Annotated in this window: 58 protein-coding genes and 1 tRNA gene; 27 read left to right on the top strand and 32 right to left on the bottom strand. The window is 61.9% G+C overall.

What is annotated here, in order from left to right; translation table 11 throughout:
- Window positions 1–255 precede the first annotated feature (255 nt).
- The gene (locus ABD833_RS14325) at window positions 256–666 is read right to left on the bottom strand and encodes a hypothetical protein (RefSeq protein ID WP_345073890.1); all 411 of its coding nucleotides are present in this window, start codon (window positions 664–666) and stop codon (window positions 256–258) included.
- Between the two features lie 219 nt (window positions 667–885).
- On the opposite strand from ABD833_RS14325, the gene msrA reads away from it, so the two are divergent.
- The 4 genes from msrA (at window position 886) to ABD833_RS14305 (ending at window position 7,729) form a co-directional block, all read left to right on the top strand.
- On the top strand, window positions 886–1,560 hold the full coding sequence (gene msrA, locus ABD833_RS14320; protein ID WP_425553668.1) for a peptide-methionine (S)-S-oxide reductase MsrA: 675 nt from the start codon (window positions 886–888) through the stop codon (window positions 1,558–1,560).
- Window positions 1,561–1,718: 158 nt separating this feature from the next.
- Window positions 1,719–5,573, top strand: a complete 3,855-nt coding sequence (locus tag ABD833_RS14315) for a PAS domain-containing sensor histidine kinase (RefSeq protein ID WP_345073889.1) — start codon at window positions 1,719–1,721, stop codon at window positions 5,571–5,573.
- A 42-nt stretch (window positions 5,574–5,615) separates the two neighbouring features.
- The gene (locus ABD833_RS14310; RefSeq protein WP_345073888.1) at window positions 5,616–6,776 is read left to right on the top strand and encodes a methionine aminotransferase; all 1,161 of its coding nucleotides are present in this window, start codon (window positions 5,616–5,618) and stop codon (window positions 6,774–6,776) included.
- A 146-nt stretch (window positions 6,777–6,922) separates the two neighbouring features.
- Window positions 6,923–7,729 carry an amidohydrolase gene (locus ABD833_RS14305; protein WP_345073887.1) on the top strand — a complete coding sequence of 269 codons (807 nt, stop codon included), beginning with the start codon at window positions 6,923–6,925 and terminating at the stop codon, window positions 7,727–7,729.
- A gap of 78 nt (window positions 7,730–7,807) precedes the next feature.
- Here the strand turns inward: ABD833_RS14305 and ABD833_RS14300 are convergent, their stop codons facing one another.
- Complete coding sequence (locus tag ABD833_RS14300; RefSeq protein WP_345073886.1) at window positions 7,808–10,120, bottom strand: T9SS type A sorting domain-containing protein; 2,313 nt, start codon at window positions 10,118–10,120, stop codon at window positions 7,808–7,810.
- A gap of 36 nt (window positions 10,121–10,156) precedes the next feature.
- Between ABD833_RS14300 and ABD833_RS14295 the strand changes: the two genes are divergently transcribed.
- Window positions 10,157–11,458 carry a UDP-N-acetylmuramoyl-tripeptide--D-alanyl-D-alanine ligase gene (locus ABD833_RS14295; protein WP_345073885.1) on the top strand — a complete coding sequence of 434 codons (1,302 nt, stop codon included), beginning with the start codon at window positions 10,157–10,159 and terminating at the stop codon, window positions 11,456–11,458.
- Between the two features lie 88 nt (window positions 11,459–11,546).
- Here the strand turns inward: ABD833_RS14295 and rfbC are convergent, their stop codons facing one another.
- Together rfbC and ABD833_RS14285 are read right to left on the bottom strand one after the other, a co-directional pair.
- A complete protein-coding gene (gene rfbC / locus ABD833_RS14290) occupies window positions 11,547–12,092 on the bottom strand; it encodes a dTDP-4-dehydrorhamnose 3,5-epimerase (RefSeq protein ID WP_345073883.1) in 546 nt (181 codons plus the stop codon).
- Window positions 12,093–12,165: 73 nt separating this feature from the next.
- Window positions 12,166–13,281, bottom strand: a complete 1,116-nt coding sequence (locus tag ABD833_RS14285; RefSeq protein WP_345073881.1) for a glycosyltransferase family 4 protein — start codon at window positions 13,279–13,281, stop codon at window positions 12,166–12,168.
- Window positions 13,282–13,523: 242 nt separating this feature from the next.
- Here ABD833_RS14285 and ABD833_RS14280 point away from each other — a divergent pair, with 242 nt between their 5' ends.
- The 6 genes from ABD833_RS14280 (at window position 13,524) to ppk1 (ending at window position 22,143) form a co-directional block, all read left to right on the top strand.
- On the top strand, window positions 13,524–13,901 hold the full coding sequence (locus tag ABD833_RS14280) for a c-type cytochrome (RefSeq protein WP_345073880.1): 378 nt from the start codon (window positions 13,524–13,526) through the stop codon (window positions 13,899–13,901).
- Between the two features lie 62 nt (window positions 13,902–13,963).
- Window positions 13,964–15,283: a GTPase HflX gene (gene hflX / locus ABD833_RS14275; RefSeq protein ID WP_345073878.1), complete on the top strand. Its 1,320-nt coding sequence runs from the start codon at window positions 13,964–13,966 to the stop codon at window positions 15,281–15,283.
- Between the two features lie 480 nt (window positions 15,284–15,763).
- Window positions 15,764–17,035, top strand: coding sequence for a M43 family zinc metalloprotease (locus tag ABD833_RS14270; protein ID WP_345073877.1), 1,272 nt, complete (start codon window positions 15,764–15,766; stop codon window positions 17,033–17,035).
- Window positions 17,036–17,490: 455 nt separating this feature from the next.
- On the top strand, window positions 17,491–19,212 hold the full coding sequence (locus ABD833_RS14265) for a GEVED domain-containing protein (RefSeq protein ID WP_345073876.1): 1,722 nt from the start codon (window positions 17,491–17,493) through the stop codon (window positions 19,210–19,212).
- 177 nt (window positions 19,213–19,389) lie between these two features.
- Window positions 19,390–19,881: a SixA phosphatase family protein gene (locus ABD833_RS14260; RefSeq protein WP_345073874.1), complete on the top strand. Its 492-nt coding sequence runs from the start codon at window positions 19,390–19,392 to the stop codon at window positions 19,879–19,881.
- A 141-nt stretch (window positions 19,882–20,022) separates the two neighbouring features.
- Entirely contained in the window at window positions 20,023–22,143 is a 2,121-nt protein-coding gene (gene ppk1 / locus ABD833_RS14255) for a polyphosphate kinase 1 (protein WP_345073873.1), read from the top strand.
- Window positions 22,144–22,282: 139 nt separating this feature from the next.
- Here the strand turns inward: ppk1 and ABD833_RS14250 are convergent, their stop codons facing one another.
- On the bottom strand, window positions 22,283–23,392 hold the full coding sequence (locus ABD833_RS14250) for a DUF6268 family outer membrane beta-barrel protein (RefSeq protein ID WP_345073871.1): 1,110 nt from the start codon (window positions 23,390–23,392) through the stop codon (window positions 22,283–22,285).
- Between the two features lie 391 nt (window positions 23,393–23,783).
- On the bottom strand, window positions 23,784–27,674 hold the full coding sequence (locus ABD833_RS14245; RefSeq protein WP_345073870.1) for a metallophosphoesterase: 3,891 nt from the start codon (window positions 27,672–27,674) through the stop codon (window positions 23,784–23,786).
- Window positions 27,675–27,930: 256 nt separating this feature from the next.
- On the opposite strand from ABD833_RS14245, the gene ABD833_RS14240 reads away from it, so the two are divergent.
- Window positions 27,931–29,166 carry a Pycsar system effector family protein gene (locus ABD833_RS14240; RefSeq protein WP_345073868.1) on the top strand — a complete coding sequence of 412 codons (1,236 nt, stop codon included), beginning with the start codon at window positions 27,931–27,933 and terminating at the stop codon, window positions 29,164–29,166.
- A 234-nt stretch (window positions 29,167–29,400) separates the two neighbouring features.
- On the opposite strand, the gene ABD833_RS14235 is transcribed toward ABD833_RS14240, so the two are convergent.
- The gene (locus ABD833_RS14235; RefSeq protein ID WP_345073866.1) at window positions 29,401–30,582 is read right to left on the bottom strand and encodes a DUF2652 domain-containing protein; all 1,182 of its coding nucleotides are present in this window, start codon (window positions 30,580–30,582) and stop codon (window positions 29,401–29,403) included.
- Between the two features lie 118 nt (window positions 30,583–30,700).
- Here ABD833_RS14235 and ABD833_RS14230 point away from each other — a divergent pair.
- The 3 genes from ABD833_RS14230 to ABD833_RS14220 all read left to right on the top strand — a co-directional run bounded on the left by ABD833_RS14230 (window position 30,701) and on the right by ABD833_RS14220 (window position 32,143).
- Window positions 30,701–30,775, top strand: a tRNA-Arg gene (locus ABD833_RS14230).
- Between the two features lie 226 nt (window positions 30,776–31,001).
- Window positions 31,002–31,655 carry a response regulator transcription factor gene (locus tag ABD833_RS14225; protein WP_345073865.1) on the top strand — a complete coding sequence of 218 codons (654 nt, stop codon included), beginning with the start codon at window positions 31,002–31,004 and terminating at the stop codon, window positions 31,653–31,655.
- Window positions 31,656–31,789: 134 nt separating this feature from the next.
- Window positions 31,790–32,143, top strand: coding sequence for an STAS domain-containing protein (locus ABD833_RS14220; RefSeq protein WP_345073863.1), 354 nt, complete (start codon window positions 31,790–31,792; stop codon window positions 32,141–32,143).
- 88 nt (window positions 32,144–32,231) lie between these two features.
- Here the strand turns inward: ABD833_RS14220 and ABD833_RS14215 are convergent, their stop codons facing one another.
- Window positions 32,232–33,542, bottom strand: coding sequence for a sensor histidine kinase (locus ABD833_RS14215; protein ID WP_345073862.1), 1,311 nt, complete (start codon window positions 33,540–33,542; stop codon window positions 32,232–32,234).
- A 311-nt stretch (window positions 33,543–33,853) separates the two neighbouring features.
- Between ABD833_RS14215 and ABD833_RS14210 the strand changes: the two genes are divergently transcribed.
- A complete protein-coding gene (locus ABD833_RS14210; RefSeq protein ID WP_345073861.1) occupies window positions 33,854–34,276 on the top strand; it encodes an endonuclease domain-containing protein in 423 nt (140 codons plus the stop codon).
- A gap of 14 nt (window positions 34,277–34,290) precedes the next feature.
- Here the strand turns inward: ABD833_RS14210 and ABD833_RS14205 are convergent, their stop codons facing one another.
- From ABD833_RS14205 to ABD833_RS14190, 4 genes are all read right to left on the bottom strand, one after another.
- The gene (locus ABD833_RS14205) at window positions 34,291–35,682 is read right to left on the bottom strand and encodes a sigma-54-dependent transcriptional regulator (protein ID WP_345073859.1); all 1,392 of its coding nucleotides are present in this window, start codon (window positions 35,680–35,682) and stop codon (window positions 34,291–34,293) included.
- Window positions 35,683–35,902: 220 nt separating this feature from the next.
- Complete coding sequence (locus tag ABD833_RS14200) at window positions 35,903–37,090, bottom strand: ABC transporter permease (protein WP_345073857.1); 1,188 nt, start codon at window positions 37,088–37,090, stop codon at window positions 35,903–35,905.
- Entirely contained in the window at window positions 37,087–38,346 is a 1,260-nt protein-coding gene (locus ABD833_RS14195) for an ABC transporter permease (RefSeq protein WP_345073856.1), read from the bottom strand. The genes ABD833_RS14200 and ABD833_RS14195 overlap by 4 nt, the downstream gene beginning before the upstream one ends.
- Before the next feature lie 105 nt (window positions 38,347–38,451).
- Window positions 38,452–39,120: an ABC transporter ATP-binding protein gene (locus ABD833_RS14190; RefSeq protein WP_345073892.1), complete on the bottom strand. Its 669-nt coding sequence runs from the start codon at window positions 39,118–39,120 to the stop codon at window positions 38,452–38,454.
- A 639-nt stretch (window positions 39,121–39,759) separates the two neighbouring features.
- Between ABD833_RS14190 and ABD833_RS14185 the strand changes: the two genes are divergently transcribed.
- Window positions 39,760–40,158 carry a YybH family protein gene (locus tag ABD833_RS14185; RefSeq protein WP_345073855.1) on the top strand — a complete coding sequence of 133 codons (399 nt, stop codon included), beginning with the start codon at window positions 39,760–39,762 and terminating at the stop codon, window positions 40,156–40,158.
- Between the two features lie 359 nt (window positions 40,159–40,517).
- On the opposite strand, the gene ABD833_RS14180 is transcribed toward ABD833_RS14185, so the two are convergent.
- The 7 genes from ABD833_RS14180 to ABD833_RS14150 form a co-directional block, all read right to left on the bottom strand.
- Window positions 40,518–42,035: a TolC family protein gene (locus tag ABD833_RS14180; protein WP_345073854.1), complete on the bottom strand. Its 1,518-nt coding sequence runs from the start codon at window positions 42,033–42,035 to the stop codon at window positions 40,518–40,520.
- 6 nt (window positions 42,036–42,041) lie between these two features.
- Window positions 42,042–43,289 (bottom strand): efflux RND transporter periplasmic adaptor subunit, encoded by a 1,248-nt coding sequence (locus ABD833_RS14175; protein ID WP_345073852.1) that lies wholly within the window; start codon window positions 43,287–43,289, stop codon window positions 42,042–42,044.
- Between the two features lie 246 nt (window positions 43,290–43,535).
- Complete coding sequence (locus ABD833_RS14170; protein WP_345073851.1) at window positions 43,536–43,724, bottom strand: PID-CTERM protein-sorting domain-containing protein; 189 nt, start codon at window positions 43,722–43,724, stop codon at window positions 43,536–43,538.
- A gap of 84 nt (window positions 43,725–43,808) precedes the next feature.
- On the bottom strand, window positions 43,809–47,036 hold the full coding sequence (locus tag ABD833_RS14165; protein ID WP_345073849.1) for a Kelch repeat-containing protein: 3,228 nt from the start codon (window positions 47,034–47,036) through the stop codon (window positions 43,809–43,811).
- A 114-nt stretch (window positions 47,037–47,150) separates the two neighbouring features.
- Complete coding sequence (locus ABD833_RS14160; RefSeq protein ID WP_345073848.1) at window positions 47,151–48,122, bottom strand: IS30 family transposase; 972 nt, start codon at window positions 48,120–48,122, stop codon at window positions 47,151–47,153.
- 447 nt (window positions 48,123–48,569) lie between these two features.
- Entirely contained in the window at window positions 48,570–48,764 is a 195-nt protein-coding gene (locus ABD833_RS14155; RefSeq protein ID WP_345073847.1) for a PID-CTERM protein-sorting domain-containing protein, read from the bottom strand.
- Window positions 48,765–48,812: 48 nt separating this feature from the next.
- Window positions 48,813–51,617 carry a T9SS type A sorting domain-containing protein gene (locus ABD833_RS14150; protein ID WP_345073846.1) on the bottom strand — a complete coding sequence of 935 codons (2,805 nt, stop codon included), beginning with the start codon at window positions 51,615–51,617 and terminating at the stop codon, window positions 48,813–48,815.
- 524 nt (window positions 51,618–52,141) lie between these two features.
- On the opposite strand from ABD833_RS14150, the gene ABD833_RS14145 reads away from it, so the two are divergent.
- The 6 genes from ABD833_RS14145 to ABD833_RS14120 all read left to right on the top strand — a co-directional run bounded on the left by ABD833_RS14145 (window position 52,142) and on the right by ABD833_RS14120 (window position 62,557).
- Window positions 52,142–53,641 carry a nicotinate phosphoribosyltransferase gene (locus ABD833_RS14145; RefSeq protein ID WP_345073845.1) on the top strand — a complete coding sequence of 500 codons (1,500 nt, stop codon included), beginning with the start codon at window positions 52,142–52,144 and terminating at the stop codon, window positions 53,639–53,641.
- A 704-nt stretch (window positions 53,642–54,345) separates the two neighbouring features.
- Complete coding sequence (locus ABD833_RS14140) at window positions 54,346–55,017, top strand: response regulator (RefSeq protein WP_345073843.1); 672 nt, start codon at window positions 54,346–54,348, stop codon at window positions 55,015–55,017.
- 53 nt (window positions 55,018–55,070) lie between these two features.
- Window positions 55,071–56,441: a sensor histidine kinase gene (locus tag ABD833_RS14135; RefSeq protein ID WP_345073842.1), complete on the top strand. Its 1,371-nt coding sequence runs from the start codon at window positions 55,071–55,073 to the stop codon at window positions 56,439–56,441.
- Between the two features lie 219 nt (window positions 56,442–56,660).
- Window positions 56,661–57,743, top strand: a complete 1,083-nt coding sequence (locus ABD833_RS14130) for an efflux RND transporter periplasmic adaptor subunit (RefSeq protein ID WP_425553666.1) — start codon at window positions 56,661–56,663, stop codon at window positions 57,741–57,743.
- Between the two features lie 181 nt (window positions 57,744–57,924).
- Window positions 57,925–61,116, top strand: coding sequence for an efflux RND transporter permease subunit (locus ABD833_RS14125; RefSeq protein ID WP_345073840.1), 3,192 nt, complete (start codon window positions 57,925–57,927; stop codon window positions 61,114–61,116).
- Window positions 61,109–62,557 (top strand): TolC family protein, encoded by a 1,449-nt coding sequence (locus ABD833_RS14120; RefSeq protein ID WP_345073839.1) that lies wholly within the window; start codon window positions 61,109–61,111, stop codon window positions 62,555–62,557. The genes ABD833_RS14125 and ABD833_RS14120 overlap by 8 nt, the downstream gene beginning before the upstream one ends.
- A gap of 264 nt (window positions 62,558–62,821) precedes the next feature.
- On the opposite strand, the gene ABD833_RS14115 is transcribed toward ABD833_RS14120, so the two are convergent.
- Together ABD833_RS14115 and ABD833_RS14110 are read right to left on the bottom strand one after the other, a co-directional pair.
- Entirely contained in the window at window positions 62,822–66,019 is a 3,198-nt protein-coding gene (locus tag ABD833_RS14115; protein WP_345073838.1) for a cyclic nucleotide-binding domain-containing protein, read from the bottom strand.
- 71 nt (window positions 66,020–66,090) lie between these two features.
- Window positions 66,091–67,056, bottom strand: a complete 966-nt coding sequence (locus ABD833_RS14110; RefSeq protein ID WP_345073837.1) for a YitT family protein — start codon at window positions 67,054–67,056, stop codon at window positions 66,091–66,093.
- Between the two features lie 679 nt (window positions 67,057–67,735).
- Between ABD833_RS14110 and ABD833_RS14105 the strand changes: the two genes are divergently transcribed.
- The 4 genes from ABD833_RS14105 (at window position 67,736) to ABD833_RS14090 (ending at window position 71,612) form a co-directional block, all read left to right on the top strand.
- The gene (locus tag ABD833_RS14105; RefSeq protein ID WP_345073836.1) at window positions 67,736–68,314 is read left to right on the top strand and encodes a hypothetical protein; all 579 of its coding nucleotides are present in this window, start codon (window positions 67,736–67,738) and stop codon (window positions 68,312–68,314) included.
- A gap of 79 nt (window positions 68,315–68,393) precedes the next feature.
- Window positions 68,394–68,915, top strand: coding sequence for a hypothetical protein (locus ABD833_RS14100; RefSeq protein ID WP_345073835.1), 522 nt, complete (start codon window positions 68,394–68,396; stop codon window positions 68,913–68,915).
- 93 nt (window positions 68,916–69,008) lie between these two features.
- The gene (locus ABD833_RS14095; protein WP_345073834.1) at window positions 69,009–71,165 is read left to right on the top strand and encodes an ATP-binding protein; all 2,157 of its coding nucleotides are present in this window, start codon (window positions 69,009–69,011) and stop codon (window positions 71,163–71,165) included.
- A gap of 231 nt (window positions 71,166–71,396) precedes the next feature.
- Window positions 71,397–71,612 carry a heavy-metal-associated domain-containing protein gene (locus tag ABD833_RS14090; protein ID WP_345073832.1) on the top strand — a complete coding sequence of 72 codons (216 nt, stop codon included), beginning with the start codon at window positions 71,397–71,399 and terminating at the stop codon, window positions 71,610–71,612.
- 148 nt (window positions 71,613–71,760) lie between these two features.
- Here the strand turns inward: ABD833_RS14090 and ABD833_RS14085 are convergent, their stop codons facing one another.
- The 11 genes from ABD833_RS14085 to ABD833_RS14035 form a co-directional block, all read right to left on the bottom strand.
- On the bottom strand, window positions 71,761–72,918 hold the full coding sequence (locus ABD833_RS14085; RefSeq protein WP_345073830.1) for an AIR synthase-related protein: 1,158 nt from the start codon (window positions 72,916–72,918) through the stop codon (window positions 71,761–71,763).
- A 148-nt stretch (window positions 72,919–73,066) separates the two neighbouring features.
- Window positions 73,067–74,578 carry an amidophosphoribosyltransferase gene (gene purF, locus ABD833_RS14080; RefSeq protein WP_345073829.1) on the bottom strand — a complete coding sequence of 504 codons (1,512 nt, stop codon included), beginning with the start codon at window positions 74,576–74,578 and terminating at the stop codon, window positions 73,067–73,069.
- A 25-nt stretch (window positions 74,579–74,603) separates the two neighbouring features.
- Window positions 74,604–75,224, bottom strand: coding sequence for a phosphoribosylglycinamide formyltransferase (purN, locus tag ABD833_RS14075; protein WP_345073828.1), 621 nt, complete (start codon window positions 75,222–75,224; stop codon window positions 74,604–74,606).
- 95 nt (window positions 75,225–75,319) lie between these two features.
- Window positions 75,320–76,609 (bottom strand): phosphoribosylamine--glycine ligase, encoded by a 1,290-nt coding sequence (gene purD, locus ABD833_RS14070; protein WP_345073826.1) that lies wholly within the window; start codon window positions 76,607–76,609, stop codon window positions 75,320–75,322.
- A gap of 70 nt (window positions 76,610–76,679) precedes the next feature.
- Window positions 76,680–78,080, bottom strand: coding sequence for a phosphoribosylaminoimidazolesuccinocarboxamide synthase (locus ABD833_RS14065; RefSeq protein WP_345073824.1), 1,401 nt, complete (start codon window positions 78,078–78,080; stop codon window positions 76,680–76,682).
- Window positions 78,081–78,201: 121 nt separating this feature from the next.
- Window positions 78,202–79,728: a phosphoribosylformylglycinamidine synthase subunit PurQ gene (locus tag ABD833_RS14060; RefSeq protein ID WP_345073823.1), complete on the bottom strand. Its 1,527-nt coding sequence runs from the start codon at window positions 79,726–79,728 to the stop codon at window positions 78,202–78,204.
- A 15-nt stretch (window positions 79,729–79,743) separates the two neighbouring features.
- Window positions 79,744–82,836 carry a phosphoribosylformylglycinamidine synthase subunit PurL gene (locus ABD833_RS14055; protein WP_345073822.1) on the bottom strand — a complete coding sequence of 1,031 codons (3,093 nt, stop codon included), beginning with the start codon at window positions 82,834–82,836 and terminating at the stop codon, window positions 79,744–79,746.
- Window positions 82,837–82,990: 154 nt separating this feature from the next.
- Window positions 82,991–83,605 carry an orotate phosphoribosyltransferase gene (gene pyrE, locus ABD833_RS14050; protein WP_345073821.1) on the bottom strand — a complete coding sequence of 205 codons (615 nt, stop codon included), beginning with the start codon at window positions 83,603–83,605 and terminating at the stop codon, window positions 82,991–82,993.
- Window positions 83,606–83,756: 151 nt separating this feature from the next.
- Complete coding sequence (gene pyrF, locus ABD833_RS14045; protein WP_345073820.1) at window positions 83,757–84,518, bottom strand: orotidine-5'-phosphate decarboxylase; 762 nt, start codon at window positions 84,516–84,518, stop codon at window positions 83,757–83,759.
- Window positions 84,506–85,369, bottom strand: coding sequence for a dihydroorotate dehydrogenase (locus tag ABD833_RS14040; RefSeq protein ID WP_345073818.1), 864 nt, complete (start codon window positions 85,367–85,369; stop codon window positions 84,506–84,508). Before ABD833_RS14040 ends, pyrF begins: the two co-directional genes overlap by 13 nt.
- A 224-nt stretch (window positions 85,370–85,593) precedes the next feature.
- The gene (locus ABD833_RS14035) at window positions 85,594–86,628 is read right to left on the bottom strand and encodes an amino acid--tRNA ligase-related protein (RefSeq protein WP_345073817.1); all 1,035 of its coding nucleotides are present in this window, start codon (window positions 86,626–86,628) and stop codon (window positions 85,594–85,596) included.
- Between the last annotated feature and the right edge of the window lie 100 nt (window positions 86,629–86,728).

Here is an 86,728-nt window from a genome sequence, read left to right as displayed (position 1 = left end):
TGAGAAAGCGTTTCAATCCCAAACGAATACGACCACTTAATGTTTTTCAACCACTAGTCACCCGTTTCGTTCCTCAATTTTTTAACGCCTGACCCCTAAACTCGTGGCTTCCCGCTCCTGACTGTTAACCGCCGGCAACCCACCCCTCACCCGGCGTAACAGCCGCTGCTATTGCAACCGGCTGGTTGGCTGGCTGGCTGGCTGCCCCCCCAAAGCCTGAACCACGTTGCAGACCGGACCATAGCGGGCCCCGGATTAATCGGGACAGCTATGCAGCCAGGTCCGGGCGGCTTCGACATCCGGAAACAGCTGCATCTGAAACTGGTCGCCAATGCGCTGGTGCAGGTCTTGGATGGAAAGCTGGCCAAAAATGCCGGGCGACACTACCTGGGCAAAATAGCGCAGGCCGGCCTGCAGAATCAGGGGCGTCCAGACGGTGGCAATCCACTCATTGGCGGCGGTGAAGCGCCCGATCAGCTCGCGGTGGTCGTTCAGGAGCCTGGCGCAGGGGTGCTGCCGGAGCATGTCCACGTAGAACAGCCCCCCCTCCTGAATCGTGGCCAGGGTTTGGATGCCGGTCCAGCGGGCATACACCCAGTTGTTGATCGGGTCGCGTTCCACCATCAGGTACACATGGCCATCGGGCCGGCGCAAATACTCAGGCATGCTGCGGACAGGTTTTAAGAGAGGAATAAAGCGCCAATCTCCGGCGGTTTTCCCGCGCATGCAAACCCGGGCCCGGTGGCTCAATTCATGTCCCCCGGCAACACCCGGGCCCCACCCCGATATCAGGGCAGGGGAGCACGGCGGCCCCGGTTGGCCAACGACGGGGCACCCCGTCGGCGTCCCGGCATCCGGCGGGGGTCCGGCCGCGTATAGCTCGGGGTGATACATAAGCCAACTCTCTACCTTCTGGGCCTGCTGCTGAGCGTAGCCGCCTGCACCCAGAACAAGCCGGCCGCGGACGAGCCGGCCGCCTTCCGTGAGCCCACCACCGGAGCCGCCCCCACCGACCTGACCGGGTTGGCCGTGGCTACTTTCGCGGGCGGGTGCTTCTGGTGTACGGAAGAAGTATTTGAGGAACTGCGCGGCGTTCGGCAGGTAGTATCGGGGTACGCGGGCGGCCCGGAGCAAAACCCGACGTACGAGCAGGTCGGCGGCGGCGCTACGGGCCACGCCGAAGCGGTGCAGGTATATTACGATCCGAAAGAAGTCAGCTACCAGACCCTGCTGGACGTGTTCTTCGTGGGCGCCCACGACCCGACGACCCTCAACCGCCAGGGACCGGATGCCGGGCCGCAGTACCGCTCGGTGGCCTTCTACCGCACCGCGGAGGAAAAGCAGCTGATCGAAGCCACCATTCAGCGCGTGAGCACCGCCAGGCACTATGCTGACCCCATCGTGACGCAGGTAACGGCCTTCACCCGGTTCTGGCCCGCCGAAGACTACCACCAGGGCTATTACCGCCTGCACCCCGACGACGCCTACATCCGTTCCGTGTCGCGGCCGAAGGTGGCGAAATTCCGCAAGGCCTACCCCGCCAAGCTCAAGCAGCCCTGAAGTCCGCGGACTGCCTGCCCGGGTCCTGCTCCTGGCCGAGCAGGACTTTTTTTCGGGCCGCCCCCCGGCCAGTGCTGGCAGCTGAAGCGCAGCGCCTATATTTGGGCAGCCTGCTACTGCCTGCCTGACCCGGCTTCGGGTTGTTTCTTCCCCGCCTTATGCCTGCTGAAGCCGTTGACTTCGATCTGATATTCGATGCCCTGCTGGCCCCTCATCTGGTGCTGGCCCCGGATCTGACGGTTGTCGCGGCTAACGTTGGCATCTGCCAGCTCCTGCACTGTAGCCGCGAGGCCCTGCTTGGCCGGCCCGCCCTGGCCATCTTTGATCAGCTGCCGGCCACGCCCCTGGCAGCCTGGCAGACCACGTTGGCCGCGGCCGTGCAGCAGCAGCAGATTCAAACGCTGCACCTGGTTTTAGCCGCGCCGGACGGCGGCCCGGAGGCATATCACCACTGGCAGATTCAGCTGCGGCCGGTACCCGATACGGGGGCCGCGCTGCGCTACCTGCTCTGCCGCATGCTCGACGTGACGGAACAGGTCCGGGCCGAGCAGCAGGGCCAGAGCAACCAGGAAGGCTTCGGCTTACTGGCCCGGGCCACCCACGACGCCATCTGGGATGCGGACCTGCGGACGGGCACGGTCTGGCGCAATGCCATGTTCAACACCCTGTTTGGGTACCCGGCCACTGCCGATACCCAGGCGCCGGCGTTCTGGCACGAGCGGGTTCACCCCGACGACCGGACCCGGGTAGAAGCCGCGCAGGCCCGGGCCATTGCCGCCCCCGACACCGTGGTTGACGTCGAATACCGGTTTCGGCGCGCCGACGGAGAATGGGCCGAAGTGGTTGACCGCGCCTACGTGGTGCGTGATGCACAGGGCCAGGCCACCCGCCTGCTGGGAGCCATGCAGGACGTAACCCGGCAGCGCGCCGCCGAACGACTGGCCCGGCAGAACGCCGACCGCTTTCAGCACCTTACCGAGGTACAGCAGCAGCTGGTCTGGACGGCGGGGGCCGATGGCGACCCGGAGTATGTGAATCCCTATCTGGAAAAATACCTGGGCCTTGATCTGGCCGGCGTCCGCGACTGGGGCTGGGAAGCCGTGGCGCACCCCGACGATTTTCCCCGGGCCCGGGAGCAACGCCGGGAAACCCTGCGCACCGGGCAGCCCTTCGAAACCGAGCTGCGGCTGCGGGAGCAGGCCACGGGCCGCTACCGCTGGTTTCTGGGCCGCGTGGTGCCTATTCACGACGAAGCGGGAACCGTTACGCAATGGGTGGGCACCGCCACTGATATTGATGCTCATAAGCGCGCGGAGCAGCATCTGCAGCAAAGCAATGAGCAGTTTCGCCTGCTGCTGGAAACCCTGCCTCAGATGGCCTGGACGTCGGAGCCCACGGGCGGGGTTACGTACTACAATCAACGCTGGTACGATTTCACCGGGGGCACCTTCGCCGAGCTGCAGGACTGGGGCTGGGAGCGGTTTATTCACCCCGACGATCTGGCGGCAACCTCCCGCCGCTGGAAGCATAGTCTGGCGCAGGGCACGGCCTTTGAAGCCGAACACCGCTGGCGCAACCGGCGGGGCGAGTACCGCTGGTTTCTGGGCCGCGCCGAACCCATTCGCGACGAGCAGAATCAGATTGTCCTGTGGGTGGGCACCAACACCGACATCCACGACAGCCGTCAGCTCCGGCAGCATATTGAGGAGAAAGATCAGCTGCTGCAACTGATTCTGAGTCAGATGCCCGCCGACATTGCCACCCTCGCCGGCCCCGACCATCGCATCACTTTTATAAACCACGGCATGAACCGGCTCTACGGGCGCCGCGCCGTGCCGGGCTTAAGTGCCGCGGAGGCGTTTCCGGAAGTGGCGGAGCAGGGCTTCGTGGCGCTGATGGATCAGGTCTATTCCACCGGACAGCCCTACTACGGCGTCGAGCAGCTCACGCTTATTCCGAACGCGCAGACTGGCGTACCGGAAACCCACTACCTCGATTTTTCTTACCAGCCCCTGCGCGATGAAGCGGATGCCGTGCAGGGCCTGCTCGTCTTTGCCGTCGATGCTACCGAGCGGGTGCTGGCCCGCCGCCGGGCCCAGGAGCTGGACGCCACCGTACGCCAGCGCGATGAGCAGATGCGCATCATGAGTGAGTCGCTACCGCAGATTACTTGCATCAGCAATGCCCTTGGCGAGCCGCATTATCTGAGTCCGCAGTGGTATGCCTACACCGGCCAGAATCCCGATGGCAGTGAAGCCAGCCTCTGGCGGGAAGTCTGCCACCCGACGGACGGAGCCACCTGTTGGGCGTCGTTTCAGGAGGCCCGGCAGGCCCGGCGCACCTGGAGCGGCCAGCTGCGGCTGCGGCGACACGACGGGCAATACCGCTGGCACCTGAGTCAGGCCGTACCCATGCCGAACGAGCAGGGCGTCATCACGCACTGGTATGGCTCAACTACCGATATCCACGAGCAGTGGGAAATTCAGGAAACCCTGCGCTGGAGCCAGGAACGTTACGAGCTGGCGGCCCTGGCTACCAACGATGCTATCTGGGACTGGACCCTGGCTACTGGTCAGCTCACCTGGAATGCGGCCATCGAGCGGGTATTCGGCTATCCGGCCTCGGTCATGGAAGTTCCCCTTGCCTGGTGGGAGAACCACATCCACCCCGCGGACGTGCAGCGGGTGTTGGCCGGTATTCAGCAGGTGCTCGCCGGCAGGCTTACCGACTGGCAGGCGGAGTACCGGTTCCAGCGGGCCGATGGCTCCTACGCCCAGGTGCTCGACCGCGGCCACATAGCCTACAACGACCAGCAGCAGCCCACGCGCATGATCGGGGCCATGCAGGACGTAACCCAGCAGCGCACCGCCGAAAATGCCCTCCGCGAGCGGGAAGCAGAATTCACCACCCTGGCCAATATGATGCCCCAGCTGGCCTGGATGGCCGGCCCCGACGGCCATATCTTCTGGTACAACCAGCAGTGGTACGACTACACGGGTACCACCCTGGAAACGATGCAGGGCGGGGGCTGGCACCAGCTTTATCATCCTGACCACCTGCCCGGCATTGTTGAAGGCTGGACCGCCGCGCTGGCCAGTGGCGAGCGGTGGAACGACACCTTCCCCTTGCGGAGCCGGCAGGGCGAATACCGCTGGTTTCTGTCGCGGGCCCAGCCCGTCCGCGACGAGCAGGGGCAGGTGGTGCGGTGGTTTGGCACCAACACCGACGTGACGGAAGCCCAACGGGTAGAGCAGCAGCTCAAGCAGCAGAACGCGGAGCTTTTGCGCATCAACGAGGACCTGGACAACTTCGTGTATACCGCTTCCCACGACCTGAAGCAGCCCATCAACAACATGGCCGGCATCTTTGAGGAGCTGACCCGCACGGCTTTCTTCCGCGACCCCGACGCCATCAAGCTCACCGCTATGTTTGAGCGGGCGCTCCAGCAAATCTATAGTACCATCTACAATCTTTCGGAGCTGGTGCAGGTGCAGAAGCTGCGGCATGAGCTGCCTACCGAAGTACTCACGCTCGAGCTGCTGACCCAAGAGGTAGTGGCCAGCATCGGTGAGCAGCTGAGTGCTATGCGGGCCGTTGTCACCACCGATTTCACGGCGGCCCCCAGCGTGGCGTTTGTGCGGCCCAACCTGCAAAGCGTACTGTATAACCTGATCAGCAATGCCCTGAAGTACGCGGCTCCAACCCGCCCCCCGGCCATTCACGTCCGGAGCTACCGGGAGGACGAGTTTGTGGTGGTGGCCGTGCAGGACAATGGGGTCGGTATTGATCTGGAACGCTACGGCAGCCAGCTCTTTCAGATGTTCCGCCGCTTCCACGACCATGTGCCGGGCTCCGGCATGGGGCTCTACCTCGTCAACCGCGTGGTGCAGAGCTACGGCGGCCGGGTAGACGTGGAAAGCGTAGTGGGCCAGGGCACCACATTCCGGGTATACATTCCGCGCCAGGGCCCCTCTTCGGCGGGGCCAGCTGGCCAGGAGGTATTTTTGGGTTGATGCCGCCCTATATTGTCTGCTTCGGTTTTTCCTCTGGTTTATATGCCGCTTCCTCCCCTCGTTTCCAAGCTGCCTGACGTGGGCACCAGTATTTTCGCCGTCATGTCGCAGCTGGCGGCGGAGTGCGGGGCCATCAACCTGGCGCAGGGCTTTCCCGATTACGACCCGCCGCAGGTGCTCACCGAAGCGCTGGCCCGCCACGCCACCACGCCCGGGCACCAGCAGTATGCGCCCATGCCGGGGCTGCTGCGGCTGCGGGAACAGATCAGCCGGAAAACCGCGTTGCTGTACGGCGTTACGCCCCCCGATCCGGATACCGAAATCACCGTAACCAGCGGCGCTACCGAAGCGCTCTACGCCGTGCTGGCCGCCGTGGTGCGCCCCGGCGACGAAGTACTGGTTTTTGAGCCGGCCTATGATTTATATGGCCCGGCCATCCGGCTGCAGGGCGGGGTGCCGGTCTACGTCCCGCTGCGCCTGCCCGACTTCCGCCCCGACTGGGACCTGGTGGCCGCCGCCCTCACCCCGCGCACCCGGCTGGTCCTGCTCAATACGCCCCACAATCCCAGCGGCGCGGTGCTGACGGCCGACGACCTGCGCACATTAGGCCGGCTGCTGGAGAATACGGCCACGCTGGTACTCAGCGACGAAGTGTACGAGCACATGGTGTTCGATGGCCGGCAGCACCGCAGCGCCCGGCAGGAACCCACCCTGGCCGAGCGCAGCTTCGTGCTGTCCTCATTCGGCAAAACCTACCACGCCACGGGCTGGAAAGTAGGCTACTGTGTTGCCCCGCCCCAGCTGACGGCCGAAGTGCGCCGCGTACACCAGTTCATCACCTTCGCTGTGAGCACCCCTACCCAGCACGCGCTGGCCGATATCCTGGCCGACACCAGCCTGTATACCACCTTGCCCGGGTTCTACCAGCGCAAGCGCGACCAGTTTGCGGCCCTGCTCCACGCTACCGGTTTTGAGCTGCTGCCCACCCAGGGCGCGTATTTTCAGCTGGCCCGCTACCAGCAGCTTTCCACCACCGATGACGTCACGTTCGCCCGGTACCTGACGCGGGAAGCAGGGGTGGCCGTGGTGCCGGTTTCGGCCTTCTACCACGATGGCCGCGACCATGGGCTGATCCGGTTCTGCTTTGCCAAGCGGGACGAAACGCTGGTCGCGGCCGCCACCCGCCTACGTAGCCCGCGCTGAGGGCGGCGGCACGCTACCCCCGTTCTGGTGAGCCGCGCAGTGAGTAAGGAGCCACAATACCGTCAATAGCATTATTCAGTTTTTGTTTATCAACCTTTTTCCTTAACATTCAGAAATTTCCTCTTCCTCATCAATTTCTACTGCTCGTGTCTGACTTAACCGTTTCCTTCGTACAGGCTTCGCTGCAATGGCATGATCCGGCAGCCAACCGGCTGGAACTTAGCCGGCACATTGATGATATCTCCATTGCTACTGATCTGATTGTGCTGCCGGAAATGTTCACCACCGGCTTCAGTATGGATGCGCCAGCTCTGGCTGAGTCGATGGATGGCGCCACCGTGGCCTGGCTACGGCAGATAGCCGTGACCCGGCAGGCCGTGGTAACCGGCAGCATTATCATCCAGGAACAGGGCCGCTACCATAACCGGCTGCTGTGGGTACGCCCCGATGGCTCGCTAAGCTACTACGACAAGCGCCACCTGTTTGGCGTAGCCGGGGAAGCGGACGTGTACACGCCCGGCACGGAACGGCTGCTGGAGGAGTGGCGGGGCTGGCGCATCTGTCCCCTGGTATGCTACGACCTGCGCTTCCCGGTCTGGAGCCGCAATACGGTGCAGGAGCCCTACGACCTGCTGCTGTACGTAGCCAACTGGCCGGCCTCCCGCCGCACGGCCTGGATAACGCTGCTGCGGGCCCGGGCCATAGAAAACCTGGCGTATACCATGGGCGTCAACTGCGTGGGCATCGACGGCAACAGCCTGGCCTACGCCGGCGACTCGGCCCTGCTGGATATGCGTGGGGAGTATCTGGTTGAAGTCGGCAACCAGGAAACCAGCATCACCCGCACGCTGCGCCGGGCCGAGCTGGAGGCGTTTCGGGAACGGTTTCCCGCCCTGCACGATGCCGACCCTTTCGACCTGCGGGAACCGGTCTACTCCACCCATCCGAACTGATACCTGAACCGGGTATTGCCCCCAAAAGCCTCCGCTGAAAGGTCGGAGGCTTTTTATTTGCAGCAAGCACGGCGGGGGCTAGCGGACGATCAGGCGCTGCACGCCCGACTGGCCGGCCGCCGTTTCGGCCCGCACCACGTATACGCCGGCCGCCAGCCCCCGCAGATCCAGCGCGTGCGTACGGGCCAGCCCCGGGGCCGAGTGCACCAGGCGCCCCGTGAGGTCCAGCAAAGTGAGCCGTACTGGCTGGGCCGTTTCGACGGTAGCCCTGGTAGCCGCCGGGTTGGGGTACACGCTCAGGGTCAGCGCCGCCGCCGCCGATCTGCGCGTACTCAGCAACAGATTGTTACGGCTGCCAAACGCGACCACCCCGCCGGTTTCCGTGCCGACGAACACCTCCGGGGCGCCGTCCGCGTTGAGGTCGGCAGTGGCCAGCGTGAAATGGTTGGTGAGCCGACTGCCCAGCCTCGTGGGCTGATACTCGTTCAGCAGGGCGTTATACAGCACGTCGCTGCGGTCCAGGAAGATACTGCTCTGGGTGCGCAGACTCAGAAACAGCCGCAGCTCCCCCGTCACGTCGACCGTCAGCAGGTCCGGGGTCCCGTCTCCGTCGACATCGGCTACCGTGGGCGAAAGGGATGAGGGCCGCTGGTTAGCCGCATTGCGAAGCTGCCCGAAATCGTTGTCGGCCAGCACGAAGGCGGAGCGCAACGGCAGCGTCCCGGTGTTGCGGTAATAGCGTAGCGAGCCGCCGGGGCAGGCATTGGTATCGGTTCCGATCAGCAGATCCACGTTGCCGTCGCCGTCAATATCAGCAAAGGCTGCCGCGTCGAGGGGCCGGCTGGGAATCCCGTCGATATAGGCCAGCGCAGCCAGATTGAATACGGCCGGCCGGTTAGCGGGAGCCGTATTCAGCACGTAGGCCACAAAGTTATAGGAGCTGCCCACGGCGTAAGCGGAGAAGGCCAGGTCCAGGGCCCCATCCCGGTTCAGGTCGACCAGCGTGGGCCGGAGCGACGCGTAGCTGCGGCCGGGCCCCGCCAGGTTCAGGTAGTTGCTGTCGGTGAGCTGGAAAACGGGCCGGGTAGCCGTACCGGTGTTGCGGTAAAACGACAGGGTAGCCCGGTAGAATCCCCGGGGAGTATTGCGGCTCACGCCGCCAATCAGCATGTCGGGCCGCCCGTCGCCGTCCAGATCCCCGAAGGCCGGCGCGGCTTTGTCGCTCACCTCAATCATGTCGCGCTGCAGAAAGTCTTTTCCCCGGTACTCGAAAACCGGCGCACCGCTGCCGCTCACATTCTCGTACAGCAGCACCGTCTGACGGGTGTCAATCGTGTCGAGGTTGTCGAATACGCTCGGGGCTACCACCAGGTCCGGCCGGCCGTCAAAAGTCAGATCGAGGGAGTAGGGACCGGGAAAATTAGCGACGTGGGCCGGCGTGGTATTCGACGGAAAGTTGGCGTCGAGGCCGGTACTGGTCATCCGGGGGGCCGTGTTGGAGCCCTGATTGACGAGCTTTGTCAGCTCGGGGCAATAGTCGCGCCCCGTGAGCATGTCCAGGTCGCCGTCACCGTCGAGGTCCAGGGTGAGCAGGCTGCTGCCTGTAGTATGGGCAACAGCCTGCGGGGAGCGGCACTGCGCCGGGTCAAACACGAAGGCAGTGCACGACGATTCACACAGGCGCGTCCCCCCCCAGCGACTGTCGGTCTGCCGGAACGTGAGGCCCCCGCACGTACTGCTCGTATTCTGAAACAGGCGGATGTCAAACGGCTCGGTGAAGTCGTGGCAGAGGATATCCAGCTTGCCGTCGCCGTTTACGTCCCGGATATCGGGCAGGTGAATGCCGCCGGTGGTGATGTTGACGTCGCCCACCGGCGGATTAGGCTCGAAAAAGAACAGGTTGGCCGCCGCCAGCTGAAATGAAGGCCGGCCGTGGGCATCCGCCACATTGCGAAATACGCGAATGTTGCCGGGCACGAGGCTGGCCGTGAACAGATCGGGGCGGTTGTCGCAGTCGAAGTCGCGCAGCAGCACCCAGTTCTGCAGGTCGTCCGGAAACAGCGCTTCATACTCGGGGGCATGCTGCCACCGCCGGCCGCCGGCTGGCGCGGCCACGTTCAAATAGGTCAGGGAACGGCGGGTGATGCGGTCAAAAATGTAGAGGTCGGGCTGGCTGTCGCCGTTCAGGTCGAGGCCGGAGAACTGGGGCGAATTCAGGCCGCCCGTCCAGGCATTGCGGAGCGTGTCGGTGCCGTGCACTACTTTTGCCACGTCGCGGTACTCCAGGCCGAACAGGGGCCCGGACTGGGCCTGCCCCGTAGTGGGCTTCACCAGCAGCAGGCTTAGCCCCAGCAGAGCACCGTATAACAGCGGTGAAACGCGCTTTTTCATAGTTCAGTAGTCAGGCACCAAGTTACGCAGATTCGCATGGAAGTAGTCGCGGCCCTTTACGAGAGATTTCAGCAATGCGCGGCCGTCAGCACCGATTCGCGGCAACCGCAGGACAACACCCTGTTTTTCGCCCTGAACGGCCCCCATTTCCGGGGTCGCGACTTTGCCCCGCAGGCGTTGGCCCAGGGGGCCCGGCACGCCGTAGTCGACGATGCTGCCCTGGCGGCCACCGATGCCGCGCGCTACACCTACGCGCCGGACCCGCTGGTAGCCCTGCAGCAGCTGGCCCGGCACCACCGCCGCCAGCTGATCATCCCCGTTATTGGCATAACGGGCTCCAACGGCAAGACGACTACCAAGGAGCTGATGCACGCGGTGCTAAGCCGGCGCTACCGGGTGCAGTACACCACAGGCAACCTGAACAACCACATCGGCGTTCCGCTTACGCTCCTCAGCATCCGGCCCGGCGAGCATGAGCTGGCTATCATCGAGATGGGCGCTAACCACGAGGGGGAGATTGAGCTGCTTAGCCAGCTGGCCGAGCCCACGCATGGGCTGATTACCAACATCGGGAAAGCCCATCTGGAAGGGTTTGGTGGGGTTGAGGGAATTGCCCGGGGAAAAAGTGAGCTGTTCCGGTTTCTGGCCCGGACGGGTGGGACGGTCTTCGTCAACACCGCCGACCCGCTCCTGCCGGCGCTGGCGGCTCCGGTCGGGCAGCGCGTCAGCTACCCCAACGCCGCCGACACTTACCCGGCGCAGCTGCAAAGTGCCACCCCCCAGGTGGTCCTGCGGCTTTTCGAGGGCACCGTAGTTACGGCTCAGATTACGGGGGGGTATAACTTTCCGAATCTGGCGGCGGCGGCGGCCGTAGGGGCCTATTTCGCGGTGCCCGCCGCCGACATTGCCGCGGCCCTGGCCGGCTACGCCCCCACCAACAACCGTTCCCAGCTGGTGCGCACTGCTCGCAACGAAGTCGTGCTGGACGCTTACAACGCCAACCCCTCGTCGATGGCCGCCGCCCTGACCAGCTTTGCCGCCCGCCCGGTTTCGGCCGCTGACCAGGTAGTCGTCCTCGGCGACATGTTCGAGTTGGGCACGGAAAGCGCCGCTGAGCACCGCATTCTGGGCGAGCTGCTGACCAGCCAGGGCTTCGGCACCATATTGCTCTGTGGCTCCGATATGCGCTACGCGGCGGAAGCCTGCCCGACGGCCCGGTACTTTCCGACCAAGGCGGCCCTCACCGGGTGGCTGCAAACCCAGGCTTTCAGCCACCGGCAGATCCTGATTAAAGGCTCGCGGGGTATGGGCCTGGAAACCCTGGTCAGCCTGGTCTGAAGGCGGATAACCGCAACTTTTCCCCGGTCAATTCCATGGGCGGTGGCGCACAGTTGATGGCCTTAACTGGCAGGATTTCTCTTGCCCCTCACTCAAACGGGGTTTCAAAGGACTTGAAGTCCGGCAGAACCTGGTCTTTATCGGAGACGACGGGCGCATCAATTCCCCAGTCAATGTTGAGCGTGGAGTCGTTCCAGCATAACCCACCCTCGGCGCTGGGCTGGTAATAGTCGGAGCAGCGGTAGAGGAACAGGGTGTTTTCTTCCAGAGCCAGGAAGCCGTGGGCAAAACCCGTGGGAATGTAGAGAATGTTGCCCCGCCGGGAGTCCAGCTCCACACTTATATGCTGACCGTAAGTGGAGGAGGAACGACGGATGTCCACTATCACATCCCGTACCCGGCCGGTGGCTACCCGCACCAGCTTAGCCTGCGCGTAGGGGGGAGCCTGGAAGTGCAGCCCCCGCAATACTCCTGATATCGAACTGGACTGATTGTCCTGCACCCATTCACCGCCGGCACCGGCCTCAGCCATAATCCGGGCACTGAACGACTCGAAAAATATTCCGCGTGAATCCTCGAAAATACGCGGGGTAAACTCCACAACGCCCGCCAGGGCATGATGCTTGATTTCCATTGACCAGGAAAGTATAATATTGCACGGAAAAGGCCGGCGTGGCCGCAAGGTAGCGGGTTTTAAAACGTGGTGATTAGCTGACGCCCACGTCCTCCACTATTTGCAGGTATTTGTCGAGCACTATTTTTTCGTCGAACTTCTGCTCCGCCAGCTGCCGGCCGGCCCGGCCCATGGCCTGTAGGGCGGCCTCATCCAGCTGTAGCACCTGGAGCATCTTCGCGGCCAGATCGGCACCGTCGCGCACCCGGCAGAGCAGCCCATTCCGGCCATCCACCACCGTTTCGCGGCAGCCCGGCACGTCGGTGGTTACAATGGGCTTCCCCATAGCAGCGGCTTCGAGCAGGGTTTTGGGAGTCCCTTCCCGGTAGGAGGGCAGCACCACGCAGTCGGCCGGCCGGATGTGCCCGGCTACGTTGTCGGAGGTGCCCAGGTATTCCACGTGGCCGGCCCGCAGCCACTCGTCGAACACCACCCGCTTCACCCCGATGTTGCCCGATTCATCGAGGCCGCCCAGCAGCTGCACCCGGGTGCCCGGCACGGCCTCGCGCACGAGGCGGGCCGCTTCGAAGTATTCTTCCACCCCCTTTTCGTAGAGCACCCGCGCAATCATCAGGAAAGTAAAAGGCTGGTGCCGAAAGAAGGTGGCAGCGGGCTGGAATTTATTCGTATCAATGCCCGAACCCGGTAGTAAATCGGTGATTTCGGGGCGCACCAGGTTGTGGTCGAGGAAGAGCTGGCGGTCGTCGCCATTCTGAAAAAACACCCGCCTGGGGAAACGAAAGGCGAAGCGGTACAACCCCAGCGCGACCTTGCTCACCAGGTTTTTAACGATAAACACCGTGCCCAGCCCCGACACGTTGTTGACGCTGGGAATCCCGGCCAGCCGGGCCGCCAGGGTACCGTAGATGTTGGGCTTAATGGTATACTGTAGCACCACGTCGGGCTTTTCGCGGCGGTAGATGTCGTAGAAGCGGCGCGTCAGCAGGGCGTCCTTTATAGGATTAGTGCCCTTATTTTCCATCAGAATCGGGACGAAACGGCAGCCCAGCTCGGTTTCGAGGCGGGCCGAATAATCGTCGGGCGGAGCAATAGCCAGCACTTCGTGCCCGGCCGCCTGCAGCGCCCGGATCAGACTGCCGCGAAAATTCCAGATGTTCCAGGAGGTATTGATGACGATGGCTACGCGCATAGGGCAAACGGGGGCTAGGGCCCGCAAAGGTAGGCAGGGCGATGGTGCATTCGTCGGGGCGAGGCGGCGGCGCAGCGCAATTCTGCCGCGGACGGGGGTCGGGCCTGCCAAAACCCGAAAAGCGCCCCCGCTAACTTACGCCGGCGCTTTTCAGGTTCGCCTTGTTTTCGGTACCGCTCAGACAGAATGGTTTCGTTGCCCGCACCCACAGACCGGCCCGTTACCCTGCGTATCTTCGTGGTATGATACGTCGTGTTTTTTCCCTGCGCGCCTCCGCCAGATTCCTGGGGGCCGGATTGATTTTGCTGCCCCTGTTGTTAGCCGGGGCCTGCGATTCAGCCGCCCCTGATTCATCCAGCCCACCTGCGGCGGCACCGCCGGTGGTGGACGCGGGCCTGGCCGGCGGTAAAACTATTTTCACGCAGCGCTGTGTTGTTTGCCATGGTCCGGATGGCCGGAAAGGTCTCAACGGGGCCCATGATCTGACCAAGAGCAACCTGAACATCACCGGCCGCGTGTACATCGTAACCAACGGACTAGGCAAGATGCCCTCCTTCACATCTCAGCTCACGGCGGCGGAGATTGAGCAGGTAGCTGCCTACTCGCTGACGCTGCGCTAGCGTAACCTTCCCGCCGGCGGCCCTCCCAGGGCGGCTACTCTAACCAATATCTCCCGAATTCAATGGCAAAAAAAGGCAATACTCAAAGCTGGAGCCCCACTAATAGCACCCGGCACCATACCACCGACGTGCCTACCACCGGCCCCAAGCGCGACCCGAACAGTGGTACCTACGACACCACCCAGGGCCAGGAAACGGCCGTGCTGGTGGCCGTGCCCGACAAGCGTCAGCCCGAAGCCCAGACCCGCGAATACCTGGATGAGCTGGAGTTTCTGGCCGAAACCGCCGGGGCCCGGGTCACCAAGCGCTTCATCCAGCGGCTGGACAAGCCCGATGTGCGCACCTTCGTGGGGGAAGGTAAGCTGGCCGAAATCAAGGCTTACGTGCAGCACACCCGCACCAGCATGGTCATTTTCGACGACGAGCTTTCCCCGTCGCAGCTCCGCAATCTGGAGGCCGAGCTAAAGATCAAGATCGTGGACCGTTCCCTGCTCATCATCGACATCTTTGCCCGCCGGGCCAAGTCGGCCACGGCCCGCACCCAGGTCGAGCTGGCCCAGTACCAGTACCTGCTGCCCCGCCTTACGGGCTTGTGGAGCCACCTGGACAAACAGCGGGGGGGCGGCGTGAGCCAGCGCGGACCGGGGGAAACGGAAATCGAAACCGACCGCCGCGTAGTGCGGGAGCGGATCGACTTCCTGAAGGAAAAACTCAAGGACTTCGACAAGCAGAGCCATACCCAGCGCAAGTCGCGCGGCGGGGTGTTGCGCGTGGCGCTGGTCGGCTACACCAACGTGGGCAAAAGCACGCTGATGAACCTGCTGAGCCGTTCCGACGTGTTTGCCGAGAACAAGCTTTTCGCTACCGTCGACTCCACAGTGCGCAAAGTAGTGCTCGACAACACGCCCTTCCTGCTCTCCGATACCGTCGGTTTCATCCGCAAGCTGCCTACCCGGCTCATTGAAAGCTTTAAGTCGACGCTGGACGAAATCCGCGAAGCCGACCTGCTGGTACACGTAGTCGATATTTCCCACCAGTCGTTTGAGGAGCACATCGCGGTGGTGAACGATACGCTCAAGGATATTCAGGCGGCTGACAAGCCCATGCTGCTGGTTTTCAACAAAATTGATCAGTACGAGCTGGATTCGGCGGCGCTGCACCAGGAAACCTTCGAAGGCATGAACCCGGACGAGGATGAGACTCCGCGCCCTACGCTGGCTCAGCTCCAGGCCACTTATATGGCCAGGATGCACGACCCCGTGATTTTCATCTCGGCTCAGGAGCGGCAGAACATTGAAGAGCTCCGGGCTTTACTGGTGCGCCACGTTTCGGCTTTGCACGCCAAGCGCTACCCGAACCAGGTGAGCGGGGACTTCGAATAGAGCCGCCTCTTGATTGACTAAGAAGCTGCTGTTACGCACTGTGAGGCGGGTTGCCGGCGGTGAGAAGTCAGGAGTCAGAAATTAGGAGTCAGGAGTTAAAAGAGGAAGGAGCGAATCAGGGGCCCAGGCAGACGTGCTTTGAATCGGCAGCCTGCTCGTATGCTGCCTTCCGGCTGCTGCCTTCTGACTCCTGACTTCTAACTTCTCACTCCTGACTCCTCAAACAGGGCTGCCGCAATGCCCCGCGTAACTATCAGGTAGTGAAAAAGCCTTCGGCAGTAGCCGAAGGCTTTTTCACTTTTTTATTGATGACAATTCTTGCAGGAATAGCCCTATCATTACAATTTTGCCATTTATTCACCGTTTATAATATTATAATTTCAATTAAACATCGTTTCCAGTGTAACCTTTGATGGCATTATCCTTATATTGTTCCACTGTTCTCAGTTCTCCTCCACACACCCCCTATCATCCTTCCTGATGAAGAAAAATTTTTACGCTGTTGCTCTCGCCTGCCTGGGCTTGGGTTCGTTTTCGGTTCAAGCGCAGGAAAACCGTTTGGCCCCGATAAGTGGCAATCCGGCCGTAATCGGCCGCAACTGCTCCACGATGGATGTCCTGCAGGCTCAACTGGCGGCTGATCCAACGCTGGCCCAACGCATGTCGGCCATTGAGCGGCACACGGCTCATATGGTTGCCAACTCCGCAGTAAATCGTGCCAACGCCGTAGTTACTATCCCGGTAGTAGTGCACGTAGTCTACAACACCGCCGCGCAGAACGTGACGCAGGCCCAGATCGATGCTCAGCTTAGAGTGTTGAACGAAGACTTCGCCAAGACCAATGCCGATGCCAGTCTGGTACCCTCGCTGTTTACCAGCGTGGCCTCGGGCACTAACGTGCAGTTCGTGCTGGCCAAGCGCACTCCGACCGGGGCTGCTACTACGGGGGTAGTTCGCCGCTCTACCAAGACCCGCTCTTTCAGCAGCAACGACTTCGTGAAGTACACGAGCAGAGGCGGCAGCGATGCCTGGCCCAGCGACCAGTACCTGAATCTATGGCTCTGCAACCTGGGCAACGGTCTGCTCGGCTATGCTCAGTTCCCCGGCGGCGCGGCAGCCACCGACGGCGTAGTTTGCTTATTCTCATCGGTACCCGGCGGCACGGCCAGTAATTACAACAAGGGCCGGACGGCGACGCACGAAGTGGGCCACTGGCTGAACCTGCGCCACATCTGGGGCGACGCCAGCTGCGGCAACGACCTGGTGTCGGACACCCCAACCCAGCAGACCAGCAACGGGGGCTGCCCGGCTTTCCCCAAAGTGACGTGCGGCAACCAGGGTGATATGTCGATGAACTACATGGACTACACCTATGATGCCTGCATGTACATGTTCTCCGCTGGCCAGTCCAGCCGCATGGACGCCTTGTTCGCCGCCGGCGGTAGCCGCGCTTCGCTGAATACGTCTTTGGGCGGTACGGCTCCCCGCGCAGCCCTGGCCACGATGGGCGCAGCTCCGAAAGTGGCCATGTATCCCAACCCCGCCAGCAACGTGCTGAATCTGACCATGCCCCGCACAGAAGTGGCTACTACCTGGAACGTATCGGTATACGATCTGCGGGGCCACGAAATGAAGCAGGCGGCTTACAACGGCCAGGGTCAGGTGAACGTGGCCCAGCTGCCTAAAGGCCTCTATCAGATCACCCTCTCCAATGGCGAGCAGACCTTGCGTCAGCGTTTCGAGAAGCAATAAGGAGCAAGCTACGGTCTGTTTGGCCGTGGGGTAGTTACGGAAAAGGCCTGCCTGACTGGCTTGTCCTTACCCAAAATTCAAAAGCCCTTCCGGCCCCATGGCCAGAAGGGCTTTTTTGCGAGGTTTACCCTGCCGTTTTATAGCTGACAAAGCAGCTTCAACCAACGGCAAAAAGGCTATTATGCCCCATCCGGAAAGACGGGGGAAGATTTGGGGAAGGACCAGCCTGACTGAGGGGCCTTTTTATGGTCCGGCAAAGACCAGGGCACAAGCTGGCTGGCTGGCGTCGGCTTTATTGCCATATTTTCAATAAAACCGCGCATCAACCCCTGTTTCAGGAGGCATTTGAATGTTACGTTATAAGTATTCACAGTTAACTGGATTGTTTGCCTATAAATATTCAATACATTAGCACTCTGTTTGCCCCTCTTCCCAACCACCTCCACCTTTCTTACATGAAGAAAATTTTTTACGCAGTTGCTCTGGCTTGCCTGGGCTTGGGTCTTAGCGCTGAGGCGCAGGCCCAGAAGGTTCGCGAGTGTGCCACCATGGAATCGTTGGCTCAGCAGATGAGCGCCGATCCTTCCCTGGCTCCGCGCATGGCGGCGATTGAAAACCAGACCCGCCAGTTTGAGGCCAATCCGATTAGTCAGCGCATCACGGCCCTGACCGGCACCATTCCGGTAGTAGTCCACATCCTGTACAGCAACGCCAACGAAAACATTTCGGATGCCCAGATTCAGTCGCAGATTGCGGCGCTGAACGAGGACTTCCGCAAGCTCAACTCCGACGTGAGCAAGACGCCGGCCGCTTTCGCCGGCCTTGCCGCCGATGCCGGGCTGCAGTTTGTACTGGCCAAGCGCGACCCTAACGGTAATGCCACCACGGGGATTCAGCGCAAGTCGAGCACCAAGACCACCTGGGGCACCGCGGATGACATGAAAAGCACCGCCACCGGCGGTCTGAATGCCTGGCCCGCGGGCCAGTACCTCAACCTATGGGTGTGCAACATCGGCGGCGGTATTCTGGGTTACGCCCAGTTCCCCGGCGGCGCGGCCAGCACCGACGGCGTGGTTATCGGCCCCAACTATTTCGGCCGCACCGGCTACCTGTCGGCCCCCTTCAACCTGGGCCGCACGGCGACGCACGAAGTGGGCCACTGGCTGAACCTGCGCCACATCTGGGGCGATGCCAGCTGCGGCAACGACCTGGTGTCGGATACCCCAACCCAGCAGACCAGCAACGGCGGCTGCCCATCTTTCCCGCGTCGTACCTGCGGCAACACCACCAACGGCGACATGTTCATGAACTACATGGACTACACCGACGACGCCTGCATGTATATGTTTTCTACCGGCCAGAGCACGCGCATGAATGCGCTGTTCGCTACCGGCGGCAGCCGCGCTTCGCTGCTCACGTCGCTGGGTGGCACGGCCCCCGGTGGTACCACGCCGCCCCCCACCGCTACCTATTGCGCTTCGAAAGGTACGAGCGTAGCCTACGAGTTCATCGACTACGTGAAGCTGGGCACGCTGGCCCGCACTTCGGGCGCTGATGCCGGCTACTACAACGGCACGACTCTGGCCGCTCCAGGCATCGGCGCGGGCACTTCCCAGACCATCAGCTACAGCGCTGGTTTCGCCGGCACGGCATACTCGGAGTACTTCAAAGTGTACATCGACTACAACCAGAACGGCCTGTTCACCGATGCCGGCGAACTGGTGGTGAATGCCGCGGCCAGCAGCGTAACAACTATCCGCAGCGCCACCTTCACCGTGCCCGCCACGGCCAAGAGTGGCACCACCCGCATGCGGGTAGTGATGAGCGACGCTTCGGCCACCACCAGCTGCAACGCCTACAGCTACGGCGAAACCGAAGACTACACCGTTAACATTACTGGTGGTACCGCTAAAACGGCTACGGTTGCCCGCATCGGCGGCGGCGTGGAATACAGCGTGTATCCAAACCCGGCTACCGACCGGCTGAACGTAGTAGTTCCGGCCGACCGTATGGGCAACACCTCCTCGGTGAAAGTCTACGACGTTCGGGGCCGCGAAATGAAGCAGATCAGCTTCGACGGCAACCAGCTCCACGTCGCTTCGCTGGCGAAAGGCATCTACCTGCTCACCATCACGAACGGGGACCAGATTTCGCACCAGCGCTTCGTGAAGCAATAATCTGCTGCGGGCCTGACTTCTGAGCCTAAGCCTCGGACGCCAGGTTTTGGCCAAAAGACCCGCCGGCTCCCGGCGGGTCTTTTTATTTTATGACCCGCTTGCCCGCCGTTACCAACTTCTCCATAACCATTTCGGGAAACGCATAGTAAAGAGGCGAATCCTACCTAGCTCTGCCATATGAAAACCCTGTATCTGATGCGCCACGCCAAGTCCAGCTGGGACTTCGACGACCTGAGCGACCAGGAACGCCCGCTCAACAACCGGGGCCGCGACGATGCGCCCTACATGGGCCAGGCGCTGGCCAAGCGCGATATTCACCTCGACCTGCTCGTCAGCTCCCCCGCCGTGCGGACCCTGAGTACGGCCTCGCTGGTAGCCCGGGAAATCGACTACCCCCACGACCGGATTGAGGTGATTGAGGGGATTTATCAGGCCGAAGTACGCGACTTGCTCACCATCGTGCGGGCCTTCCCCGATACCGCCGGTTCGGTGTTGCTGGTCGGGCATAACAACACGCTGAGCGATTTCGTCAACCTGCTGTCGCCCAACCAGCTGCCCGAGCTGCCCACGGCGGCCATCGTCTGCCTGAAGTTCGCCATTGAACACTGGGCCGACCTGGACCGGGCCAACGCCGAATTTTACTTCTACGACTACCCGAAGAACAATTAAGAATTGAGAATTAAGCATTGAAAATGTGGTCTGGGGCCCCGGCGTATGGTCGTCAGCCCCGTCAGGAAGCAACTGCCGGCCCGGGCGTACCCTCGCATTTCAATGCTTAATTCTCAATTCTTAATTCTTAATTAAAACCCCATGGAATCACCCAAGAAACCGCACCCCGTATTGCTCAACCGCGAATTAAGCTGGCTGGCGTTCAACCGGCGCGTATTGCAGGAAGCGCAAAACCCGGCGGTGCCCCTGCTGGAACGGGTGAAGTTTCTGGCCATCTTCTCGTCGAATCTGGACGAGTATTTCAAGGTGCGCGTGGCTACGCTGCGGCGGCTGGTGAAGCTTAAGAAGAAAACCCGCGCCAAGCTGGGCGAAGACCCCGGTGAGCAGCTCAAAAACCTGCTCGACGAGGTGGGCCGGCAGCAGCAGGAATTCGGCGAAACCTTCCGCGAAGGCATCCTGCCCGAGCTCCAGCGCCAGCACATCCACCTGGTGGCCGACCACGACCTGAGCGAGTCGCAGCGGACGTGGGTGCAGCAGTACTTCCGCGAGAAGGTGCAGGACCTGCTTTCCCCGGTGCTGCTCGATGAGAATCTGCACCACCTGTTTCTGAAGGACCAGACGGTGTACCTCACCTTCCACCTCACTCACCCTGCCAAAACCAAAAAGCACGACGACGACGAGCGGGTGGTGGTAATTGAGCTGCCGACCAAGCGCCACGGCGGCCGCTTCGTGCAGCTGCCCGTGGAGGGCCAGGAATATTACGTGATGTTTCTCGACGACGTAATCCGGACCTGCGCCCACGAGCTGTACCCCAAATACCAGAAGGTGCAGGTTCACGCCCTGAAACTTTCCCGCGACGCGGAGCTGGACATTCAGGAGGAAGTGTCGGGCAACATGATGGCCAAGATCAAGAGCAGCCTGCAGAAGCGCGAAACCGGCTACCCGGCCCGCCTGCTCTACGACCCCGGCATGCCCAAGGCCGTGCTCAAAACCGTGATGCAGAAAACCGGCATCGGCAAGGACGAGCTGGTGGAAGGCAGCCGCTACCATAACTTCCGCGACTTTTTCGGCTTCCCCGACCTGGGCTTGCCGGAGCTGCAATACCCTGAGCAGCCGCCCCTGCCCCACCCCACCCTGCCCCGCACCGGCGGCAAGATGCTGGCCGCCATTGCCGAGCGCGACCACCTGCTGCACCTGCCCTATCAGTCGTTCGACTACGTGACGCGCTTCATCGGCGAAGCGGCGGCTGATCCGCAGGTAACCAGCATCGGCATCACCCTCTACCGGGTGGCCGCCAAAAGCGAAGTGGCCAAAGCCCTGCTGAAAGCCGTGAAAAACGGCAAGCAGGTTACGGTAGTCGTGGAGCTCAAGGCCCGCTTCGACGAGGAGTCGAACATGTTCTGGGCCGAGAAGCTGCAGAAGGCCGGGGCCAACGTCGTATTCGGCATTCCCGAGCTGAAAGTACACAGCAAGGTATTGCTCATTACCCGCACCGAGAACGAGCAGAACCGCCTCTACGCCTACTTCAGCACCGGCAACTTCAACGAGGTAACCAGCCACATCTACGCCGACCACGGCCTGTTCACGGCCGACCCACGCCTGACCCGCGAGGCCGCCGAGGTATTCCGCTACTTCCACGACCGTCAGCCCAAAACCGGCTTCCAGCACCTGCTGGTAGCGCCTTTCGAGCTACGCGACCAGCTGAATGCCCTCATCGACCGGGAAATCAAGCTGGCCCGGCACGGTAAGGAAGCTTACATCATCCTCAAATTGAACGCTCTGCAGGATGAGCGCATGATCCTGAAGCTGTATGAAGCCAGCCAGGCCGGCGTGCGGGTCGAGCTGCTCATCCGCGGCATTTCCTGCGTGATTCCGGGCGTGGAGGGTCAAAGCGCTAACATCCAGCAGCGCGGCATGGTCGACCGCTACCTGGAGCACGCCCGCGTGTACGTGTTCGGCAACGACGGCCACGAGAAGGTCTACGTAGCTTCGTCCGACTGGATGGCCCGCAACCTGGACCGCCGCGTTGAGGTGGCCTTCCCCATTCTGAACGATGAGCTGCGCGCCGAAGTGCGCCACCTGCTCGATCTGCAGCGCCAGGACAATGTGAAGTCGCGCGACTTTGAGAACAACTACATCGGCCAGGACGACGCGGATGCCAGGAAGGTGCGCGCCCAGTCCGAAACGTATGAATACCTGCGGAAGCTGGCCAACCGGCGGCGCAAGACCACTGCTCCCGCCGCGCCGGGTGAAGCGGGTTGATGCCATACCGGTTTCAGAACCAGCTCTGCTAATAAAAGATCCAGTACTGAAAAAGGCCTTCTGCTTAGCAGAAGGCCTTTTTCAGTACTGAGGTGACCCGGTCTGAACAGGTCGGGCAAAATTTTGCGGGCCGCCGGCGCTACCGCCTCAGCATCCTGCGCGGGGGCACGATGAAGAGCTCCACCGAGGCGTAAGGCGCATTGGCCAGCTTGCTGTCGATGATTTTGATGCGGTTGTTGTTGGTCCGGTCGAAGGCGTCGAAGGCATAGTTGTAGCGGTAGCCGGCTTCGAGACCGAACCAGAGGAAGTCGTAAATCTCCCGCTCCCAACGGGTGCGGAATTTAACCTCGGTTTCGCGCAGCTCCAGCGAGTTCAGGCTGATGGAACCTTCCCGCCGCAGGGGCTGGCGCAGGTTTATGATGTAGTTGAGACCATCGACGGAATAGCCGGCGTAGAACAGCGAACGGGGGGAGGCGTTGTAGCGGGCCGTAACGCGGGCCGGAAACAGGGCCTCCACGCCCCAGCGCTTATTGAAAGTGCGGTTATACAGCAGGGCCGGATACGGGCTGAACCGCCCGAAGGTGTAGCCCAGCTGCACGCCCAGGCCCCAGGAGAACGTCGGACTGCGCTTCCAGCCGTACAGAAACTCCGCCGACATGCGCAGGTAGTCGCGCACGCTCAGCTCCGACGAGGTGTAGTCGCCGCTCAGCTCGCCCTTGGTCCGGATAATGTACCAGTTCACGTCGTTCACCGGCCGGATCACGGCCAGCTGCGCCCCCAGGGTTTTGAGGCCCTTGTTTTCGATGTTGTCGTAGAGCTCGTAGCCAGTGGGCCGGTCCCGGAATTTGAACTCCTCCCGCTCGTAGTTTATCCCCAGAATCAGCTTGAGGTGAGGATGGTTGATCATCGGAATATACCCTTTGATAAACAGCCGGGCATTCTTGGTGGCCTGGGAGTTGTAGTCGCGCAGGCCTACTACCTGCCCGTTGGAGGACACGTTGAAGCGCGGCACCCGCTCGTAGTGAAAGATCAGACCTTTGCTGGGGCCCATGCCCACTACTGAAGGCGTGGCAAACTGCTGGGGGTCGTTGGTGGCCGAAGTATCGGCAGGCGCCGGAGCCGGGAAGATGGACCGGTTGGGCGTCTCCTGGGCCGTGGCCGTGAAGCTTAGCGCCAGCAGCCCCAGCCCGGGGGGTAATAGTCGTTGGACCGGCCGGGACAGCGAGCGAAAAAGGCGGGAAATCAGCATAAGCAAACAGGGAGGGAAAGCAGCTGACGACAGCACGCCAGACGGTAGTGCTGGGCTAAACGGGATTGCAGCCAAAAGGATAGGCCCGCCGCTACGTGGTGGCGGAAATTTCCCCGGGCCCGGATTGCCAGAACCAGGAAAGGGCCCCGGCAGCCCCGGAAAACGCTCTTCTACCTGGCCCGAAAGAGCGTTTTGACGCCAACGCCTCAGGCCGTGCTGAGGCCTTAGACTTGTTCCCGAACGAGAATACAGGTAAATAGAGAACGTCATGCCGAGCGCCGCGCAGCATCTCGCGTGGCGTCGTTAGATTACTACTCAGACGTCAGCCCGCGAGATGCTGCGCGGCGCTCGGCATGACGGGCCATTTTTTATTAAGGAGCAAGTCTCTTGCCTAGAATAGAAAGTCGAAGCCGACGAAAACCAGCCTTTCCTCACCAACCGAGTAGGTGGCGTTGATAACGGCCTGCTTCAGAACATCGACCCACACCCCGCCGCCAAAGGCCGAGTGGAAAGCCCCGATGCCAGTCCGGACATCATTGCCGGAATACACGCGGGCCGCGTCGGCCAGGCCCAGGACGCCGAACTTGCCGGGCACCAGATAGGCGTTGAAAGTAAAGAGCTGGAGGCGTACTTCGGCATTGGTATACACCGAGCTGCGGCCGGCGTAGCGGGTACGGCGGTAGCCACGCAGGTTGGTGGTGCCGCCCAGCGTGTTGGCCTGGTAGAAGCGGTAGTCGCCCAGGGCCCGGCTGGCCCCGATACGACCCGCCCAGGTGAGCTGGAACGGGAAGTTGGGGCTCAGGTAGAAGCGTACTTCCGAGCGGATATTGCCGTAGGACAGCTTCTCGCCGTTGAGCTGCTTGTTGTACTGGGCTTCGTTGTACCACCGGATGCCGATGCGCGGGTTGATGGGCGAGCTGCTGGCATCGAGGTTGAAGTAGAGCCGCCCGCCCGCGTAGCGGTTCAGGCCGAAATCGGAGGCCCGGATGCCGAAGCGGGTATTTTCTACCCCCCCGGTGGCGTTCAGGCTGTCCTGAATCACCTTGCCGATCTGGCTGCGGTCGACGCGAAACTGGTCGTACTGCGGGCCGAAACCGACTTTGAGGAAGCTGAACACGTCCTTTTCCAGCGTGGGCGAAAAGTAGAAGCGCGAGAACCGGATGCGGTACGATTCCGTGACGGTACGGTTCGTCACGTTGTCGCGGTCGTTTTCCAGGGCAAAATTCTTGGTATCGTTGCCGATGCCGAAGAAGTTGTAGAGCAGCTGCGGGCCGTAGAGCTGGCTGTTGATCTTCAGGTTGAACTTACCAATAGCCTCGGTGAAGGTGCCGGTGTAGCGCACGTTATAGGCCTGGCGGGAAGGGGCGTAATTGGCCGCCAGCGTCTGCTCAGTAGCAAAGGGCGTCTTGCGGAAGCCGTAGGTGCGGTAGGTAGCCCCGCCCCCGACGAAGAGGCCGTCGTCGATGTTGTAGCCGACGTAAGCGGCCGGGCCGAAATAGTTGAGGTTGTAGTCGCCGCGGTTGCCGCGCGGGTGCACGTCGTAGCGGCTTACGTCGATACCGGGGGCCAGGCGCAGGCGGGTTTCCTTGCCGGCCACAATCACGTTGCCCGAGTCGCCGTCGTAGATCTGGGTGCGGTGGCGGAACCCGCCCACGCGGGAGTTGTCGGTGATGGAGTCGCGCCCCGTGCCGCCGATGAGGCGCACAATAGCGCCCGCCTTTTTCGACTCGCCGGTGATGGTGTACACGTCCTGGCCGGAAAAGCCGTAGAGGCGGATTTCCTTGGTGTCCTGATCGAAGGTTTTGTCGAACAGCTCCTTGCTGACCTGCCCTTCCTTGTTGATCTTATTGACCCTGACCCGGGTTTTGCCCCCTGCCAGGCGCGTGACCACAAATTTCTCCCGCTTCGAGCTGCCCTTCACTTCCACAATCCGGTTGAGGGTGCTGTAGTAGTCGGCGGCCAGCTGGGGCAGCAGGTTGCGGCGGCTCTTGAGCTTGGCCACGATTTCGGCGCCGTGCAGAGCGTAGATTTCCGGGGTCCACCGGGTGCGGAAAGCCTTTTCAATGGCCTCATCGGTGAGCCCCTTTTTCATCTCCTCGGCGGCCTTGATCCAGTCTTCCCTGGTTACCGAGGCCAGAAAGGTGCGGTCGTTGGCCAGGGCCGTCAGGTTGAGGCCTTTATAGTCGGCGTAGTCGTAGCCGAAGTTCTGGAAGTTGCGGATGGCAAACTTGCGCGAAGCCAGGAAGGGAAAAAATCCGTCGCCCTTGAAGAAGGCGACGTCGCGGTCTTCGGGGACGGCGGTGAATTTCCGGTCCCCGTCCTTGTCCTTTTTCTCGGCCCAGCGCCACTGGTCCTCGTGCCGGTCCCAGTCGCCGATCCACATATCGAAGAGGCGGGAGCGGGCGAAATCCTTTTCGTTGACGCGGTTGTCGTTGTCTTCCTCCAGGCGCTCCAGCACTTTGTCGGTACCCACCAGGTTGGTGGCGTTGCCCAGCGAAGCCACGTTGCTCTGGTCATCCTTGGCATCTTCCTCAAACCCCGCGGGCACGTTGGAAAACCGCTCCAGGTACTGGCCCAGCAACGGGTCCTGCGGAATGTAAACGGGCCGGGGGTTGGTATGCAGAATCCCGGCCGCACTAGCCAGGGGCGGAATCACGAAGGAAGCATACGGATGCTGGGCCGAAATCTGGTCCTGCAGAATATCCTTGGCCGCGCCTTCGCGCAGGGCTTCGGGCAGCACCGCGGCCGGGTCCTTATCGAGGCCGCGCAGGGTGAAGAGCCGGCCGGCCTCGTTGCGCACTTTCAGGGAAGCCGTCTGCTTGCCCCCGCCGATTTTGTAGGGCTCCAGCCCGCCCTGCTCAGTGGCCAGGTCCAGCACGTTGAACTGCACCGGCGTTGCCCACTCCTTGCGGTAGTGCTCACCAAACAGGAACTTGTGGAATTTGCCCCGCTGGTCGTAGTCGGAATTTACGGCCAGCGTCACGGTGCTGTCGCCAAAGTTGGGGCGCTTCACCTGCTGGGTTGCCAGCTTCTCGGTGACCTGGGCCGTTTCCTGGGCGTAGAGAGGCGTGCGGAACACCAGCCGGCCGGTTTCGCCCTTGTCGTTGGGCACCCAGAACTCGGTCCAGACCTCGCCGTTGTCGTAGTAGTTCACCCGGGACCAGCCCTTTTCCTTGTCCGAGAACATGGCGTTGGCCCCTTTGCCGGCGCGCACGTGCTGAGTTTTGCAGCCCGAGCCGCTCACGATCTGGTGCCAGGAGTTCACCTTAAAGTATTGCAGGTTGTGCTCGTGGCCCGAGGCATAGATGATGTTCGGGTACTTATTGAAGATTTCTTCCAGCCCTTTCTTGTAGGCCTGGTACTGCGGGTGGGCAATATCCTGGCTGATGCCGCCGTACTTGCGGGCAAACGGGTAGATGGAGCCGATAATCGGCAACGGAATGAAAGCGTACTTGTAGACGATGGACACCGGAAAGAAGTGGTCGGCCAGGGTGAAGTAGCCGCCGTGGACGCCGTCGGAATAGATGGGATGGTGGGCCACCACCATAATGTTCTTGCCCTTGTTGCGGGCAATGATGTCTTCGAGCTGGGTGAAGAAGTCGGTTTCGTTGGCCACGCCGCAGCCGCTGTTCGAGCCGTAGGGCCGCTCGCCGTTGGTTTGCAGAAACCACTGCGAGTTGATGGCAATCATCACCACGTCGTCTTGCACGCGCACTTCAAACGGGCCGGGGCAGGCATCGCGCGGAATAAAGAAGTCGCCGGTGTAGGCGAAGGCGGCGGAGTCGGAGGTGAGGTAGTTTTCCACGAAGGCCTGCTCGCGGTTCACCTGCTCTACTCCGCCCGTGAGGCCCTGCTTCCAGTCGTGGTTGCCGGGAATCATGTACTTCTCGCCGGCGTAGTCGCGCAGGGCGTCGAGCTGGGCCACCATGCGCTCCTCCGACGCTTTGCGGTCGTAAGCGCCTTCGCGGGGCATCCCGTACTCGTAGATATTGTCGCCGAGGTAAACGGTGGTACTTTTGGCCCCCGCCTTCACAATCTGCTGGTGCAGAAAATTCAGCGCCGGCTCCCCGCCGTCGGCTTTGGGGGCGGGCTTGCCTACGTCGCCGATCAGAAACACGCTGTAGCGAATCCGGGAGCTATCGGGCGGCGTTTTGCTTTCCCAGTTCTCGCCGCCGTGGTTGTAGTTGGGGCGGGTGAGGTGGGCAGTCTGGGTTTTCTGGGCCAAAGCAGCGTTCAGGTTGCCTAACAGCCACAGGCAACAGAACAGAAAAGGTCTTCTCATATGAAAGCGGAGAACAGGAAAGTCAAACGACAACACGCCGGCATAACCCGCCAGGTGGTGTGGAGTTGCGAAAAAGGACGTAAACTTAGTGATACGCACGCACCCGCAGGTCGTTGACCGGTCCGTACGCAGACGGTCCGGCTGCGGTTGGGCTAGCACCGGTATTCCGCCGACAAAAACCTCCGCTTCCGATTCGCGTTCTAAGCCGGTCAGGAGCCCGGTTTTGCCGTCAGCTCCTTATTTCTCCTTCTCCTGCATGGAAACAACTGAAACTATAAAGCCGGCGAAAGCCGAAATTCTGAAAAAGGCCAAGGCTTATATCACGGCTCTTTTTGAAGAAAAGCTCCCTCCTCAGCTGGTGTATCACTCGCTCAGGCACACGGCGGTGGTCGTGAAAGAGGCCAAAGCCCTGGGGGAAGCCAGCACCCTGAGCGCAACTGATCTGGAGGCGCTGGTACTGGCTGCCTGGTTCCACGATGCCGGTTACATCGACGTGTACGACGGGCACGAGTACCGCAGCATGGAGATGGCCGGGGCCTGGCTAACGGAGCGAGGCTACCCCGCTGACCGCATTGCGGTTATTCAGGACACCATCCGGGCCACGCACCGCAACGAAGCGTCGGAAACCCCGCTGCAGCAGCTGCTGACCGATGCCGACATGAGCGGCATGGGTCAGGAAGATTTCTTTGCCAACGCCGAGCTGTTGCGGGCCGAATGGGAAACCATGCTGGGGAAAAGCTATTCGACTACCCAGTGGGCCGAAACCCAGCTCGACTTTCTGCTCACGGCGAAGTTTCTCACCGCCGCCGCCAAGGACCGCTATCAGAAGCAGTTCAAGGATAACATTAAGGAACAGCGCAAGCTGCTGAAGAAAACCGAGAAGAAGGCCAAGAAGAAGGATGAGGAAGTAAACGGCACCTTCGCCGAGCCTAAGCGGGGCATCGAAACCATGTTCCGCACCATGTACAGCAACCACATGAAGCTCTCGGATATGGCCGACACGAAGGCCAGCATGATGATTCAGCTTAACGCGGTGCTCATGTCGGTTATCATCACGTATCTGGGGGCCAAGATGGGTCAGACCGCGGCACTGGGCAGCCTGTTTTCCAAAAACCCGGTGCTGGGCGTGCCCATGGGCATCCTGCTCATCACCGCCCTGGGCTCGGTGGTAACGGCCATTCTGTGCGCCCAGCCCGACGTGACGAGCTTCAAGTGGCTGAAGCGCAGCCCCCAGATTGCCACCAACCGCCGCGTGAACCTGCTCTTCTTCGGTAACTTCAGCAAGCTCAGCCTCGACGACTTCCAGGGCGGCATGACCGAAATCATGCGCGAGAAGGATGCCCTCTACACCAATATGGTAACGGACATCTACTACCTCGGCGGCGTGCTGACCCGCAAATACCGCCTGCTGCGCGTCAGCTACAGCATCTTCATGGTCGGCCTCATCCTGACGGCCCTGTCCTTCGTTATTGCGCTGCTCTATAAAAGCTAGCTGGGGAGCTGGTAAAAAGGAAACTTACGGTTCGTCATCGCGAGGCTGAAAGCCGAAGTAATCCGTCCTGAGCAACGAAGCAAGCGTTGTTGACCCCGAAAGCCCCGGCGTATGCAGATGCCTGGTGCTTTCCCAAATTTTTGCTCGTTGCTCCGGTCCAGCGGCCTGCTAAGGATTTGGGGAAGACAGGACTCTTACCGATATCGGGGCTTTGCGCTGCTGGCAGCAGCCGGTTTACGTTGGCGGCCCGGTCAGCATATTCTGGCACAGGGTGGTTAGCTGCCGGCTGGCCAGGGCCAGAAACCGCTGCATGCGCCGCAGCTGGCCGAAGCGCACCAGGGGCCGGGCGCTGGCCACGTAGCCGTAGCGGAATTCCAGCGTGACCAGGCAGGAGCGGTCCGTTATTTTCTCGATGAAGTAGAACAGCAGGGCGTTGGGAAACAGCCGGAACAGGGAAATCTTCTCCACGTACTCAATCCGGTCTTCGTCCTCGAAGCGCTGTACGGCCTGAAAGTCGATCTGGCCGCGGTTGAGCTGCACCTTGTAGCTGGTACCCAGGCGGCCGGCCTTGGTGACGTCGTAGAGCACGTCGCGCACGCCGGGCATCCAGTGGGGCCGCAGCCGGAAGTTGCTGATCACGCGCAAGGCGTAGGCCGCCGGCACCGGCACCGCCCGCCGCACCTTCAGGGCGTTGCGCTGACTGCCCTGGGGCTGGCCGCCCTTCTGCTGGCCGTTCAGCAGCAGGCGCAGCGGCGAGAGGTAGGCGTAGCGGTAGCAGATTTCGCCCAGGTGGTCGTAGAAGCAGGTGCCGCGCAACAGCCGGGTCCAGGAGAAACCGCGGGCCACGTCGGCCGGGGTCTGGGTGTCGAGGTAGCCGTCGGAGAGCAGGATGTACTCGTTGCCGGTGATGTTGTTCTTGAGCAGGCGGTGCACCACTATCACGTCGCGGCCCATGAGCTTGGTGAACTGCCGGATCTGGGCCACGCTCACCCGCCCGAAGTGGACGATGATTTTGATGGTCAACTCGTAGCCCCGCAGCGCCGCACTCAGCTCCGAATCCAGGTCGCGCTCCACCAGGCGCACGTAGTTCTGAAAGTCGAGGAAGATGCGCCGGCACTGCAGCACCAGCTCCTGCACGGGCGGCGGCGGCCCCAGGCGGTAGAACAGGATGGCGTCGCCCTGAATCTCACTCACTTCCATCGTCAGCATATTCGCTTCAATCAGGATTTCGAGCAGATCGGCAATGAGCTGGGGGGCCAGCGGGCTGCCCGATTCCTGAATGAAGCGCGTGAAGCCGCTGATGTCGGGGATGAACAGCAGCGCGGGTACCATCCCGTCGGCGTCGGCGTCGGCAGGGGTGGTCAGCCGGCGGCCGGCGGCGCGGCGGGCCGCTTGCATATCGTCTAGTAAACCCATTTGGCGGGAAAGCTAGAAAGAAAACAGCCGGCCAGGCAAACTTTGTATTCATACCCGGGGGCATCATCGGTTTGGGCCGCCGCCCGATTCAGCCTACCTTTACCCGGCGCTTAGCACTGGCCCCGTAGTTCAACGGATAGAACAAGGGTTTCCTAAACTTTAGATGTGAGTTCGATTCTCGCCGGGGCCACCACCCAAGCCCATGCTTCCCGCTTCGGTGACGCATGGGCTTGCGCATTTTTGCCCGGCCGCCCGTTGCCAACGGCCGGGGCGGCAGCGGTGGGGAACGGGCGCTTCGGGCTTTCCGGCGCGGCTACCGCCACCCCGGTTTTTTCCCGAAGCCGGGGCCCTCAACCCACCCCCGCTCGGTTGCGTTCTGATAGCCGGGTTTCCTTGCCCGCCTTCCTACCCTTGCTGCCATGATCCGCCTTATCCTAACCGACGACCACACCATTCTGCGCGAAGGAATCCGGGCCTTGCTGGGGGGAGAAGCCGACCTGCAGGTAGTGGGCGAAGCAGCCGACGGGGAAGCCTTGCTCGACTTACTGGCCACTACGCCCGCCGACGTAGTGCTGCTGGATCTGAACATGCCCGGAATGGACGGCGTTACCACCCTGACTGAGCTGCAGCAGCACCATCCCACGGTACGGGTCCTCGTCTTATCGATGCTCGACCACGAAAAATACGTGTCCCGAACAATGGATTCGGGCGCGCGGGGCTTCATCCTCAAGAATGCCGACAGCACCGAAATCATCCATGCCATTCGTACCGTGGCCGATGGGCGGCTATTTCTGGGCACCGAAACCGGGTTGGATCTGCTGCGCAAGCTCAACCAGCTTTCCCCGGACAAGTCCTCCGACCACGTTTCCAGAATGCCGCATGAGTTGTCGGGTCGGGAGCTGGAAGTCCTGCAGCTCATTGCCGAAGGCCTGACCAACGCCGAAATGGCCGACAAGCTGTTCACCAGCCGGCGGACCATCGAGACGCACCGCCAGAATATCATCGAGAAAACCCAGGCCAAAAACACCGCGGCGCTGGTGAAATATGCCCTCAACCAGGGGCTGATTGCTTAGGGACCTGCTGCCGGCAGGGCGGCTCACAAAAGTGGCTGGCTTTACGTCTTTTAGCCGGCTGTCGGCGTATACTACTCCGGCTACTGAAAAGACTATCATCTTCATTTGGTGCCACTTACCTAACCGCTACTCCCATGGCAGCCCTGGAAGTGTACCACGAGATTTTGCCCGAAAGCTACCTGCTGATTCTGACTGAGAATGCCGAGCTGCGGGAGGAAGTATCCCTGGCTAAAGCGCTTCGGCGGGCGGCCCACAGTGGTAAAGCCTCCGTGTGGATCGACTGCAGCCATATTCACCAGCTGCCCCAGCAAGCCATGACTTTGCTGCTGAAATACTACCAGCAGCTGCGTCACCGTCATATGCCCCTGGTACTGTGCCACCTCGATGAAAGCCTCCAGCAGCTGTTCCGCCAGCTGCCGGCCACTGTCCGCCCGCCCATCGTAGCCACGCTGCTCGACGCGGACCAGTACTGCCACGCGCATACGTAGCCCGGAGGGGCGGGCCGGTTTCGGCCGGGGCAGCTCCGCAGGGCCTGAACCGGCCCGGTGCTCAGGCCACCAGGGCCGCGGCCGCGGCCTATTCCGTTGCCTGCAAATGAACAGTAAATGCCGTGAGACCGTCGGGCTGGGTTTCGAGGCGGAAGCGGAAGTCGTGCTGGAGCAGGATGTCGCGGATGAGGGTGAGGCCGATGCCCTGGCCGTCGCGCTTGGTGCTAAAGAACGGGGTAAACAGCCGCTGCTGCACTTCCGCCGGAATACCGGGGCCGTCGTTGAGCAGACTCAGCGTAGGCGGTTCGGTCGTGGTCCGGATGGTGAGGGTGCCGTTTGCGCCGATGGCTTCGAGGGCATTTTTCACGATGTTGAGCACCGCCTGCTCCATCTGCTGATGGTCCAGGCTCACCCGGAGCGGACCCGGCGCCAGCTCCCAGTGCCAGGTAATCCCGTGTTTCTCACTCTGCACCAGCATCAGCCGGTAAATGGCGCGCAGCAGCTCGTGCACGTCGCAGGGCTGGCGGTTGGGGGCGGGCAGGCGCACCAGGTTGGCGAAGTTGGCCATGAAGTTGGCCAGGTGGGTATTGCGGTTGATGGACACTTCTAGGGCTTCGGTGAAGTCGGGCTGATCCTCGGCCCGCAACTGGGGCGTGTAGTAGCCGAAGCTTTGCAGGATGGAGTTGATGGCCCCGATGGAGTTGTTGATTTCGTGCGACATCATTCGGATCAGCTTCTCGTAGGCCTGCTTTTCCTGGCGGATCAGCTCCTGAGTCAGCTCTTCCAGCACGATGAAGTTGCGGGTGAAGCCCCGATCCAGGAAATGGGAGCAGTGGGCGCGGTAGGTCTGGATGCCCGACAGGCGGATAACCTGGGGCTGACCGGCCTGCAGGCTGCTCAGGGCCGGGCCCCACTCCCCGGGTAGCTCGCCGGGCTTGCGGCCCAGCAGCGCGGCCCCGGGCAATTGCAGACACTGCACCGCCGCCGGGTTCAGGGTTTCGATGCGGCCCTCAAAGTCGAGCAGCAGTACCCCGGCGGGCGAGGCCTGGAGCAGGCGTTCCAGCAGAAAGCTTTTCTCGTGCTGGGTTACGCGCTCCTGCCGCAGCTCATCAATCATGTGGTTGTACACGTCGATCAGCTGGTCCATTTCCTTTTGGCCCACGGGCACAAATTTCAGGGAAAAGTCTTTGCTGCGAATGGCTGCAACGCCGGCCGCGATGAGCTGAAACGGCCGCACGAAGCTCCGGTACAGCTGCGCGGTAAAATAAATACTAACCAGCAGCAGCACTTCCAGCCCCACGAACAGCGGCGCATTCGTCCGCATCACCTGCGCGGCCAGCAGAATCAGCACTCCGTGAATGAGGATAACGAAGAGCAGGAACTTGGTGCGTAAGGTCATGAGGTAATGCAGAAGCCAGGGCTAGAAGCTAGTCTAGTTCCCCTCCTCAGATGAGGAGGGGTTAGGGGTGGTTGATAATCGTTGTTTACCTTGAACTAGCTAAAAGACTTGTTCCTAAATACAGAAAAGCGCAAATTCAGCGGTCATGCTTCATCTGGCGTCCGCGCAGCCGAAGCATCTCTACCGCATTATTAATCAATGCTAAAGCAACAAAGCGGTAGAGATGCTTCGGCTGCGCGGACGCCAGATGAAGCATGACGTTCTTTTTTCATTATTGCTTATTCGGGAACAAGTCTAAATTCTATACCACTATGCCCGATACCCACCACATCCATGACCTCCCCAGCCAAAAAGCTGTCCGCCGCGAGCTTCGTATTCATCTTACAAAAGCGGAGGCCACACTCTGGAGGGCCTTGCAGCGAAACCAACTGGCTGGCCGAAAATTCCGCCGTCAGCACGGCATTGGGCAATACATTGTGGATTTTTATTGCCCGGCCGAGAAGTTGGTTATTGAGTTAGATGGTGCGCACCATTTCACGGTGAGTGGCGAGGCAAAGGACGTGGAGCGGACGGCCTACCTAAACAAATTGGGGCTAACGGTGCTGCGGTTTGAGAACAGGCTGGTTTTGGAACAACTGGATGGAGTGCTGGCTGGAATTGAAGCGGCTTTTAGCCCAGGACGTTCTGACGCATCAACCACCCCTAGCCCCTCCTCATCTGAGGAGGGGAACTAGACTAGCTTCTAGCCCTAGCTGCCCTTCTCCACGTCGAACGGAATGGCGTACTTCTCCAGCCGCCGGTACAGCGCGCCCCGGCTTAGTCCTAGGGCCCTGGCCACGCGACTCACGTTGCCAGCGTAGAAATCCATGGACTTGCGGATCATCCGGGCTTCGAGCTCGTCGAGGGTCATGGAGCCCACGGCGGGCAGCTCGCCGGGAGTGGCGGGCCTGGATGGGGCGTTCTGAAACTGAGCCTGGAAGTCGTCGGGGCCCAGCTCATCTTTGCCGCTCACCAGTACGGCCCGTTCCACCAGGTTTTTCAGCTCCCGAATATTGCCGGCCAGGGGCAGGTCGCGCAGCCAGTGCAGGGCGCGGGTACTCACTTTCAGGGCCGGGCGGTGGTAGGTGGTGCGCAGGTTGCCAATGAAGTGCTGGACCAGCAGCGGAATATCGTCGGGCCGCTCGCGCAGGGCGGGCAGGCGCACCGTAATCAGGTTGATGCGGTAGAACAGATCTTCGCGGAAACGGCCTTCCTGCACCAGCTCGGCCAGGTTGCGGTTGGTGGCGCAGATTACGCGAATATCCAGGGTGCGGGCGCGGCTGTCGCCGAGTACTTCGTAGGTGCGGTCCTGCAGCACGCGCAGCAGCTTCACCTGGCTGCTCAGGTCCAGCTCCCCGATTTCGTCGAGGAAGATGGTGCCCTTATTGGCCAGCTCAAACCGGCCCACGCGGTCGGCCTTGGCGTCGGTGAAGGCCCCGCGGCGGTGGCCGAACATCTCACTCTCGAACAGCGAAGCCGAAATGCCGCCCAGGTTCACCTTCACGAAGGGCTGCTGGCGGCGGTGACTGTTGTGGTGGACCGCCTCGGCAATCAGCTCCTTGCCGGTGCCGCTTTCGCCCTCAATCAGCACCGAGGCGTCGGTGGCGGCTACCTGGCCCACGCTGCGCAGCAGGTGCAGCAGCTGCGCGTCCTGCCCCACGATGCTGCGGAAGTTGAACTGCCGGTCCAGGTCGCGGCGGCTGAGCGTGGGGCCATCGGTTTCCACGGGGTGTTCGTGCAAACTCAGGATGGTGCGGATAGTCTGGAGCAGGGCGGCGTTGTTCCAGGGTTTGGTCACGAACTCCGCCGCGCCGGCCTTGATGCCTTCCACGGCCAGGGTGATGGAGCCCCAGCCGGTAATCAGAATCACGGGGACCTGGGGCGTCAGCTGCTTCACCTGAGCCAGCAGGTGCAGGCCGTCGTGGCCGCTGGTGTCGAAGGAGTAGTTCATGTCCATCAGTATCAGGGCCGGGGGCGTGGTGCGCACGGTTTGCAGAGCGTCTTCGGGCGTGGCTACGGCCTTGGCAGCGTAGCCGGCCTGCTTGAGCAACAAGCCCAACGAGGTGCGTACGGCCAGGTCGTCGTCAACGATAAGAATCATAAGCAGGTAGTGAAAAGCAGAGAAGGCAGGCCCCCAATCGGGGCCTCGACCCCGATTGAGGGCCAAAGAAGGTCAATTTTGAACCAGCGAAAACCGATTTCCGAGGTTTGACCTTCGGTTTTGAGCCAAGGAGAGCCTGTTTTGAGCTATGAATAACCGATTCCGACCCGTTGCTCCCTAAATCGAACCTGTGCGAATCAATTTTGAGGAGTAGCCAAGCTTACTCCTCACGCAGCGCCACGGCCGGCCGGATGCCAGCCGCCAGCTGGCTCGGGTACACAGCACAAGCAATGACCAGCGCGTAGAGCAGGCCGGCAGCCAGCAGCATGGCCGTGCCGTAGACGCCGGCCGGCACCCCAAACACGCCCAGCAACGGAAACTGCACCGCCACCAGCAGCCCCAGCCCCAGCCCAAAGGTGGCCACTACCAGCATTTCGCCCACAATCTGGCCGCTGACTGCCGGGCCGGTAGCACCCAAAGCGCGGCGCACCCCAATCTCGGTCCGACGCTGGCTGATAGTTTGCCACAGCACCCCGAACAAGCCCAGGGCCACGTTCACAATCAGAAACACGCACACGATAACCAGCGCCACAATGGGCGTCAGGGTACGCTTGAGCTGGGCGGCACGCTGCTCGCTCATCGTGGTGATGCCCACGCTCCAGCCTTTGGCAATAGCCAGGGTTTCGCGGTTCATCTGCCGCTCCAGGGCGGCACCGGCGCCGGGCCGCACCCGCAGCAGGATGGCCTGCGCCTCGCCCCAGACCGTGTCCTGCTGACTCACCCGCACGAGCATGGCGGGCCGGGCCTCCACCAGGTCGCCATCGGCCCGGAACCGCTCTACCAGGCCCACCACGCGGTATTCTTTGCCGTTGCGGCCCACCGTTTTGCCCAGTGCCGACTGCCCCGGAAACAGGGTTTCACCCAGGTCGCGCGAAATCACGGCCGGCCGCAGCATGGCGGCATCGTCGCGCTTATCGAACCAGCGGCCCGCCACCAGCGGCAGCTCCAGCACCTGGCGCAGGTCGTCTTCCACCAAGTGGCCACTCGTGTTCTCCACGCTGTTCTTACGCTCCATACCCACACCCACGTCCGAGCCGTTGGTGTTGCCCGAAAAGGGCGTGTTGCCGGAGGTACGGCCCACGGCCACTACTTCGGGCATGGCCCGCAGCCGCGCCATCACCTGCCGCACCGTGGCCAGGCGGCCGGCCTGGGGCAGGGCACCGGGGTCGAGGTTGAGGCACCAGACCTGCGCGTAGCCAAAGCCCAGCGGAGTGCGGTAATTGCGCGCATGGTACACCAGCAAGCTGCCCACGACAAACAAGACCACGAAGGCCAGAAATATCTCGGTGATGAGCAGGAAGTTGGCCCGGCGGCGGTTCCAAATCAGGGTGAACAGGTGGCGTATCATAGGGCGTTCTGGTCGCCCTTGAGGGCTTTTACGGGGTTAAGTCTCGACATTTTGTAGGCCGGGTACACGCCGGAGAGCAGCCCAAAGAACAGGATGGCCGCCAGCGCCACCCCGAATACCCGGCCGTTGACGCCGAACTGGGTGTAGGCTATCAGCCCGCTGCCATTGAGCAGATGCAGGGCACCCGCCGCCAGCGCCAGTCCCAGCAGGCCGCCAAGCAGGGTCAGAAACACATTCTCGACCAGAAACTGCCCGATGAGCGCCCCGCCCGTGGCCCCAAACGCCTTGCGCACCCCAATCTCGGAGCTGCGGTCGCGGATGCGGCTGATGTTGATGTTGACTAGGTTCAGGGCCGGCAGCAGCATAAAGAGCAGCGCCAGGCCCGCCCCCAGCTGCCGGAACCGCCCCACGCCATCGTTGGGGCCAAATTCACCTAGCTCATCGCGCACCATGGTGGCCAGCAGGGTACCGGCATAGAGGCGCACTTCAATCACCCATTCATACACGCTGGTAGGCAAAGGCGCGCGGGCCACGGCCTGGGCAAACTCGCGCTGGATGGCCGGAATGTCCTCGGGGCGGCGGGCCAGCAGAATGGCCATGCACGAACCCATGTACTCCGCGTTGTGAATGTCCTCGGTGCTGGTAGTGATGGGCATCCAGACCTCAGCGTAGGTGAAGGTGCGGGCGGCGGGCACGTCGCGCACCACGCCCACCACGCGGTAGCTCATGTTATCATCCGTGACGAGGGTGCGGCCCACCACGCCGCGCGCCGTGCCGAAGCAGTTGCGGGCCGTGCTCTCGTTGATGACCAGTACGCGGGCTGCCGCCGCTACCTCGGCCAGCGAATACGGCCGGCCTTCGGCAAACTCAAAGTCCAGCACCTGCCAGAACTCGGCGTCAGTGTACTTCTGGTCGAGTTTGAGCTTGGTGTTGCCCACGTAAGTCACGACCAGGCCGGGGCCGGTGCTGATGGACACTTTTTCGGGGGTGTGCAGCGGCCGGATGTAGCGCTCCAGAAACGAGTAGCTGGGGCGGGAAACGTTGCTCGTATTCGGCGACCAGATGGCTATGGGGCTGGTAAACAGCAGCCGGTCAAGCCGCTTTTCCGGCGTCTGCGCCCCCACCGTGTAGTCGAACATCGAATACACCACCAATAGAATCATGAGCGTGAAGCTGATGCCAAACAGGCTGATGAAGGTGAAAAACTTGCGCCGCAAGAGCACCTTCCAGGCAATTTTCAGGTAATTGAGAAGCATCGTGTTCAATGAGCAATTAGCAGTGAACAATGAGCAATTTTCCAATGGCAATCAAGTCCGGCGACTTTCTAATTGCGCATTGTTCATTGCTCATTGATAATTGATTTACTGTACCTGGCTGCCGTCGAAGAAGCGGATGACGCGCTCGGTTTTCAGCGCCTGCTGCTCATCGTGAGTTACCATGATGATGGTCACGCCGCTCTGGCGGTTCAGGTCCAGCAGCAGGTCCATGATTTCCTCCCCCATCACCGAGTCGAGGTTGCCGGTGGGCTCATCGGCCAGGATGATTTCGGGGTTGCCGGCCAGGGCCCGGGCAATGGCCACGCGCTGACGCTGCCCGCCGGAAAGCTGGCTGGGGAAGTGGCTGGTGCGGGCGCTGAGGCCGACCTTATCCAGCGCCGCGTGGGCGCGCTGCCGGCGCTCCTTGCCGCTCACGCCGGAGCGGTAAAGCAGCGGCAGCTCCACGTTGTCGAGCACCGAGAGGTCGTTGATGAGGTGGTAGCTCTGGAAGACGAAGCCGATTTTCTCATTCCGCAGCCGGGCCAGCTCCTTGTCGGAGCAGGAAGTCACCGGCCGGCCCTCGATTTCCACCGTGCCGCTCGTGGGCTCATCGAGCAGCCCAATGATGCTGAGCAGCGTAGACTTGCCGCAACCCGACGGCCCCATAATAGACACGAACTCGCCCTTACCGATGGTCAGGTTGACGCGGTTCAGCGCCACGGTTTCGATAGTCCTGGTCTGATACACCTTTTCAATGTTGGTGAGCGTGAGCATGGCCGGCACGGTGGCCGCGGCAGCCGGCAGCAGGTCAATCTGGGAGGAGGTCAGGCTCATGAGCGAAGGCGGTTAGGTAGCGAAAGGAAGTTGTCCGGTTTTGCGGCCCGGGGCCACGGGTTCCCGGGTACTCAGCCAAGCGCTGTGCCAAATACCAAAACTGTTTATTTTCAACTACTTAAGTTGATAACAACAAAATACTCAGCTTTAAATATTGTCCAAAAACGGACAACGTGTTCGGATATGAGGCACCGCGTGTGCGCTGGTGGACTTTGGTGGTCCGGGGTGGTGCCACGACTTTGAGTCGTGGTACCACTATCGTTGCGGCCAGCTGAGTTCCTCACTGCTGGTGGTAGGCCTCTGCTGCTTCCTCCTGTCGTCATTCAACGATAGTGGTACCACGACGAATTCTTCGTACTCCAAGTCCATTTCCTGCATGAAGTCGTCATTCAACGACAGTGGTACCACGACGAATTCTTCGTACTCCAAGTCCATTTCCTGCATGAAGTCGTCATTCAACGATAGTGGTACCACGACCAAAAAAGTCGTGGCACCACCCCGGCCGGGTCGCTTTTTATTGCTAAGTAATATTGCCATATTACAGGAGCGACCTATTTCGCCAACTTAATTCCCCCTCTCATGCCAACCACAGCCACCAGCATCCGCGACGAAATCCGGCGCGCCAACGACCTGTTTGAAGCCAGCTTTGAGCGGGGCGACGCGGCCGGCATTGCCGGCCTCTACACCAGCACCGGCGTGCTGCTCCCCACGGGGATGGACACGATAGAGGGGGCAGGTGGCATCCAGACCTTCTGGCAGAGCGCCATGGCCATGGGCATCAAGCAAGTGAAGCTCAGGACCCGCGACATTGAGGAGCTCGACGACACGGCCATTGAGCTGGGCACCTACACGCTCTTCGCCGCCGGTGGTCAGCAGGTCGATCAGGGCAAATACCTGGTCGTCTGGAAAGAGGAAGCCGGCCAGTGGAAGCTGCACCAGGACATCTGGAACAGCAGCGTACCGGCCCCCGCGCAGTGAATGGTGAAGTTGTGAAATGCGTCATTGCGAGCAAAGCGAAGCAATCCGTTCTGGGCAACAAATCGAGTCCGTTTAGCCTGGAAAGCCCCGACGTATGGGCTACGTCTTGTCCTTACCCAAATCTTTTTCTGGCTGTTCAGCAGTAGCAAAAATGTACTTTTTTGACAGCTAACGCCATTTGAAAAGCTGCGAATCGGGGACTCAACCATGCAAAAAAGCCCTTCCAGCCACATGGCTGGAAGGGCTTTTGAGTTTTGGGTAAGGACAAGACGTATGGGCTACGTCGGGGCTTGCTACTTTCATTAGGCGGTTCACATTTCAGAAGACGGATTGCTTCGCTTTGCTCGCAATGACACATTTCACCACTTCGCCCCCTCCCCACTCGCCACCAGCGGCTGCTGCAATTCAAAATCGTACAGCGTGAGGGCGCGGAGCCGGTAGTGCGCCACCCAGCAGGCCCGCAGCGCGGCAATGTAAGCGCGCTTCGCCTGGTCCTTCTCGGCCAGGGCAATGTTGAGGTCGGTGAGGCTGATGCGACCCACTTTGTAGGTGGCCTGAGCAATGTCGTAGCGGCGCTGGGCCAGGGAATCGGCCTGGGCCGATAAGCTCAGCTGCTCCTGCAGACTGCCCAGCTGGGTAGCCTGCAGCACTACGGTCTGCTCGAAGGTGACTTGCTCCTGCGCCACGGTTTGCTGCACCTGCTGGCGGCTGAGCTCCGCCGTTTTCACCACCGACTTCTGCCGGCCCCAGTCCACCAGCGGCATTGCGAAGGCCAGGCTCACCTGCTGCTGATTTTGGGGGTTGTTGTAGGTAGTCCAGAAATTCTGGGCGCTGTTCACGTAGCCGAGGCTGGCCTGCAGCGTGGCCTGGAAGCCAGTGCTGCCCCTGGCCTGGGCCACGTCGCTTTCGGCCTGCAGCAGGCGACGGCGGAAGGCCAGCGTTTCGCGGCGGTTCTGGCGGGCCTGGGCCAGCGCCAGATCAGCCGCTACGGCGAGAGCCGGCGCGGCGGCGGGCACGGTCAGGCGCGGTGCTCCGGTCGGCTGACCGGTGTAAGCCCGCAGGCTGAGGGCGGCGTTGTCGGCGTCGATCCGGGCCTGGCCGAAGGCTCGGCGGGAGTTGAGCAGGTTAAGCTCCAGCAGCAGCAGGTCGCTCTGCGAGAGACGGCCGAGCCGGAAGCGCTCCTGGCCCAGGCGGCGCATTTCCTCGTTGGCCCGCACGTTCTGGCCGGCCACGTCGGCATTCACCTGCTGCAGCAGCACGTCGAAGTACAGCTCCGTGCTGCGCTGGGCAATGGTTTCGCGCTCTTCCACGTATTGCCGGCCCGATTCCTCGTAGCGCAACGGCTCGATCTTGCGGGCCCAGCGCAGGCTGTTGAAGCGGCCGATGGGTTGGGTCAGCCCAATACCGACGGGCTGGTTGTTGTAGAGTCGGGCACTGCGGTTGAAATCGTCGAAGCGCTGCACGGCGGAGCTCACGTAGAGCTGGGCCCCGGTCGGACCAATAGCCTGGGTCAGGGTCACCCCCACGTTGGCGTTGTTGATGCGCACGGCCCGGAAGTCAGTGGTACCGTCGGGCTGCACTACCGGCGTAATCACGCGGTTGTAGTTGGGCAGGGTTCCCTGCAAAGCCAGCTGGGGCCGGTAGCCCGACTGGTAGGCGCGGTATTGCCAGTAGCTGGTTTCGCGGTTCACCACCGCCTGCCTGGCCACCGCCGACTGGTTCAGGGCCAGCTCAATCACGTCGCGCAGCCCTAACGCGGGGCCTTGCTGCGCGGCGGCCGGCCAGCTGAGCACAAGCAGCAGCGCCAGGGTCCGGAGTGGTAGCCCGCCGGCAAAAAAGGCCCGGGCCTGCCGCCCGAAAACAGATGGAAAACTCATGGCCGGTTAGTCCTGGAGGGTGAGGCGGGGCGTGTCGAGGTAGGCCTTCATGTCGCTGACCACGATTTCGTCGCCGGGCTGCAGGCCCTCCACCACCTGCACCCAGTCGAAGTTGCTGTCGCCGAAGCGCACGGTGCGGCGCTCGGCCCGGCCTTCGCGCACCACGAACACCGGCTGTTCTTTGCCGCCCTGGTAGAAGGGGCCATTTTTCACCCGCACGGTCTGGTGGTGGGCTTTGGTTACCACGAATACATCAGCCCGCAGGTTGGAGCGCAGGGCCGGATGATGATCCTGGGCCAGGCGGGCGTAGAACGTAACCACACCCTTGTCCACGGCCGGGCTGATGGTGCTGATGGTGCCGCGCAGGTCGATGCCGTTGAGGCGTACTACCACCGCGTCGCCGAGGTGCAGGGCGTCGGCGTAGGCATCGGAAATGGTGGCCCGGACGCGGAAGCTGCTCAAATCGGCCACCCGGGCCAGCGCGTCGCCCTGGTTCACGGTGGCCCCGATATCCTCGTTCACCCAGGTCAGCACCCCGGGCTGCTGGCTGTTGATGTTGGCCTGACTGAGCTTACCGGCCAGCTCCGTAATGCTGCGGTCCTGAATCTGCATCGTGAAGCCCACCTCGCGCACGTCGGCGGCGTTGGCGGCGCGCTGGTTACCGATCTGCTCACCCAGGCGCTCCAGCTCCAGCCGGGCCACTTTCAGGTTCAGCCCGGCCTGGCGCACACTCTCGGCCGTGCCGCCCCCGATTTTAAGCAGGTACTGCTCATCGCGCAGCGCCGACTGCAGGCTGCGCACCTTCACGCGCTGTACTTTTTCCTGGGACTGGAGGTCGTTCAGGGCTTTTTCCAGGCTGAGCTGGAGCTGGGAGTGCTTGTTGCGGTTCTGCTGCTGGCCGTCCTGGAGCTTGGCCAGGGCACTGTTCGTCAGCTCCTTATCCAGCTCCAGAATCGTCTGGCCGGGCTGTACCTTCTCCCCTACCTGCACGGCTACCCGTCGGATGGTGCTTTGGATGGGGCTGGTAAGGACGGCCTCGTGCCCCGGAATAATCAGGCCCGAGGCGGTGAGCGAGGCTTCCACGTCGCCGGTTTCGGCGTTGGCGGTCAGAATCCGGGAGCGGCTGATGCCGGGCTGCAGCACCATCCGGAACGCCAGCAGGGCGGCCACGGCCAGGCCCAGGGTCAGGGCCAGCAGCAGCCCGCGGCGGCGGCGACGCTGGCCCTGGGTGGCGGAAGAAATTGCTCTGTCCATTTTCGTGCAGGAGAGTTGAGGATTTCCCTCTTCTCTGCCAACGGCCGTGCCACTTATCCAACGCCCTTATTTTCAATATCCAACAAAAAAATCCAGCGCCAACAGCCGCGGAAACCCTGTCCGGAACCGGACACTGTGTTCGGAAGTATGAGTGGTACCAAATCCGGCTAACCCAAAAAAACGCCCACCGCGCAGAGCACGATGGGCGCAGTAATGTGAGTGTTCTATCGGGTTCCGCGGCAGAGACTAGCGCCGACGCAGCTTTTTGAGGCCGTAGGCAGCACCAGCGGCCAGCAGCAGGGAGGCTCCCCCATCCAAGGGCGCATTGGTAGCCCCGGGCCGGGGGCCGCCCAAGCCGGGGCCCTGAGCCTGAGTGGAGGAACTGCCCAGCAGCACCAGGAACAGAATAAGAACGGGAAGAATAACGTGTTTCATGTATTTTTTAGAGTTGAGCGAGAGAATAGGCTGGAAATACCGGCCCGGCTACACCGCTTTGCCGGGCCGGTTCTTTCCGCGGCGTTAGTTGACGACCACCTGTTTGATGACGGTCGTCGCGCCGGCCTTCACGCGCAGCACATACACGCCCAGCGGCAGGCCCTGCACGTCCATCGTGGTCTGTGCGCCGGCAGCGGGCAGGGCCACCGCGGCAGTGCGCACGGCCTGGCCGAGCACGTTATACAGCGTTAGCTTCGCCTGGCTCTCGCCGCGGACGGCGGGCACCAGCAGCGTGAAGCTCTTGTGGGCCGGGTTCGGATACAGGCTCACGCTGGCGGCGGTGAGGCCGTTCTGCGTAGCCGTAGGACGCATCGGCCCGAAGTTCAGGGTAAAGCGGCCCGTAATCAGCGCTGCGTTGGAGGCCGAGAAGATGTAGCTCGGCTGCTGCTTGAGGTTAATCTGCCGGTCGGTCAGCGCGTCGTGCAGGTACACGTCCGTGGTGCCCAGGTTGGCCAGGCTGGCGGCCGTCAGCGTGTAGGTGCCCGTTACGGGTACGCCTACGTTCAGGGGCACCGTCGTCGTGGCAGTGAACAGTGGCAGGCCATTGATGGCCAACGGGGTACCAGCGGCCGACGAGGACAGGTTCAGGCCGGTGGTGTTGACCAGCTTCTCGGCGTCGTAGCGCGTATCGAAGCCAGCCGTGGCTCCCTGCTCAAAGTAGACGTAGGTCGGCTCATGCGCACCCTGGGCCGAAACCAGCTCCAGTTGTACCGAGGGCCGGGTGTCGGCCGTGGGGCGGTTGAAGGTCGGGTTCTGGTAGGTTGTGGTGCGCCAGCTGTTCTGGAAGCTGAAGCTGGGCACAGGCTGCGACACCCGTACGAAGAAGCCCTGCATTGAGCCGATCAGGCCGCCGGGCAGGGAGCCAAAGCCGTTCGTGTAAAACTGGTAGGTGCCGTTGTACTGGTCGCTGGACTTGTAGACGTAGATGGCATCCTGCACGCCGGTGGGCAGGCCGGTGCGGGCCACGTTCCAGTCCAACGGGGCCGGATAGGGGTTGCCCAGCAGCTGCCAGCCCGAGTTGGCCTCGCTGCCGCGGGAGAGGGCCCCTACGGGCACCGTACCGGTGTTGAGGGCCCCCGTCAGGGCGACCTTCTCGCTGGCGGCGAGGTTGACCGTGTAGCCGCGACCCAGCGTCAGCGGGGTGCTCAGCGCGGCGGGCGAGAAGTAGCCCTGCTCGAAGGCCAGGGTGGTAGCATTGGCCGCCGTGATGCGGCTCTCATCGTAGCCGAACACGGTGGGGAAGGGCGTGGTGGCCCCGGGCACGGCGGCGCTGTTGTAGTTGTTGTTGACCACGGGCGTGAAGCCGCCGGTGGCCAGGTCGCTGACGGCGGTGCTCACCACGGGGGAGCTGTAGTGACGGTAGCCCAGGCCGGCGTTCAGGCTTGGGTCGAGGTAGCGCTGCACGGTGCTGGTGCCGTTGACCACGGCGCTGCCGTTGTTAACCACCATCGCCGTGGTGGCGCTGTTGCTTTCCAGGGTGAATGCATTGCCCTGGGTGGCCAGGTTGCCGTTGAGCGTGAGCAGACGCTGCACCGCGGTGCTGGCCGCGGTGCTCAGCTGGGCCCCGCTGGCATTCACCGTCAGGTTCCAGAAGCGCATGCCGCTGCTGCCGCTCAGGCTGGCCAGCGTGCTGCTGCCCAGCACCACCGTGCCGCCCGTGGGCTGGAAGGTGCCGTTGCTGGTCAGGTCACCGCGCACGTCGAGCGTGCCGGAGGTTTGCGTCAGGCTGCTGCCGCTGTTCAGGGTCAGGGTTTTCACCGAGGCCGTGCCGGCCGTAATGGCGGGCATGCGCGGGGCCGAAGCCGGGATGGTGGCGTCCAGGGCCGTGGTGGGCACACCGGCCGTCCAGTTGCCGGCCGTAAACCAGTCCGTGCTCACCGCGCCCGTCCAGCTCGTGGCCGTTGCGGCAGCGGTGGTGGTGAAGGTGATAACGCTGCCGTAGCTGGTGCCCAGGGAGTTGATGGCGTAGGCCCGCACATTGTACGTGGTGCCGGGCGTGAGGCCCGAAACGGTAGCCGAGAAGGAGCCGCCCCCCGTGCCGTTGGTGGCTTTGGTATCGGCAGTAGTCGGCGTGGCGTTGGTGGTGCTGTACACTACGCCCCGCTCGGTCACGGGGCTTCCGCCGTCGTTGGTTACGTTGCCCCCCAGCGTGGCGCTGGTGCTGGCAATGGCGCTGGCCGCCGCCGTGGTCACCGTGGGCGCGACATTGCTGATGAAGGCGCGGTACACCAGCGCCTGCGCTACACCGTTTTGGCCGGCGATGCTGTAAATGTCGCCGCCAACCCGCACCGCCTTCAGCTCACCCAAAGCCGTTGGCAGGTTGGAGGAAGTCGTCCAGGTGTCAGTGCCGACGTTGTACACGTACACTTCGCTGTACACCGGGGTATTCAGATTAGTGGCGGAATTCTTGCCGCCCACTACGTAAATCTGCCCATCACTGCCCAGGACGCTGCCCGCCTGTGCCCGGGCAGCGGGCATCGCGGCGGCCGTGGTCCAGGTGTTGGTGGCGGGGGTGTACACGTTATGCGGATTTATGAGGCCGTAACCTGCATTGACGCCACCTATCACGTGTAGCCGGCCATTGTTGTCGATGGCCGCCGTACCGGCTTTCGAGCCGGTGGGCATGGTGGCCCCGGTGCTCCAGGTATTGGTAGTGGGGTTGTAAATCTGGAGGCCGCTGTCGTTGCCCTCGCCGCCCAGTACATAGATCTTTCCGTCGAGGCCGGTAAGGGCCCGCGCCTCCCACACTGGGGTGGGGATATTGGCAATGGCGGCCCAGGTATTCGTGGCTGGGTTGTAGCTGGAGCAAAGTGCGCCGTTTGCACTAGCCCCGCTCATGCTATACAGCAGCCCGTTGGCTCCCACCGCGTGGGCCTGCCCCCGGGTGCTGATCGGGCAATTGGCCCCGGCGCTCCAGGTGTTGGTCGCTACATCGTAGATACTCATGGAACTGATGGGAACACTGCCACCGTCCACGTAGCCCCCCCAGACGTAAATTTTATTACCCACCACTTCGGCCGCGTGCTGGGCCCGGGCGACGGGGATGCTGGCCACCGCGTTCCAGACCACGGCGGCCGTAGCGCGGGCCGGGGAGCTGACTGCCACGGCGGGCTGCTGCGCGGCCGGCGGTAAAGTGCCGGAGACGACGCGCCCGGCCACAATCCGCAGCGGAGCGGAGCTCTGGGCGTGGGCGGCCGGCCGTGGGAGTATTCCCAGGAGAACCAGCCATAGATAGGGTAAAATCTTTTTCATTCGCAGTTGGTAAAAAGGTGTGGTGAAGCTGAACGGCGGGGTTGGCTTGGAATATTACAAAGTTTAACAAATCTACATATTTGTTAAACTTTTTCCCTAAATAACAATGCAGGTTCACGTTTGAAATGCAACAAATTGGGTTGAAAAGAGGGATTTAAGGCATTCACTGGGCGTGGAATAGTTCAATTTCTTTCGGGGCCGGTCATTGAGGCGGTCCTGGTAGGTGGTTATCTGTTGGGGGCTCATCTGGGAAAAGTCTTGCTTTTTAGGCAGGTACTGGCGGATGAGTTTGTTGTTGTGTTCGTTGGCTCCCCGTTCCCAGGCACGGTAGGGGTGGGCAAAGTAGAAGGACGTTTTTAACGCTTTGGCGATCTGCTCATAGTCGGCGAACTCGGTGCCGTTATCCGACGTGAGCGTGTGGACGGGCAAGCCGCTTTGGCTTAGGCTGTCGATAATCGCCTGACGGGTTTGGGCGGCGGATTTATCCGCTACCAGCTGCATGAGCAGATAGTTGCTGCTGCGTTCGGGTATCGTGACCAGGACGCCTTTTTGCTGGGGACCCAGCACCGTGTCGAGTTCCCAGTCGCCGAAACGGCTCTTTTCTGCGACCACGGCCGGACGCTGGTCGATGCTGGGCTTAGCGGCCCTTTTGGCCGCTTTGCCGCGCCCGTCGGGTTTGCCGTAGCGCTTGCGATAGGGGCGATTGGCATGGCGTAAGTCTTTGTACAACTGGCCGCCCTGCCGCTGGTCGCGCCAGATGTGGGCATAAATGGCCGCCCGGCTGAGCATGGGCTGCCCCTGCTGCTGGCAGCGGCCTTCTATCTGGTCGGGCGACCATTGGTTGGCCAAGCCTTGGGCAATGGTCTGGCACACAAGCGGTATCGTTTTCACGGCGTTGGCTTTTTTGCGTTGGGCCGCCCGTTTGTGGGCCAGCTGCGGCTGGTACGCCTGGCGGGTGGGGCCGTTACGGGCAATCTCGCGCGTGACCACGGAACGGTGTTTGCCAATGCGCCGCCCAATCTCGGCGGGTGTGAGATGGCGCAGGCTCCAGATTTGATACCTTTGGCTAAGGGTGAGGTGGGACATGGTGCAACAGTTTGGCGATTGAGGCAAACATACCACCTTCCCCGGAATCAGAGGGGAGGTAACTCCCCTCTGAGATTCCGGGTAAAGTGCTATTGCAGACAGCAGACGCGTTTGTTGCATTTCATTTTAGAATCTAAGCAGCGCCAACAGCCGCGGAAACCCTGTCCGGAACCGGACACTGTGTTCGGAAGTAGAAACGCAGCTCATCATTCTCAGCACGAAGTCGTGTTTACTCGTTCCGGCAGCAGCACCAGATACCCCGCAATAGCGCCGGGCAAAAAAAACCGCCCACCGTGCTGGGCACAATGGGCGGCAACTGGTACCTGAATCTACTTGCTATACTCGTCGCGCCGACGGGCGGGGGCCAGCCCCGCACCCTACGGCGGTTTCGCAAACCACTGCGCCAGGAGTATAACTGGCCCTGGAGTGATACCGGGGCTGTAGCGCTTAGCGGCGGCGCAGACGCCGTAAACCCAACGCCACCCCTCCGGCCAGCAGCAGGCTGGCTCCCCCGTCGATGGGGACATTGGTGGCACCGGGTTTGGGTCCGCCCAGGCCCGGGCCCTGAGCCAGCACGGGAAGCTGGGTGCAACCCAATACGACAACACAAATGGCAATGCGGCTAATTATCGGCTTGATCATGTTTCTTTTTGAACTGGTAAGCGGTCCTGATGATGAGTAGAGGGCGGACTATTGCAGCACGAGCTTGCGGGTGAGTACGCCCGCGGCAGTTTGCACTTGCAGCGTGTATACGCCCCGGGCCAGGCCGGCTACGGGCACCTGGGCACGCAGCTCCCGGCCCGTTACGGCGGCCGTGTGCTGCCACACGCGCTGCCCCACGCTGTTGACCAGCACCAGCTCGGCGCGGCTGCCCGGCAGGCCGTTGGCCAGTACGGTCACGGGGAGGTCGGCCGCGGGGTTCGGATACACCTGCACCTCGCCCATCCAGGCCGTTTTGATAGCCGTTACGCGGGCCTGGTGCAGGTGCAGCACGAAGCGCGTAGCACTCAGGCCCTGGCTGAGGTTGGCCGTGTAGATACCCTGCCGCAGGTCGTGCCAGGTGTTGGTGAGCTTATCTTCCAGCCACACGGGCTCGCCGGCAGTGAAATTGACCAGCTGCTCCGGGCGGAACTCGTACTGGCCCGCGGCCGGGGCGTGCACGCCCAGCGCCAGGCTGCGCGCCGTAGTGCCTGCGGGCAAACCCTGAATAGCCAGTGACTCGCTACCCGCCTGGTGATAGATGGTAGGCTGGTCGCCGCCGTTGAGCTGCACTTTCAGCGCATCGTAGCCGGCGTCGAAGCCAGCGGTTGCGCCGGCCTGCTCATATACGTAGAAATCATCCTGGCTGGCGGCACCGCGCTGGCCTGCGCGCTGGAGCTGCAGTTGCAGCAACGGCCGCGTTTCGGCCGTCGGGCGGCTGTAGTCTACTTCCGTGTAGGTGGTCAGGCGGGCCGCGTTGGTGAAGCCTACGGTGCCGCTGGCTCCGGCGGCCGATACCCGCACGAAGAAGCCCTGCCCCATCGGAATATAGCGGGCATCACCCACGTTGTTCACAAAGCTGCTATAGCCGCCGTCGTACTGCCCGGTAGAGCGGTACAGGTACACGGCATCATCTACGTTGGTCCGCGTGACCTTGGTCCAGTCGATGGGCGCCGGATACGGGTTGCCCAGCAGCTGCCAGCCCGCATCGGCCGGGGTGCTGCGGACCAGGCCGGTACGCGTGACCGGGCCGGTAGTTAGGCTGGTACCCGTCAGCTCGAAGAAGTTGCCCGCCGGTTGGTTGATGGTCAGCCCTGCGGCTACCGTCAATGCCTGGTTGGTTGCCATCGGCGACTGGTAGCCCTGGCTGAAGTCGACGGGGCCGGATACGGTCGCGACCCGGCTCTGGTCGTAGGAATAAACCGTCGGGAACGGGTTTACCAAACCGGGCTGGGCGGCCGAGTTGTAGGCAACATTGATCTGCAGCGGGCCGGGGTTCAGCGCCCCGGGCAGAATCGGAAAAATAGCGAGGTTGTCGAGGTTGGCCCCGCCGACGGCAGGGGCAAAATGGCGGTAGCCGAAGCCGGAGTTGCCGGCCCCGTCGATGTAGCGCTGCACCACCGTGCTGCCCGTTACTACGCCGCCATTGTTATACACCTGAGCCGTCCCCACGTTATTCGACAGAATCAGAAAGCGCTGGCCGTTCGTAGTCAGGTTGCCGGTCAGGGTGAGCAGGCGCTGGATTTCTACCTGCCCGCTCAGCGTCGCGCCGGCCGGGCCCACGTTCAGATTGCGGAACTGGGTGATGGTAGTGCCGCCCACCGACTGCGCGGCAGCCCCAGCCAGGAATACGCTGGCATCGTCGACGGCGCTGAACGTGCCGTTGTTGATGAAGTTCCCCGTCAGGGTCAGCGTAGCGCCAGTGCTGACGGCAAGCTGACCGCCATTATTTATCGTGATGGTGTAGGCCGTTGGCGTAGCGCTGCTCACCACCGGGTAGCGGCCCAGCCCCGTAGGAATCACCACGTCGTCGGCAGCCGTGGGCACTACGCCACCCGACCAGTTGGAGCCTACCGTCCAGGCCGTGGAAGTGAATCCGGTCCAGGTGTAGCTGCTGCCTACCGCGGTGCGGTACGCTACGGCTTGCTGAACCCCGTTGGCCCCGGCCAGGGTGTAGAGGTCCTTGCCCAGCGCCAGCGTTTTGGTTTCGCTCAGCTGAATGGGCAGGCTGGTACCCGCGCTCCAGGCATTGGTAGTCGGGTTGTAGACATACACCGTGCTGAAAAACGCCGGGTTGTTGTTGAAGTAGTTGTCTTTGCCGCCCACCACGTAGATGTTCCCATCGGCCCCGAGGGTGCCACCAGCCTGGTTTACGCCCACTGGCAAAGCCGCCAGCGTGGTCCAGGTATTGGTAGTCGGATTGTAAGCCAGGTGTGAGGTGATGGCCGTAGGTCCCATATTGCTACTTTGCGTGCCCCCGATGAGGTGCATCATGCCGTTGCCATCCTTCACGGCGACGTGCCCGTGCCGCCCAACCGGCATTGGCGCACCAGCACTCCAGGTGTTGGTGGCCGGGGTATAAATCTGAGTTCCGGTAGAAGCCAGGTTCCCGCTGACGTCATAGCCCCCGAAAACATATATTCTGCCGTCGTTGCCCGTTGCCGCGCCGGCCAGCCATACCGCCGCGGGAATACTGGCAATAGCGGCCCAAGCGTTGGTGACCGGGTTGTAGCGGTAACAGTTGTTGATAAATCCTCCTCTTACCCCGCTAAAGCTGTAGATCAGGCCATCGGCACCTACGGTTGAGGCGTGGCCCCGGCTTCCGAAGGGGTAATTAGCCCCAGTGCTCCAGGAGTTAGTGGCCGGGGTATAGATTTCCAGGCTGCTGTATTCCGTAGGCGTAGAGCTTAGATCACCAACGTAGCCTCCCCACACGTAGAATTTGCCGCCGACACCCACCGCCGAGTGCTGGCTGCGGGCGATGCTCATGCTGGCCACGGCCGTCCAGGCGGCCATAGAGCGCGCCTGCGGGAGGCGAGCCAGAGTAGACTTGGAATCAACTGGCCGTGCTGCTCGGCCAGGCATCCCCGGATAAAACTGCCCCGGAACGAGCTGGCGGACCGGCGCTTGCTGCGCCCAGACTACCTGAGTAGCCGGCAAAGCCAGCACAGCACAGGTTAAAACGGATAAAATTTTTCTCACGAAAGGCGGCGGTAAAAGGTAAAAAACAAAGATTAAGGGGAAAACGGCATCGACACTCTTCAAATTAATAATGCAATAATATAAATATTATTCTATAGTATATCTTCTTTCCCGGCACCTCATCCGGTTATTTTCACTTCAGGGTAAACAGACGGATTTTTGCTGCTGGTATCCTCTTCCTAAGGCCTTGCCCCGGGTGGCCCTTTGACGGCTGCGGGCCTGGAGATGCATACTTTCTGCAAACTTTAGGGTTCTTTACCGGCGGGCTTCCGGCTGGCTCGTCTGGCCACGCCCGGGCCGCCCGAGCCGCCGGGTTTGTATCCTCTCTTCGCACCCTTATGTCCAGCCTGAATCCTGCCCCGCTGTCCGGCCTCTACGCCCCGTCTTTGGCCCTGGTCACCGACCTCTACCAGCTCACCATGGCCTACGGCTACTGGCAGCAGGGCATGCAGGACCGCGAAGCCGTGTTTCACCTCTACTTCCGCCGCGCCCCGTTTCAGGGCGGCTACGCCGTAGCGGCCGGGCTGGCGCTGGCCGTGGACTGGCTGGAAAACTTCCGCTTTGCCCCCGCCGACCTCGACTACCTGGCCAGTCTGCAGGGCAGCAAAGGCACCCGGCTGTTTCCTCAGGAATTCCTGGATTACCTGCGCGACCTGAAATTCACCTGCGACATCGACGCCATTGCGGAGGGTACCGTAGTGTTCGGCAACGAGCCGCTGATTCGGGTGCAGGGGCCGTTGCTCCAGGCTCAGCTGCTGGAAACGGCGCTGCTCACGCTGGTCAATTTCCAGACCCTGATTGCCACCAAAGCCGCCCGCATCCGCGAAGCGGCCGGCCCGACGGATCAGGTGCTGGAGTTCGGGCTGCGCCGCGCTCAGGGTTTCGATGGCGGCCTCGGGGCCAGTCGGGCAGCCTACCTGGGCGGCGTCGATGCCACGTCCAACGTGCTGGCCGGGCAGCGCTACGGCATTCCGGTGCGCGGCACCCACGCCCACAGCTGGGTGCAGGCCTTCGGCGACGAACAGCAGGCCTTTGCCGCCTACGCCCAGGCCTTCCCCGACGATTCGGTGTTCCTGGTCGATACTTACGACACGCTGGAGGGCGTGCGCCACGCCATCAGCGTGGCCCGGCAGATGCGCGCCCAGGGCCACGAGCTGGGCGGCATCCGCCTCGACTCCGGCGACCTGGCCTACCTCAGCCGCGAGGCCCGCGCCCTGCTGGACGAAGCCGGCTTTCAGAAAACCCGCATCGTGGCCAGCAACGACCTCGAAGAAAACCTCATCACCAGCCTGAAGTCGCAGGGGGCGCGCATCGACACCTGGGGCATCGGCACCCAGCTCGTGACGGCCTACAACCAGGCGGCGCTGGGGGGCGTGTATAAGCTGGCGGCCCTGCGCAACGCCGCTGGTACGGGGTGGGACTACACCATCAAGCTCTCCGAGCAGCTCGTCAAAACCAGCATCCCCGGCATTCTGCAGGTGCGCCGCTACCTCAATGAGTACGGCAAGCCCCGCGCCGACATGCTCTACAATACCGCCGAAGCCCTGCCCGCCCAGCTCACGCTGGTAGATCCGGCCGACTACACCCGTCGTCGCGCCGTGCGCCCCGAGGCCCACTACAAAGAGCTGCTGGAGCCCGTATTCCGCGGCGGCCGGCGCGTGCTGGAGCTGCCCACGCTACTGGAAAGCCGCGCCCACGCCCAGCGCGAAGTGCAAAGCCTGGACCCCGGCATCCGGCGCTTCCTGAATCCGCACACCTACCCCGTGGGCCTGGAACTCACCCTGCACGACTACCGTGACCAGCTGATACTGGAGAAGCGGCCACTGCGGTCGACGTAAGTAGGTGGCGAAAATCGTTTTGCATTAAAAAGAACGTCATGCTGAGCTTGTCGAAGCATCTCTACCGCACACTAAACCAATCGTTTAACGACTCGTTAGAGATGCTTCGACAAGCTCAGCATGACGTTCCAAATAGGTCAAACTAATTCTTGTTGGGCACTTAGCGGGACACAAACCGATGGTATGCTTCTCCCAGGGGCCGTTGAACTTAGGGCGGTGGTCCAGACAGGAGTGATTTCATTTTTTAGCTGCCGAAGCTGTTTAGAAAGTCACGCAGTCTGTCATCCTGAGCAGAGCGAAAGACCTTATCCCGGCTGAACGGTACCCGCTCGCTGAACTACCAGGCGGGATAAGGTCCTTCGCTGCGCTCAGGATGACAAACGCGTAGAAAAACCGACTTTCTAAACAGCTCCACCGCTGTAAGCTGTTACGATTTCGCAGCCGGCAGGCTTTTGAGGCCGGTTTCGGGCATTTTTTTAGAATCCGTGGGCCGTACCATTCTGCTTCGGACCACCGCCAATCCGGTATTCCCTCTCAAGGCGATTATAGCCCGGCTTCAGCCTGACTTCTTCCTTTTGAACCCAGCTCAGCTTACGCCAGGTTGTAACGGAAACCCCTGCTGCCAGTAGCTGCGGCCGGTGAAGTCCCCTACGGGGCCCGGGCATTCCGTTACCTTTGCGCTCCTTCGCGCAAGCTGCTATTCTATGAAGATTCTACTGGTAGAAGACGAGGTCAAGCTCAGCTCTTTCGTGCGCAAGGGCCTGGAAGGCGAAGGCTACTGGGTTGAAACTGCCTTCGATGGCCAGCTGGGCCTGAGCATGGCCCGGCACGGCGAGTACGACGTGGTCATTCTGGATGTCAGCCTGCCCCAGCTCAACGGCTTCGAGGTGTGCCGCCGCTTGCGCGCCGAACAACCCAAGATTGCCATTCTGCTGCTGACGGCCCTGGGCGGCATCGGCCACAAAACCGAGGGGTATGACGCGGGGGCCGACGACTACCTGGTCAAGCCCTTCGAGTTTCAGGAATTGCTGTTGCGGGTGCGCGCCCTCTACCGCCGCTACCACGACGTCGGCCCCGGCCGCACCCTGGGCATCGCCGACCTCACGCTGCACCTCACCACCAAGCGCGTGGAGCGCGCCGGCCGGCCCATCACCCTCACCGCCCGGGAGTATGCGCTGCTTGAATACCTGCTCCTGAACCAGGGCCACGTGGTGTCGCGGGTGGATATCGCGGAAAAAGTCTGGGAGTTAAAATTCGATACCAACACCAATATTATCGACGTGTACATCACGTACCTGCGCCGGAAGATTGATAAAGAGTTTTCACCCAAGCTCATCCACACGGTCGTGGGCATGGGCTACGTACTGCGCGAGTAAGCCCACCGCGTGACTACTGCTGCCACCCCGCTGCTCATCAGACGCCTTTCCGCATGACCATACGTACCCGCCTCACGCTTTTCTTTGCCGGCCTGATGCTGGCCCTGGTCGTGGCATTGTCGTGTGGGGTGTATTTCTTTGAGCGTAGCAGCCAGCGGGGAATTTTCCAGGGGCTGTTGCTCCGCAAGGCCGAGGCCACGGCGAAAGTGTATGTGCGCAAGCACGACCGCCTGGAGCCGACCGATGCCATCCTGCTGCTGACCCAGCAAAACCAGTACGAGGCCATCTACAACGAAGCCGACCAGCTCACCTACGCCAGCCGGGCCAATCCCGGGTTGGTGATTACTTCCCGCGTGCTGCGGCAGGCGCGCACGGCCGGGCCGGTGGCTTTTACCCACGGGCTGGCGCTGGGCGTAGCCCTCTACACCAGGGAAGGCAACGAACGGTTCGTGGTGGTCGTCACGGCGGAGGATAAGTTTGGCCGGGAGGGGCTCCAACGCCTCCGCAACAGCTTGATTATTACCAATGTATTAGGCCTGACGTTAGTTGTCGCGTTGGCCAACCTGTTCGCCGGGCGCGCCCTGAGCCCGGTGCAGCAGCTAAGCCGGGAAATTCAGGCGCTTTCTTCCCGTACCCTGAACCAGCGGCTCTCGACCGGCAACGGCCACGACGAGCTGGCCCGCCTGGCGGCGCAATTCAATGCCCTGGTGGCCCGCCTGGCCGATACCGTGGCCCAGAACCGCACGTTCGTGTGGCAGGCCTCGCATGAGCTGCGCACGCCCCTGGCCAACCTGCTGGGAATGCTCGACATCTCACAAACCTACGACCAGCGTCCCCAGGACCTGCGCGCCACGCTTACTTCGGCCACCGAGGAGGTGCGGCGCCTCATCTCGCTCACCAACGACCTGCTGCTGCTGGCCGAGCTGAGCCAGGAGAAGCCCGCTCACGACCTGCCCATGACGCCCGTGCTGCTGACCGAGCCCCTGCTCGATGCCGTGCAGGCCGTGCAGCGCCGCTACCCCGCCGCCACCATCGAGCTGCACCTGCCCGGCGCGGTGGAGGACTGCCAGGCCCGCGCCCATGCCGAGCTGCTTACCCTGGCGCTCATCAACCTGCTCGACAATGCCTGCAAGTACTCGCCCGCCGGCTCGCCCATCCGCGCCAGCCTCGCCCAGAGCCCCGGTGGCGGCACCTTTACCGTGCACGACACCGGCATCGGCATGGCCCCCGACACGCTGCTGCACATCTTCGAGCCGTTCTACCGGGCCGAGGCCGTGCGCGCCCGCATCGGCGGCAACGGCGTGGGGCTAAGCCTGGTGCAGCGCATCGCGGAGTTGCACGGGGGCGGCGTCGCGGCCCAATCGGTGGTGGGCGAAGGCACGACGTTCCGGCTGTGGCTGTGGGAAACTGGTGGTTTTGGCTAAAATAGCAGCATAGCGCCTAAAGCCAGCGCGCGACAGCGCTTGTCACTGGACGAGGGCAATTTTGAGCCGCTTCCGCGCAGCAATAAGCAGTTACCGGTGGCCGCCGTAGCGCCTGTTTGCCCCGCATTAGAAACTTCTAATTTCCTTCCAATCTCAGGTTAATGCGGCCCCCGCACCTTTGCTCATTCCAAAAAGTGAAGGAACGGTTTTATGAAAAGAATGTCCCTGCTCGCGCTGTTGAGCTTGTGTGCCTTGTATTGCGGTACGGGCTGCTCGGAGGAAAAAAAAGAAGTGGCAGAAAAAGTCCGGTTAGTAGCGACCAGCCCGTTGCTGAAAGACACCACCGTGAGCAAACAGTACGTGGCCCAGATTCACTCCGTCCAGCGCATTGAGCTGCGGGCGCTGGAGAAAGGCTACCTGGAAAAGATTTATGTCGACGAGGGGCAGCACGTGCAGCAAGGGCAGCTCATGTTTCAGATTAAGCCCACGATATACCAGGCGGAGCTGAAAAAGTCGCAGGCCGAGGCCAACTACGTGGGCCTCGAATACCAGAACACCAAGAAGCTGGCCGACAAAAACATCGTGTCGGGCAGCGAGCTGGCGCTGGCCCAGGCCAAGTTCGATAAGGCCAGTGCCGACGTATCCCTGGCCCGGACCCACCTGCAGTTTACTACGGTCCGCGCGCCGTTCAGCGGCATCATGGACCATTTCCAGGGCCGGCTGGGCAGCCTCGTGGACGAGGGCGACTTGCTGACGACGCTCTCCGATAACAGCAAAATGTGGGTCTATTTCAATGTGCCGGAAGCGGAATACCTGGCTTATCAAGCCCATGCCAAAGCCAGCGACAACGCGCAAAAAGTGAAGCTGCTGATGGCCAACAACGAGGTGTTTAATCAGCCCGGCGTGGTGCAAACCATTGAGGCAGACTTCAACAACGAAACCGGTAACATCGCCTTCCGGGCCACTTTCCCTAACCCCGACGCGCTGTTGCGCAACGGCGAAACCGGCAGCATCCTCATGACGGTGCCACTTAAAAACGCGCTGATTATTCCGCAGAAAGCCACGTTCGAAATCCTGGAGAAAAAGTACGTCTTCGTGGTCGACAAAAGCAACGTAGTGCACCAGCGGGAAATCAACATCGGCTCCGAAATGCCCGACCTGTACGTCATCAAATCCGGCATTACCGCCACCGACCGGATTCTGCTCGAAGGCTTGCGCAAGGTGAAGGATGGCGACAAAGTGACCTACGACTATCGGGCCCCGCAGGCGGTCATTTCGCACCTGAAAGTGTACAGCGAGTAGCGCAAGCAATTCCGAAACAGAACGTCATGCTGAGCATTCTGCGCATCAAGCAGAGACCGAAGCATCTCTACCGCTTAGTTGCAGCGGCATTGATTACTGCTGCAGTAGAGATGCTTCGGTCTCTGCTTGACGCGCAGAATGCTCAGCATGACAACCCTTTGGCTTTCATTATCCAACATCTATGTTCAGTAAATTCATTCGGCGGCCCGTCTTCGCCATTGTCATTTCGGTGGTCATCCTGCTGATGGGCGGGCTGGCCATCGTGCAGCTGCCCACGTCGCAGTTTCCGGACATCTCCCCGCCGCTGGTCATGGTGAGTGCCTCGTACCCCGGCGCCAGCGCCAAGGTGCTCACCGAGTCGGTGCTTATTCCGCTGGAGCAGGCCGTGAACGGCGTGCCGGGCATGAAGTACATGACTTCTGACGCCGTGAGCGCCGGCGAAGCCAACATTCAGATTGTCTTCAACCTCGGCACTAACCCCGACCAGGCCGTGGTGAACGTGAACACCCGCATCGCGCAGGTGCTGAACCGCCTGCCGCTGCTGGTGCAGCGCGAGGGCGTGATTGTGAACCGCGTGGTGCCCAACATGCTGATGTATGTAAACTTGTACAGCAAGGACAAGAACACCGACATGAAGTACCTGTTCAACTTCGCCGGGGTGAACATGATACCCGAGCTGCAGCGCCTGAGCGGCATTGGCCGGGCCAGCATTCTGGGCAGCCGGCAGTACGCCATGCGCGTGTGGCTCAAGCCCGACCGGATGCGCGCCTACAACCTCTCGGTGGACGACGTGATGAAGGCGCTGGACGAGCAGAGCGTCATCGGCTCGCCCGGCCGCATCGGCCGCTCCGATGGCAAGCAGGCGCAGTCGCTGGAGTACGTGCTCAGCTACCAGGGCCGCTTCAACGATGTGGAGCAGTACAAGAACGTCATCCTGCGGGCCAACGCCAACGGCGAAAGTCTGCACCTGCGCGACGTGGCCAACGTGGAGCTGGGCTCGGAGTACTACGACATCTACTCCAACCTGAACCAGTACCCCTCGGCGGCCATCGTGCTGAAGCAGACCTACGGCTCGAACGCCTCGGACGTGATTAAGGCGGTGAAAGCCAAGCTGGAAGAGCTGAAGAAAAGCAGCTTCCCGCCCGGCATGGACTACAAAATCACCTACGACGTGTCGAACTTCCTCGACGCCTCGATTGAGAACGTGATTCACACCCTGCGCGACGCCTTTATTCTGGTGGCCCTGGTGGTGTTCCTGTTCCTGGGCGACTGGCGCTCGACGCTGATTCCGGCCCTGGCCGTGCCGGTGTCGCTGGTGGGTTCGTTCATGGCCATGCAGGCGTTCGGGCTCACCATCAACATGATTACGCTGTTTGCGCTGGTACTGTCCATTGGCATCGTGGTCGATAACGCCATTGTGGTAATCGAGGCCGTGCACGCCAAGATGGAGCAGGAGCACCTCTCGCCCTATAACGCCGTGCGCAAGGTGGTGGGCGAAATCAGCGGGGCCATTATCGCCATCACCATCATGATGACGGCCGTGTTTATTCCGGTATCGTTCATGAGCGGGCCAGTGGGCATTTTCTACCGCCAGTTCTCGATTACGATGGCCACGGCCATCGTGATTTCGGGCCTCGTGGCCCTCACGCTGACGCCGGTGCTCTGCGCCATGATTCTGAAGAACCACCACGGCCAGCCCAAAAAGAAAACGCCCATGCAGCGCTTTTTCGACTGGTTCAACCGGGGCTTTGAGCGGCTGACCAACGCCTACACCGGCCTGCTGGAGCGGATTGTGGCCAACCGCCTTATCACTTTCGCCATGCTGCTGGCCTTCGGGCTGGGCATCTGGGCCATCGCGGCCCGGCTGCCGGCCGGCTTTATCCCCAGCGAAGACCAGGGCCTGATTTACGCCATCGTGCAGACGCCGCCCGGCACCACGCTGGAGCAAACCAACGCCGTATCGCAGCGCCTGGCCAGTCTGGCCCAGGACGTGCCCGGCGTTGCCAACGTCTCCACGCTGGCGGGCTACGAGGTACTCACCGAGGGCCGGGGCTCGAACGCCGGCACCTGTCTGCTGGACCTGAAGCCGTGGTCGGAGCGCAAGGAATCCATTGCCGAAATCATTGAAAATCTGGAACGCAAGGCGCGCGAAATTCCGGGTGCGACCATCGAATTCTTCGAGCCGCCGGCCGTGCCGGGCTACGGCGCGGCCGGCGGCTTCCAGCTCCAATTGCTCGACAAAACCAACTCCGGCGACTACAAGGCGCTGGAAAAGGTGAACGAGGAATTCATGGGCAAGCTCAAAAAGCGCAAGGAGCTGGCGGGCCTGTTCACCTTCTTCTCGGCCAACTACCCGCAGTACGAGCTCAAGATTGACAACGAGCTGGCCATGCAGAAAGGCGTGAGCATCGGCAACGCCATGAACACGCTGAGCATCATGGTGGGCTCGACGTACGAGCTGGGCTTCATCAAATACCAGCGCTTTTTCAAGGTGTTCGTGCAGGCCTCGCCCGAGTACCGCAAGCTGCCCGAGGACATCCTGAACATGTGGGCCAAGAACGACAAGGGCGAAATGGTGCCGTTCTCGGCCTTTATGAAAATCGTGAAGACCCAGGGCGCCAACGAAATCAACCGCTACAACATGTACACCACGGCTTCCATCCGCGGCGGCGCGGCCGCCGGTTTCAGCAGCGGCGAGGCCCTCAAGGCGGTGCAGGAAGTGGCCAAAGACCTGCCCCACGGCTACGACATCGACTGGGGCGGGCTGTCGAAAGACGAAGTGAGCCGCGGCAACGAATCGGTCGTCATTTTCCTCATTGTGCTGGTGTTCGTGTACCTCGTGCTGGCCGCGCAGTACGAGAGCTTTCTGCTGCCGCTGGCCGTTATTTTCTCGCTGGTGGCGGGGGTGTTCGGGTCGTTCCTGTTCATTAAGATGTTTGGCCTGGCCAACGACATCTACGCCCAGGTAGGCCTCGTGATGCTGGTCGGTTTGCTGGGCAAGAACGCCGTACTGATTGTCGAATTCGCGGCCCTGAAACACGAGGAAGGTATGTCGGTGCGCGACGCGGCCATCGAAGGCGCCCGGGTGCGTTTCCGCCCCATTCTGATGACCTCGTTCGCCTTCATCGCCGGCCTGATTCCGCTGGTAGTGGCCACGGGCGCGGGCGCCATCGGCAACCGCACCATCGGCAGCTCGGCCCTGGGCGGCATGCTGTTCGGCACCGTGTTCGGGGTCATCATCATCCCCGGCCTGTACTACTTCTTCGGCACCCTGGCCGGCGACAGCAAGCTGATTAAGGACGAAAACGAGTCCCCGATTTTCGAAGGCGTTGAGCCCCGGGTGGAAATAGAAGAAATGGAGCCTTATGCTTAAGAAACGAATTTATCAATGCCTCGGCGCCGCCAGCCTGGCGCTGGCGGTAGGCGCCTGCAAAACCCCGGAGCTGGTAGTGAAGAACGAGAGCCGCAACACGCCGGCCAGCTACGCCACCGCCAACCCAGGGGCTACCCCGGACAGCGCCAGCACGGCGCGCCTCCAGTGGCAGCAGTTTTTCGCCGACCCCAACCTGCAAGCCCTGATAGCAACGGCCCTGCAAAACAACCAGGAGCTGAATATCACGCTGCAGGAAATCGAAATTGCCCGCAACGAAGTGCGCGCCCGCAGCGGCGAGTACCTACCCTTCGTGGGCCTGGGGGCCCGGGCCGATGTGGCGAAAGTGGGCCGCTACACGCTGCAGGGCGCGACGGAGGAGCAGGTCGACATTAAGGAGGACCGCCGCACGCCCGCCCCCCTCACGAACTTTCAGCTGGGCGCCTTTGCCACCTGGGAGGTCGATATCTGGCACAAGCTGCGCAATGCGAAGAAAGCCGCCGCCCTGCGGTACCTGGCCTCGGTGGAGGGCAAAAACTTCATGATGACTAACCTGATTGCGGAGATTGCCAACTCGTACTACGAGCTGCTCGCCCTCGATAATCAGCTGGTCATCGTGAAGCAGAACATCGGCATCCAGAGCAACGCGCTGGAGCTGGTGCGCCTGCAAAAGGAAGCGGCCCGCACCACCGAGCTGGCCGTGCAGCGCTTTGAGGCCCAGGTGCAGCACACCCGCAGCCTGCAATTCAAGCTCCAGCAAAGCATCGTCGAGACCGAGAACAGGATTAACTATCTGGCGGGCCGCTACCCGCAGCCGGTGGCCCGGAACGATGAGTCGTTTAATGATTTGGTGCCGAGCGTCATCACGGCCGGTATGCCCACCCAACTGCTGACCAACCGCCCGGATATCCGGCAGGCCGAGCAGCAGCTGGGAGCCGCTAAGCTAAACGTGCAGGTAGCCCGCGCCAACTTCTACCCGTCGCTCAACCTTTCCGCCGCCGTAGGCATGGCCGCGTTCACGCCCGGCTTGCTGGTTTCATCTCCCCAATCCCTGTTGTATTCGCTGGGGGGCGATTTAGTGGCGCCACTTTTTAATCGGAACGGAATAAAGGCCACGTACTACACCGCCAACGCCCTGCAAACCCAGGCGGTATATCGCTACGAAAAGACCGTGCTGAACGCCTATATCGAGGTTTCCAACCAACTCTCAAACATCAGCAACCTGCAAAAAAGCTTCGATGCGAAAGCCCGGGAAGTAGCCGCGCTCAACCAATCGATTGACATCTCGAACAGTCTTTTCCGCGCCGCCCGGGCCGAATATACCGAGGTCCTTTTCACCCAGCGCGACGCCCTGGAATCGAAGTTTGACCTCATCGAAACCAAAATGCAGCAGCTGAATGCCACGGTCAATGTGTACCGGGCATTGGGTGGCGGCTGGAATTAACGAAAGCCAGGCAAGTGAAGAAGCCGTCGGAAAAACAGGCTCCAATGGTACACCTTGCTGGATTCAGAGTCCGCCCGACCAACTGCCGGGCCCCACCTTTGGGTGTCGTCAGGACTTACGCCCTGGTTCGCCAAAGTCATTTCTCGCAGGGTTAAACTGCAGGGTCTCGCAGTGCGAACGGAACAAAACCCTGCGAGATCCTGCGTGAAAGATAATGCAACGGGTTTGCGTAAATCCTACAATTGAAAATCAGCTACTTATCTACTATGCCGAATCAATCACCGGCTCGTTCGCCGTCTGCGGCATCTTCTCATTTTGCCGGCGTAGCCGCTGACACAGCTCGCGCATGATGCTGCGCACGACTTCCGTGCATTCTTCCGTCACGTCGTAGAAGTCTTCCTGATCGATGCGGAAGGCGCGGACGGGATGCAGCGCCACGGCCGAGGCGGAGCGGGGCTCGGCATCGAGCAGGGCCAGCTCGCCAAAAAACTCTCCTTTGCCGAAGGTGCTCAGTAGCTGTTTCTTGTTGAAAATGCCCACCTGGCCCTCATAGATAATAAAGAGCGAGGTGCCTAAGGTGCCTTTGGCAAAAATTTCCTCTTCGGGTTTAAAGGTCACTTCGTGCATGATGGGCACGATGGTGCCCAGTACACTTTCGGGCGTCTGGCCAAACAGGGCGGTACTTTTCAGCATCCGTACGCGCTCCAGAAACGAGACGGCAGACTCAGAAGTCGGGTTATTCATGGAAAATAAAGCAAGGGTGGGATACAACACAAGCAGCTGGTCGTAGGCGGCCGGGCGCTGCAGCGGGAGGTGCTGCAGCACGGCCACCGCGCTTTCCTGAATCAGGGGGTCCGACGTTTGCAGATGCGGATACAGATGGGCCACGGTATCGGGGGTGGGGTGCCACTGGCGCAGGGCTACGCCCACCGTCCAGGCCGAAAATGCCGCCGTACCCCGGCGGATGATGGTGGTCTGGATGGCTTCGGGCTGAACCGCGGGGCCCAGTAAATCATCGAATACCGATACTTTCTCACTAAGCCTACCGACGTCCAGCAGCGCCTGCAAGGCCAGGTATAGCGGTCGGGGAATCAGATTATCCAGAATTTCCAGCGCGTTGGCTTGCCGCTCGCCAATGGCGTGGGCCAGGCCCCGTTGCGCCGCCAGCAGCGGAGGCCGCTCATAGAGCTGCATCAGGAGCCTTAACAGGCGCTGCTGGATTTTGTGAAGCTCGTAGCGCAAAGCGGTGCGGAGCTCCGCGTTGGCGGCCAGCATGCTGTGCAGCAGGTGCTGAGCCAGGCGCATTTCTTCCTCTACCAGCCGCTGAAACAATGGGGCATCGGCCAGGGCCGCCGGCAAACTATTCAGCGCCCGCAAGGCGGCGGCCCGCCCGCACAAGTTGGAATCCTGGGCTAGCCGGACCAAAAGCTGGCGGCTGGCCGGGGTATTCAGCCGGGCGCACACCTGCGTCAGGTAAGGCAGTAGCCGCTCATTCGTTTCGCGCGTGAGTACTTCCTGCAGAATCGGCAGCGTGGCTTCGCCCAACTGCACCAGACTATCGGCCGCGGCCTTCCGGGCCGGCTGCTGATGCAGCAGTCCGATCAGACTTCCGGCCAGAACTTCGGCCGGAACCGCCGCCGCCGCTGTGGTGGCGGCTCGTATCAGCGCCGGCTCAGGGCTGCAAAGACCGGTGAGAATAAGCGCTACCTGCTGCGGGGGCAGCAGAAAGCGGACGAGTTCCAGAGCCGTGCGATGGTGGCTGGCGCTGGCGGCCACCGCCGCCAGACTGGCCTGGCCCAGGGCATCGGTGGGGGCCGCCTCCAGTCGCCCCCGGATAGCGCCTTTGCGCACGACCATATCAGGGTGTTGCAGCAGGTCGTCGTTCCCGGGGTGGCGGCCGGCCAGCCGGCTGGCGGCCTCCCGCACGGCGGCGTCCGGGTCATGCAGCGTCAGGTGGCGCAGCAGCCCGGGGCTGACCTGGTCGCCCACAATTGCCAGAGTCCGGCTACGCACCTGGCTTTCCGGATGATTCAACAGGGTTTCGGCGTGTCTGACAAGCGTTGAGGGGTCGGCCCGATGCAGGTACAGCAGCGCCCGGAGTGCTTCAGCCGGCGGACAAGCCGACGCGGGCCATTCGGGCTTGCCCTGCGGGTGCGCGGGAGACAGGGGCGCAGCCGTAAAACGCAGGCCCAGCGCTTTCTTCAACTCATTGAGATAGTGCTGATAGGCCCTCTGCAACAGTACCAGCGCCAGCAGCAGGAACAGCCCCACCCAGCAGAGCGGTGCCCAGGGTGCCCACCCTGCGCTGAAGTGCATTCCCAGCAAGAGCAGCCCCCCCAGGCCCAGGCCCAGCGGCTCGTAGAAGCTCTTGAGTAAGGTATGGCCCTGCGGACGGCTCAGAGGCCGCAACGGTTGGAACAACAGCAGAAAGGCCGGCTCGAACAGCGCCCGACGAAGTACTTCCAGCCCCAGATACAGGCCGCCGAAATACACCATTTGCCCCGTGGCACCTACCCCAATAGCCTGCAGTCCGCCAAACAAGGCGACGCCCGCCAGCGCCGCCAGCGGCAGACTGGTCAGCGTCCAGCGCACGCCCAGCCCGTTGAGGCCGTGGCGGGCGACCAGCAGCCGGAATCCCAGGGCGAGTAAGTACGTCAGGGCCAGCACCCCGCCCACATACTGCAATAGGGTGGCGTGGTCCGCTATTTTTTGCTTGACGTTGATGAAAAACAGGTACTCCACGCCCACTGCTACCACGGCAATGGCCGTCAGGCTAAGTCCCATGTAAAGTACCAGGGCTCCTCCCGTCTGCCGGGTATGCCCCGCCGACACGGCGGCTACGGGCAGCGCGGGCCGGGTTGCGGCCGGCATCCCGAAGGTTCGGAGCTGCATATACAGCGCCAGCAGATAGGCGCCAAAAGCCGTCAGGAGCAGAAAAAACAAGTGGTAGTGGACGTGGATCAAGACCGCCAGCATAGCGCCCAGCGCCTTGGCAGGCAGGTCGCCGGCGCTGATGACGCGGGAAAGTCGCCGGCCTTGCCGCGCGGTGAAGACCACGGCCGACATCCCCCAGAACTCCAGATTGGTAAGCAGATAAATCAGCCGGTACCCGGTCATGATGGCCACGGCCGCGACTACCGAAGACTCTACCAGCACCACCAGGCCAAGCACTCCCGTGAGCACCAGCGTGGCCGCCAGAGTGCGCACCGCCAGCTTCTGCAGCAGCCAATGATGCTCGCAGCAGGCGTATAGCCGACCCGTCGCCAGCATGGCTGCGGCACCCACGCAATAGGCTACCGGCAGGTTACGCTCCGGGTGGTTTTGCAGCAGCAGCACGTTGGCCGCCACGTAGACCAGAATGGTACCGATACTCAGCAGAAAGTTGTGCAGGAAAAAGAGCCCGACGGTTTTCATCTCCCCCGGCCGCACCCCCAAAGAACGATACCACTTGTTTGTATTCATGGGAAGCCTGCTCTTGGAATCAGTATTCCGGCCGCTCGCTGGGTTGCTTAACCAGCCGCCGGGCGTACCCCTCAGTGTAATGCCCGCTTCTTCATCAGGCCTCCGCGCGTATCGCTGACGCTTTGCATGACCACGAAGGCGTGGGGGTCAATAGCATGTATTTCCCGGGTCAGGCTGATCACCTCCAGCCGGGTAACCACGGTGAAGATAGCCTCCACCTTGAGGTGCTGATGCCCATGCGAGCCAAAGCCCTGCGTGCATTCGGACACGGTGGCCCCGCGGTGCAGCTTATCCGTTATAAGCTGGCGGATTTCGGTGCTGTGGAAGGAAATGATGGTCAGGCTGGTGTATTCTTCGATGCCTACCAGAATAAAATCCACCGTTTTGGCCGCCGATAAGTACGCCAGAATAGAGTAAAGTGCCGTCTCGACGGAGAGCAGCCACGCCGCCACGCCAAATATCATGATGTTTATAATCAGGATGATATCCCCAATCGAGCCCGGCAGCTTGCGGCTGATGTACACGGCCAGAATCTCGGTGCCGTCGAGTACGCCGCCGCCCCGCATGGCCAACCCAATACCGGCACCCAGAAAGAAGCCGCCGAATACGGCAATCAGCAGCTTATCCTGCGTGAGGGGCGGAAACGAAACAATCAGCAGGGCCCCCGCCAAGCATAGAATAGTCAGCAGGGTCTTCAGGGCAAACGTCCGCCCAAGCTGGTAGTAGCCCAGGACGACGAAGGGGATGTTGATGACAACAATCAGCAACGACAGCGACACCCCGGTCAACTGGCTAATCAGCAACGAAATGCCGGTTACCCCGCCATCGATAAAGCCATTGGGCAGCAGAAATCCTTTCAGACCCAGAGCGGCCGAAAACACCCCGGCCAGCAAAAGCCCAAAATGAAGTAGCTTCTGCCAGATCTGCGAGGGCGACACGGCCAGTCCGGCCACGGGGCCCACCCGCGGGAACCGATCCAGATGCTGGGCCGCATCCTCAAATGGGATGGCCGTTGGCTTAAGTTTTTCAGACAGCATATCCCAGCCAAAGGCAGGTTTCCAGGCACTCTCATCGCTGAAGGCTTATTCTCCGCTCCTTCAGGCTCCGCCAATTATACCCGGCTACCGTCGGGACCAGCGCCGTCCGGCAGGCTTCTGAAGCCTGTGGGCACCACGCGCACGCGTCACTCCATCAACTCCTCTCCGTTTCCTGGAAGCCCTAAAACCACCGTGTTGAACGGAGCTTCCTTGTTCTGCTACTCCAAACCAGCCGAAACCACTACAAATATGGCAAAATATACTTACTAAAATTTTATTGTCAATCCCTGTAGCCGGCCCTCTCCTGGTGGGTTCAGCCTGATCAATAGCGGCAGGTTAGCCGCTCCCAGCGGCACGGCGGTTACTCTGGCCCGCACTTTCGCCTCCTTAGCCGGCCCCGGCGCCCGGGTAGCCTGCTGGCGGCAACGAGTCCGGATGAAATCAAGCCTGGCTGTTTGCTCAACACTTATTGGCATATTTTATATGTTATATTTTTTATTACCTTGTTACTATTATTTTTCCAGCCGGCTGCAATGACCCAGGCGCGGCCACCCACCTACCATCCCCGGAGTCAGCAGCAGCAACGACCTACCAGGACAGCAGCCGCACTTCAGCTTCCCGCTGATTTCCCGCTGATTTCTTGCTTGTCGGCGCCGTGTAGTCCTAACCACTAAAACAGATGGAACACCGTTTTTGGGTCGCTTTACCAGCCCTTTGGGGTAGCCTGAGCCTTGCCTGCCTGGCCCAGGCTCCCGCGAGCAGGAACGCACCCGACCCGGTATTCCGGTTTGCCGCCCAGAAAACTGTCGTGTATCCCATCCACGACGCCTCGCGCATCAAGGCGGCCATCGAGTGGTATTCCGGCTTCTTTGGGCAGCCGCCCGCCAAGGTTGATCTGGATAACGCGCATCCTTACGCCGTATATGAGGTAGACGGTGTGGAAGTTCGCCTTGAAACCAGCCCCCGCTTTTTGCAGCTCAAGGAACCCATATTTTACTGGGTGCTCCCCACCCCAGCCGATGTAGCGCGCAAGTACGCGGCCCTCGACGCCAATCCGGCCAATAAGTTTGAACGGGGCCTGTTCCAGCGGGTACGCCAGATTGAAGCCCGCCGCCCCGAAAGCAGCCAGTCCGGCCAAGCAGCCGGCGTCACGGAAGTAAAGGAATTTATCGTGCTGGACCCGGCCGGCAATCAGGTAGGGGTTATCAACAACCCCATCTACAAGCCGTCGCTCACCAATACGGACGTGGAGCAGTGATGGCAAGAGATATACTTCTAAAAAAGCTCTCTCAAGGCACCACTGCTGCCGCTATTACCAACCCTTACTTGTTAAAATCATGAAGAACAATCTTCTAGGTGCGGGCCTGCTGTTGGCTTGTGGGGCGCTGCTGATCGGTGGACAGCGCAAGCGGCGGAAAGGATGGCAAGCTGATATGCCTAATGGAAAGCAGGGCAAACGGAATACCCTGATTTATGTCGTTGAGGATATTGTCAGATCCGTCAAGTGGTACAATGATTTCTTTGCCGAGAACGAAAAAGCTATCTACAAGGACAACGACGGCACTGAGCTGAAATTCCCCTACGCCCTGTACAGGTTTAAGGGCATAAAAATATATTTAACCACTGATCCTGAGTACAGGAAACTCGCCCTGCCCATCTACTATTGGACAATACCAACCGAAGGGCAGATCGAAGAAGCGGATGAAGCGGAAGCTATCGGCAAAGCCCCGGCTTCCGATTCATTCGCTGATATCCGCTCTCGTTTCCTAATCCGACCGGTCATCAACGCGGAGGTAAGAGATCCATCAGGCAACCGAATCGGCATTACCAACAACCCGATTTATGTACCGACAAAGTGACTCGAAAAACAGCTTGCCGGCCCCCGGGCTAAGCCGCAGCACTAGCTAGCCATTGGCCCACATCCCTCTGTCAGAGCCCTTCGCGCTACTTCTATGAAAACTCCCCGGGCGCTCTGGCTGCTGCTGCTGCTGGCCGTATCCACGGGCAATGCTCTGGCCCAAAGCCGGGCCGCCGACAGCCTGCATCAGCTGCTGCGCAACTTCCCCCGGCCGGACACGACCCGGGTACGCCGCCTGCACGCGCTCATCAGCGAGTTGGCGGCCACCGATGCCCCGCAGGCCATTGCGCTGAGCCGACAAGCGCTGACACTTTCCCAGAGGTTGACCGATACGGTGAGTATTGGCCGCAGCCTGCTGTGGCTGAGCATTCTGCACCGACGGCTGGAGCAATATGCCCCGGCCCGGTACTACACGCGGCAGGCCCGGGAGCTGTTTGCCCAAAGCCACGACCGCCGCCGCGAGGCCCGGGCCTGCCTGGAGCTGAGCTTAATTGACGTGCAGCAGAGCAAGCCGGCTTCGGCGCTGGCCTGGGCGCTGCAAGGGCTGCCGCTGGCCGAGCAGGCCCGGGAAGAAGGGCTGCAAGCCCAGCTGCGGGGCACCATCGGCAGTATTTACTCCCAGCTGGCCGATTACACCAGCGCCCTGCCTATGCTGCGACGCGCCCTGCGCGACGGGCAGCGGCTCAACGACCAGCAGGTGGTATCGGCCGCGCTGAGCGGGCTGGCCAGCCTATCGCAGGTGCTGCGGCAATGGCCCGACGCCCGGCGCTATTTCCGGCGGGCCATTGCCGTGAGCCGACAAATGGGCGACACCCAGAACGAAACGATCAACGAAATAGGGCTGGCCGAAGTGTGTCTGGCCCAGGGCGACCTGCCGCGGGCGCGGCACCACGGGGCCCGGGCGCGGGCTCTGGTGCGGGCTACCCAGGACGACTACAACCTGCCCGCCGTGGAGTTGATGCTGGCCCGGTCGTTTCTGCTGGCCGGGCAACCCGACAGCGCCGTGGCGCTGGCCCAGCTCGGCCTAGAACGTAGCCAGCGCAGCCGCCGCAACGGCAACATCAGCAGTGCGGCCGACATTCTGGCGCAGGCCTACGCGGTCCGGCAGGACTTTGCAGAAGCCTACCGCTACCAGCGCCTGTTTTCGAGCTACCAGGATACGCTGACCGGGGACGCCGTGCAGCGCAAATCCAGCGCCTTACGCTACAATTACGAACTGGAAAAACAGCAGAGCCAGATTACGCTCCTCAATCAGACCCGCCAGCTGCAGACGCAGAAAAGCGCCCGGCAACGCCTGCAGCTCTACGCCCTGCTGGCCGGGCTAACCGGTACCGGGCTGCTGGCCGGCCTGCTCTGGCGCAACGCCCGGCTGAAGCAGCGCATCAACCGCCACCTCAACGAGAAGAATACCGAAATTGCCCTCCAGCGCGACGACCTCACCAGCACTCTGGCCAGCCTCAAGGCGGCCCAGACCCAGCTGATTCAGCGCGAGAAGATGGCCTCGCTGGGCGAGCTCACGGCCGGTATTGCCCACGAGATTCAAAACCCACTCAACTTCGTCAACAACTTCTCCGAGGTGAGCACGGAGTTGGTGGAGGAGTTTATTGATGGGCCGTGGCAGCAACTGCCCGAGGCGGAAAAAGCCTATGCCACCGAGCTGCTCGATAACCTGACCCAGAACCTGCAGAAAATAACCCACCACGGCCACCGCGCCGACAACATCGTGAAGGGAATGCTGCAGCACTCCCACGGCACCTCCGGCCAGCGCGAGCCCACCGATCTGAACACGCTGGTAACCGAGCACCTGCCCCTGGCCTATCAAAGCTTCCGGGCCAAAAACAAGGATTTTACCATCACCATCACCTCAGACTTCGATCCGCTGGTGGGCCAGGTGAAGCTGGTACCGCAGGACGTGGGCCGGGTGCTGGTAAACCTGTACGCCAACGCATTTTACGCCCAGCGACAGCGCCAGCAGTTAGGCCAGGCGGGCTACTTCCCGGAGCTTACCGTGAATACCAAACGGCTGGCTACGGAGGTACAGATCAGGGTGCGCGACAACGGCCTGGGCATGGATGCGGAAACACAGCTGAAGGTTTTCCAGCCATTTTTCACGACCAAGCCCTCCGGCGAAGGCACCGGCCTGGGCCTGTCGCTCAGCTACGATATTATTGTGGAAGGCCATGGCGGCATGCTCACCATCACCAGCCAGGAAGGGGTTGGGACCGAGGTCACCATCAGCCTGCCGGTATAGCCTCAGCTGGCTGGCAACGCAGCTGAAGGCTTCTCTTCCAGGGCGCAGCACGCCCCCCCCTCCCGGCGGCGGCTACTTCCTTCCCGCTGCGTGGGGGTAGGGCCCCGCCTGCACAATCAGCGCGGGGCGCTGATTAAAGGAAAAAGGCGGCAGAATGCTTTTACTATTTCAGACTATCGCCGTAAGCTGACTTTCATTGTTTGCTTACGCAACCAACCCTTCTATTACCCTATGCCCCAGCTCCGCTTCAAAACCAGCATCAACTGCGCCAACTGCCTGCGCGCCGTCACCCCTTTCCTCGACGCTGAGCCCAGCGTGCAGAAGTGGCAGGTTGACACCAACAATCCCGCGAAAATCCTGACCGTGGAGGGCGACAACGTCATTGCCGAGCAGGTGATGAAAGCCGTGGCCCAGGCGGGGTTCGATATTGAGCCCTTGTCCGCTTAGCAGTATCACGGCCGGGCACCAGCCGAAACCAGCCAAACCACAGACGACCAGCAAGCCCCAGCGTGTACATCCGTCAGGACTTTCTGGTCGTCTGTGGTTTGGCTGGTTTCAGCGGATGTTTCCTTCGGCTGATGCCTCGCAACGCCCGTTACGCGTAGCGTAATTCTCCCGCGCCTACTTTCAGCATGATGCCCGGCCCGGCGGTGATGTGGCCGGCTACCCGGGCTTCGTAGCCACTGGCCTGCAGGTGAGCGGCTACCGCGGCAGCCTGGGCTTCCTCCGTGACGAGCAGCATGCCGTTGCCCATGTTCCAGTAGAGGTAGGCATCAGCAGGGGTAATACCGGCCAGCTCGGTAAGCTGCTGCATGGCGGGCAGGGGCTCGAACAGGTTGGTCAGCTCGGCACCCAGGCCGTTTTTGAGGACGCGCTTGAAGTTGTCGGCCAGGCCGCCGCCGGTGATGTGGGCCGCCGCGTGCAGGGGCAGGCCCGCATCCAGCACCCGCGCCACGCCGGGCGAGTAGATGAGCGACGGGGCCAGCAGCACCTCGCCCCAGGTCGTTGGTTGGTTGTTGGTTTTTGGTTCCTGGTTTTTGGCTCCATCACCACCAATTCTTAATTCTTCATTATTAATTATTAATTCCTCCTGATAAGGCGCCAAATGCCAGTTGTCGCCATACAGGTTTTGGAGCGTGCGCCGGGCCAGGGAAAAGCCGTTGGAGCGGAAGCTGGGCGAACGAAGCGCAACTACGGCCATACCGGCTTTCACGGCCGCGCCGCTGAGGGGCCGCTCCAGGCTGGGGTGCAGGCTGCCAATGGCTGTGGAGCACCAGTTGAAATTCATGCGGGCACCCGGCCAGCCGCCGATGCGGTTGCCCAGCTCGGCAATTTCGCCGCCTGTAATAGCCATTTCCGCGAAGTTGCAGGCGTCGTGCAGGCCGCGCATCAACTCGTCAATCACGCCGTAGTCGAGCGTGTTCACGTCGATGATGTTCGACAGGTTCGTGGGCACGAAGCCGCCCACGATAAGGTCGTCGGCGGTCATGGCCACCAGGTCGTAGCCCAGGGTATCGAACCTGCCTACCCGCTCCGCCACTTCAATCTTGGTGCCGATGCCATCGGAAGAAATGCCCAGCCGGGCGTTGCCGAAGCGGATTTCGTTGGCGAAGCCGCCCTCCAGATCCTGGGCGGCCTCGCCGGGCTGGCCGGCGCGGTTGGCGAAGGTCTTCTTCGACCAGGCGTAGGCGTTGCGGGAGCATTCGTTGCCGAGGTCGATATCGTAGCCGGCGGGTTTCTGGGAGGATGACATACGTCGTATGTGTGTTTACTTTTTTGAACGTCATGCTGAGCCTGCCGAAGCATCTCGCGTGCTGACGTATGACTACTTTGGCAACATCAGCACGCAAGATTCCTCGGCTTCGCTTGGAATGACGTTCTTTTTGGAGTTCAATTCCACTTTAGTGCTCCGTGGGTTCCGGGGCCTTGGCGCTGACGGAGGGAATCACGTCGCCGCGGTCCTTCTTGTCTTTGGCGCGGTGGCTGGTCCGCTCCTCCTGGATGTGGCGCAGGTACTTGGTCACGTCGCCGGTGGGGTAGTGGCCGGTGAAGCAGGCGAAGCAGCTGCCGCCGTTGCCCTTGTCCTCGGCAAACAGCTCTTGCAAATCCTCTACCGACTGATAAATTACCCGGTCGGCGCCGATATAAGCGCAGATTTCCTCCTCCGTGTGGTTGGCCGCAATCAGGTCGGTGCTCATGGCCATGTCGATGCCGTAGATGCAGGGGCTGATGATGGGCGGGGCGCTGGAAATGAAGTACACTTCGGACGCCCCGGCATCGCGCAGAATCTGCACGATGCGCCGCGACGTGGTGCCGCGCACGATGCTGTCGTCGACCACGGCAATCTTCTTGCCCTCCACGAAATCGCGGATCGGGTTGAGCTTTTTCTTGACGATATCCTCCCGGCCCGCCTGGCTGCTCACGATAAAGGAGCGGCCCATGTGGTTGTTCTTCACCAACGCCCGCCGGTAGGGCACGCCAATGGCTTCGGCCAGCCCGGACGCCGCGAAGTAGCCCGACGAGGGCACGTCAATCACCATATCGGGCTGAATACCCGACTCGATAACCTTGCGGGCCAGCAGCTTGCCCAAACGCACCCGCTCCCGGGCTACCAGCCGGCCGTGAATTACGGAGTCCTCGCGGGCAAAATAGATGTGCTCGAACACGCAGAAGTGCTTGGGCAGGTTGTACGGATTCTTGTAATGAACCTGGAAATCCTTGTCGATAAATACCGCCTGCCCCGGCCCCACGTTTTTGATGAAGTCGAAGCCGAGGTAGTCGAAGCAGGTGCTTTCGGAGGCGAAGGCGTAGATGGGGCCTTTCGGCGTTTCGCGGCGGCCCAGCACCAGCGGCCGGATGCCCAGCGGGTCGTTGAAGGCCAGCAAGCCGTAGCCGGCAATAACGGTGATAGTGGCATACGCGCCTTTCACCAGCTCCTGAGTCGTTTCCACGGCATCGAAGATGTCGACCACCGAAATATGGTCGAGGTCCTTGAGGCGCAGCTCCGAGGCGAAGGTGTACATGATCAGCTCCAGGTCGTTGCTGGTCTTGGGCAGCACGTGGTACTTCTCGTGCAGGCGCTTGGCTACCTGGCGGAAGTTGATGACGTTGCCGTTGTGCACCATCGAAAGGCCAAACGGGTAGCTGGTGGTGAAGGGCTGGGCCAGCTCCGAGTCGCCGGAGCCCTGGGTGGTGTAGCGGGCGTGGCCGATGCCGATGTTGCCCTTGAGCTTCTTGAGCTGCTTGGGCTTGAAGACGTCGGAAATCAGGCCGTTGCCCTTGCAGAGGTGGAAGTTGTCGTCGAAGGTGGCAATGCCGGCGGCATCCTGCCCACGGTGCTGCAACGCGGTGAGGCCGAACACGATGTCGTGGGCAACATCATCGGGACCGTAAAAACCTACTATTCCGCACATGAGCTTCGCAATTAAGAATTAGGAATTAAGAATTAGGAATTGAAGGCGGGAAACGGGCACCCTTTTCATCGGCCTTAGCTCTTAACTCACTGTTTATCAACTGGGCCAGCGTAGCCGCGTACAGCTGGTGCTCCACGGCCAGGCCGCGGCGCTCCACTTCGGCCAGCGTGGCCGCCCCGCGCAAATCCACCGCTTGCTGGGCGAGGATGGGTCCGGTGTCGAGTCCTTCGTCAACCAGATGCACGGTGATTTTGGTTTCCGGCAGCTGATTATCAAAGGCCCACTCGTAGGCGTGCAGACCCTGGTGCTGGTGGGTATCGGCGGGGTGAATGTTGAGGATGCGTCCCGCAAAGGCCCGGATGAAGGTGGGCGACAGAATCCGCATGTAGCCCGCCAGCACGAGGTAATCGGGGGCGTAGCGGTTCAGCAGGGCCACCACTTCAGCATCAAACTCCGCCCGCTTCTTCCCCTGACTGGCCAGGCTGGCCGTGGCGCAGCCCAGCGCCGCGGCCGTAGCGAGGCCGGGGGCGGCGGGCTTGTTGCTGAACACCACGGCTACCTCAGCCAGACCCTGGAGTATTCCCTTCTGCCCGGCCTCGACCAGCGCCACCATGTTGGAGCCCCGACCCGAGAGCAGAATAGCCACGCGCGTAACCCCTCCCCCGGCCCGGCCCCGAAAGGGAGGGGTGCCAGACGAAGAAACGTCAGAGGGTGGTGTTACGCTATGTTCCGTTTCCTTCTTCACCGCACTTCACTGAAAATACCCGTTGGCTCCGGCCGCTGGCCGATATCGGTACGGAGGTACGCACCCTGAAACTTAATCTTGTCGGCTTCCCGATATACGTGCGTCACCGCGTCTTCCAGCTCGGGCGCGTGCCCGACCAGCACCAGCACCCGGCCGCCGCTGGTCACCAGCTGGCCGTCCTGCCGGCGGGTGGCCCCGTGGAAGGCGAGGATGCTCGGGTGCAGCTGGTCGAGGCCGGTGATGGGGAAGCCGGTGGGAAAGCCCGCGGCGGGGTAGCCGCCCGAAGCCAGCACCACGCCCACGTAGCAGCCGGGCCGCTGGCGCACCACGGTCTTGCTCAGCCGGCCATCCAGCGTAGCTTCAATAAGTTCGAGTAAACTGCTTTCCATAGCCGGCAGCAGCACTTCCGCTTCCGGGTCGCCGAGGCGGACGTTGTATTCGAGCAGCTTCGGGCCCTGGGGCGTGAGCATGATGCCGAAGTAGAGGAAGCCGCGGAAGTCGAACTGCTCGTTCTGCAGGCCGCGCAGCGTGGGGTCGATGATGTCGGTGCGGATGGCGGCCAGCACGTTATCGTCGCAGAACGGGACGGGGCAGTAGGCACCCATGCCGCCGGTGTTGGGGCCCTGGTCGCCGGCCCGCAGCTGCTTGTGGTCCTGCGACGGGGCCAGCAGCCGGATCCGGTTACCGTCGGTGACGCCGATGATGCTGATTTCGGGGCCGGCGAGCTTTTCTTCGAGCAGGAAGCTGAACCAGCCGGTGTGCTCGGCCTGCAAGTCATCCAGCGCGGCCTGGGCTTCGGCTACCGACGAGCACACGTACACGCCCTTGCCGGCAGCCAGCCCGTCGTATTTCACCACCACCTGCCCATTCAGCTCGGTGGCTTTGGCGCGGGCATCGGCCAGCTTATCACTCCGGTACTGCCACGACAGGGCCGTGGCCACGCCGTGCCGCCGCATGAAGTCCTTGCTCCACACCTTGGAGCTTTCCAGTATCGCCCCCGCCCGGCCCGGCCCAAACACGCGGATGTCGGAGCCGGCGAAGTAGTCGACCACGCCCGCCGCCAGCGGCGCTTCAGGCCCGACCACAATGAGCTGCACGCCGTGTTGCCGGCAGAAGCTCTGGATGGCGGGAAAGTCGGTGGCGCTGATGTCGGGGTGGCTGTTGGGAATGCCGCCGTTGCCGGGCAGCACGTGCACGGTGGCCCCGTCGCGGGTCAGCTTCCACGCCATGGCGTGTTCCCGGGCCCCGCCGCCGAGGAGTACTATAGATTTGGGACTGGTGCTCATGTGATGTTCTCGTATTGGTTCCCGCAGAGGGCGCAGAGGGTTTCGCGGAGGTTCGCAGCGTCGTTCTTGATTACAGCACCCGCAGCTCCGCGTCGGCCGCTCTCAGCTTGGCTTTGGTGACCAGGATTTCTTTCGACAGCTGTTCCCGCAGGCGGGGCAGGTTCAGAGCGCGCACGGCCGCTTGCGCCGCATTATCGGGGCGCACTACGGTCAGGTTGGGCGTGCCGCTGGGCATGATCACCGACGAGTTCAGGTTCATGGCCAGCTCGGCGTAGTCCTTCCACGGCGGGCAGCTGATGACGGGCACGTTCACGTTGGCAGCCAGTGCCCCGCCGAGGCAATTCGACAGGCCGGCCACGGCGATGATGACGCCGGGCTCCACCGAGTTGTTCCACACCGCCGCCATGCCGGCAATTTCTTCGCCGTTCTTGTGGGCCGAGGTCACGCGCAGCTGGGTGAAGATGTTGTAGGCCTCGAAGTTCTGGCGGATCTTCAGGCAGTGCTCCTTGTCGGCCGCCGAGCCCATCACGATGTTCACCCAGGCATCCTTCATGATGCCGGCCCGCACGAGGTTGCCCACAAGGCGGGCCCGCACGTCGCCGCCGGTGGTCATTTCGGTGCCGGTGGGCAGCGGAGCGCCGGTGATGCGCTCAAAGATGTTGAGGTAGCGGCGGCTGGCTTCCTGAGCTACTTCCGGAGTGAGGGCGCGGGGGTACTGGCCGTCCTGCTTGTTCTGAATCAGCCACTGGCGCACGTACTCCTTGTCCATCTGCTCGGCCGTTTCGGGGTTGCGGGCGTAGTCCTCGGCGCTCCAGAACCGCGACGAGTCGGGCGTGTGGATTTCGTCGATCAGGATCAGCTCCCCGTTCAGCAAGCCGAACTCGTACTTGGTATCGACCAGGATGATGCCCCGCTCGGCCATCCAGGCGGAGGCGAAGTGGAACAGCTCCAATGACTTCACCCGCATCTGCTCGTATAGCTCGGCCGCTACCCAGCCCTCGCGCACCAGGTTTTCGGGCGTGATTTCGCGGTCCGAATCCTCTTTCGTCGTCGGCGTCACGATGGGCGCCGGGAACTGCTGGTGCTTGGTCAGGCCGTCGGGCACCGACACGCCCGAGAAAGTGCGCTGGCCTTTCTGGTAGCCGCGCAGCATGGAACCGGTGATGTAGTCGCGCACTACCATCTCCACCCGAATCGGCTCGGCCTCCTGGGCCAGGGTCACGTTCGGGTCGAGCAGCTCGATGACGTGGTTGGCAATGATGTGGCGGGTTTTGTCGAACCAGAAGGCGGCCAAGCCATTCAGCACCGCGCCCTTGTGGGCAATGGGTGTTTCGAGCACCGAGTCGAAGGCTGACAGCCGGTCCGTCACCACGATGAGCCGCTCCCCGGAAGGCGCGCGGTAGGAGTCGCGGACTTTGCCGCGATGCAGGAGCTCGAGCTGGGGAGTTACGAAGTGGTTGAGAGTGTTCATATGTAGCCCCACCCCCCGGCCCCCTCCCCTGCGGGGGAGGGGGAGCCTGACGACTTTTGCGAGAGGTGCTTTGGAGAGTTTAAGGTTGGATTTTGCTTGATTTTGGGTGATTCATCCTGAGTTACGAAGCTGATGCAGGGTCCAGGTGCTGACGAATCGTTGCCAGCACTTCGGGAAGCTGCTGTATTACCTGATGATTCGGGAAGCGCAGCACCTGGTACCCGTGCTGCTGTAGTAGGTCGGTGCGGGCCTGGTCGTAGTCGGCCTGTTCAGGGTGCTGGTGAATTTCCCCATCTACTTCCACAATCAGCTTATCGGCCAGGGTCACGAAATCGACGATGTAGCCGGCAATGGTATGCTGGCGCCGAAAGGCCACGCCAAGCTTTTCGCCGCGTACGGCCTGCCATAGCGCGTCCTCCGCCGGCGTAGGGTTCTTCCGCATTTCCCGGCCATATACCTTGAGGGTTTCCCACTTACCGCCGCTTGCGGCCGTGAATACGTCCTGCTCAATGGAAGTGAGTAATCCTTCCGCCCGCCGCCCGCGCCGCTCATAATAAGCCCCCGCCTCCTCCTCCAGAGAATCAGATTTGCCGTCAGGCTCCCCCTCTCCCAAAGGGGAGGGGGCCGGGGGGTGGGGCTGGATGTGCGCCACAATATTCCGGAACAGCCTTAACCCGTCGCCTTCTTCGGAAATAGCAGGATTCGCGCGCTTGCGCCGGGCCCAGTCGGGGTGGTTGTAGAGCGAGAGGAAGGCCTCGGGGTGGGGCATCAGCCCGAACACCTGCCCGGTGGTATCAGTCAGGCCGGCGCAGTTCAGGTCGGCGCCGTTGGGGTTGTGCGGGTACACATCGGTGGGCGAGCCGTCGAAGTCGACGTAGGAAAGGCAGTTCAGGGCCTGGGCTTCGATGGCGGCCAGCGTGTCGGCGCCCGAGATAATCAGGCGGCCTTCGCCGTGGCGCACGGGCACTTCCAGCGTGTCGATGCCTTTCAGGAAGGGTGAGTTTGACTCGGGGTTGACTTTCAGGCGTACCCAGCGGTCCTCGTAGCGGCCCGAAGCATTATGCGTCAACGTCACTTCCGGCGTCACGGTGCCGCTCAGGTCAGGGAGCAGCCCGAGCTTGACCAGCACCTGAAAGCCGTTGCAGATGCCCATCACGAACTTGCCGTCGGCAATGAAGTCGCGGATGTCGTCGAGCAGGGTGCGGCCCCCGGCATTTTTGCGGTAGCGCAGCTTGTTGGCCAGCACTACGCCCGAACCCAGATCGTCGCCGAAGCTGAAGCCCCCGGGGAAGTTCAGGATGTCGTAGTCGTGGATGCTGACGTGGCCGTGCAGCACCTGGTTGAGGTGCACGATGGTGGCTTCCGCGCCGGCCAGCGTATAGGCCGCGGCAAATTCCTCCTCACAGTTGATGCCGAACCCGGTCAGAATCAGGGCCCGGACCGGGGTTTGGTTTTTGGTTTTTGGTTTTTCGACCGACGACTGGTCTTCCGCGCCGGGCAGCGGCTCCGTAGATTCGTGGCCACCGTCGACGCTTTTGAAGCCGGGCAGCTTGATGTTGCCTTCCGTATCCACGACCTCATAGCCCGGGTCTTCGTGCTGGGGCCGCGGGGGCGTGTTCTGATCGGGCAGTTTAGGTTTCTCTTCCATCTGTTCTACTACGCGTTACTGCGCGGCTGCGTGCTGGCCGAAGCCGATAATTCGATTCACCGGGCCGTTGGTCCACGCGTGCCGCAGGGCCGCCGTACTAGCCGCAATAACAGTCTGGCCGCCGTGGCGCACTGTGAGCTGACCGTCCGGCATCACCACGCCCAGACGAGTAGCCCGGGGGCCGAAGTGCTGCTCAAACGCCACCACATCTTCCGGCGCCACCGTGGCCACAAACCGGGAATGAGACTCCGAAAACAGCTGCGTATGCACCGGCAGGCCCCCTCCCCAAAAGGGAGGGGTGCCAGACGTAATCGTGGAGTCTTGGTCAGAGGCTAACGTAAGCCCCTCGCTTTGGGGGAGGGGTTGGGGAGGGGTTGCCGGCAGCTCTACCGCCGCCCCACAGCCGTAGCCAAACGTAGCCTCCGCCAGCGCCACGGCCAGCCCGCCATCCGACAGGTCGTGGCAGGACTGGATCAGCCCTTTATCGTTGGCCTGACCCATCAGAATGTAGAGGGCTTTAGCCGGCGCGAAGCGTACCTGGGGCACGTTGGCGCCCAGCTCGCCGAAGAGCTGGTAGAACTCCGAGCCGCCCAGCTCATCGTAGGTTTCGCCCAGCAAATAAATGACGTCGTCGGCCTGCTTGAAATCAGAGGTGATGGTGCGGCGTACGTCCTCAATTTTGGCGGTCATCGAGTACAGCACCGTGGGCGGTACCGAAATCTTGACGCCGTCGGCCTTGAAGTCGTTTTTCATCGAGTCCTTACCCGAGGTGAGCGGGATGCAGTAGGCCGCCGTGGCATCGCGCAGGGCTTCGCACATGCGCACCAGCTTGGCCAGCTTGAGCTTGCCGTCGGGGTTGCCCACGGCATCGTACACCGAGTCGGGCACGCAGAAGTTGTCGTTGACGGACCAGAAGTTGCCGTCGCCGTACGTGAGGTTGGGCAGCTTCCCTCCTACCGCCACAATCTGGCGCACGGCCTCGTCGAAGGCCCCGGCCGACATGTGGTAGGCGTCCAGGTCGCCGAAGCGGGGCAGAATGCCGTTGCTTACGGCCACGCCTTCCCACGTTTCGAAGTTGAAGCGGACCACCGCCGCATCCTGCGGCGCCTGACCCGTGGCACCCATCAGCGGCTTGATGATGGTGCGGCCCTTCACCTCGTGGTCGTACTGCCGGATCACCGACTCGCGGGAGCAGATGTTAAGTGAGCCGAGCAGGCGGGTGAGGACGTCGGTGTAATTCAGGTCAGCCGCCAGTTTTGGCTCGGCGGCCTCCGGCTTGCGCCACTCGGCTTCCAGCACTTTACGTGGTACGCCTTCGTGCAGGAATTCCATATCCAGGTGAGCCACCGACGCGCCGTCGAAGCGCACATCGAGGTAGCCGTCGGCGGTGAAGTAGCCGATGTCGGTCAGCTCCACTTCCATTTCCCGGCCCAGGGCCAGCAGGTCGTCCAGCCTGGCGGGCTCCACGGCCAGCGAAAACCGCTCCTGCGACTCCGACACAAAGATTTCCCAGGGCCGCAGCCCCGGATACTTCAGCGGCACCTTTTCCAGCTCGACTACCGCTCCGCCGCTGATGGTAGCCAGCTCGCCGATACTGGACGACAGGCCGCCGGCGCCGTTGTCGGTACTGCACTTGATCAGACCGCGCCGCGTAGCCAGGATCAGAAAGTCCATGGCCAGCTTCTGCGTGATGGGCGAGCCAATCTGCACGGCCGTGGCGGGGGAGGTTTCGTCCAGCTCGATGCTGCTGAACGTGGCGCCGTGGATGCCATCCTTGCCCACCCGGCCGCCGGCCATGATGATGCGGTCCTGGGCGTCAATTTTCTTTTCCCACGAATCCAGCCCGGCCAGCTGCATCGGCATTACGGCCCCGGTGCCGCAGTACACCAGCGGCTTGCCGGCGTAGCGGTCGTCGAACACAATGGCCCCGTTCACCGTGGGCACTCCCGACTTGTTGCCGCCGTCTTCGATGCCCTTGCGCACACCTTCGAAAATGCGGCGCGGGTGAAGCTGGTTGGTCAGCAGCGTGCCCGAAAACTCGGGGTTGCCAAAGCACAGCACGTTGGTATTGAACAGCAGCCGGGCGCCCCCGATGCCGGTGGCCAGCGGGTCGCGGTTGTTGCCCAGAATGCCGGTAATGGCCCCGCCATAGGGGTCGATGGCCGAAGGGGAGTTGTGGGTTTCGACCTTCCAGACAAACAGCGACTCGGGGTTGATGCGCACGGCCCCGGCGTTGTCGCTGAATACCTTGATGAGCCAGTCGTTGCCGTTGGCCCGCAGCTGGCGGTCTACTTCGGCGGTGGCGTCCTTGATGTAGGTCTTGAACAGGCCGTCTACTTCGTGCGTCGCGCCGGTGTCGGCGTCGGTGTACTTGATGAGAGCCGAAAACTCCTTGTGCTTGCAGTGCTCCGACCAAGTCTGGGCAATAATTTCCAGCTCGCAGTCCGTCGGGTCCTGGGGCAGCCCGGCGGCCTGCCGCTCGGCACTGATGGCCCCGTAATGGTCGCGCACGGCCCGCATTTCCTCCAGGTTCAGGGCGTAGAGGTTATCTCTCGACAGCCTGATCAGCTCCTCGTCGGTGAGGCTGGTCAGCGGGACGAGGTCCGTAATCGGTTCGGCCCCGCCACCGGGCCGCGGGGTGTAGTCGCGGATGTAGGTGATGGGGCCGGTTTCGAAGCGGTTGATGAGCTTGTTGCCGAGCAGCTCCTGAGCCAGCCGGCGCAGGCTACTTTCGGGCAGGGCCGCTTCCAGGAAGTAGAGCCGCTTGCTGAAGATGTGCTGGGTGTGGATGTCGAGCGGCTCGTTCAGAAAGTCGCCGAGGGCGTTCTGGGCCGAGATGCCTTCGTCGTCGGTTACGCCGGGCAGCTTAGCCACCAGGATGTAGCTCTGGTAGTCGGGGCCGTGGCGAAACTCATTCAGGACCACGTCGTGCAGCACCGGGTCCTGGAGGCAGTGGGTGGCGAAGGCCTGAAGCTGAGCGCGGCTCAGGGGGTAGCGCACCGTGTAGAGCGCCGTGCTTTGCACCCGGCCGGTAGTCAGGCCGAGGTGGCGCTGGGCGGCTTCGGCGATGCGCTGGCCCTCGCCATCGTGTTGGCCGGGCTTAAGCAAAAGCTGGATGGTTCTTGGGGTCGATTCCAAAAGGAGGTGTTTGTCTATTTTTCGGGTTTCCCACGCGTGGCACCAGCGCCACCGTGAGGAAGCATACTCTGGACTGAGTACGCCGAAAATGCCTTGCTTCGGCACCGGTTGTGCCGCAGTAGGTTTAAGAAAACGCTTTGTCGGGCCGACTGCCCGGCTTTACCACCGGAATAGCGGCCCGGCACAGCGGGCACTCATCGGGTGCGTAGGTAGCCGCCGTTACCGGCAGCAGGGCAAAGTTCGGAAAACTTAGCTCAGCATTGCCCCCCGTGCGGTCAATTAAACTCCCGACGGCCAAAATTTCTGCGCCCAGGCTGGTCAGCAGGCGGGCTACTTCGTTGGTGCTCTTCCCGGTAGTCACCACGTCTTCGGCAATGACGATTTTCTGCCCCGGTTCAATGGTGAAGCCGCGCCGCAAGGTCATCTGGCCCGCGTCGTCGCGCTCCGTGAAAATGCCGGGGACGCCCAGCTGCCGGGCCAGCTCGTAGCCAATCACCACCCCGCCCATGGCCGGCCCCACCACCACGTCGGGCTGCAGGCCCGCGGCTCGTAGCTGCCGGGCCAGCTCCGCCGCGGCCGGCGCGGCCAGATCGGGGCGGCGCAGAAAGCGGGCGCACTGCACGTAAGTATCGGAGTGCAGACCGGAGGACAGGCGGAAGTGCCCGCGCAGCAGCGCATCTTCCCGGAGCAGTTGCTGCTCCAGAGTAGCGGGGGAAAAGGAGGTTGGGATGGAAGGCAAGAGTGATAATATGTGCTGTTGAAAAAGAACGTCATGCTGAGCTTGTCGAAGCATCTCGCGTGCTGACGGCAGATTAGTAATTCAACGAAGCGGGCGAGATGCTTCGACAAGCTCAGCATGACGCCATTTCAGCATGACATTATGCATAGCACTACACCGCTACCGGCCGAAACTGGTTGATCTGCGCGACCAGCTCCCGCGCCGTGGCGCCGGCATCCGCCGCCTGCCACAACGCCCGCGACGTATTGATGAGCAGCCCTGAACCATCCGGCCGCAGGCCGGCGCGGAGAGTTGCGGCCAGATCACCGCCCTGGGCACCCACGCCGGGCACCAGAAACCACTGCTCCGGGCTCAGGCTGCGCAGCCGGGCTACGGCCGCGGCATTCGTCGCGCCTACCACCAGCCCGATGCCGCCGTGTTCCTCGTCGAGCTTGCGGGCCACGCCGGCGGCGCAGTCGGAAAGGTAGCCGCCACGGGTCAGGGCCACATCCTGGAGGGAGTGCACGGGTTGGTTGGAGGTTTTGGCCAGCACGAACACCATCTTGCCGGGCCGGGCGAAGGGCACGATGGCGTCGTCGCCCATGTAGGGGTTCACCGTCACGCCATCGGCCCCTACCACGTCGTAGGCGAAGCGGGCGTAGTGGTCGGCGGTGTTGGCAATGTCGCCGAACTTGCCGTCCAGAATCACCGGAATACCGGCGGGAACACGCCGCACGGTTTCGCGCAGCAGCTTTACGCCGTCTTCCCGGCTCAGGAAAAAGGCCAGGTTGGGCTTGAAGGCGGCGGCATACCCGCTGGTCTGGTCAATAACTTCGGCCAGCCGGTGGGCGGCCTGGGTGTCGTCGCCCACGGGGTCGAGGCCCACGCACAACAGCGTATTGGCGTGCTGCACCCGGTGAATCAGCTTTTCCATCGCGTCGATATAATTTCAGGTTTGAGGTTGGCGCATTCGGCCGCCAGCCGGGCCGTCAGGCCGGGTTCCAGCCATTCGCCGCTGGCAATCTGCACGGCGCTGGCGCCCACGCGCAGGTAGTCGGCAACGTGGCCGGCCGTGAAGATGCCGCCCGTACCAAAAATCGGGAGCGTAATCTGCTCGTCGTGGGCCAGCTCATACACGCAGCGCAGCGCCACCGGGCGCAGCGCCTCCCCCGACAGGCCGCCCACCAGCGGCTCGGCCGTGGCATCGTCGGGCAGGTGGAGCGACTTCAAAATATTGGTAGCGGCCAGCACCGTGGCGCCGCCCTGCTGGGCCCCCAGGGCCAGGCCCCGGATATGGTCGGGCCACGGTGGCAGCTTCACCACGATACTGGCTGCCGGGCCCAGCTCATTACGCACGGCCTCGGTGGCCTCGCGCACAAACCGGGGCGTGATGTCGGCTCCCTGGCCCGTATCCGAGCAGGTGATGTACACTTCCACGCCCGCAATCTGGCGGCCGACTTCGCGCTGCAGGAAGCGGGCAATCTTGCGGAAGCCGGGGATACCCGGGGCCGTGATGCTGACCAGCACCGGCACGCCGTAGCGCAGCAGGTGAGGCAAATGCTCCTGCACCAGAATTTCGGCGCTTTCGGTGCGCATGTTGGTGGCGTTGAGCAGGGTTTGCTCATTCACCTGCCAGATGCCTTCCTCGTACAGCCCCGGCCGGGGCTCCATGGTGACGGTACGGGTGAAAATAGCACCCAGCCGCTCATAACCGGCCCCCTCCAGCTGCCAGGCGGCGGCGGCCAGGCAGATGGGATTTTGCAGCGTAAGAGTTCCTAGTTGCATGAGTTCGCGCGTTAAATACCAGTGCCCTCCAGAGCTGACGAAGACTTCTGAAAGCGGGGGGCAGCCTCTTTTCTCACCAGAAACCCACCATCCCGTTCTTCAGCATACGCTTCGCCGGCTCAGGACGGCCTATATACTTTGTCCGGACCGGCAGCCGGTCAAAAGCTCAGCCGCCGTAAAAGCAGAACACCCGGTAGAAACCAGGCGTTCTGTCAGGCAGTTCGTTAGATAACGTTGTCGCGGTTGATCAGGAACGGCACGCAGTCCCGGATGTCGGTCTGGCCGAGGATGAACTGGGCCACGCGGGCCATGCCCACGCCGGCCCCCGAGTGCAGCTTCACGTCGTGCTCTTGGTGGAAGTCGATGTACCAGTCAAAGTCCGACAGCTTCATGCCCTGCCGCAGCAGGCCTTCCAGCATCGAGGACGTCACCAGCTTGTGGCGCAGCTTCTCGGCGTCGTACTCGCGCTCGGCGGAGCCGGCCGATTCGCCGGCCAGGGGCAGCAGCAGGTCGGAGGAGTTTACCACCCGCGGGTCGTCGTCGTTGTTGCGCATGTTGAAGAACTTGATGTCGGCGGGGTAGTGCGTCACGAACATCGGACCCATCAGCTCGGTCAGGCGACCTTCGTGCGGCGCCTCGAGGTCGTCGCCCCACGCCAGCTCGGGGAAGCCTTCCGTTTTGAGCAGCTCCACGGCGTCGGCGTAGGTCATGCGCTCAAAGGTGAGGTTGGTCAGGTCGGCGGCGTCGCGGCCGAACAGGGCCAGCTCCTTGGCGCAATCCTGGGCTACTTGCTTCGAAGCCGTAGCGACGATACCAGCCAGGTGGCCGAGCAGCTCGTCGAGGCCCCCTACGTGCTCGATTTCAAACAGGCTGAACTGCGCCAGGCGGCGGTTGTCGGCGTTCAGCTCCTTGCGGAAGCTCTGGATTTCGCCGTACACGCGGCCGCCTTCCACGGCCTGGGTCAGCATCTCGATGTAGAGCTGGTTGGACTGAGGCAGGAACATCTTCTTGCCGTCGTACCAGTCGATGGTGAACAGCGTGTCGGTGTTTTCGCAGGCGCCGGTTACGCCCACAATGTGGGGCATGTTGTGAATAGCCAGGAAGCCTTCCGACTCGACATACTTACGGGCACCGCGAATCATGGCATCCCATACTTTGATCACGGCCATCCGCTTGGGGTCCGTGCTCAGGTTTACGTTGCGGGTGGCGACGGGAGCGGCGGCTACCATCTGCTGGGCGAGGGTTGGCGTATCGTTCATGAGGTTACCGGGTGGGAGTAAGTAGGCCGAAGGAATTAGTTTGACTTATCAGCACGTCATGCTCATCTGGCGTCCGCGAAGTCGAAGCATCTCTACCGCT

This window comes from Hymenobacter fastidiosus, assembly GCF_039539565.1.
GTDB classification, from domain to species: domain Bacteria; phylum Bacteroidota; class Bacteroidia; order Cytophagales; family Hymenobacteraceae; genus Hymenobacter; species Hymenobacter fastidiosus.
The sequence above is the reverse complement of the archived record's forward strand: the minus strand, read 5'-3'. Positions and strand labels throughout refer to the sequence as shown.

What these genes read in the sequence shown, in the direction of transcription:
- ABD833_RS14325 (WP_345073890.1), bottom strand. Translation starts at nt 666, where the DNA reads ATGCCTGAGTATTTGCGCCGGCCCGATGGCCATGTGTACCTGATGGTG.
- ABD833_RS14315 (WP_345073889.1), top strand. Translation starts at nt 1,719, where the DNA reads ATGCCTGCTGAAGCCGTTGACTTCGATCTGATATTCGATGCCCTGCTG.
- ABD833_RS14310 (WP_345073888.1), top strand. Translation starts at nt 5,616, where the DNA reads ATGCCGCTTCCTCCCCTCGTTTCCAAGCTGCCTGACGTGGGCACCAGT.
- ABD833_RS14300 (WP_345073886.1), bottom strand. Translation starts at nt 10,120, where the DNA reads ATGAAAAAGCGCGTTTCACCGCTGTTATACGGTGCTCTGCTGGGGCTA.
- ABD833_RS14295 (WP_345073885.1), top strand. Translation starts at nt 10,157, where the DNA reads ATGGAAGTAGTCGCGGCCCTTTACGAGAGATTTCAGCAATGCGCGGCC.
- rfbC (WP_345073883.1), bottom strand. Translation starts at nt 12,092, where the DNA reads ATGGAAATCAAGCATCATGCCCTGGCGGGCGTTGTGGAGTTTACCCCG.
- ABD833_RS14285 (WP_345073881.1), bottom strand. Translation starts at nt 13,281, where the DNA reads ATGCGCGTAGCCATCGTCATCAATACCTCCTGGAACATCTGGAATTTT.
- ABD833_RS14280 (WP_345073880.1), top strand. Translation starts at nt 13,524, where the DNA reads ATGATACGTCGTGTTTTTTCCCTGCGCGCCTCCGCCAGATTCCTGGGG.
- hflX (WP_345073878.1), top strand. Translation starts at nt 13,964, where the DNA reads ATGGCAAAAAAAGGCAATACTCAAAGCTGGAGCCCCACTAATAGCACC.
- ABD833_RS14270 (WP_345073877.1), top strand. Translation starts at nt 15,764, where the DNA reads ATGAAGAAAAATTTTTACGCTGTTGCTCTCGCCTGCCTGGGCTTGGGT.
- ABD833_RS14265 (WP_345073876.1), top strand. Translation starts at nt 17,491, where the DNA reads ATGAAGAAAATTTTTTACGCAGTTGCTCTGGCTTGCCTGGGCTTGGGT.
- ABD833_RS14260 (WP_345073874.1), top strand. Translation starts at nt 19,390, where the DNA reads ATGAAAACCCTGTATCTGATGCGCCACGCCAAGTCCAGCTGGGACTTC.
- ppk1 (WP_345073873.1), top strand. Translation starts at nt 20,023, where the DNA reads ATGGAATCACCCAAGAAACCGCACCCCGTATTGCTCAACCGCGAATTA.
- ABD833_RS14250 (WP_345073871.1), bottom strand. Translation starts at nt 23,392, where the DNA reads ATGCTGATTTCCCGCCTTTTTCGCTCGCTGTCCCGGCCGGTCCAACGA.
- ABD833_RS14245 (WP_345073870.1), bottom strand. Translation starts at nt 27,674, where the DNA reads ATGAGAAGACCTTTTCTGTTCTGTTGCCTGTGGCTGTTAGGCAACCTG.
- ABD833_RS14240 (WP_345073868.1), top strand. Translation starts at nt 27,931, where the DNA reads ATGGAAACAACTGAAACTATAAAGCCGGCGAAAGCCGAAATTCTGAAA.
- ABD833_RS14235 (WP_345073866.1), bottom strand. Translation starts at nt 30,582, where the DNA reads ATGGGTTTACTAGACGATATGCAAGCGGCCCGCCGCGCCGCCGGCCGC.
- ABD833_RS14225 (WP_345073865.1), top strand. Translation starts at nt 31,002, where the DNA reads ATGATCCGCCTTATCCTAACCGACGACCACACCATTCTGCGCGAAGGA.
- ABD833_RS14220 (WP_345073863.1), top strand. Translation starts at nt 31,790, where the DNA reads ATGGCAGCCCTGGAAGTGTACCACGAGATTTTGCCCGAAAGCTACCTG.
- ABD833_RS14215 (WP_345073862.1), bottom strand. Translation starts at nt 33,542, where the DNA reads ATGACCTTACGCACCAAGTTCCTGCTCTTCGTTATCCTCATTCACGGA.
- ABD833_RS14210 (WP_345073861.1), top strand. Translation starts at nt 33,854, where the DNA reads ATGCCCGATACCCACCACATCCATGACCTCCCCAGCCAAAAAGCTGTC.
- ABD833_RS14205 (WP_345073859.1), bottom strand. Translation starts at nt 35,682, where the DNA reads ATGATTCTTATCGTTGACGACGACCTGGCCGTACGCACCTCGTTGGGC.
- ABD833_RS14200 (WP_345073857.1), bottom strand. Translation starts at nt 37,090, where the DNA reads ATGATACGCCACCTGTTCACCCTGATTTGGAACCGCCGCCGGGCCAAC.
- ABD833_RS14195 (WP_345073856.1), bottom strand. Translation starts at nt 38,346, where the DNA reads ATGCTTCTCAATTACCTGAAAATTGCCTGGAAGGTGCTCTTGCGGCGC.
- ABD833_RS14190 (WP_345073892.1), bottom strand. Translation starts at nt 39,120, where the DNA reads ATGCTCACGCTCACCAACATTGAAAAGGTGTATCAGACCAGGACTATC.
- ABD833_RS14185 (WP_345073855.1), top strand. Translation starts at nt 39,760, where the DNA reads ATGCCAACCACAGCCACCAGCATCCGCGACGAAATCCGGCGCGCCAAC.
- ABD833_RS14180 (WP_345073854.1), bottom strand. Translation starts at nt 42,035, where the DNA reads ATGAGTTTTCCATCTGTTTTCGGGCGGCAGGCCCGGGCCTTTTTTGCC.
- ABD833_RS14175 (WP_345073852.1), bottom strand. Translation starts at nt 43,289, where the DNA reads ATGGACAGAGCAATTTCTTCCGCCACCCAGGGCCAGCGTCGCCGCCGC.
- ABD833_RS14170 (WP_345073851.1), bottom strand. Translation starts at nt 43,724, where the DNA reads ATGAAACACGTTATTCTTCCCGTTCTTATTCTGTTCCTGGTGCTGCTG.
- ABD833_RS14165 (WP_345073849.1), bottom strand. Translation starts at nt 47,036, where the DNA reads ATGAAAAAGATTTTACCCTATCTATGGCTGGTTCTCCTGGGAATACTC.
- ABD833_RS14160 (WP_345073848.1), bottom strand. Translation starts at nt 48,122, where the DNA reads ATGTCCCACCTCACCCTTAGCCAAAGGTATCAAATCTGGAGCCTGCGC.
- ABD833_RS14155 (WP_345073847.1), bottom strand. Translation starts at nt 48,764, where the DNA reads ATGATCAAGCCGATAATTAGCCGCATTGCCATTTGTGTTGTCGTATTG.
- ABD833_RS14150 (WP_345073846.1), bottom strand. Translation starts at nt 51,617, where the DNA reads ATGGCCGCCTGGACGGCCGTGGCCAGCATGAGCATCGCCCGCAGCCAG.
- ABD833_RS14145 (WP_345073845.1), top strand. Translation starts at nt 52,142, where the DNA reads ATGTCCAGCCTGAATCCTGCCCCGCTGTCCGGCCTCTACGCCCCGTCT.
- ABD833_RS14140 (WP_345073843.1), top strand. Translation starts at nt 54,346, where the DNA reads ATGAAGATTCTACTGGTAGAAGACGAGGTCAAGCTCAGCTCTTTCGTG.
- ABD833_RS14135 (WP_345073842.1), top strand. Translation starts at nt 55,071, where the DNA reads ATGACCATACGTACCCGCCTCACGCTTTTCTTTGCCGGCCTGATGCTG.
- ABD833_RS14130 (WP_425553666.1), top strand. Translation starts at nt 56,661, where the DNA reads ATGTCCCTGCTCGCGCTGTTGAGCTTGTGTGCCTTGTATTGCGGTACG.
- ABD833_RS14125 (WP_345073840.1), top strand. Translation starts at nt 57,925, where the DNA reads ATGTTCAGTAAATTCATTCGGCGGCCCGTCTTCGCCATTGTCATTTCG.
- ABD833_RS14120 (WP_345073839.1), top strand. Translation starts at nt 61,109, where the DNA reads ATGCTTAAGAAACGAATTTATCAATGCCTCGGCGCCGCCAGCCTGGCG.
- ABD833_RS14115 (WP_345073838.1), bottom strand. Translation starts at nt 66,019, where the DNA reads ATGAATACAAACAAGTGGTATCGTTCTTTGGGGGTGCGGCCGGGGGAG.
- ABD833_RS14110 (WP_345073837.1), bottom strand. Translation starts at nt 67,056, where the DNA reads ATGCTGTCTGAAAAACTTAAGCCAACGGCCATCCCATTTGAGGATGCG.
- ABD833_RS14105 (WP_345073836.1), top strand. Translation starts at nt 67,736, where the DNA reads ATGGAACACCGTTTTTGGGTCGCTTTACCAGCCCTTTGGGGTAGCCTG.
- ABD833_RS14100 (WP_345073835.1), top strand. Translation starts at nt 68,394, where the DNA reads ATGAAGAACAATCTTCTAGGTGCGGGCCTGCTGTTGGCTTGTGGGGCG.
- ABD833_RS14095 (WP_345073834.1), top strand. Translation starts at nt 69,009, where the DNA reads ATGAAAACTCCCCGGGCGCTCTGGCTGCTGCTGCTGCTGGCCGTATCC.
- ABD833_RS14090 (WP_345073832.1), top strand. Translation starts at nt 71,397, where the DNA reads ATGCCCCAGCTCCGCTTCAAAACCAGCATCAACTGCGCCAACTGCCTG.
- ABD833_RS14085 (WP_345073830.1), bottom strand. Translation starts at nt 72,918, where the DNA reads ATGTCATCCTCCCAGAAACCCGCCGGCTACGATATCGACCTCGGCAAC.
- purF (WP_345073829.1), bottom strand. Translation starts at nt 74,578, where the DNA reads ATGTGCGGAATAGTAGGTTTTTACGGTCCCGATGATGTTGCCCACGAC.
- purD (WP_345073826.1), bottom strand. Translation starts at nt 76,609, where the DNA reads ATGAGCACCAGTCCCAAATCTATAGTACTCCTCGGCGGCGGGGCCCGG.
- ABD833_RS14065 (WP_345073824.1), bottom strand. Translation starts at nt 78,080, where the DNA reads ATGAACACTCTCAACCACTTCGTAACTCCCCAGCTCGAGCTCCTGCAT.
- ABD833_RS14060 (WP_345073823.1), bottom strand. Translation starts at nt 79,728, where the DNA reads ATGGAAGAGAAACCTAAACTGCCCGATCAGAACACGCCCCCGCGGCCC.
- pyrF (WP_345073820.1), bottom strand. Translation starts at nt 84,518, where the DNA reads ATGGAAAAGCTGATTCACCGGGTGCAGCACGCCAATACGCTGTTGTGC.
- ABD833_RS14040 (WP_345073818.1), bottom strand. Translation starts at nt 85,369, where the DNA reads ATGCAACTAGGAACTCTTACGCTGCAAAATCCCATCTGCCTGGCCGCC.
- ABD833_RS14035 (WP_345073817.1), bottom strand. Translation starts at nt 86,628, where the DNA reads ATGAACGATACGCCAACCCTCGCCCAGCAGATGGTAGCCGCCGCTCCC.